Origin of the sequence: Roseateles oligotrophus (assembly GCF_025717515.1) — a bacterium.
GTDB lineage: Bacteria > Pseudomonadota > Gammaproteobacteria > Burkholderiales > Burkholderiaceae_C > Paucibacter_A > Paucibacter_A oligotrophus.
Window position 1 is genome coordinate 1 of the sequence record NZ_JAJIRN010000008.1, and the last position, 113,082, is coordinate 113,082.

The 113,082-nt window shown below is 61.3% G+C and carries 106 protein-coding genes (1 of these 106 only partly in view); 57 read left to right on the forward strand and 49 right to left on the reverse strand.

Annotated elements, in window-relative coordinates; genetic code table 11:
• The 13 genes from LNV07_RS17515 to LNV07_RS17575 all read right to left on the reverse strand — a co-directional run.
• Positions 1–754 (reverse strand): glycosyltransferase (locus LNV07_RS17515; RefSeq protein ID WP_263572470.1); only part of this gene is annotated, 754 nt, incomplete at its 3' end.
• A 53-nt stretch (positions 755–807) separates the two neighbouring features.
• Positions 808–1,809, reverse strand: coding sequence for a glycosyltransferase family protein (locus LNV07_RS17520; protein ID WP_263572471.1), 1,002 nt, complete (start codon positions 1,807–1,809; stop codon positions 808–810).
• A 115-nt stretch (positions 1,810–1,924) separates the two neighbouring features.
• Positions 1,925–3,163, reverse strand: a complete 1,239-nt coding sequence (gene wzy, locus LNV07_RS17525; protein WP_263572472.1) for an oligosaccharide repeat unit polymerase — start codon at positions 3,161–3,163, stop codon at positions 1,925–1,927.
• A 13-nt stretch (positions 3,164–3,176) separates the two neighbouring features.
• The gene (locus tag LNV07_RS17530) at positions 3,177–3,929 is read right to left on the reverse strand and encodes a hypothetical protein (protein ID WP_263572473.1); all 753 of its coding nucleotides are present in this window, start codon (positions 3,927–3,929) and stop codon (positions 3,177–3,179) included.
• A 349-nt stretch (positions 3,930–4,278) separates the two neighbouring features.
• Entirely contained in the window at positions 4,279–4,854 is a 576-nt protein-coding gene (locus tag LNV07_RS17535; protein ID WP_263572474.1) for a haloacid dehalogenase-like hydrolase, read from the reverse strand.
• Positions 4,847–5,773 carry a hypothetical protein gene (locus LNV07_RS17540; protein WP_263572475.1) on the reverse strand — a complete coding sequence of 309 codons (927 nt, stop codon included), beginning with the start codon at positions 5,771–5,773 and terminating at the stop codon, positions 4,847–4,849. The genes LNV07_RS17535 and LNV07_RS17540 overlap by 8 nt, the downstream gene beginning before the upstream one ends.
• Before the next feature lie 392 nt (positions 5,774–6,165).
• Positions 6,166–7,683 (reverse strand): oligosaccharide flippase family protein, encoded by a 1,518-nt coding sequence (locus LNV07_RS17545; protein ID WP_263572476.1) that lies wholly within the window; start codon positions 7,681–7,683, stop codon positions 6,166–6,168.
• A 17-nt stretch (positions 7,684–7,700) separates the two neighbouring features.
• Positions 7,701–8,123, reverse strand: coding sequence for a GNAT family N-acetyltransferase (locus LNV07_RS17550; protein ID WP_263572477.1), 423 nt, complete (start codon positions 8,121–8,123; stop codon positions 7,701–7,703).
• Between the two features lie 3 nt (positions 8,124–8,126).
• Entirely contained in the window at positions 8,127–9,059 is a 933-nt protein-coding gene (locus LNV07_RS17555) for a DegT/DnrJ/EryC1/StrS family aminotransferase (protein ID WP_263572478.1), read from the reverse strand.
• A gap of 17 nt (positions 9,060–9,076) precedes the next feature.
• Positions 9,077–9,784 (reverse strand): WbqC family protein, encoded by a 708-nt coding sequence (locus tag LNV07_RS17560; protein ID WP_263572479.1) that lies wholly within the window; start codon positions 9,782–9,784, stop codon positions 9,077–9,079.
• Complete coding sequence (locus LNV07_RS17565; RefSeq protein WP_263572480.1) at positions 9,781–10,896, reverse strand: DegT/DnrJ/EryC1/StrS family aminotransferase; 1,116 nt, start codon at positions 10,894–10,896, stop codon at positions 9,781–9,783. The genes LNV07_RS17560 and LNV07_RS17565 overlap by 4 nt, the downstream gene beginning before the upstream one ends.
• A gap of 141 nt (positions 10,897–11,037) precedes the next feature.
• Positions 11,038–12,201 carry a Wzz/FepE/Etk N-terminal domain-containing protein gene (locus tag LNV07_RS17570; protein ID WP_263572481.1) on the reverse strand — a complete coding sequence of 388 codons (1,164 nt, stop codon included), beginning with the start codon at positions 12,199–12,201 and terminating at the stop codon, positions 11,038–11,040.
• Positions 12,202–12,270: 69 nt separating this feature from the next.
• Positions 12,271–13,833: an SLBB domain-containing protein gene (locus LNV07_RS17575; protein ID WP_263572482.1), complete on the reverse strand. Its 1,563-nt coding sequence runs from the start codon at positions 13,831–13,833 to the stop codon at positions 12,271–12,273.
• Positions 13,834–14,362: 529 nt separating this feature from the next.
• On the opposite strand from LNV07_RS17575, the gene LNV07_RS17580 reads away from it, so the two are divergent.
• Together LNV07_RS17580 and LNV07_RS17585 are read left to right on the forward strand one after the other, a co-directional pair.
• Entirely contained in the window at positions 14,363–15,511 is a 1,149-nt protein-coding gene (locus tag LNV07_RS17580) for an MraY family glycosyltransferase (RefSeq protein ID WP_263572483.1), read from the forward strand.
• Between the two features lie 27 nt (positions 15,512–15,538).
• Complete coding sequence (locus LNV07_RS17585; RefSeq protein ID WP_263572484.1) at positions 15,539–17,047, forward strand: DEAD/DEAH box helicase; 1,509 nt, start codon at positions 15,539–15,541, stop codon at positions 17,045–17,047.
• Between the two features lie 33 nt (positions 17,048–17,080).
• Here LNV07_RS17585 and LNV07_RS17590 read toward each other — a convergent pair whose 3' ends face one another.
• Both LNV07_RS17590 and LNV07_RS17595 read right to left on the reverse strand, forming a co-directional pair.
• Positions 17,081–17,848 (reverse strand): SAM-dependent methyltransferase, encoded by a 768-nt coding sequence (locus LNV07_RS17590; RefSeq protein ID WP_263572485.1) that lies wholly within the window; start codon positions 17,846–17,848, stop codon positions 17,081–17,083.
• A complete protein-coding gene (locus tag LNV07_RS17595) occupies positions 17,845–18,468 on the reverse strand; it encodes a Maf family nucleotide pyrophosphatase (protein WP_263572486.1) in 624 nt (207 codons plus the stop codon). Before LNV07_RS17595 ends, LNV07_RS17590 begins: the two co-directional genes overlap by 4 nt.
• Before the next feature lie 68 nt (positions 18,469–18,536).
• Between LNV07_RS17595 and LNV07_RS17600 the strand changes: the two genes are divergently transcribed.
• The 19 genes from LNV07_RS17600 (at position 18,537) to nagZ (ending at position 36,830) form a co-directional block, all read left to right on the forward strand.
• Entirely contained in the window at positions 18,537–19,103 is a 567-nt protein-coding gene (locus LNV07_RS17600) for a YceD family protein (RefSeq protein WP_263572487.1), read from the forward strand.
• A gap of 321 nt (positions 19,104–19,424) precedes the next feature.
• Entirely contained in the window at positions 19,425–19,610 is a 186-nt protein-coding gene (rpmF, locus tag LNV07_RS17605; protein ID WP_263531618.1) for a 50S ribosomal protein L32, read from the forward strand.
• 239 nt (positions 19,611–19,849) lie between these two features.
• A complete protein-coding gene (plsX, locus tag LNV07_RS17610) occupies positions 19,850–20,965 on the forward strand; it encodes a phosphate acyltransferase PlsX (RefSeq protein ID WP_263572488.1) in 1,116 nt (371 codons plus the stop codon).
• The gene (locus tag LNV07_RS17615) at positions 20,962–21,972 is read left to right on the forward strand and encodes a beta-ketoacyl-ACP synthase III (protein ID WP_263572489.1); all 1,011 of its coding nucleotides are present in this window, start codon (positions 20,962–20,964) and stop codon (positions 21,970–21,972) included. Before plsX ends, LNV07_RS17615 begins: the two co-directional genes overlap by 4 nt.
• Positions 21,973–22,032: 60 nt before the next feature.
• Positions 22,033–22,974, forward strand: a complete 942-nt coding sequence (gene fabD, locus LNV07_RS17620) for an ACP S-malonyltransferase (RefSeq protein ID WP_263572490.1) — start codon at positions 22,033–22,035, stop codon at positions 22,972–22,974.
• A gap of 9 nt (positions 22,975–22,983) precedes the next feature.
• On the forward strand, positions 22,984–23,733 hold the full coding sequence (gene fabG / locus LNV07_RS17625; RefSeq protein ID WP_263572491.1) for a 3-oxoacyl-ACP reductase FabG: 750 nt from the start codon (positions 22,984–22,986) through the stop codon (positions 23,731–23,733).
• Positions 23,734–23,989: 256 nt separating this feature from the next.
• A complete protein-coding gene (acpP, locus tag LNV07_RS17630) occupies positions 23,990–24,229 on the forward strand; it encodes an acyl carrier protein (protein WP_263537748.1) in 240 nt (79 codons plus the stop codon).
• 48 nt (positions 24,230–24,277) lie between these two features.
• Positions 24,278–25,522, forward strand: a complete 1,245-nt coding sequence (gene fabF / locus LNV07_RS17635) for a beta-ketoacyl-ACP synthase II (RefSeq protein WP_263572492.1) — start codon at positions 24,278–24,280, stop codon at positions 25,520–25,522.
• A 654-nt stretch (positions 25,523–26,176) separates the two neighbouring features.
• The gene (locus tag LNV07_RS17640) at positions 26,177–27,664 is read left to right on the forward strand and encodes a DegQ family serine endoprotease (protein WP_263572493.1); all 1,488 of its coding nucleotides are present in this window, start codon (positions 26,177–26,179) and stop codon (positions 27,662–27,664) included.
• A gap of 557 nt (positions 27,665–28,221) precedes the next feature.
• Positions 28,222–30,030 carry a translation elongation factor 4 gene (gene lepA / locus LNV07_RS17645; protein WP_263572494.1) on the forward strand — a complete coding sequence of 603 codons (1,809 nt, stop codon included), beginning with the start codon at positions 28,222–28,224 and terminating at the stop codon, positions 30,028–30,030.
• 28 nt (positions 30,031–30,058) lie between these two features.
• Positions 30,059–31,033, forward strand: coding sequence for a signal peptidase I (lepB, locus tag LNV07_RS17650; RefSeq protein WP_263572495.1), 975 nt, complete (start codon positions 30,059–30,061; stop codon positions 31,031–31,033).
• Positions 31,034–31,068: 35 nt separating this feature from the next.
• Positions 31,069–31,470: a DUF4845 domain-containing protein gene (locus tag LNV07_RS17655; RefSeq protein WP_263572496.1), complete on the forward strand. Its 402-nt coding sequence runs from the start codon at positions 31,069–31,071 to the stop codon at positions 31,468–31,470.
• A gap of 20 nt (positions 31,471–31,490) precedes the next feature.
• Positions 31,491–32,195 (forward strand): ribonuclease III, encoded by a 705-nt coding sequence (gene rnc / locus LNV07_RS17660; RefSeq protein ID WP_263572497.1) that lies wholly within the window; start codon positions 31,491–31,493, stop codon positions 32,193–32,195.
• Positions 32,196–32,223: 28 nt separating this feature from the next.
• Positions 32,224–33,177, forward strand: coding sequence for a GTPase Era (gene era / locus LNV07_RS17665; protein WP_263572498.1), 954 nt, complete (start codon positions 32,224–32,226; stop codon positions 33,175–33,177).
• Between the two features lie 28 nt (positions 33,178–33,205).
• The gene (recO, locus tag LNV07_RS17670) at positions 33,206–34,000 is read left to right on the forward strand and encodes a DNA repair protein RecO (RefSeq protein ID WP_263572499.1); all 795 of its coding nucleotides are present in this window, start codon (positions 33,206–33,208) and stop codon (positions 33,998–34,000) included.
• A gap of 14 nt (positions 34,001–34,014) precedes the next feature.
• On the forward strand, positions 34,015–34,806 hold the full coding sequence (locus LNV07_RS17675) for a pyridoxine 5'-phosphate synthase (protein WP_263572500.1): 792 nt from the start codon (positions 34,015–34,017) through the stop codon (positions 34,804–34,806).
• A gap of 9 nt (positions 34,807–34,815) precedes the next feature.
• On the forward strand, positions 34,816–35,337 hold the full coding sequence (locus tag LNV07_RS17680) for a GNAT family N-acetyltransferase (protein ID WP_263572501.1): 522 nt from the start codon (positions 34,816–34,818) through the stop codon (positions 35,335–35,337).
• Positions 35,334–35,741, forward strand: a complete 408-nt coding sequence (acpS, locus tag LNV07_RS17685) for a holo-ACP synthase (RefSeq protein WP_263572502.1) — start codon at positions 35,334–35,336, stop codon at positions 35,739–35,741. The genes LNV07_RS17680 and acpS overlap by 4 nt, the downstream gene beginning before the upstream one ends.
• Positions 35,742–35,753: 12 nt before the next feature.
• On the forward strand, positions 35,754–36,830 hold the full coding sequence (gene nagZ / locus LNV07_RS17690) for a beta-N-acetylhexosaminidase (protein ID WP_263572809.1): 1,077 nt from the start codon (positions 35,754–35,756) through the stop codon (positions 36,828–36,830).
• A 44-nt stretch (positions 36,831–36,874) separates the two neighbouring features.
• Here nagZ and LNV07_RS17695 read toward each other — a convergent pair whose 3' ends face one another.
• The 3 genes from LNV07_RS17695 to LNV07_RS17705 form a co-directional block, all read right to left on the reverse strand.
• A complete protein-coding gene (locus LNV07_RS17695) occupies positions 36,875–38,875 on the reverse strand; it encodes a tyrosine-type recombinase/integrase (RefSeq protein ID WP_263572503.1) in 2,001 nt (666 codons plus the stop codon).
• A 184-nt stretch (positions 38,876–39,059) separates the two neighbouring features.
• Complete coding sequence (locus LNV07_RS17700) at positions 39,060–39,671, reverse strand: response regulator transcription factor (protein ID WP_263572504.1); 612 nt, start codon at positions 39,669–39,671, stop codon at positions 39,060–39,062.
• Entirely contained in the window at positions 39,664–41,676 is a 2,013-nt protein-coding gene (locus LNV07_RS17705; RefSeq protein WP_263572505.1) for a sensor histidine kinase, read from the reverse strand. Before LNV07_RS17705 ends, LNV07_RS17700 begins: the two co-directional genes overlap by 8 nt.
• Before the next feature lie 236 nt (positions 41,677–41,912).
• On the opposite strand from LNV07_RS17705, the gene LNV07_RS17710 reads away from it, so the two are divergent.
• The 4 genes from LNV07_RS17710 to polX all read left to right on the forward strand — a co-directional run bounded on the left by LNV07_RS17710 (position 41,913) and on the right by polX (position 46,711).
• Entirely contained in the window at positions 41,913–42,866 is a 954-nt protein-coding gene (locus LNV07_RS17710) for a TRAP transporter substrate-binding protein (protein WP_263572810.1), read from the forward strand.
• Between the two features lie 29 nt (positions 42,867–42,895).
• Positions 42,896–43,459, forward strand: coding sequence for a TRAP transporter small permease (locus LNV07_RS17715; RefSeq protein WP_263572506.1), 564 nt, complete (start codon positions 42,896–42,898; stop codon positions 43,457–43,459).
• Positions 43,456–44,736, forward strand: coding sequence for a TRAP transporter large permease (locus LNV07_RS17720; protein ID WP_263572507.1), 1,281 nt, complete (start codon positions 43,456–43,458; stop codon positions 44,734–44,736). The genes LNV07_RS17715 and LNV07_RS17720 overlap by 4 nt, the downstream gene beginning before the upstream one ends.
• A gap of 178 nt (positions 44,737–44,914) precedes the next feature.
• Positions 44,915–46,711 (forward strand): DNA polymerase/3'-5' exonuclease PolX, encoded by a 1,797-nt coding sequence (gene polX, locus LNV07_RS17725; protein WP_263572508.1) that lies wholly within the window; start codon positions 44,915–44,917, stop codon positions 46,709–46,711.
• Here polX and LNV07_RS17730 read toward each other — a convergent pair.
• The 11 genes from LNV07_RS17730 to amrB all read right to left on the reverse strand — a co-directional run bounded on the left by LNV07_RS17730 (position 46,698) and on the right by amrB (position 60,099).
• A complete protein-coding gene (locus tag LNV07_RS17730; RefSeq protein WP_263572509.1) occupies positions 46,698–48,131 on the reverse strand; it encodes a homospermidine synthase in 1,434 nt (477 codons plus the stop codon). The genes polX and LNV07_RS17730 overlap by 14 nt on opposite strands.
• A 55-nt stretch (positions 48,132–48,186) precedes the next feature.
• Positions 48,187–48,630 carry a host attachment protein gene (locus LNV07_RS17735; protein WP_263572510.1) on the reverse strand — a complete coding sequence of 148 codons (444 nt, stop codon included), beginning with the start codon at positions 48,628–48,630 and terminating at the stop codon, positions 48,187–48,189.
• Positions 48,631–49,059: 429 nt separating this feature from the next.
• A complete protein-coding gene (locus tag LNV07_RS17740) occupies positions 49,060–49,353 on the reverse strand; it encodes an acyl carrier protein (protein WP_263572511.1) in 294 nt (97 codons plus the stop codon).
• Positions 49,350–50,561: a dihydrolipoamide acetyltransferase family protein gene (locus LNV07_RS17745; protein WP_263572512.1), complete on the reverse strand. Its 1,212-nt coding sequence runs from the start codon at positions 50,559–50,561 to the stop codon at positions 49,350–49,352. The genes LNV07_RS17740 and LNV07_RS17745 overlap by 4 nt, the downstream gene beginning before the upstream one ends.
• Positions 50,562–50,579: 18 nt before the next feature.
• Positions 50,580–51,557, reverse strand: coding sequence for an alpha-ketoacid dehydrogenase subunit beta (locus LNV07_RS17750; RefSeq protein WP_263572513.1), 978 nt, complete (start codon positions 51,555–51,557; stop codon positions 50,580–50,582).
• Positions 51,557–52,120 carry a flavodoxin domain-containing protein gene (locus tag LNV07_RS17755; protein WP_263572514.1) on the reverse strand — a complete coding sequence of 188 codons (564 nt, stop codon included), beginning with the start codon at positions 52,118–52,120 and terminating at the stop codon, positions 51,557–51,559. The genes LNV07_RS17750 and LNV07_RS17755 overlap by 1 nt, the downstream gene beginning before the upstream one ends.
• 29 nt (positions 52,121–52,149) lie before the next feature.
• Positions 52,150–53,187, reverse strand: a complete 1,038-nt coding sequence (gene pdhA / locus LNV07_RS17760) for a pyruvate dehydrogenase (acetyl-transferring) E1 component subunit alpha (protein WP_263572515.1) — start codon at positions 53,185–53,187, stop codon at positions 52,150–52,152.
• On the reverse strand, positions 53,184–54,980 hold the full coding sequence (acsA, locus tag LNV07_RS17765) for an acetate--CoA ligase (protein WP_263572516.1): 1,797 nt from the start codon (positions 54,978–54,980) through the stop codon (positions 53,184–53,186). The genes pdhA and acsA overlap by 4 nt, the downstream gene beginning before the upstream one ends.
• Before the next feature lie 42 nt (positions 54,981–55,022).
• Positions 55,023–57,512 carry a phosphoenolpyruvate synthase gene (gene ppsA, locus LNV07_RS17770; RefSeq protein WP_263572517.1) on the reverse strand — a complete coding sequence of 830 codons (2,490 nt, stop codon included), beginning with the start codon at positions 57,510–57,512 and terminating at the stop codon, positions 55,023–55,025.
• A 20-nt stretch (positions 57,513–57,532) separates the two neighbouring features.
• Complete coding sequence (gene amrS, locus LNV07_RS17775) at positions 57,533–58,666, reverse strand: AmmeMemoRadiSam system radical SAM enzyme (RefSeq protein ID WP_263572518.1); 1,134 nt, start codon at positions 58,664–58,666, stop codon at positions 57,533–57,535.
• Positions 58,663–60,099 carry an AmmeMemoRadiSam system protein B gene (gene amrB / locus LNV07_RS17780; protein WP_263572519.1) on the reverse strand — a complete coding sequence of 479 codons (1,437 nt, stop codon included), beginning with the start codon at positions 60,097–60,099 and terminating at the stop codon, positions 58,663–58,665. The genes amrS and amrB overlap by 4 nt, the downstream gene beginning before the upstream one ends.
• Positions 60,100–60,285: 186 nt before the next feature.
• Here amrB and LNV07_RS17785 point away from each other — a divergent pair, with 186 nt between their 5' ends.
• Positions 60,286–62,013, forward strand: coding sequence for an ABC transporter ATP-binding protein/permease (locus tag LNV07_RS17785; RefSeq protein WP_263572520.1), 1,728 nt, complete (start codon positions 60,286–60,288; stop codon positions 62,011–62,013).
• Positions 62,014–62,085: 72 nt separating this feature from the next.
• Here LNV07_RS17785 and LNV07_RS17790 read toward each other — a convergent pair whose 3' ends face one another.
• A complete protein-coding gene (locus LNV07_RS17790) occupies positions 62,086–65,127 on the reverse strand; it encodes an Rne/Rng family ribonuclease (protein ID WP_263572521.1) in 3,042 nt (1,013 codons plus the stop codon).
• An 862-nt stretch (positions 65,128–65,989) separates the two neighbouring features.
• On the opposite strand from LNV07_RS17790, the gene LNV07_RS17795 reads away from it, so the two are divergent.
• Genes LNV07_RS17795 through argJ form a run of 5 tightly spaced genes read left to right on the forward strand, consistent with a single transcriptional unit; the run spans position 65,990 to position 70,404 of the window.
• The gene (locus LNV07_RS17795; protein WP_397545577.1) at positions 65,990–67,015 is read left to right on the forward strand and encodes an RluA family pseudouridine synthase; all 1,026 of its coding nucleotides are present in this window, start codon (positions 65,990–65,992) and stop codon (positions 67,013–67,015) included.
• Positions 67,012–67,671 carry an HAD family hydrolase gene (locus tag LNV07_RS17800; RefSeq protein ID WP_263572522.1) on the forward strand — a complete coding sequence of 220 codons (660 nt, stop codon included), beginning with the start codon at positions 67,012–67,014 and terminating at the stop codon, positions 67,669–67,671. Before LNV07_RS17795 ends, LNV07_RS17800 begins: the two co-directional genes overlap by 4 nt.
• A gap of 1 nt (position 67,672) precedes the next feature.
• A complete protein-coding gene (locus LNV07_RS17805) occupies positions 67,673–68,077 on the forward strand; it encodes a Rieske (2Fe-2S) protein (protein ID WP_263572523.1) in 405 nt (134 codons plus the stop codon).
• A 22-nt stretch (positions 68,078–68,099) separates the two neighbouring features.
• Entirely contained in the window at positions 68,100–69,125 is a 1,026-nt protein-coding gene (locus LNV07_RS17810) for a S49 family peptidase (RefSeq protein WP_263572524.1), read from the forward strand.
• A 49-nt stretch (positions 69,126–69,174) separates the two neighbouring features.
• The gene (argJ, locus tag LNV07_RS17815) at positions 69,175–70,404 is read left to right on the forward strand and encodes a bifunctional glutamate N-acetyltransferase/amino-acid acetyltransferase ArgJ (RefSeq protein WP_263572525.1); all 1,230 of its coding nucleotides are present in this window, start codon (positions 69,175–69,177) and stop codon (positions 70,402–70,404) included.
• A gap of 10 nt (positions 70,405–70,414) precedes the next feature.
• Here the strand turns inward: argJ and LNV07_RS17820 are convergent, their stop codons facing one another.
• On the reverse strand, positions 70,415–72,079 hold the full coding sequence (locus LNV07_RS17820; protein WP_263572526.1) for a hypothetical protein: 1,665 nt from the start codon (positions 72,077–72,079) through the stop codon (positions 70,415–70,417).
• 306 nt (positions 72,080–72,385) lie between these two features.
• Between LNV07_RS17820 and LNV07_RS17825 the strand changes: the two genes are divergently transcribed.
• Positions 72,386–72,787, forward strand: a complete 402-nt coding sequence (locus tag LNV07_RS17825; RefSeq protein WP_263572527.1) for a hypothetical protein — start codon at positions 72,386–72,388, stop codon at positions 72,785–72,787.
• A gap of 154 nt (positions 72,788–72,941) precedes the next feature.
• Entirely contained in the window at positions 72,942–73,616 is a 675-nt protein-coding gene (locus LNV07_RS17830; RefSeq protein WP_263572528.1) for a histidine phosphatase family protein, read from the forward strand.
• Positions 73,617–73,623: 7 nt separating this feature from the next.
• Here the strand turns inward: LNV07_RS17830 and LNV07_RS17835 are convergent, their stop codons facing one another.
• Positions 73,624–74,646: a formylglycine-generating enzyme family protein gene (locus LNV07_RS17835; RefSeq protein WP_263572529.1), complete on the reverse strand. Its 1,023-nt coding sequence runs from the start codon at positions 74,644–74,646 to the stop codon at positions 73,624–73,626.
• A gap of 143 nt (positions 74,647–74,789) precedes the next feature.
• Between LNV07_RS17835 and LNV07_RS17840 the strand changes: the two genes are divergently transcribed.
• Both LNV07_RS17840 and LNV07_RS17845 read left to right on the forward strand, forming a co-directional pair.
• A complete protein-coding gene (locus tag LNV07_RS17840) occupies positions 74,790–74,930 on the forward strand; it encodes a hypothetical protein (protein WP_263572530.1) in 141 nt (46 codons plus the stop codon).
• A gap of 108 nt (positions 74,931–75,038) precedes the next feature.
• Positions 75,039–75,239, forward strand: a complete 201-nt coding sequence (locus LNV07_RS17845; protein ID WP_263572531.1) for a hypothetical protein — start codon at positions 75,039–75,041, stop codon at positions 75,237–75,239.
• Here the strand turns inward: LNV07_RS17845 and LNV07_RS17850 are convergent, their stop codons facing one another.
• From LNV07_RS17850 to rsgA, 3 genes are all read right to left on the reverse strand, one after another.
• Positions 75,240–77,489, reverse strand: coding sequence for a TonB-dependent receptor plug domain-containing protein (locus LNV07_RS17850; protein ID WP_263572532.1), 2,250 nt, complete (start codon positions 77,487–77,489; stop codon positions 75,240–75,242).
• Between the two features lie 199 nt (positions 77,490–77,688).
• Positions 77,689–78,033: a nuclear transport factor 2 family protein gene (locus LNV07_RS17855; protein WP_263572533.1), complete on the reverse strand. Its 345-nt coding sequence runs from the start codon at positions 78,031–78,033 to the stop codon at positions 77,689–77,691.
• A 55-nt stretch (positions 78,034–78,088) separates the two neighbouring features.
• On the reverse strand, positions 78,089–79,183 hold the full coding sequence (gene rsgA, locus LNV07_RS17860; RefSeq protein ID WP_263572534.1) for a ribosome small subunit-dependent GTPase A: 1,095 nt from the start codon (positions 79,181–79,183) through the stop codon (positions 78,089–78,091).
• A gap of 395 nt (positions 79,184–79,578) precedes the next feature.
• Between rsgA and LNV07_RS17865 the strand changes: the two genes are divergently transcribed.
• Entirely contained in the window at positions 79,579–79,770 is a 192-nt protein-coding gene (locus LNV07_RS17865) for a hypothetical protein (RefSeq protein WP_263572535.1), read from the forward strand.
• Between the two features lie 98 nt (positions 79,771–79,868).
• Here LNV07_RS17865 and LNV07_RS17870 read toward each other — a convergent pair whose 3' ends face one another.
• Positions 79,869–80,270, reverse strand: coding sequence for a hypothetical protein (locus LNV07_RS17870; RefSeq protein ID WP_263572536.1), 402 nt, complete (start codon positions 80,268–80,270; stop codon positions 79,869–79,871).
• Positions 80,271–80,455: 185 nt separating this feature from the next.
• On the opposite strand from LNV07_RS17870, the gene LNV07_RS17875 reads away from it, so the two are divergent.
• The 10 genes from LNV07_RS17875 (at position 80,456) to LNV07_RS17920 (ending at position 90,768) form a co-directional block, all read left to right on the forward strand.
• Positions 80,456–82,090: a gamma-glutamyltransferase family protein gene (locus LNV07_RS17875; RefSeq protein ID WP_263572537.1), complete on the forward strand. Its 1,635-nt coding sequence runs from the start codon at positions 80,456–80,458 to the stop codon at positions 82,088–82,090.
• 4 nt (positions 82,091–82,094) lie between these two features.
• Positions 82,095–82,943, forward strand: a complete 849-nt coding sequence (locus tag LNV07_RS17880) for a GNAT family N-acetyltransferase (protein WP_263572538.1) — start codon at positions 82,095–82,097, stop codon at positions 82,941–82,943.
• Positions 82,944–83,271: 328 nt separating this feature from the next.
• Complete coding sequence (locus tag LNV07_RS17885; RefSeq protein WP_263572539.1) at positions 83,272–84,627, forward strand: MFS transporter; 1,356 nt, start codon at positions 83,272–83,274, stop codon at positions 84,625–84,627.
• 10 nt (positions 84,628–84,637) lie between these two features.
• Positions 84,638–85,216 carry a GNAT family N-acetyltransferase gene (locus tag LNV07_RS17890; RefSeq protein ID WP_263572540.1) on the forward strand — a complete coding sequence of 193 codons (579 nt, stop codon included), beginning with the start codon at positions 84,638–84,640 and terminating at the stop codon, positions 85,214–85,216.
• 149 nt (positions 85,217–85,365) lie between these two features.
• Positions 85,366–85,911 (forward strand): chemotaxis protein CheW, encoded by a 546-nt coding sequence (locus tag LNV07_RS17895; protein WP_263572541.1) that lies wholly within the window; start codon positions 85,366–85,368, stop codon positions 85,909–85,911.
• 230 nt (positions 85,912–86,141) lie between these two features.
• On the forward strand, positions 86,142–87,242 hold the full coding sequence (locus tag LNV07_RS17900) for a sensor histidine kinase (RefSeq protein ID WP_263572542.1): 1,101 nt from the start codon (positions 86,142–86,144) through the stop codon (positions 87,240–87,242).
• A complete protein-coding gene (locus LNV07_RS17905) occupies positions 87,239–87,949 on the forward strand; it encodes a hypothetical protein (protein ID WP_263572543.1) in 711 nt (236 codons plus the stop codon). The genes LNV07_RS17900 and LNV07_RS17905 overlap by 4 nt, the downstream gene beginning before the upstream one ends.
• A 28-nt stretch (positions 87,950–87,977) precedes the next feature.
• Complete coding sequence (locus LNV07_RS17910) at positions 87,978–88,757, forward strand: LytR/AlgR family response regulator transcription factor (RefSeq protein WP_263572544.1); 780 nt, start codon at positions 87,978–87,980, stop codon at positions 88,755–88,757.
• A gap of 60 nt (positions 88,758–88,817) precedes the next feature.
• Positions 88,818–89,363, forward strand: a complete 546-nt coding sequence (locus LNV07_RS17915) for a pseudouridine synthase (RefSeq protein ID WP_263572545.1) — start codon at positions 88,818–88,820, stop codon at positions 89,361–89,363.
• Between the two features lie 109 nt (positions 89,364–89,472).
• Positions 89,473–90,768, forward strand: a complete 1,296-nt coding sequence (locus LNV07_RS17920) for an acetyl-CoA hydrolase/transferase family protein (RefSeq protein ID WP_263572546.1) — start codon at positions 89,473–89,475, stop codon at positions 90,766–90,768.
• Positions 90,769–90,777: 9 nt separating this feature from the next.
• Here LNV07_RS17920 and LNV07_RS17925 read toward each other — a convergent pair whose 3' ends face one another.
• The gene (locus tag LNV07_RS17925; RefSeq protein WP_263572547.1) at positions 90,778–91,212 is read right to left on the reverse strand and encodes a DUF3224 domain-containing protein; all 435 of its coding nucleotides are present in this window, start codon (positions 91,210–91,212) and stop codon (positions 90,778–90,780) included.
• A gap of 82 nt (positions 91,213–91,294) precedes the next feature.
• Between LNV07_RS17925 and LNV07_RS17930 the strand changes: the two genes are divergently transcribed.
• The 3 genes from LNV07_RS17930 to LNV07_RS17940 all read left to right on the forward strand — a co-directional run bounded on the left by LNV07_RS17930 (position 91,295) and on the right by LNV07_RS17940 (position 95,458).
• Positions 91,295–92,242 (forward strand): helix-turn-helix domain-containing protein, encoded by a 948-nt coding sequence (locus LNV07_RS17930; RefSeq protein ID WP_263572548.1) that lies wholly within the window; start codon positions 91,295–91,297, stop codon positions 92,240–92,242.
• A complete protein-coding gene (locus LNV07_RS17935; protein ID WP_263572549.1) occupies positions 92,239–93,246 on the forward strand; it encodes an NAD-dependent epimerase/dehydratase family protein in 1,008 nt (335 codons plus the stop codon). The genes LNV07_RS17930 and LNV07_RS17935 overlap by 4 nt, the downstream gene beginning before the upstream one ends.
• Positions 93,247–93,307: 61 nt before the next feature.
• Positions 93,308–95,458: a transporter substrate-binding domain-containing diguanylate cyclase gene (locus tag LNV07_RS17940; protein WP_263572550.1), complete on the forward strand. Its 2,151-nt coding sequence runs from the start codon at positions 93,308–93,310 to the stop codon at positions 95,456–95,458.
• Between the two features lie 52 nt (positions 95,459–95,510).
• On the opposite strand, the gene LNV07_RS17945 is transcribed toward LNV07_RS17940, so the two are convergent.
• Positions 95,511–96,440 carry a polyprenyl synthetase family protein gene (locus LNV07_RS17945; protein WP_263572551.1) on the reverse strand — a complete coding sequence of 310 codons (930 nt, stop codon included), beginning with the start codon at positions 96,438–96,440 and terminating at the stop codon, positions 95,511–95,513.
• Between the two features lie 329 nt (positions 96,441–96,769).
• On the opposite strand from LNV07_RS17945, the gene rplU reads away from it, so the two are divergent.
• The 4 genes from rplU (at position 96,770) to proB (ending at position 99,763) form a co-directional block, all read left to right on the forward strand.
• Positions 96,770–97,081: a 50S ribosomal protein L21 gene (gene rplU, locus LNV07_RS17950; protein ID WP_263531669.1), complete on the forward strand. Its 312-nt coding sequence runs from the start codon at positions 96,770–96,772 to the stop codon at positions 97,079–97,081.
• A 42-nt stretch (positions 97,082–97,123) separates the two neighbouring features.
• Positions 97,124–97,381 (forward strand): 50S ribosomal protein L27, encoded by a 258-nt coding sequence (rpmA, locus tag LNV07_RS17955; protein WP_263572552.1) that lies wholly within the window; start codon positions 97,124–97,126, stop codon positions 97,379–97,381.
• A 178-nt stretch (positions 97,382–97,559) separates the two neighbouring features.
• Entirely contained in the window at positions 97,560–98,648 is a 1,089-nt protein-coding gene (cgtA, locus tag LNV07_RS17960; protein ID WP_263572553.1) for an Obg family GTPase CgtA, read from the forward strand.
• Entirely contained in the window at positions 98,645–99,763 is a 1,119-nt protein-coding gene (gene proB / locus LNV07_RS17965) for a glutamate 5-kinase (protein ID WP_263572554.1), read from the forward strand. The genes cgtA and proB overlap by 4 nt, the downstream gene beginning before the upstream one ends.
• 36 nt (positions 99,764–99,799) lie before the next feature.
• Here the strand turns inward: proB and LNV07_RS17970 are convergent, their stop codons facing one another.
• Positions 99,800–100,435, reverse strand: a complete 636-nt coding sequence (locus tag LNV07_RS17970) for an RNA pyrophosphohydrolase (RefSeq protein ID WP_263572555.1) — start codon at positions 100,433–100,435, stop codon at positions 99,800–99,802.
• Positions 100,436–100,558: 123 nt separating this feature from the next.
• On the opposite strand from LNV07_RS17970, the gene LNV07_RS17975 reads away from it, so the two are divergent.
• Positions 100,559–102,304, forward strand: a complete 1,746-nt coding sequence (locus tag LNV07_RS17975) for a proline--tRNA ligase (protein ID WP_263572556.1) — start codon at positions 100,559–100,561, stop codon at positions 102,302–102,304.
• Positions 102,301–102,936 (forward strand): transglycosylase SLT domain-containing protein, encoded by a 636-nt coding sequence (locus tag LNV07_RS17980; protein ID WP_263572557.1) that lies wholly within the window; start codon positions 102,301–102,303, stop codon positions 102,934–102,936. The genes LNV07_RS17975 and LNV07_RS17980 overlap by 4 nt, the downstream gene beginning before the upstream one ends.
• A 2-nt stretch (positions 102,937–102,938) precedes the next feature.
• On the opposite strand, the gene LNV07_RS17985 is transcribed toward LNV07_RS17980, so the two are convergent.
• The 6 genes from LNV07_RS17985 to hemA all read right to left on the reverse strand — a co-directional run bounded on the left by LNV07_RS17985 (position 102,939) and on the right by hemA (position 107,949).
• Positions 102,939–103,526: a UbiX family flavin prenyltransferase gene (locus LNV07_RS17985; protein WP_263572558.1), complete on the reverse strand. Its 588-nt coding sequence runs from the start codon at positions 103,524–103,526 to the stop codon at positions 102,939–102,941.
• Positions 103,527–103,537: 11 nt separating this feature from the next.
• A complete protein-coding gene (gene grxD, locus LNV07_RS17990) occupies positions 103,538–103,852 on the reverse strand; it encodes a Grx4 family monothiol glutaredoxin (RefSeq protein ID WP_263572559.1) in 315 nt (104 codons plus the stop codon).
• A gap of 83 nt (positions 103,853–103,935) precedes the next feature.
• Positions 103,936–104,553, reverse strand: coding sequence for a hypothetical protein (locus LNV07_RS17995; RefSeq protein WP_263572560.1), 618 nt, complete (start codon positions 104,551–104,553; stop codon positions 103,936–103,938).
• Positions 104,554–104,651: 98 nt separating this feature from the next.
• Positions 104,652–105,479: a peptide chain release factor N(5)-glutamine methyltransferase gene (gene prmC, locus LNV07_RS18000; protein WP_397545578.1), complete on the reverse strand. Its 828-nt coding sequence runs from the start codon at positions 105,477–105,479 to the stop codon at positions 104,652–104,654.
• Positions 105,476–106,561, reverse strand: a complete 1,086-nt coding sequence (gene prfA, locus LNV07_RS18005) for a peptide chain release factor 1 (protein WP_263572561.1) — start codon at positions 106,559–106,561, stop codon at positions 105,476–105,478. Before prfA ends, prmC begins: the two co-directional genes overlap by 4 nt.
• Positions 106,562–106,632: 71 nt before the next feature.
• Positions 106,633–107,949: a glutamyl-tRNA reductase gene (gene hemA / locus LNV07_RS18010; RefSeq protein WP_263572562.1), complete on the reverse strand. Its 1,317-nt coding sequence runs from the start codon at positions 107,947–107,949 to the stop codon at positions 106,633–106,635.
• A 128-nt stretch (positions 107,950–108,077) separates the two neighbouring features.
• Here hemA and LNV07_RS18015 point away from each other — a divergent pair, with 128 nt between their 5' ends.
• The gene (locus tag LNV07_RS18015) at positions 108,078–108,365 is read left to right on the forward strand and encodes a hypothetical protein (RefSeq protein ID WP_263572563.1); all 288 of its coding nucleotides are present in this window, start codon (positions 108,078–108,080) and stop codon (positions 108,363–108,365) included.
• On the opposite strand, the gene miaB is transcribed toward LNV07_RS18015, so the two are convergent.
• From miaB to LNV07_RS18035, 4 genes are all read right to left on the reverse strand, one after another.
• Positions 108,349–109,695 (reverse strand): tRNA (N6-isopentenyl adenosine(37)-C2)-methylthiotransferase MiaB, encoded by a 1,347-nt coding sequence (gene miaB / locus LNV07_RS18020; protein WP_263572564.1) that lies wholly within the window; start codon positions 109,693–109,695, stop codon positions 108,349–108,351. The genes LNV07_RS18015 and miaB overlap by 17 nt on opposite strands.
• A 107-nt stretch (positions 109,696–109,802) precedes the next feature.
• On the reverse strand, positions 109,803–110,201 hold the full coding sequence (locus LNV07_RS18025; protein WP_263572565.1) for a hypothetical protein: 399 nt from the start codon (positions 110,199–110,201) through the stop codon (positions 109,803–109,805).
• Positions 110,202–110,273: 72 nt separating this feature from the next.
• A complete protein-coding gene (locus tag LNV07_RS18030) occupies positions 110,274–111,692 on the reverse strand; it encodes a L,D-transpeptidase family protein (RefSeq protein WP_263572566.1) in 1,419 nt (472 codons plus the stop codon).
• Positions 111,693–111,732: 40 nt separating this feature from the next.
• Positions 111,733–112,878 carry a nuclear transport factor 2 family protein gene (locus tag LNV07_RS18035; protein ID WP_263572567.1) on the reverse strand — a complete coding sequence of 382 codons (1,146 nt, stop codon included), beginning with the start codon at positions 112,876–112,878 and terminating at the stop codon, positions 111,733–111,735.
• 122 nt (positions 112,879–113,000) lie between these two features.
• On the opposite strand from LNV07_RS18035, the gene LNV07_RS18040 reads away from it, so the two are divergent.
• Positions 113,001–113,082, forward strand: the beginning of a protein-coding gene (locus LNV07_RS18040) for a hypothetical protein (RefSeq protein WP_263572568.1). It continues 1,007 nt past the right edge of the window; only the first 82 of its 1,089 coding nucleotides appear in the window; its start codon is at positions 113,001–113,003; the stop codon falls past the right edge of the window.

Sequence of the window (113,082 nt, forward strand, 5' to 3'; positions counted from 1 at the left end):
GCATGTTCTTCAACGCAATCCTCCATACTGGATTGGAGCACCAGACTCTGAGCAGGCTCTTCATGTGCATGACCAGATAGCGGGAGGACTTCCAACTGGCGCGGCGTGCGTCGTGGATTACCCGAAAGCCTGGCTCGTAACGCAACTTGTGGTTAGCCAGGTGCATGCGCGCACAAAGGTCGTAGTCTTCGCAATACAGAAAGTAGCGGGTGTCGAATCCGCCGATCTGACGAAAGGCCGTACTGCTCACGATATAGAACATACCTGCGAACCAGCGGAACTTGTGGTCGCCGACGGAAGACTCGCCCTGAACACCGAGTCGGCGCATAAAGAGGGACCAAGGGGTGAGATTCCAACGTACGGAGTCCTCCGTGATGCCTTCAGGGTTGACCACGCAGGGTGCAACCAAGGCCGCGTTCTCTGCACGTGCGGTTTGGAGCAAGGGCGTGAATACGTCGGTGGGCAACGACAAGTCGGGATTCAGGATGGCGTACCAGTGCGTTTCGCATTTTTTAAACGCCTGGTTGTGATTGGCTCCGAAACCCAAAGGCGATGCATTTCGCACGATATCGAGGCGCAGGCGATGGAGCGGCTGTATTTCGTAGAGAAATGGTTCGCCGGGGACGTTTAGTGTGAGGATCACTTTGACGCCCGCCAGGGCCTCGATGGTGTCGAGTTGGGCGACCAATGTCTCGACAAGCGGCCCATGGCCATGACTGACGATGGAAAGGGTGAGTTGATCGGAAAGAGTCATGGGCGCACTGGGCTGATTGGAGTGGGAAGTGGCGGTGTGTTCGGCGAAACGACTCAATGGCTCTCGGAACCACCGAGACGGCGCATCTCGGCTACGGCATCGGCATAGGCCTGGATGACATCGGCTGGCGCGAGGTAGAGGCTTGGCGGTTCTTCGGCGGCGGTGGATCGTGGCAGCGCGCGAGCGAGGGCATCGACATCGGGGTGGAACTGTGCCCCCCCGCTGAAGAATTCGCGGAACACCGGTCGGTCCAGCAGGTGCACTGGCATGCCGGCGAGCAAAGCAGAAGCGATGGGCCGCCCGAAACCCTCCTGCTCTGCAACAGACGCTATTACTTCAACTTGACTCATGAATGCGTCCAGGCTTTCGTTATCACTGCGCGCGAGTTCGACGCTGACGTCCGGGAACGCGCCGCAGACCGCGCGAAGATAGGCTGTGTCATGCCCGTAGATGCGGAACGACAACTGGCGCTGCAACTCCGCGCGGCGAACCGCGACAAACAGGCGCTCGTAATTTTTCTTGGGAGAGTCGGTGCCGAGCAGACCAACTACCGGCAAAGCGCTGGCAAGAGCCGGGCGGGCGGTGCGATTTGCTGGCGCAGGAAAGCGGTTTGGAGCGAAGACCATGCGCTGCGGAGAGACGCCAAGCCCAGCCACAAACGGCTGTGCATCACTGCGATTGATGTAGCCGACGCGGCAATACGACATTGCAAGCGACAAGCGCAACAGATTCCGCTTCAAGCCGGATCTGGAACCCATTTCAAAGGGGTAGGCGTCGTGCAGAACGATCCACTGCCTGTTGATGCCGGGCAAGGGGTGCGGGGTCGGCGTGAAGAGCAGGTCGCCCCGCCAGGAGGCTTGGACCGTCTCTTTCACGTAACGGCTGGTCGAGCAGGCGACAGTCCTGCATGCAGGCAACAATTCCCGGACTGAGGCCGCGAGAGAGGGACGTACCAAAATCACTCGGACTAGATCAATATTCTCACGCAGGTAATCCAGGCCATAGAAGAAAAGGCCATTGGTGGATTTGATGTGGAAAAAATTTGCAGTGATCATGGCTGGATTTCTTAATCCTCAGCAGCGCTGTGGAGGCGGGATATGCCTGCAAGGGTTGTTGCAAATTTCGGGGTGCGCGCAAGGTCTTCCACGATCCGCCCAATTTTTGAATGACTCAGGGCGCCAACTCCACGCGCCGTCTGTGCTGAACGAAGCTCCGTCTATACAGCTCGATGCCGATGTGAAGAGCAAAAAACAGGATGGTCGAATATGCGTACAAGAATAATGCACCATACCAACCTGGTATGGCCAGTACCAACCACGAATACCATATGACGTTCAGTGAGTCATCGGTTCGTCGCAACAATATGGTTGCAAAAAATGAGACTGCGCAAAGCATGGTCACGTAGAGGACGTTGAAGACCATCAATGATGGCGCGATGAATAACCATCCGACAAACGTTGGATTGGCATTCCAGTTCACATCGGTGGAAAAGGGGTCGAGATAAGCAGCAAATGCTTGCCCGGCACTGATCTTCTGGGGACTACCGAAGAGCGTGTCGATCGCGATCCCGTGTATGCCCTCATACCAAAACGGCGCAATCAATCCTTTGTCGAAATCAAGCTGAAATATGTCTTTGAACTGATAGGAAGCGATCAAACTCGACAGGAGTTGCAGCCTGTCAAAAGCCTGCTGCATGGCGGCAAGCAGCAAGTCGCCGACATCGATCAATTGATACAAGGCGAAAAAATCCTGAATGCTGTCGCCACCGCCAATGGCCAGAAATCGAATAAATAGCTTAAAAAATAATAAGAATGGGTAAAATATTGTCAACGCTATAACTCCGTACAAGATGTGCGCGAGTTTGACTTTTCCGGCGCTGTACATTCGACAGGATTCTAGAAAAATCGCTGTCAGAACGACGCCAGACCATCCTCTGATTAAACTCGACGCGATCCAGACAAAAAAATTAAAAGTGAAATATTTAGAATCTCTGTAAGTGCCGTAAAAGACTAGAAAGAGCAAATCAACAGGGATCAACACCCAGATCTTTGAAAAAATCGAGCTATCCCGCAGTGTTGAACCGGCGACATATGTGCCCGCGCTCATGAAGTAAACAACGAAGCCGATTTGCAGGGTGGCCACAATCAGTCCGACAGGGCGCCCAAAATCAGCATGCCGCTTGTCCCCGAAAACGTTTTTTATCTTTATTTTCTGCAACGACGAGAATAAAAACACTTGAAAATAGGCATATGATGTCAGCAGCAGCAGCAGCAAAAATAATATCGCCTCGGCAGCAGGAGGAGTGACGGAATTAGACTCGCCGTACAACTGCCCACCGTTCAGAATCAGCAGGAAATAGATGACGTTGACAAGCAAGTAGAAGTCGAGCCAAATGTAACGAGCATGCATGTCGAACCCAAGTTCACTTCTTTAGTTGCTGCAAGAAAGGACGTACGCAATCGTAGATCAATGCCTTGTTGTGGTTCAAAAAATATGGCAGTGAGACGAGGAATAACTTTAGATCTAGTGCCACGAGCACGGGGGCAAGTCCAAGATAAATATTGAGGCTCACGAGCCTGAAGTCCGGATCGGTTATAGCGATCAGCTTCTTCGACTTAAGGTAATGAAGAAGTTTGACTGCGATGTGCGGAAGGATTGCAAATATCATCAGGCCGCCGGACGCGTCCAACAACGAAAAGCGTATCAAAACCTTGATCGTGTTCAATGCTAAAAATGTCGAAACTCGTTTTCCTGGGCGCAGCATCAGATTGTGCAGGAAAAATATGCAAATCAGAAACAGCAGCAACAATAGGGTTGGCACGAACCGATTTCCCTGGTGGTGATGCAGGATCATTAGCATCACTGCAATGACAGGTATTCTTGCGGACAGGAAAACAGGTACTCGAAAGCTGGAGAACTGATCGCGATCGGTCCTGCCTTCTTTTTCTTTTAGGGAGACCAAGTCGTTGTGGATATAGCCGATCTCGTATACGGAATAGACCAGCAGGAATCCAAACAGGACGGCGAGTAGCCCCCCCCCCGAGAGGCTCGATGCAATGAGAAATGGTGCCAATTCCATAAGGAACAGGCCAACAAGCTGAGGCATCGTAGGGTTCGGGTGATACCTAAGGACAAAAACGGACCCCGGAACAATACCGAAAAGGAACTCTCTCATCTTGTTTTCCTAATAAGGTGTCGGGCGGCGCTGCGGGCTTGACAAGCCAGCCGCCTTGAGGCCGGAGGTTGGGCACTGACGTCAGAGGTGTGGCTTGCTGCGTCGTTCCGTTCCATCTGAGCATCCCAGGCCCCCGGCGGCGCCCGGCGCTCGCGAAGAAACATCCTGTTTTGCGCCATTGTTGCAATGCGGAACATCTTGTTTCTTGTGAGTGTGGTGCTTGTAATGTTCGTTGAACATTTCAATCGGTGTCCGCTTGAAAGGCGTTAAGGGTGTGGCTCACACCCCGTGGCGCGCCGCCGACCGACGGTCTTCATCGTCGGCATCGGTTCGTCGTGATGAACGTGGCTCAGGCCTTTCTACGGTAGTAGTTTTTGGTAGTAATTGAATGGCCATCGATCAATATATTCTTTGCCTTGTCGAGGAAATCCAGTGTGCTATCCGAATAGATGGTTCTTATCACCATCCCTCTGGTAGTCAGCGACTTGTAGGCCTTGCTTTTTTTCGCAAGATAGTCTCGAATCAGTATGCCGCATACTGTTTTTGAAGAAATTGATTCAACCAGAAGTACGCGTGCCAGAATCGCTATCAACTTCTCGGGCGCGGCGGAAACGAGAAAAACATTTGCGCCGCTAACCTTGTATTTGCCAATTCTGCGGAGGAGCTGCTTGTTCGCGAGCGAAGCATCGGTCAACAAGTACCTAATTATCCGATCAATGTCCGCGGCGGGTATGAATGCGGTGAATAAATATTCAATTTTTCTTCTGATCGGCGGTACCAACGCAACGGCGTAAAAAAATTTAGCCAATTTGTGAATGATTTTGTACCGGGCATTCTCTTGTAGCCAACTTCTGATAACGATGTCATGCAGATCGCCGAAGACCAATGTTTTGTCCACATCGAATACTACAACATTGTCATTCATTTGCTTGGCGCTTGAAATATTCTTCAAGCCGTTGGACGGGGTCTAGGTGTTCGGCCATGCAGTGAACCGCCAAGCCGGGGACGGGTGTTATCAATCTTCGATTTAGTTTTCCTGTTAACCGGGAGAACATTTGATGATCATTCTTTGTGGAGTAGATGTATTTGAAATCCCGTTTTAACTTGTCGAACTGTACCAGAAAGCTGCCGCAGGTCGACGGTGCAGTGATCCAATGCCGGGTGCCCGTGTTGAATAGTTCCGTGCCTTGGTAGTTTTTCGGAATTTTGTATCGATCAGGATGATCGTACAAAGAAAGGTAATCAAAAGGTATTTCTGAGGCGTAGGCGTTTAGTACCTCGGTCACCCAGTCTTTGTGGTGCAAATAATCATTCTCAAGGAGATAGATGATGTCCTTATCGTCGAAATCCATTGACAATGTTTCCCGCAACAAGACCAGAGCGGCCTCGACCGCCGACTTGGTGCTCAACAGAAAAACCTGCACATTTATTTCGATCGTCTCAAGATACTTGGATAACGAGTCGGAAAGAAATTCTTCCCGGGTTCCGTTGTAATAAATGATGACCTTTACCGTATTCTTGCTTGAGTGATTTTCGATGGATTCTATCAAATTATGAAAGCACTTGTCGTGACTGAAGGAATCGGGCCGGCTTTTCTGTGGGAATCGATTGTGATCCTGGGAAATGTACACATGCCGGTAGATCACGATGATATTTCGACGACTGCCGTCGTCGATCTTTGTGCGGGTCCGCGACTTGTTCGCCGCACGCAATTGCCGATAAGCATTCCACATCGACCTGAGAAGGCTGCTTTTTTTTAGTCGGCTGACGAGTGTATGTTGACGCAGCAATTTTTCGTCAGCCGGCGTGATTCCGAGCGTGGTGCTGTTGATCTGGTAAGTCATATTGATTATTCACTCTGGGGTGTAGTACCAGTTCGTTTCTCTGCGAGGGATGGCCCCTAGTTTCAAGCATGAGGGGCGGAGGGATAGGGGCGGGCGCGAGGGTTGTACGTCAGGCCATAATCCGGCCGGGATTATGCGCGCCTCGCCGGTCTCAAAGCACCGGGGCTTTTCGGCTGGCCCCAGTGGTTGAGCCTGAGCACTGGCAGTGACGGATAGCCTCAAGCATCCATGTATCACTTCAACAGAAACCACTTCTTCTTGCATACTCAGTCCGAGGAATTGATCTGCGCGGCAGTGCGCTGTCCAAGTTGCCGGGCTAGGATCAAAGCCCATCGTAGATCCGGAGTGACATACGGTTCTGTGATCTTGAATTTCTGCGACGCTGAATGCGCCTAACGTTTCATTTCGGGAAAACGAGTGCGCAATTTTTCATAGGTTTTTTGCCTCACATATGAGGAGCCTGCCGCAGTAACGATGAAAAGCGCAAGACTTAATAGGGCGATAGAGATGGCGACAGGTAGGCGTTCATGCGACCATTGCAATAGGCAATAGGCCCCACCTCCCGCGATGCAGGGCAGGACCGCAATCGCGCCAATATCGTGCGCCAGCCACCTTGCATGCAGCCCACGCAGAAAGCTTCGGTGCACCACCGGAACCCAAAATAGAAAACTCAGAAAATTCGCGCCCAGCCATGCCCAGCCGGCGCCAATCATTCCGAATGCGGTTGCGGCCCAGATCACCGAGGGAATTAGTATGAGCACAAACAGCGCATTGCCAACCAAGTGCAACTTCAAATCACCCTTCGCGAACTGAAGATAATACGGAAACGCCGCTAGAACCAAGAAACCATTGCCTAGCGCGTACAGCGTCAAAACCGGGGCTGCCTTGCTGGCGATCTCCGCGTTGCCGGTCCAAGCCCACAGCACCTGTTCAGAGAATATTGCCAAAACCAAGGTGGCAGGGACCGCGATTACGGTGACAAGTTGTGTCGCATTGCGATATAGCGCAATAAGGCCGGCTTCGTCCTTCGCCGCAAAAAGGCAGGTCAGACGCGGAACCAGCGCAACACTGATGGGGCCGCTGATTACCATGATCCCGCTGGCCATCAGGACCGCAAGAGTAAAGTAAGCGTAGTCACCGAGCGACAGTATCCTGGACAGCACGAGTTTGTCGGTTTGCGTGACCAGCACCCAGACCGCACTTGTAAATGCAAGCGAGAGGGAAAATCTAAGTACGCCACGTAGCGGTGCCCAGTCCCATGGCCCATCCAACCTACCTTTTGACTGTGGCATCAAACGGTGTGTCTGTACTACCAGGATAGTCAACTCTGCCACAGCGACGAGCAGTTGATAGGTGAAAAAATGAACCGGTGTCGATCCAACGTAGATGAAGAACGGGATGACGAGGACGAAGCGCACCGTAGCGACCGCGCTATTGAAGCCGCTGAGCCATACCAGCCGCTCAAAGCCGGATATCACACCACGGTACAACCCGCCGACCCAACGCAGTGCGACGATGACTCCGATCAGAATGACGGCCCGCTGCACCTCGAGCAATGATAGTTCCTGCACCTTGAGCCAGTCACTGGCAACTCGACCCGAAGCGAGTCCCATAGCAAGGCCGCCGAGAACCGCTGTTCCGACAAATATGCCCTCCAGGGCCCTAAGCATTCGGCGCAAGCTGACGGCATCCGTAGCTCCACCATTAAACCGCGCGGTCTCACGTGACATGGTTGGGGTCAAACCCATGTCGATTAACTGAAACCACGCCTGAAGCATAGCGAAGAAGCCAACCAGCCCGTACGCTTCGGCACCCATATAAGTGACATAGAGCGGCACCATGACGATGCCGATCAGCGTCACATAGATCTGGCTGGCATAGTTGGCAAGAATGTTTTTCTTGAGAGACAAGGTGGAGAAATTCTATTTTATTCGTCTAGTTTTTTTTCTACGAAAACGGATGTATCCGTTTCCGATGCAATTGAAAATCCCAGTCTTCTGTAGAGAGTTATTACCCGCGGGTTGGTCTTGTAGATTTCTAATCTGAATACTTTGAATTCGCTCTTCTTCAAGAAATCAAGGGTCGACTTGATCAAATTCGGACCCAGCCCGTAAATTCTATGCGTTGCCGCTACTGCAAGCATGGTTCCGTAAGCTACCCTGTTGACCGCGTCGGTGCAGTAGACCGCCATCACTGCGACTAATGCCCCCTTGTCATGAACGGAAAAAATGGTGGCCTTATTGTATAGTTTGTTTGAATATTCAGTCAAATCCACTGACGACGAAAGGGGTGGGACAAAGTCGCCATCAATTTCCTTCAATAGGCCTTCAATTTCTAGCGGAAAATTCATGGTCTAAGCCCCTATGTTAAAAAAGACAATGATTGAAGCGCATAGCTTTTCGACGTCTTCGGTCGTAGTGTCTTGGTGGACCGGCAAATTCAATATTTCGCTTGCAATGGAGTGCGATTCAGGGTGCTCCGATGCATGAATTTCATCTATCATCCTGTAATACAGCGCTGTTGTTGGCATGCCCTGGTGCATCAGATGAAAATATAGGGCTTCGCGCCTTGAATTCCTTACTCGTATTGCAAACGTCTGCGGTATCTCGTCGCTGGCGAGGGCGAACATGATTTCAATCTGCGTGACCGGTGCCAGCAATTGCGCATATAGCTCATAGTTGCAGCGCCTGACTCGCTTGACTGCTTCGAAATCGGTCAACGCATACTGCGCGACTACGGCGATGTCGGCAGCGGCTTCGGGCGGCAAGGGCAGTAATTCAAGAGTCTTGATATTGGTTTTTAGGAAGCCGCCGCTGTCGGTTGCGATGTACTTGTGCAAGGAGTAGAAGGCGAAATCCCCGACTTGCCCCAATGTTGATTTTGAAGCCTCCAAATGAAAGGCGTGTGCACAGTCCTCCACCAGTATTGCATTGGCAGAGCTACATAATCGCTTGATCGCCGCTATATCGCTCCGACAGAATCCAAAATAGTGAATGATGAGAATGATGTTGACATCATTTGTCAGTTGCTTCTCGAAGTCGGCGAGATCGACGCTAAGATCGCTGTTGATTTTGTAGAAGCAGTAATCTGCCTCATTCTCGGAAACAGGATCGAAGACGCCGGAGCCTTCGCGCTCGGTAAATCCTATATAGGCGGGCAAAAGGACTTTTGCCCGCCTTGAGCCGGACAGGCTCTTTATGATGTGGCCCCAAGCAGCACGGGCACTTTTGGTAAAGTGCCCGGTCAGCGCATAATTAGTCTTGTTGACTGCTGATTTCGTAATCATCTGGTGCTGCCATCGCTTTACAGCAAATAGGTGTCGTCAATTAGGGCGCGAATCTGCTCTGGCTCGTTGAACATCATCGCATCGATGATTGATAGCCCCGGCTCAAATAAGCCTCGACGCTGGCTGTATGGCGTCAGATTGTTGCCCATGAAGCTGATGGAAATCCCAGCGGCATCGAACTGCTCTTGCTTGAATATATCGACACCGCCGACGGGGTTGATGTATTCGGTGCCGGCCAGGCATTTTGTGATGTTGAGTGCCCACTCACCGGGGTGATTCACTGGTTCGATTTGGAGTTGCATTGTGCTGAATACGTCGATATGGATTTGGATCCCAATGTACTTGCAGGTTTCAAAAAGTATGTTCCTATTTAGCTCGACGATGCTGCTGGTATCGAGGCCTATCGATTTTTTTACCACTTCGATTGTTTCCGCGTAGAAGGGCGACTTCTTCTTGTAATGCTCAAGCTGACGCAGGATCCTGTCGCGCCAATCGTCCGCTGATTTAATTCGTACCTGGTCGATTTTTGTTCCCAGTGAGACCTTCTCAAGCGGCACCGAAATGTATTGCCAGCCCTCGACCGGTTTAAGTATACGGTTACGTTCGATCCAGCCATGGCGAATGAATTGAACATCGTCAAACAGAATGAATCGGTCTGATTTCCTTATCAGGCTGTAGTAGCCAAGATAAGGAAAAAAGTAGGGCTGCATGATTGAATACTTCATGCTTGCAGTCCTCCACGTATACATGACACTACTTGCGTAATATTTTCCGAAGTCAAGTTTGGATAAATTGGCAAGCACATAATTTTCTGCGCTGCACTGTTCGCCACTGGCAGGTTGTCACGATGGGCCGATGGGAAACCCCGGTACATGGGGAAATCAGTTATCAGCGGATAGAAATAGCGGCGAGCCAAGATGTTGTGGCTTTTGAGCTTTTGGTACAACTCGTCACGGCTCAACGGATAGTCGTCCTCTACCAGGATTGGAAAATAGGAGTGGTTGGCTGCAAATTCACCAGGTTCCCCAAGGCAGCGAATCCCTTTTATGCTCTTCAATTGCACTCGATAAGCAGCGTCGATTTCTTTGCGGCTATCAAGGGCACGGGCGATGTGTTTAAGTTGCAACATGCCAAAGGCAGCATTTATCTCACTCATTTTGCCGTTAATGCCGGGGGCCACTACGGTGACCTCGTCAACAAAGCCAAAGTTCTTCAGCTGATCGATACGCAGTTTAGTTTTTGCGTCCGGACATATGATCGCGCCGCCTTCAAAGGTATTAAAGACTTTTGTGGCGTGAAAGCTCAGTACTGAAAGGTCTCCATGATTCAGTACGCTTCCGCTATCATCGGTCACACCGAAGGCATGGGCTGCATCGTAGATAATGCGTAAATTGTAGTTGTCGGCAATTTTTTGGATGGCATCTACGTCGCAGGGGCGCCCATAGCAATGCACCGGCATGATGGCCGTAGTATTGGGGCTGATTGCTGCCTCAATTTTGGCTGGATCGATGTTGAGTGTGTCAGGATCTACGTCCACAAACACGGGTTTGATTCCGTTCCACAAGAGCGAATGTGCGGTGGCTACAAATGAATACGGCGTGGTGATGACTTCACCATTAACCCGCAAAGCTTGCAGCGCAGTGACGAGTGCAATAGTGGCGTTGGTAAACAGGGAGATGTGTTTGACGCCCAAGTAGCTACAAAGTGCTTCTTCCAACTGTTGGTGGAAGGGGCCGCCATTGGTCAAAATTTTGTTTTCCCAAATTTTTTCCAGGTATGGGATGAATTCTTCTAGCGGCGGCAAATAGGGTTGGGTGACGTATATAGGCTTGGTCATTACTGAAAATTACTCTCGGTTGGTGGCGGCTTAGGCAAGTGCACAGTCAGGACTGCTGCCGATTTCACTGTTTTTGGTTCACGCGGCACACGGCGATAGGCCGACGCCTTGGCCAATTGGGTGTGATTCCACCTAGCAACTTTAGCGGGAACCATTTTGCCTCGGTGCCTTGGCTGGTTCGGCTTTAGCTTTCCTCCAGAAATTTCCCACCAGAACCCAAATTACAAAGGCAAAGAATGTGACGACAGTGGTGCTCGCTGCGATCGACGCTCGCTTGGGTTTACTCTTCCATTCGGCCGGTGTTGCCACGTCAACCACCTGTATCACTGCACCTTCGCGGCTTTCATCTAGGCGTGCGATTTCAAACTGTTTGGAGAACAACTCGAACAACGTCTCCTGATATTTGAATTCGCGGTAGCGGCTGATGTAATCGCTGTCTTTACTGTTGTTATTGGCACTAGTTGCTTCTAGTTTGCTGAGCTGAGCTCGCAGCGCACCGAGCAAGGTCGCCTGTTGTTGAATTTCCGGCGCCGTTTCTGCCAACCCGCGACGCATGGTCTGTAGACGCACTTCGGTTGCAGTGATTTGCGCCCTGAGGGTGGCATAGCCTTCTGCAGCGACCTTGGGCTCGATCTTCAGTGCTCCCGGATTGAAACCGCTGCTTTGCAAAATCCGCTGCGCGTCAGCCAATTTAAGTTGTGTGCGTTTCAATTCACCTTCGAAGAATGCGCGGCGTTGCTGTGCTTCCGTGAGTGCGAGTTCACCCGTCAGTCGGCGCAACTCGGCCACATGTTGGTTGGCCATATCAGCTGCCATCTTCGGGTCTTTCGAATCAGCCTCGACAGAAATCAAACCGTCTTTCTTACCCAGCGCGATACGAACGTTTTGTTCCAACTCCTTGCGAGCCTCAAATCGATACTTGGATTTGTAGGCCTCCATAAGCTTGAACTGATCAATTATTCGATCTTGTACGTTGACGCTTTGCATCAGCGCCACATACTGATCGCTAGGGCTCTTGATGCCACTAATTCCGCCAGCTAATCCTGACAAAGCCCCCAAAGATGCAAGCGCCGAGGCGGCCGAACTCTGCTGCTGTTGCGGTGGCAAAAAAGTTGTCTTTGCCGTGTAGGTCGGTGCGATCAAATAGGTCGCACAGAGTGCAATTGCGCCAGCAGCGATAGGGGCAATGACCAATAAGCGCCAGCGCGCTGCCAGGATCGTCAGCAGGTCCAGGAGCTCAATGCCGTCTTCTCCCTGCGCGTCTGTAGGAACAACTTGGGCTTGCGTTGGATTCACTTGAGTCACAGCTAAATGGGTTCCGTAGTCGCGATCAGTCCATCAATCAATTAATCAACCGACTGATCAGCTGATCAATTAATTCTTGAGGGTCTTCAGCGCTGCAGCACCCAAGGCGAACTGCGCAAGAATTTGCGTCCAGTCCTTGGCCTCTTGCATGAAGGTGGTCTTGTCCATTTCTTCGGGCACGAAGACGGTGTCGCCGGGTTCGGCGGCTAGGCTTTCCACGCCGCCTGATGTGAGCCATCCTCCCCCGCCTTGCCTTGCGCTGACGACGCTGCCGTTGGCGCGGACTACAAAAGTGCTGCCGTTGTCAGCACCCTTGGTCGGACCACCGGCAAGCTTCATGAAGTCGCCGACTGAGTTGCCTTGAGCGTACAAGTAGCTGCCGCCGTTGAAAACGCTGCCAAAGACACCGATGCTGCTTGGGCGTGGCGGGATTTGAATCCGGTCGCCGTCCTCGACGATAAAGTCAGGTAGGCTGCTGGCTGTTGGGGGCAATTGCAAGACTATGCGGCCGGTGGGCTTAACGGCCCGCAGTGTTTCCAATAGTCGATCACTGCTTTGCGCTTTTGCGGCCTGAGCGGCGGAATCTGTGCTAGCGGTAATTTTTTGACTGGCGCTTTTGCGCGTGAACTCTGCCTCGAGGTTGCGCAATGCTCGGTTGTAGTTTTCGGTCTGAGTGATACGCACGCTTTCACGGCTGAAATCAGTGCCGTAGAGATATGCCCCTGGCGTCAATCCGCCTGCTGCCTTGACGGCGTCGGCCAACGTACTGCTTGCTGGCAATATGAATTCGCCCGGCCGCTGCACTTCGCCTTCCACCTTGACGCGCTTACTCTGTCGGTGCTGCGGCAAAGTCGCTTCGACGCTGCTGAAGGCGCGCAATACATCACCGTCACGTGGCTTGTCTTTGATTTGCATCGGCAAGGGGACTTCGATGATGCGAGCCTCATTGCGTGCGTCGAGGCGTTCCAGCGTGAATCGGCTGCGGTCGGCGACTGCGCTGAACCCACCGGCCATGGCGAGCACGTCGGCTAAGGTGTCTTGCGCCTTGAGTTCAAAAATGGCCGGCTTGTTGACGCTGCCGATCAACGCAACTTGTGGGCCGACCGGCCCGATATGGACAACGTCGTCGGCCTGCAGGGTTTGGTCGGCGGTCTTGTTGCCGTTAATCAGCAGGTCATAGAAATCGAAGCTGCTGATGGTTCTGCCGGCGCGGCGCAACTCGATTTGGCGGAAGCTGCCGGCCGCTGAGGGTCCGCCGGCTTGCATTAGGCCGTTGACCAGTGTTGTCAGCCCGCTGACATGGTAGGCGCCAGGCCGCTGGGTGAAGCCGGTGACATAGATGCGGATGCTGCGGAGGCGGCCGAGCGAGGCGGAGAGTTGGTAGTTGCGGAAAACTTGGCCGACGCGCTGTTCGATGGTGGGCGCGAGGTCGATGTAGCGCACGCCCGCTACCCGGACGGGGCCGATGCGGGGCAAGGTGATGCGGCCGCTGCGATCGACGATCAAACGCAGATCGGCTTCGACGGAGCCCCAGAGCGTGAGCAGAATTTCATCACCTACGCTGATGACGTAGTCTTGTGGAATTTGGCCGGCACCCTCCTGAGCCAAGTTCTCGCGACCTGAGGAATTCATCAGCTCTGATCCAAAGCGGCGGATCTTTTCTTCGCCCACTATTGAGCGCTGGACATAGCTCTCAAATTCGCTCGGGATCCATGGCGCCGGCCGTGTTTCGAATCTGGGGTGTTGCGTGAGGGGTTCAGTCAAGTTTGCCTGTAAGTCGAGGCTTGGGTTCGCGTCAGCGCTAGGCCGCGCAGCTTCGCGAAGCCGTACCGGGCTGCCGGCTTGGTTCGCGTCCTCAGGCATCGGGCCAGTGGCGGCGTGAGCCGTCATGTGTGTGATTAACAGCTGCGCCAAGGCAAGTGCCGTAACGCCAGTTAGTCTGAACAAGCTTTTTCCAATCGGAGAAGTTGCCTGCGCAACTTCGCGTGAGTGCTGCTCGTCGACTGCCGATTGCCAAATTTCGCTGACCTTCATTTACTCTCGCTCGGTGTTGTTCTACAAGTGCCTACCTGGTGAAGGTACTTGACGGCGGAGCGGATTCTAGCCGGCGTTCGGCTGCGACTCGGGGAAAGCCCGCTGGTCACTGGCTACACTTGCGGCCATGCTTCATCTACTGGTTCCTTTTTTCATCGCGACCGGGATCACCCTGTTCGTGATCCATTCGGTTCGCGCGCATGGGCATTTGTCCGCAGACACCGATTTGTCTGGGCCGCAAAAGTTCCACGCCACTGCGGTGCCGCGCGTCGGCGGCATCGGCATGTACTTTGGTTTGCTGGCTTTGGCACTAATGGTTTGGTTCAAGGGCGGGGTTGATGCCAAACTCGGATTTCTGCTGCTTCTATGCGGCCTACCGGCCTTTGCTGTCGGATTGATTGAGGACTTGACCAAGGCTGTGTCGCCAGCCAAACGCTTGCTGGCGACGGCGGTATCTGGCGCATTGGCATTTTGGCTGCTGGAGGCCCAGATCACCCGCACCGATATTCCTGGGCTTGACTGGGTTGTTGCTACGACAGCGGGATCCTTGGTGGCTACGGTGTTTGCCGTGGCCGGCGTGGCGAACTCGGTCAACATCATTGATGGCTTCAATGGGCTGTCATCGATGTGCGTCAGCTTGATGTTGATGACTTTTGGTTTTATCGCGTTCCAGGTTGGCGATATTGAGTTGGCGCTGTGGGCGCTGGCGGGCGTTGGGGCGATCTTGGGGTTTTTTGTCTGGAATTTCCCGGCCGGGCTGATTTTTCTCGGTGACGGAGGAGCCTATTTTTTAGGCTTCTTCATGGCTGAAATTGGCATCCTGTTGATCGCGCGCCACCCCCAGGTGTCGCCTCTTTTCCCTTTGACGGTTTGTATTTACCCGGTGTTTGAAACCCTGTTCTCGGTCTACCGCCGCCGCTTTATCCGCGCTGCACCATCCGGTGAGCCCGACGGCATTCACCTGCATTCGCTGATTTATCGGCGTTTGATGCGCTGGGCGGTCGGTGCACGTGATGCGCGGGCGATGACTAGACGCAATTCGATGACGGCGCCTTATCTCTGGACCTTGTGTGTCTCCTCGTTGGTTCCGGCCTTGTTGTTCTGGGATTCGACGCCGATGTTGCTTGCCTGTATGTTGCTATTTGGCGTGACCTATGTGGGTCTTTATTGGCGGATCGTTCGCTTCCGGACACCTCGTTGGATGGTGTTTCGCGGCGATGTAATGGGGCGCCAAGCAGCATCACTTGTCGCTAAAACCCCAGACAAACCCGAGTGAATTTCGCGTATAGCGGATAATCGGCGGATGACCGACACCCAAATCACGCAAGCTGCTCCTGAACCCACCCCGGCGCGTTTCGATACGCTGCCTCTCGACGCCAAGCTTTTGCGCGCCGTTGCCGACTCAGGTTACGCCCTGATGACGCCGATTCAGGCCAAGGCCATTCCTATCGTTTTGGAGGGGCGCGACGTCATGGGTGCGGCACAGACCGGCACCGGCAAGACGGCCGCGTTTTCGATTCCCTTGCTGCAGCGCATGCTCAAGCATGAGAACGCCAGCGCCTCGCCGGCGCGACATCCTGTGCGTGCTTTGGTTCTGGCGCCGACGCGTGAGTTGGCTGATCAGGTCGCCAACAACATCAAGGCCTATGCCAAGCACACCAATCTGAGAGTGACGGTGGTTTTTGGCGGCATCGACATGAAGCCTCAGACCGCCATTCTGAAGGGCGGCGTCGAGGTTTTGATCGCTACGCCGGGCCGCTTGCTTGACCATATCGAGGCCAAGAACTGCGTATTGAATCAAGTCGAGTATGTGGTGCTGGACGAGGCCGACCGCATGCTGGACATCGGCTTCTTGCCCGACCTGCAGCGTATCCTGAGCTTCTTGCCCAAGGCGCGCCAGACCTTGCTGTTCTCCGCGACGTTTTCGCCCGAGATCAAGCGCTTGGCGCAGAGCTATCTGCAAGACCCCTTGCTGGTAGAAGTGGCTCGGCCAAACGCCACCGCCACCAACGTCGAGCAGGTGTTCTATAGCGTTACCGATGATGAAAAGCGTTTGGCCGTCACCCAGACTTTGCGTCAACGCGGCATCAAGCAGGCGATTGTGTTCGTCAATTCGAAGCTTGGCGCGGCGCGCCTGGCTCGTTCCTTCGAGCGCGATGGTTTGCGTACCTCGGCCCTGCATGGCGACAAGTCGCAAGACGAGCGTTTGAAGTCATTGGAGGCCTTCAAGGCCGGCGAGGTTGATATCTTGGTGGCCACCGATGTGGCGGCGCGCGGTCTGGATATCGCCGATTTGCCGGCGGTATTCAATTTCGACGTGCCATTCAATGCGGAGGACTATGTTCACCGCATTGGCCGCACGGGCCGTGCCGGCGCTTCGGGTGTGGCCGTGACCTTGGTGACTCGTTCAGACGCGCGCTTGATGGCCGATCTCGAGAAGCTGCTCAAGCGGACGATCGAGTTGTCGCCGATCGAGTTGGAAGATACGCGCCCTGGTACGCGCCCCGAGCGGTCGGAGCGGTCGGAGCGTCCTCAGCGCGCGCCGCGCGAATGGGATGCGCGCCCGGCCGATTCAGCGGCAGTTGCGCCTGCGGCCGCTCAGCGCCCTTCTTATCGTGCGCCGAGTCAGCCGCGTGATGCTTTTTTTGACAAGCCCTATGAGGCCAGCGCTGGTGCCGAGTTGCCCGCCTGGGACAAGGGCGCTGGCGGCGCGTCGCCTGCTCCCCGAGGCTTGTCGGCCAATATCAGGCCTAAGCGCAAGGTGGCGGCGCTGTTTGGTGCCAAGCCCGCAGCTAGCGCGCTGGAGTCCTGAGCCTTGACTTGGGAATGCCTCCGACTCGCTTCATTACCCAAGTAGAGCAAATACCGCCGGAATCTTGTCCGGCAGTGACTCGCCCGAGCTGCGCCATTGCTCCACCGTCGCGCTGCGAGTCCAGCCTTGTTCAAGGCTGAGGCCGCAACTGATGGACAGGCGAGTTTGGGGTCTGAGTGTGCTCAGGAGCGCCTGAAGCAGGGTCGAGTTGCGGTAGGGCGTCTCTATCATCAGCTGCGTCTGCTGCTGGCGTGTCGACAAGGCCTCAAGCTCGCGAATGCGCGCGGCGCGCGCGGGTACCTCGACCGGCAAATAGCCGACAAAGGCAAAGCTCTGCCCGTTCAAGCCGCTCGCGGATAGTGCCATCAGCAAGGCACTTGGCCCGCTCAAGGGGATCACCTCAATGTCTGCCTCATGGGCAGCCGCCACGAGTAGCGCGCCGGGGTCGGCCACCGCCGGCAGTCCTGCCTCCGAGATCAAGCCCAGGTCGTGGCCCGCCAAGGCCGGAGCGAGCAGGGCGTTCCAGGCTTGATTCTGGCTGGCCGCATCGTTCGAGCGGCCTTTGGGTGCTCGCGGCAGTTCGGTGATTTGCAGGCTTTGCAGCGCTTGATTCAGCGGCACCAAGGCGTCGACCCGCTTTAGAAATGAGCGCGTTGTCTTGGCGCTTTCGGCGGCCCAATATTCGAGTCGGGCGGCTGTTTGAATGATGTGCATAGGCAGCACTTGCTGCAGATCGACGGCGGCACCTTCGACGCCGAAGTCCAGCGTATTCGGAACCAGATAGAGGCGTCCCTTTTTCATGCTGAGCTCCCATTCTTTAAGACGAGTAGTGGATCAAGGCCAGCTTGGCGAAGCAATTGGCTGGTGCGTATCAGGGGCAGGCCGATCAAGGCACTCGGGTCGTCGGACTCAATCGACGCGAGCAGGGCGATGCCCAGGCCTTCGGACTTGGCGCTGCCTGCGCAGTCATAGGGCTGCTCGGCATTGAGGTAATTCTCTATTTCTACGGCGCTCAGGCTTCTGAATTGCACGCGCACCGGAGCGATGTCACCGGCGCTGAAACCGGACTCCGCGCAGACTACGGCGACGGCGGTGTGGAACACGACCGATTGGCCACTCATCGCGCTCAGTTGCTCGACTGCACGCGCATGCGTGCCGGGCTTGCCTATTGCCTGACCATTCAGGTCGGCGACTTGGTCGGAGCCGATCACGATGGCCCGAGGGAATTGCTTGGCGACCGCTTGGGCCTTGGCCATGGCCAGTCGGGCAGCCAATTGCACCGGCGCTTCGCCTGGTCGGGTGGATTCATCCAAATCCGGGGCGAAAACTTCAAACGGCATGCGCAGACGCTCCAGTAGTTCGCGCCGATAGCGAGAACTGGAGCCGAGGATAAGGGGTCGAGAGGGGAGGGTGACATTCATCCGGTCATTTTCGCATTGCTAACCGTCACCGAGCCCTGGTAGTTCGCTGGGCCACCTACACTTGGGGCATGAAAGAGCATATGTTTCTCGCGGATAAATTGGATGTCGTGGCTTTTGCGCGCGACGGTGGGCAATTGAGCGGTGAACTGCCCGCGGGTAGTTTGTTGCGTTTGGCCGACGCGGCGGCGCCGGAAGCGCCTGCGAGCGCTTGGCCGGCAGTCAAGTGGTCGGCCACTGGCGAGCGCCGTGAGCCGCGCGGCGCTCAAGCCCAAACTTGGTTGCATCTGGAGGCTTCGGCCGTAGCTCAGTTGACGTGTCAGCGTTGTTTGCGTCCGGTGCAAGAGCATATTGAGTTCACCCGCTGGTTCCGCTTTGTCCAAGATGAGGCCGCAGCAGCCGGCCTTGATGCCGAATGCGAAGAGGACTTGCTGGTGATTTCGCGTAGCTTCGATGTATTGGAATTGATCGAAGACGAGCTGTTGCTTACTCTGCCCTTGGTGCCTCGGCATGAGCAATGCCCTGAGCCGCTGAAAGTGCCGGTTGATCCGAGTTTGGCTGCTGTCGAGCTTGAGGTTGAGTCGCCGCATCCCTTTGCTGCGCTTGCTGCCCTGAAGAAGCAGGGGCCGGCCCAGTAGTCGCCTGGTCTGCATGCTTTGACGAAGAATTCCGGCGTGCTACAATCACGGGCTTTCCCCGGTTCGAGAATCAAAGTGGCATGTCGCAGGGGCTAGGTTTTGGCAAGACGGCTGGCAATAAAGCACGCTGTAAGCCAGGGTCAATATCTGCAGGCAGCTGGCGCATGGTGCGCAGAAGCTCGTGACGCTTGAGTACATAGCAAAGCAACTTAGCAAACAACACGCGGCTCCCGGGGTGTCAGGGCCGCAAGATCAGTGATGAGCTGGCTTAGTCCATTCATTGCGGTGCGCTCTAAATCACCGGAGCCTTAGGAGAATTTCATGGCAGTTCAGCAAAACAAAAAGTCCCCATCCAAGCGCGGCATGCACAACTCGCATACAGCACTGGCCACCCCAGGTACCGGCATCGAGCCTACAACTGGTGAGGTGCATCTGCGCCACCACATCAGCCCGACCGGCTTCTATCGCGGCCGCAAGGTCCTGAAGACCAAGGCTGACGCCTCCTAAGATTTTTGCTTGCGCATGGCTTTCGGGCGATGCGTTGGTTTGATCTGCTATGGCTCACAAAATCCCGGCCTGTGCCTTGTTGCAGTGCCGGGTTTTTGTGTTGTTGTTTTGAATTGTTGCGGGCAAACTTGGCGTTAGGCGCCAAGCTTGTTTGATTTGCTTTATTTGTCGTCGAACTCACTCTTCGACCTGCTTTGATGTCCACAATCGGCTCTAGTCTTTCTTCCAAGTCTGCCGCCATGTCGGTCTTGCCACTTGAGGTGGTGCGCTTGGCGATCGACTGCATGGGCGGCGACCATGGGCCCTCGGTCACCTTGCCGGCGGCAAAGGCATTTCTGGAGCGCCATCCGAACGCCGAATTGCTCTTGGTCGGCATGCCCGATGCTCTGAAGGAGGCTTTTGCTTGGCCGCGGGCTCGCATCATCGCGGCATCCGAGGTTGTGCAGATGGATGATCCGGTTGAGGTCGCCCTGCGCCGCAAGAAGGATTCTTCGATGCGCGTGGCGATCAACCTGCTGAAGTCGGTTGACGGGGCGGCGCCTTTGGCCGATGCCTGCGTGTCGGCCGGCAATACCGGCGCGCTGATGGCGGTGTCGCGCTACTTGCTGAAGACGCTTGACGGCATTGATCGTCCGGCGATTGCCTCGGTGATGCCGACCCAAACCGGCGGCTACACCACCATGTTGGATTTGGGCGCTAACGTTGACTGCACGGCCGAACATTTGCTGCAATTTGCGTTGATGGGCAGTGCCCTGGTCTCGGCTGTAGACGGCAAGGACGAGCCCAAGGTCGGTCTGCTGAATATTGGTGAAGAGGTCATCAAGGGCAGCGAAACGATCAAACGTGCCGGCGAATTGCTAAGGCAAGCCGGTGCGGCAGGCCAAATCAACTTCATTGGCAACGTTGAAGGCAAAGACATTTTCACCGGTGAGGTTGACCTCGTTGTCTGTGATGGCTTTGTCGGCAATGTGGCTTTGAAGACCGCCGAGGGCTTGGCGACCATGATCATCACGATCATTCGACAGGAATTTGGCCGAAGTTGGCTGACGAAGGCGGCGGCTTTGATTGCCATGCCGGTGCTCAAGCGATTCAAGGACCGAGTCGATCACAGGCGTTTCAATGGTGCGGCATTGCTCGGGCTGCGTGGCTTGGTTTTCAAGAGTCATGGTGCTGCCGACCAATTGGCGTTCGAAACCGCATTGAACCGGGCGTATGATGCCGCCCGCAATCGCTTACTCGACCGGGTACATGATCGCATCATCGCCGCCTTGCAAGCCCAGCCCTCGGCGATCGAGGAGTCGGGCGGGGCGGATGTTTCAGGAGACAAGGCGACGCAGGTCGTTCAAGCTGCATGACATCTAGCAACCAGACCCACTTAGCCGCTGTTTCTCGCTACTCTCGTATTCTTGGCACAGGCAGCTTTCTGCCGCCAAACCGTCTCAGCAATGCCGACCTGGTCGCACAACTTGCCAAGGACGGCATCGAAACTTCGGACGAGTGGATTGTCGAGCGCACCGGCATCCGGGCGCGTCATTTTGCCGGCACCGGCGTCACGGCAAGCGATCTGGCGCTGCCGGCCGCTCAAGCGGCATTGGCCGCGGCTGGTGTTGCCGCGGGTGAAATTGACCTGATCATCGTCGCGACCTCGACGCCGGACATGATCTTTCCGTCCACCGCTTGCCTGTTGCAGGCCAAGCTCGGTGTTGCGGGAGCCGCTGCCTTTGACGTTCAAGCGGTCTGCTCCGGCTTTGTGTATGCGTTGACGGTTGCCGATTCAATGATCCGCACCGGCGCGGCCTCGAAAGCCCTGGTCATCGGGGCCGAAGTCTTTTCGCGCATTCTCGATTTCAAAGACCGCACGACCTGTGTATTGTTTGGTGACGGTGCCGGAGCCGTGGTGCTCGGGGCCAGCGACATCCCCGGCATCTTGGCCAGTGAATTGCATGCCGATGGCAGCCATGCCGGCATTCTCTGTGTGCCGGGCACGGTTGTGGGTGGGCAGGTGCTGGGCGACCCATTGTTGAAAATGGATGGCCAGGCCGTCTTCAAGTTGGCGGTGGGCGTGCTGGAAAAAGTAGCGCGCGGCGTGCTTGAGAAAGCGGGCCGGGTCGAGGCCGACATTGACTGGCTGATCCCGCACCAGGCCAATATCCGCATCATGCACAGCACCACCAAGAAGCTGAAGTTGCCGCTGGACAAGTTGATCGTTACCGTGGATCAACATGGCAACACCTCGGCCGCTTCGATTCCGCTGGCGCTCGATGCGGCGGTGCGTTCCGGCAAGATCAAGACCGGTGACACGGTGATGCTGGAAGGAGTGGGCGGTGGTTTCACTTGGGGCGCTGTGCTGCTGGACTTTTAATGATCTGAGCGACCTGGCTCCGGCTTGTGTTGCCGGCGCTCACCTTCATCATCAATGACTATGACTTCAAAATTTGCTTTTGTATTCCCAGGCCAAGGCTCGCAAAGCGTCGGCATGCTGGACGCCTGGGGTGACCATCCCGAGATCACCCGTACCTTGGCCGAGGCTTCTTCGGCGCTCGGTCAAGATATCGGTGAGCTGATCAAATCCGGCCCCAAAGAGCAGCTCGACTTGACGACCAACACCCAGCCGGTGATGTTGACCGCGGCAGTTGCTTGCTACCGTGCCTGGATCGCTGAAACAGGCTTGCAGCCTGCCGTCGCCGCCGGCCATTCGCTGGGTGAGTACAGCGCCCTGGTGGCGGCCGGTGCCTTGAGCCTCAGCGACGCCTTGCAGCTGGTGCGTTTCCGCGCTCAGGCCATGCAAGAGGCGGTGCCGGTCGGTGTCGGCGCGATGGCCGCGATTCTGGGTCTTGATGCTCAGGCCGTGCGCGACGGCTGTGCTGCTGCGGCCCTGGCCACAGGCGAGGCGGTGGAGGCGGCTAATTTCAATGATCCGAAGCAGACCGTCATCGCTGGCACCAAGGCCGGTGTGGACAAGGCCTGCGAGTTGCTGAAGGCTGCAGGTGCCAAACGGGCCTTGCTGTTGGCCGTGTCGGCGCCATTCCACTCCAGCTTGATGCGGCCGGCCGCCGAGGCCTTGAAGTCCAAATTGGCCGTGACCCAATTCTCCCCCTTGCAATTCCCCGTGATCAATAACGTCGACGTTGCGATGGTGTCCGATGCCGAGGGTTTGCGTGACGCGCTGTATCGGCAGGCCTTTGGCCCCGTCCGCTGGGTGGAATTGATGCTGGCCTTGAAGGCACAGGGCTTGACTCACATCATCGAGTGCGGCCCCGGCAAGGTCTTGGCCGGCATGACCAAACGAATCGACAGTGAAATTATTAGCGCCACGGTGCTTGATGCGGCCTCCTTGGCCGACGCGCGCGCTTTGCTGGGCTGAAAGAAAACCATGACAGATATTGCTTCCGAAAAAGGCCAGATCGCTCTGGTGACAGGTGCGAGTCGCGGCATCGGCCGCTCGATTGCTTTGGCCTTGGCCGAACAGGGCCTTGTGGTGATTGGCACGGCCACCAGCGAGGCCGGCGCGGCCGCCATCGGCGAAGCCTTGGCCCCGCTTGGCGGGCGCGGCTTGGTCTTGGATGTCAATGACGCAGCGGCCGTCGAGGCGGCCGTTGACGGCATCGTCAAGGCGAATGGCGGTCTGCAGGTCTTGGTCAATAACGCCGGAATTACGCGGGACACCTTGTCCATGCGGATGAAGGACGAGGACTGGGATGCCGTGTTGGATACCAACTTGAAGGCAGTCTTCCGCATGAGTCGTGCAGTCATGCGCACCATGATGAAACAGCGTTATGGCCGCATCATCAACATCACCTCGGTGGTCGGTGCGTCTGGCAATGCCGGTCAAGCCAACTATGCAGCGGCCAAGGCCGGCGTGGCGGGAATGACGCGCGCTTTGGCGCGTGAACTAGGTAGCCGCGGCATCACCGTCAACTGTGTGGCGCCCGGCTTCATTGCCACCGATATGACCGAAGTCTTGCCCGAGGCTCAAAAAGCGGCCTTGATGGCGCAGATTCCGGTTGGCCGCTTGGGTGACCCTCGGGAAATTGCTGATGCGGTTGCCTTCTTGGCGTCGCATAAGGCCGCCTACATTACGGGTACCGAGTTACATGTCAATGGTGGCATGTACATGTCCTGAAGCGGACCCAGGGAAAATCGCCCCCGCGTTGTTGAGACACCTTGTCGTGCCAAGTGCACTGCCTGCGGTGCCTCGCCTAGCTGGTACGATTTTCCTTAGGTCCTAAGAACTGTGGCGAGAGCATCCCGCTTTCGCCCACCGGATTTGCCCGGCCGGTGAAGGTTTTCTGGCGTGAATTAAAGCCTTGTTTAGGCGAGTCACTCTAGAGGCCTTAGAATCCCGGGCTGTTCCCAACAAACCCCCTCCTGGAGGAGTCATGAGCGATATCGAAGCACGTGTCAAGAAAATCATCGCCGAGCAACTCGGCGTGCCTGAAGCCGATGTGACCAATGAGAAGGCTTTCGTGGCTGATCTGGGCGCAGATTCCCTCGACACCGTGGAATTGGTGATGGCACTCGAAGACGAGTTCGGCATCGAAATCCCCGATGAAGAAGCCGAAAAAATCACCAGCGTTCAGCTGGCGATTGACTACGCCGTCAAGCATCAAAAGGCCTGATCAAGCATCCAAGCTTGTCTGGTCATAACTAACTGAACTCCTAATCGCATGAGCCGTCGTCGCGTTGTCATTACTGGACTTGGTCTGATCAGCCCCGTGGGTAACACGGTGGATGAGGCCTGGAGCAACATCCTGGCCGGTCAGTCCGGTATTGACCGCATCACTCACTTTGATGCCTCGGGCTTCTCCTGCCATATCGCGGGCGAGGTCAAGGGCTTCGATGTGACGGACTACATTCCGGCCAAAGAAGCGCGCGCGATGGATACCTTCATTCACTTCGGATTGGCTGCGTCCATCCAGGCGGTGAAGGATTCCGGCTTGCCGACCGGAGATCAGTTGACCGAAGAACAGGCCGAGCGCATTGGCGTGCTGGTGGGTTCGGGCATCGGCGGTTTGCCGATGATCGAAGCGACCCATGGCGAGTTGATGGCGCGCGGCCCGCGTCGGGTATCACCGTTTTTTGTGCCGGCCTCGATCATCAATATGATCTCGGGCCATGTCTCGATCAAGTTTGGCTTTACCGGCCCGAATTTGGCCATCGTGACCGCCTGCACCACCGGTTTGCACGCCATTGGCGAGGCAGGTCGGATGATCGAATACGGTGATGTCGACGTGATGATTGCCGGTGGTTCCGAAGCCACCATCTCTCCTTTGGGCCTCGGAGGTTTTGCCTCGGCGCGTGCTTTGTCGACGCGCAACGAGGATCCAAAAACCGCCTCCCGCCCCTGGGACAAAGACCGCGACGGCTTTGTGCTGGGTGAGGGGGCCGGTGTGCTGGTGCTTGAAGAGTACGAGCATGCGAAGAAGCGCGGCGCCAAGATTTACGCTGAGCTGGCAGGTTTTGGCATGGGCTCCGACGCCTATCACATGACAGCCCCTAGCGTTGACGGCCCCAAGCGCTCAATGCGCGCGGCGCTGCGCAATGCCGGTTTGAATACCGATCAAATTCAATACATGAATGCCCACGGCACCTCGACGCCGCTGGGCGATTTGAATGAAACCAATGCCATCAAGCTGGCATTTGGCGCCGACGCCAGCAATCTGGTGATCAGTTCGACCAAGTCGATGACCGGGCATTTGCTGGGTGGTGCGGGCGGCATCGAGTCGGTGTTCACTGTGCTCGCGTTGCAGAATCAGGTGGCGCCGCCGACCATCAATATCTTCAACCAAGACCCACTTTGTGATCTTGATTACTGCGCCAACGAGGCCCGGCCTATGAAGATGGAATACGCCGCCAAAAATAACTTCGGTTTTGGTGGCACCAACGGCACTTTGATCTTCAAGCGCATCTAAGGCCTTGTTTGAGCGGGTGCGGTTACGCACCCTCGTGTTGTTCTACGCGCTTGCTTCGGGCTTTGGGCCCTTGACGGCAAGAGGTGTCGCCCTTGAAGCGTTCCGCAGCACCGTTCCGGCTTGAGGTAGTGCCTCTGCCTGGGCTTAGTTGGCTGCTTGTTTTTACCGCCGCGCTGGCTGCCCTGTCGGTTGCGCTCGCCTTCACCTCACATTTCCCCCGGCTTTGGCCCTTGCTTTGCCTGCCGTTGTTGGCTGCGGGGTCGGCATGGCGATGTGCGCGCATCGTGCCGCGTTGCTTGCGTTGGGACGGCCAAATTTGGCATCTGCATACCCTGAAACAAAGCGTTTCGGGGGCCTCATTGGGCGAGGGCCTCGATGCGCCGGCGCCCGTCCAGTTGCGGGTCCTATTTGATTTTGGGTTCTGCCTGTTGCTGCGCGCCCGCGCTCCCGGCGCTTTCTGGCTTAGCCCGGTGTATTTGCCCTTGCTGCGAGCCCACCAATCGGCATGTTGGACGCAACTGCGAGCCGTGCTCTATTGTTCGCATCAAAGCCCGGTCTAGGTTTATGTCTCGCATGACTTTCGCTATGCTTGGTCTGTGCTGCGATCATTCGCGCGCAATCATCAATTCAACAGTTAGTTCATAGAGTCAAACCATGCAATTTAAGTTTGCTTCTCGTCCTCTGCGTCTTTCAAGTCTGATCTTTTCTGCCGCCGTACTGTCCCTGAGTTTGAGCTTGCTGCCGGGCCAGAGTCATGCGCAGGCGCGCGACTTGCCGGACTTCACCGAGTTGGTCGAACGAGTCGGCCCGGCGGTGGTCAATATTCGGACCTCGGAGCGCGTCCGTAGTGGCAGCAATGGCGCGAACGGAGTGCCCGAGATCGATGAGCAAATGCAGGAGTTTCTGCGTCGGTTCGGCATTCCCTTGCCGGGGCAGCGGCGTGCGCCACCTCGCGGTGACAGGGGCAATGAGGGTAGTACGGGCGATGACCAAGCTCCGCAGCGACGCGGTGTCGGCTCCGGCTTCATTCTCAGTGCCGATGGATACGTGATGACCAATGCTCATGTGGTTAGCGGCGCCGACGAGGTGTGGGTCACCTTGACCGACAAACGGGAGTTCAAGGCCAAGCTGATCGGCAGTGACCGTCGCTCCGACGTGGCCGTTCTGAAAATCGAGGCAAGCGGCTTGCCGTCGGTCAAGATTGGGGATGTTGGCCGACTCAAGGTCGGCGAATGGGTGATGGCAATCGGCTCACCATTCGGGTTTGACAACACCGTTACCGCCGGCATTGTGAGTGCCAAGGCGCGCGATACCGGCGACTTCCTGCCCTTGATCCAGACCGACGTGGCGATCAACCCGGGCAACTCGGGCGGGCCGCTGCTGAATATGCGCGGCGAGGTGGTCGGCATCAACTCGCAGATCTACAGTCAGTCGGGCGGTTTCATGGGCATCTCCTTCGCGATCCCGATCGACGAGGCGGTGCGGGTATCTGACCAGTTGCGCGGCGGCGGCCGTGTCGTGCGTGGCTATATTGGCGTGGCGCCGGATGATCTAAGCAAGGAAGTTGCCGAGTCGATTGGACTCGGGAAACCCTCGGGTGCCTTGATCCGCAGCGTTACGTCTGGCGGTGCCGCAGACAAGTCCGGCATTGAAGGTGGTGACGTGATCACCAAGTTCGACGGCAAGGCCATCGAAAAAGCCAGTGATCTGCGCCGCGTGGTGGCGGGCTTGAAGCCGGGAGCCAAGGTCACGGTGCAGGTGTTTCGCCGAGGTGCCCTGAAGGAGTTGACTCTCACCGTTGCCGAGATGCCCGATGATGCGCAGCGCGGCGCGGCTGAATCCGAGGCTAAGCCGATTGCCGGTGCGGCGGCGGCGGTCGGTCTGCAGGTATCCGAGTTGACGGATGCTCAAAAGCGCGACTTGAAGCTGCGCAATGGCGTGCGGATCGATGCGGCAACCGGCATCGCGGCGCGTGCCGGCTTGCGTGAGGGGGATCTGATTTTGGCCGTGGACAACACCGAGGTCAGCAGCGTCAAGCAATTCCAGACTTTGATGAGCAAGGCGGAAAAGGCCAAGCTGATCAACTTGATGGTGCGCCGTGACGATGTGGTCAGCTTTGTGTTGCTGCGCCCCGCACATTGATGCGAACTTGAAAATGCGAGGCCCAGACCTACCGTGATGGTGTACAAGCGCGGCGGGTCTTTCCATATTGTGAATTGCAGGGCCTCGAATTCGGGCTTTTCTTTCCGCAGAAAATGTCAATTCTTCACCCTTGCTGATGGCTAACTTGTGGGTGCCCAGGTTCGATTGTTCGAGTCGTCGGATAGAATCACGGGTTGCAAGGCATTCTTTGCTTTGCTAGCGTTATGCAACGCCCGTCGAGCACCTTGAATATTCTCATTCTTCCCCGGTCTGTTAAAGATCGCTTGTGGATAAGATGTTGATAAGTTGCTGTTGGTGGGCCGCAACGACTGGGTTTCCGGTCACTGCAAGGTTTCCAGATTGAGGCTTTTGGCTACAATGGATGCCCAACATGCAGTTGCCAAACGTTTTGTTGGAAGGCGCGTCACCGATTCGACGTGCCTTTTTTTTGCCTCTCGCCGCGCGGCTATGCCGCGCTTAACTTCACTGCATGAAGTTAGCGAACGGCGCAACGGCGAATGCCGTTGTACCCTCGGCCAAGTACTGCCAGATAACGCATGAATCACATCCGCAATTTTTCCATCATCGCCCACATCGACCACGGCAAGAGCACGCTGGCGGATCGCATCATTCAGCGTTGTGGCGGGCTCGCCGATCGTGAGATGGAGGCGCAAGTGCTTGACTCGATGGACATCGAGCGCGAGCGCGGCATCACCATCAAGGCTCAGACTGCGGCGCTGCAATACAAGGCCCAGGACGGCAAGACCTACAACCTGAATTTGATCGACACCCCCGGGCACGTTGACTTCTCGTACGAGGTCAGTCGCTCGCTGTCGGCCTGCGAAGGCGCGCTGTTGGTGGTGGATGCCAGCCAGGGCGTCGAGGCGCAGACGGTGGCCAATTGCTATACCGCGCTGGAGCTTGGCGTGGAGGTGGTACCGGTGCTCAACAAGATGGATCTGCCGAATGCAGATCCGGAAAACGCCAAGGCAGAAATCGAAGACGTCATCGGTATTGATGCCACCGACGCGATTCCCTGCAGCGCCAAGACGGGCATGGGCATCGATGAAATTCTCGAGGCCGTGATCGCGCGTATTCCGCCGCCGCAAGGGGTCGTCGAAGCGCCACTGCGCGCGATGATCGTGGACAGTTGGTACGACGCCTATGTCGGGGTTGTGATGCTGGTGCGTGTCATCGACGGTACGCTCAAGAAGGGCGAGCGCATCCGCATGATGGCGTCTAACGCCGTTTACCCGGCCGACAACCTTGGCGTTTTCGCGCCGAAGTCCGAGCCGCGTGATCAGCTCAATGCGGGCGAGGTGGGCTTTATCATCGCCGGCATCAAAGAGCTGCAGGCGGCCAAGGTGGGCGACACGGTCACGCTGGAAAAGAAGCTGCCGAACAATCTCGGTCCGGCCGAGCAGGCCTTGCCGGGCTTCAAGGAAATCCAGCCGCAGGTTTTCGCCGGGCTCTACCCGACCGAAGCCAGCGAGTACGACCAGCTGCGCGACGCGCTTGAAAAGCTCAAGCTCAATGATTCATCGCTGCGCTATGAGCCAGAGGTGTCACAAGCGCTTGGTTTCGGTTTCCGATGTGGCTTCCTTGGCTTGCTGCATATGGAGATCGTGCAGGAGCGGCTGGAGCGCGAGTTCGATCAGGACCTGATCACCACCGCGCCGAGCGTTGTGTACGAGGTGATGCTGAATGACGGCGAGGTAATCTCGGTCGAGAACCCGTCCAAGATGCCCGAGCTGGGTCAGATCCAGGAGATCCGCGAGCCCATCGTCACGGTCCATCTCTATATGCCGCAAGACTATGTCGGCCCAGTGATGACGCTGGCCAATCAGAAGCGCGGCAATCAGCTGAACATGGCCTATCACGGCCGGCAAGTGATGCTGACCTATGAGATGCCGCTGGCCGAAATCGTGCTCGATTTCTTTGACAAGTTGAAGAGCGTGTCGCGCGGCTATGCCTCGATGGACTATGAGTTCAAAGAGTACCGCGCCTCCGATGTGGTCAAGGTCGACATCCTGATCAATGGCGACCGGGTAGATGCCTTGTCCATCATCGTGCACCGTGTGCAGAGCCAGTTCCGCGGCCGCGGTGTGGCGGCCAAGATGCGCGAGCATATTCCGCGGCAGATGTATGACGTGGTGATCCAGGCGGCGATCGGCTCCAACATCATTGCGCGCGAGAACATCAAGGCGATGCGCAAGAACGTGCTGGCAAAATGTTATGGCGGTGACGTGTCGCGCAAGCGCAAGCTGCTCGAGAAGCAAAAAGCGGGTAAGAAACGCATGAAGCAAATCGGTTCCGTCGAGGTGCCGCAGGAAGCGTTCCTTGCCATTCTGCAAGTTGACGATTGATAGTTTGACGAACCCAAGTAATTGATCAATGAGTGCTCTCACCGGAATTCTCTACGCCTTCCTTGCCGCCTATCTAGGGGGCTGGTATACCGGCTTCTGGAGCGGCAATTTCTCCTTTCTGCTGTTCGTGCTGACGATGGTGACGCTGTGCTTCTGGCTGGCTGAGCGTTTTCACTTCGAACCCAAGCGTGCGGTTGCCGCAGCGCAACTGCTGGCATCGGACGCTCAGCGCCGCCAGGCCCTGAGCGCGCAAGGCATTTCGCGGGTTGACGGTGACGTCGAGTCTGCCCGTCAGGAAATTCTGCGCCAACCCTGGTGGCTGGATTGGACGGCGGGCCTGTTCCCGGTGATCTTGGCGGTCTTTTTGCTGCGCTCCTTCTTGTTCGAGCCTTTCAAGATCCCGTCCGGCTCAATGGTGCCAACGCTCTTGGTCGGTGATCTGATTCTGGTCAACAAGTTCCACTACGGCGTGCGTTTGCCGGTGATCAACAAGAAGATCATCGCCAACAACGACGTCAAGCGTGGTGACGTGATGGTGTTTCGTTGGCCCGGCGACACCAGCATCGACTACATCAAGCGCGTGGTGGGGTTGCCCGGCGATCAGGTCAGTTATTTGAACCAGCGCCTTTATGTCAATGGCGAGCTGGTGCCGGTGCAGGCGCAAGGCGACTTCTACGACGAGAGCTCAATGACCTATCGCCCTCGCTTTACCGAAAAGCTTGGTGACAAGGAACATCAGTTGCTGGTTGATCCGCAACGCTCGCCGTTGTTCTTCCCGAATCGCAAGGACGGCCCTTTCCCTTTCCAGGAGAATTGCAAATACAGCCCCGAAGGCGTCAGCTGCAAGATCCCTGCGGGCCATTACTACATGGTTGGCGACAATCGGGATAACTCCGGTGATTCACGCTTTTGGGGTTTTGTGCCGGACGAAAACATTGTCGGCAAGGCCTTTTTTGTTTGGATGAATTTCGGTAACCTCAAGCGCATCGGCGCCTTCAATTGAAATTGATCCGTCACCACCAACCAGGGAAGCTATCCATGCGTCAGACCGAATTTGTCAGCAGCCAGCGTAAGGTGCAAGGTCGGGGCCTGGGTCGCGGGCAAAGCGGTGTCAGTCTGCTGGGCCTGCTGTTCTGGGGCGTGTTGCTGGCATTCACAGGCGTGGTGGCCGCACGCGTGTTCCCGACGGTGCTCGAGTTCTACACCATTCAAACGGCGGTGAACCGGATCGCTGCCTCCAACCCGCCCACGGTGCCGGCGGTGCGGGCCGACTTTGATAAGACTCAGCAGATCGAGTATTCGATCGTCAGCATCTCGTCCAAGGATCTGGTGATCAGCAAAGACAATGAAAAACTGAAGATTGCCTTTGCCTACGAGAAGCAAATCGAACTCGGTGGGCCGGTCTATTTGTTGATCAAGTACGAAGGGCACTCGCGCTGAATGCAAGGCCTTTTTTTTCTATGACTCCGCAGCTCGCTTCGCTTCAGCAGCGGCTCGGCCATAGCTTCAAGCAAGCCGAGTTGCTGACCCGTGCGGTCACGCATCGCAGCTTCAGCGCCGACCACAACGAGCGGCTCGAATTTTTGGGTGATGCCGTGCTCAGCTTGGCGGTCTCCAGTTTGTTGTACGAGCGCTTTGCGGCCTCCGACGAAGGGGATTTGACCCGCGTTCGCGCCCATTTGGTGCGCGAGGAAAGCCTGCACCGTCTGGCCCTGAGCTTGGATTTGCCCAAGGTGCTGCGCATCAGCGAAGGTGAGGCCAAGGGCGGCGGAGCGCAACGCCCCTCAATCCTGGCCGATGCGACCGAAGCGCTGATCGGCGCGGTGTTTCTGGACGCCGGCTACCCGGCCGCGCATGAGGTGGTGCGCCGCTTGCTGGGTGAGTTGATCGATGGTTCGGTGATCGACAACTGGGCCAAAGATGCTAAAACTGCCTTGCAGGAATGGCTGCAAGCGCGCCGAATGGCAGTGCCAAGCTATACCATTACCGAAACCCGTGGGCAGGCCCACGCGCAGACCTTTGAGATCGAATGCGCGGTGCCTGCTCTAAAGATTTCCAAGCGCGGCGAGGGCCGTTCGCGCCGTATTGCCGAACAGAACGCCGCCCGTCGTTTGCTCGACGAATTGATTGCCCGTGACAAACCAAATGCTGGCTTGCGCGACTGAAGGAGCCGGCCTCAACGCCGCCCACACCATGACCGAAAATACCTCGCCACCGGCGGCCGAAATGCCGGATAGCCCCTCTGCCTCAACGCTGGACCCCTCGGTGCCCAAGCGCTGCGGTTTGATCGCCATCGTCGGTCGACCCAACGTCGGCAAGTCAACCTTGCTGAACGCCCTGGTCGGCCAGAAGGTCAGCATCACCTCGGACAAGGCGCAGACCACCCGCCACCGCATCACCGGCGTGCGCACCATCGAAGAAGCTCAGTTCGTCTTCGTTGATACGCCCGGCTTTCAGATGAAGCATAACGCGGCGCTCAACCGTACGCTGAACCGCACCGTGCATAGCGTGCTGGGCGATGTGGATCTGGTGTTGTATGTGCTGGAGGCAGGGCGCTTTGGCCTGGATGATGCCAAGGTGCTGTCCTTGTTGCCCGAGGACAAGCCGGTGGTGATGATCGCCAACAAGCTCGACGCCGTCCAGCGCCGGGCCGAGCTTGCGCCTTGGCTGAAGAGCATGGCCGAGCGCCGCAATTTTGCCGAGTTCGTGCCCTTGTCGGCCAAAAAAGAGTCCGATGTGACACGGCTGTTCAAGATCCTCAAACCCTATCTGCCCGAGCAAGGCTGGTTCTATGAGGAAGATGCGCTGACCGACCGTTCCGAGAAGTTCCTGGCCAGCGAAATCATCCGCGAGAAGCTGTTCCGCCTGACCGGCGATGAGCTGCCCTACACCTCCACCGTCGTCATTGACAAATGGGAAGACGAGGGCGAGTTGCGCCGGATATCGGCCTCCATCGTGGTCGAACGCGATGCCCACAAGGGCATGATCATCGGCTCGGGCGGCGAGCGCCTCAAGCGCATCGGCTCCGAAGCCCGCCAAGAACTTGAGCATCTGATGCAGGGTCGTGTGTTCTTGGAGTTATGGGTCAAGGTCCGCTCCGGCTGGGCCGACACCGAAGAGCGCGTGCGCACCTACGGATACGAGTAATCGATAAGCGAACCCGGGATTCAGGCGGATGGCAACTCGCGGCGCACGCGCACCCGCGATCCAGCAGGCTTTTGTGCTGCATCACTACGACTGGAGCGAGTCCAGTCTGATCCTGGATTTGTTCACGCGTGAGCAGGGCCGCATCGCCGTGGTGGCCAAGGGTGCCAAGCGTCCTTATTCGCAATTGCGCGCGGTCTTGCTGCCGTTTCAGCGCATCCAGGTCAGCCTGTCCAAACCGGTCAAATCGACGGATGGCATCGGCGACGCGCCGGGGCCTGAGGTGGTCACGTTGCGCGGCGCCGAATGGGCGGGTGGCGCCACCATGCCCGCCGGCGCGGCGCTATTTTCCGGCTATTACCTGAACGAGTTGTTGCTCAAATTGCTGGCCCGCCAAGACCCGCATGCCGCCTTGTTTGATGCTTATGCCGCCACGCTGCCACAGCTGCATGCGAATGACGATGCGCAGTCGCAAGCGGCCTTGCGTGCGTTCGAGTTGCGGCTATTGCTGGAAATTGGTCTGCTGCCGGATCTGAGTTTGTCGACCTTGACCCAGCAGCCACTTGATCTGGACCGGCAATACATGCTGACTGCCGAGGCCGGGGTGGTGCCGCCACTTGCAGACGCGCCGGCCTTCAGCGGTTTGGCCTTGGTGCAACTGCAGGCTGCCCTCTTGCATGGCAGCATGGCAGCGCTGCAGCAGGCTTGTGCGCCGCTGCTGCCGGCCTTGCGGTCGACCTTGCGCGGCCTGCTTCACTATCATCTGGGGCAACGGCCGCTGCGCACGCGCCAGGTCATGCAGGATCTGCAGAAACTTCTTGATTGAATGATGAGCCACCCATGAATCCACTTGTCGCTCCCGAGTACTCCCACCCGCATGGTTCGCGCTGCGCCTTGTCGGTCAATGTCAACAAGGTCGCGTTGCTGCGCAATACCCGCCATTTGGGGATTCCCAGCGTGTTGCGCGCGGCCGAGGCTTGTCTGTTGGCCGGCGCGCAAGGCATCACCGTGCATCCGCGCCCGGACGCTCGCCATATCCGCACGCAAGACGTGCATGAGCTGGCGGCCCTGCTGAAGGCCTGGCCGCAGGCCGAGTACAACATCGAGGGCAACCCGACGCAGAACCTGATGGATTTCGTGCGAGAACTGCGCCCGCATCAGGTGACCTTTGTGCCCGACAGCGAGGATCAATTCACTTCCGATCACGGTTGGCAGTTCCCGGCCGACATGGAACGACTGCGCCCCTTGGTGGCCGAGGCGCGGGCCTGCGGTGTGCGGGTTAGCTTGTTCATGGATCCGATTCCTGAGGCGATGGCCTACGTCGCCGAACTCGGCGCCGAGCGCATCGAGCTCTACACCGAGACATTTGCCAGCGCTTTCGGGACCGAACGGCAGGCCGAAGTGCTGGCCGGCTTTACCCGCACCGCCGAGGCGGCGCTGGCACTTGGACTCGGGATCAATGCCGGTCATGACCTGAACCGGGACAACCTGACGACGTTCTTGCGCGCCGTGCCGGGCGTGCAAGAGGTCTCGATCGGTCACGCGCTGGTGGCCGATGCGCTGGAGCTCGGCTATACCGAGACGGTGCGCGACTACCAACGCTGCATTCAGCGTGCCTACGCGTCTTTGTAGGCCGAAGCGATGATGGCGGATGTCTTGATGCGGCGGGCCCGACCCGACGATGCCCTGCGTATCGCAGCCTTGGCGCGTTGGGTCTGGTTGGATCGCTATGCCATCGACGGTGTCAATGGCGATGTGGCGGACTACCTGAAGCGTGAATTCGATGAGCAATTGCTGTGTCAAGCCTTGGACTTGGGTCGCCATTGGCTGGTCGAGCGGGGCAATACTTTGTTGGCCTGGGCGCAGCTTGATGATGCGTCGCCTTGCCCCGCTGATTCGGACGGTCCTAGCGTCGAATTGAAGCGGCTTTATGTCGCGCCGCGCAGCCAAGGCCAAGGTTTGGGTGCCCGCCTGCTGCTTCAGTGCCGGCGGGAGTGGCCCGAGCATCCCTTGTGGCTGAGCGCCTGGGTAGGCAATGAAGATGCGCTGCGTTTTTATCGCCGCGAAGGCGCCACGCTTTGGGGCGAAACCTGGTTCGAGCTGGGTGGCGAGCAGCACCGTAACGAGGTGCTGGGCTGGCCCGCCATGGAGCGCTTTGAATGATTTACGGCATTGGCACCGACATCTGCGACATCCGCCGCATCCGCGACACCTTGGAGCGGCGCGGTGAGCGCTTCGCCGAGAAGGTGCTGGGGCCGCATGAGATGGCGGTCTTTCGCGAGCGCAGCGCCAAGGTCGCGGCGCGCGGCGTCAGCTATCTGGCCACGCGCTTCTCCGCCAAGGAGGCCTTCTCCAAGGCGATTGGTATGGGCATGCGCATGCCGATGACCTGGCGAGATTGCGAAATCGTCAAGGCCGCCAGCGGTAAGCCCGAAATCCGTTTGCATGGCGAGTTAGCGCGTTGGTTTGAGGGCAAGGGTCTTAAAGCCCATGTCTCGGTCAGCGACGAGACCGACTACGCCAGCACTTTTGTAATCGTTGAAATTGACGCAAAGAACAAGGACTGAACAATCATGATGATGAGCGAAGACAAAGCATCGATCCACGCCCCGCTGGTGCTCGATATCGCCGGGCTGGCGCTGGACAGCGACGATAGACGCCGGCTCAAGCACCCGCTGGTCGGTGGCCTGATCCTGTTCGCTCATAACTTCGAGAGCCGTGCTCAGCTGACCGCGCTGACTTCGCAGATCAAGGCGATCCGCCCCGATGTCTTGATTGCCGTCGACCATGAAGGTGGCCGCGTTCAGCGTTTCCAGACCGACGGCTTCACCCACATCCCTTCGATGCGCAGCTTGGGCGAGTTGTGGATGGAGGACGCGATGCGCGCCACCGCTGCCGCCACGGCGGCCGGTTATGTCTTGGCCGCCGAGCTGCGCGCCTGCGGCGTGGATTTCTCTTTCGCGCCGGTGCTCGACCTTGACTATGGCGAGAGCAGCGTCATCGGCGACCGCAGCTTCCACCGCGATCCGCGCGTGGTGGCGATGCTGGCCAAGAGCCTGATGCACGGCCTCTTGCTGGCCGGCATGCATTCATGCGCCAAGCATTTCCCCGGCCACGGCTTCGTCAAGGCCGACTCCCATGTGGACGTGCCGGTCGACAAGCGCAGCCTCAAGGCCATCATGGCCGAGGATGCGAAGCCGTTTGAATGGCTGGTCATGAGCATGGGCGCGGTGATGCCGGCGCATGTGATCTACCCCAAGGTCGATGCCCGGCCGGCTGGCTTCAGCGCCCGCTGGTTGCAGGAAATTCTGCGTGAGCGATTGGGCTTTGGCGGCGCGATCTTCAGCGACGATCTCGGCATGGCCGGCGCCCGCGTCTTGGACGGCCAAGCCATCGGCTACACCGAAGCCGCGCTGGCCGCTTTGCAGGCCGGCTGTGACATGGTCTTGCTGTGCAATCAATCCGGCGTTGACGAGGGCAGCGCCCTCGATGAGGTGCTGGCCGATCTGAGCCAGGCTCAGGCCCAGGGCCGTTGGTTGCCAAGCGCCGAAAGCGAGGCCCGGCGCGCCGGCCTGCTGCCGCAAACCGCGCCCCTGACCTGGGACGAGCTGATGCATGAGCCGGCCTATCACCAAGCTCTGGTGAGCCTGAGCTGAGGTGTTCGGCCTGAACCGAGCCGAAGTTCGAGGCCGACCTTGCCTCAAGCCGGATTGAAGTTTCGCAAGGCCGGCAGTAGCTGATCGATCGCTTCGGGACCGACGCGCTCAAAGTCCGGCGCCATGGCTGCCAAGCCGTTCAAGGTGTCCGAAGAGAGCCAGCCCACGAGCTTGTTCAAGTCACTGAATCGAAGCCCCTGGCGCACCAAGAACGCGATATAGCTGTGGCGCAGTGTCTCGGGTGTGATGCTCTGTGCATCGACGAGATTGGCGTCATAGGCGCTGCTGGTGACCAGCGCAGCGACTTCCTCGGTCGTCAGCGCTGTGCCACCTGTGTTCGTGAAGAGCGCCCCCTGGCTCGGCATTTCGGTTGCTCCCGTCAACAAGAGGCTCAATGGGCCGTCCAGGGGCAAGAGTCGGTTTGGTTTGCCGGCCACCGTCAAGGTTTTTGCGCGGTCATCAAGATCCGACACATGCAGGGCCAGCAACTCGGCGGGGGTCAGGCCACAGAGCAAGCACATCAGCAAGGGCCGGTTCTCGGCCGAAGCGTTGAGCAGCAAACTGCGAATCTCGGCGTCAGCAAGCTCGCGCAAGCCTTGTGACGATGGTGCCGACAGTTGCTGCATTGGGGCCATGCCCGGCAGCGAACCCACCGGCGCGCTGCCGCCGAGTTGGGCGTGAGCAGACTGAGCGGCGCCGACCCAAGGTGGTGCAATGATGACGGTGGCCGGGCCGGCCGCGCTGGGTTCGACGCGATTGAAAAATTCGACGAACCACACCGCCAAGAAACCGAGCAAGAGCGACAAGGCGAGGCCGAGACCCGCATCGCGCCAGTAGAGGGGGCGCCAGGCTGTTTCGGCGGCCACGGCAGCCTCCAGCACCTTCATCCGAGGCTTGCGGCTCAGCTCGCTCGCCTCAAGTGCCAGCAAGCGTTGGCGGCTGGCTTGTTGCATCTTCTCCAGGCCGCGCAATTCGTCCTGGATGGTCTGGAATTCGCCAAAACGGCGGCTGAACGAGTGCACCGATTGTTTGTCCTGTGCCAGCTGTTGCTGCAGGCGCTGCGTCGTCGCTTTTGAGCTGGCGAGTTCCTCGCGGGCATCGGCCAAAGCGGTGTGCTGGCTCTTGCCGCGCTCCTCGGTGAGCTGCTGTTCCAGATTGCCGATCCGCGTCTTGAGCGCGCGAGCATTGGCATCCATGTCCAGAAACTGCGGCGTGAATTGGCGCTCCAGCGCTCGCCATTCCTCGCGCATCTGCAACAAGCGCTGTTCCATCGCGACGACCGCTGAATTGTCTTTGGCCTGGGGTGCCCGTTTGCCCTCGTTGACGGCCTGCTCCAGCGCGCGAACTCGGCCTTCAGCGATCGCCTCGCGGTCGGTTGATGCACTCAGCGATGTGCTCAGGCCCTTGACCCGCGCGAGGGTCTGATTCTCATCGCGCTCGCTGGACACAATGTCGGCTCGCTGGCGAAAGGTCTCCACTGCGTGTTTCTTTTCGTCCACCCGCTGATCCATCACGCGAGCCTCCTCGCGCGCCTCCGTCAATTCGGTTTTGGATGAATCGTTGCCCGCCTGTGCCTGATGTTCGCCGTAAACCTCGATCAAGGTATTCACCAGCCTTGCCAACAGGGCGGCCGGCGCTCCGCTGGCCGCGAGCTCAACAATATTGCCGCCCTCAAGCGCGTTGACTTTCAACATGGTTTGCAGGGCTGCAACTTTGTCGCCCTCAATCCCGTTCAGTTCCCCTTGCTCGCTCAGGCGTGCGGCCACCTTCTCCAGCAGAGGCCGGCTGTTGAGTGTTTGCAGTTCAAGCGCGAAGGCAAGGTTTTTGTTGTCGGCGCTCGGGGGCGCCTCGCCGCTGCCGAGTTTGCCGGGCGGGCTGATCTGTACTCGAGCACTGGATAAGTAGATTGGCGGGCGTAGGAAATTCAAACTGAGGCTCGCCACAGCACAGACGATGAAAACGCCGAAAAACACCAATACCCGTCGCCGCATGCGGGCGCCGTTAGGCATCTCCCGCCCGCCGTTGTCCAGGGTCGGCATAGACATCGGGGTAAATCCGGCGGGAAAGACCTGGTCTTGGCTGTTGCTGTGGTTTCTCACGTCGCACCTTGTCTCGTCATTCAAGCGATGGCTAATCTAATCCCGCCGGGCCCAGTCCCGAGGTCGGAGCAGGGCCGTTGCAATGACGGTCGCTGGGATCCGTCGCTCGCAACTGTATCGCTTCCAGCCGTCAGCCCTGCGCCAGCAGCGTCGCCACTTCGGCCGCCGAGCGTACACCTAACTTGGCAAACACGCGGGCGCGGTGAACCTCGATGGTGCGCACCGACACATTCAGCTCGTCGGCGATCACCTTATTGAGCTTGCCGGTGGCCACGCGACCCATCACCTCGCGTTCGCGCTCGGTCAGGCTGGCCATGCGGGCCATCCGTTCGTCGGCGTGTGCGCCGACTATGCGCATCGCCGCGTCAACCGCCAGCGCCTGCTCAAGCCGATCGGCCAGCGCGTTATCGCTATAGGGTTTTTCGAGAAAATCGAAGGCACCTTTTTTGAGCGCCTCCACCACCATCGGGATGTCGCCATGGCCGGTCAGGAATAGCACCGGGTTGCGCAGGCCCCGGGCGAGTAACTCGTCATGCAGTCTGGTGCCCGTCATCGGCTCCATCCGCACATCGAGCAAAAACACGCCCGGCGGACCGACCGGCGCTAGGGCATCCAGCGCCGCCAGCAGGGCCGGGCCGCCGTCGAAACTCGCCACCCGCAGGCCGCGTGAGCCGAGCAAGAAGGCCAGGGCGTCGCGCACGGCCGGGTCATCGTCGACCAGAAATATTTGAGCTTCAGTCATGCTCGGATTCTCCGCTGCCGGCGGCGTCGCTTTCAAGTCCATGCAAGGGCAGGCTGAAGGAGAAGCGCGCGCCGCCGAGTGCGCATTCTCCGGCGTCCAGCACGCCCTGATGGGCTTCGATGATGGAGCGACAAATCGCCAAGCCCATGCCCATGCCTTCGCGTCGGGTCGAATAGAAGGGCGCACACAGGGTCTCGATGCGGCGCCCGCCCAAGCCGGGTCCGTTGTCCATCACGTCAACGCGCAGGAATTCAAGCCCTGCGGCCGAACTCGTCGCCCGACTGCTGCGAACTTCGATCCGGCGCCCGTCAGCCCTGGCCTGCAAGGCATCGGCTGCATTGCGCACCAGATTGATCAGCACTTGCTCGATCAGCACCGCATCGGCAAACAAGGGCGGCAAGTCCTGGGCTAACTGCAAATTCACTTGCACCTGAGCGCGACTCAACTCGCGGCTCAGCAAGGCCACCGCGTCGGTGATCACCTGCTGAAGATCGCAGGCCTCGCGCTGCGGTTCACGGCGGGTCAGGAACTCGCGTATGCGCTGCACGATGCGGCCGGCATGCGCGGCCTGCTGGCCCAGGCGCTGCAGCGCTCCCAGCACGGTGGCGTCGGTGACGCCCAGCTTGGCGAGCGAATTGCCGATGCCGGCGTTGTAGCTGGCGATCGCCGTCAGCGGCTGATTCAACTCATGCGCCAGCGTCGAGGCGACCTCGCCCAACATGGTCAAGCGGGCGTTATTGCTCATGGCCTCGATCTGGCGGCGCTCGCCTTCCTCGAGGCGCTTGCGTTCGGCAATGTCGATGATGGAACCCATCCAGCCGATCTGCCGGCCTGCAGCGTCGACCAGCGGCGATTCGAACACCATCACTTCCAGCGTGTGGCCATCGGCATGGCGCCAGCGCGCCTCGAAGCCCTCGCGCGGGGCGTGGCCGGCGAGATTGAGCCGGTTGCGGGCGGTCATTTCTTCCAAGGCATCGGGCGGCCAATAAGGCATCGGCGGGCGTTGGCCCAGCAGGTCGGCGGCACTGAAGCCGACCATATCGCAGAAGGTGCGGTTGACGTAGAGCAGGCGGCCTTCGGCATCGCGCGCGCGCAGCCCGACCAGGGCCGAGTCTTCCATCGCGCGGCGCCAGGCCGCCTCGGTTCGCCAGGCGGCTTCGGCGCGCGAGATCCGCCGCACTTGGCGGCGCAGCAGCCAGCTGGCGCCGGCAATCAGCGGCAAAAAACCGGCGATCAGCACCAGCGCAAGGGGCCGGATCGTGGCCGCAGGCGGGTCGCGCAAGGTCAGCTCCAGCGCCGCGTCGGTGAGTGCCGATTCGGTCAGCGGGCTGGCCCGCAAGGGGCCGGGAAAACTGACCCGGTAGCTCGGCCTTGTCCCTTGCGCCAAGCGCACGCTGCCCTCGACACTGGAGGCAATCACCTGGTCGGCGCTGTCGACCATCTGGATATCGTATTTGTGGCCGAGCCACCAAGGCACGCCGCGCTTGAGCAGCAGCGCCGGTGCATAACGCACGACCAATATGCCTTCATCACCCTTCGCACCCACCGGGGCGGTCAGGTGCAGGGACAGGCCATCCTCTTCAACGGCCCGCTGGCCTTCAATCGCGGCTGGTAGCTGCGCCTGGATGCGATTGCGTGCATCCAGCCAGGTGACGGACAGCCAGAGCCGGCGCAGGCCGGCATTCAATTCGGGCTGGGCGGACAGGCTCGCCGCGGTCGGCGCCTGACCCTGCAAGCGCGATGCAAGTTCACGCAGATGGCCAATCTCGTCATCCAGCTTGGCGCGCAGTTGGGCCTCGGTGCTGAGCGCATCCGAGATCATGGTCTGGCGTTGCAGCACCCGCTCTTCCGCCTCGTTATTGCGCGCCCACAGCAGCACGCCCAGTACAAACCCTAGGGACAAGAACAAGGGCAAGGCCCATAGCCAGCTGCGGATGAGGGCCAGCCTGGTGATGTCGGTGCTGGCTTGGCTGGCTGGATGGGATGCGGTTTGAAGTAGGGGCATGACGCAAAGTCTACGTGTCAGCCTCGCCATCGGGGTCATAACGCTCGGCGAAATGTGGAACTCCACAACTACCCGGCGGGCAGCCGAGCTTTCACAATCGGCCCACAGTGGCCAAGCCCCCTTTTTATCAGTGCCATGCTTTGGAGACCTTGATGAACAAGCCTAACTTTCAGACCCCATTCCGTGCGCGCCGTCTGGTGCTGAGCACGCTTAGCGCCTTGACCCTGGCTCTGCCCATGTTGGCGCAGGCGCAGGCGCCGATCGTGATCAAGTTCAGCCATGTGGTGGCACCCGATACACCCAAGGGCAAGGGCGCGCAGCGCTTCAAGGAGTTGGCCGAAGCGCGCACCGGCGGCAAGGTCAAGGTCGAGCTGTATCCGAACAGCCAGCTCTACAAGGACAAGGAAGAACTCGAAGCGCTGCAACTCGGTTCGGTGCAGATGCTGGCACCGTCGCTGGCCAAATTCGGCCCCTTGGGCGTGAAGGACTTCGAGGTCTTCGATCTGCCCTATATCTTCAAGGATCAGGGTGCTTTCCGTGCGGTCACCGAAGGCCCGGTCGGCGCCGATCTGTTCAAGAAGCTTGAGCCCAAGGGCATCAAGGGCCTGGCCTATTGGGACAACGGTTTCCACATCATGAGCGCCAACAAGCCGCTGCATGCGGCGGCCGATTTCAAGGGCCTGAAGATGCGCATTCAGTCCAGCAAGGTGCTGGACGCGCAGATGCGCGCGCTCGGTGCGATCCCGCAGGTGATGGCCTTCAGCGAGTTGTATCAGGCGCTGCAGTCGGGCGTGGTCGACGGGACCGAGGGCGTGCCGTCCAACTTCTACACCCAGCGTATCTTCGAGGTGCAAAAGCACATCACCCTGTCCAACCATGGTCACTTGGCCTATGCGGTGATTGTCAACAAGAAGTTCTGGGACGGTCTGCCGGCCGACATCCGTTCGCAACTTGAGGGTGCGATGCAGCAGGCGACGACCTTTGCCAATGCGATTGCTTCGACCGAGAACGCCGCGGCGCTGGACAAGATCAAGGCCAGCGGCAAGAGCCTCATCTACGCGCCCACCGAGGCCGAAACCAATGAGTGGAAGAAGACCCTGATGCCGGTGCACAAGGAGATGGAGTCGCGCGTCGGCAAGGCCACCATCGATGCCGTCTACAAGGCCGCTAATTTCAGCGCGCCCAAGTAAATCGACGCGGCATCAGGAGGCATCCAAAGATGATCAATCGACTGCTCAATCATTTGGAGGAATGGCTGATTGCCTTCCTCATCGGCGCGGCCACCTTGGTCATCTTTGTCGCCGTCGTACACCGTTACGTGTCCGGTATCCCGGTGATACAGGACTACACGGTGCAGATCAACCTCAGCTGGGCGCAAGAGCTTTGCATCTTCATGTTCGTGTGGATGGCCAAATTCGGCGCCGCCTACGGCGTGCGCACCGGCATCCATGTCGGCGTGGACGTGGTGCTGCGCAAGCTGAGCGGCAAGCCACAGCAATACCTGGTCTTGTTCGGCTTGTTTGCCGGTGCCTTGTTCACCGGCACGGTGGCCACCTTGGGCGGCAATTTTGTCTGGCATATCGCGCAGACCGACCAGACCTCGGCCGACTTGGAGATCCCGATGTGGTGGGTGTATTTATGCGTACCGCTGGGCTCATCGCTGATGTGCTATCGCTTCCTGCAAGTCGCTTGGAGCTATAGCAGAACAGGTGAGTTGCCGCACCATGATCACGGCCATGTTGAAGGCCTCGAGACCGAAACTCAATTGGGTGCAAAAGCATGAATGCCACCATCATCTTTGTCCTGCTGATCGTGCTGATGCTGACCGGCATGCCGATCAGCATCTCGCTCGGCCTGACCGTGCTGACCTTTTTGTTCACGCTGACCGATGTGCCGGTCCAGTCGGTCGCCTTGAAGCTGTTCACCGGCATCGAGAAGTTCGAGATCATGGCGATCCCCTTCTTCATCCTGGCCGGCAACTTCCTCACCCATGGCGGGGTGGCGCGGCGGATGATCCGCTTCGCCAGCTCGATGATCGGCCATTGGCATGGTGGCTTGGGGCTGGCCGGTGTGGCGGCCTGCGCGCTGTTCGCGGCGGTGTCGGGCTCAAGCCCTGCCACTGTGGTCGCGATCGGTTCGGTGATCCTGCCGGCCATGGTCAAGCAGGGTTTCCCCAAGCGTTTTGGCGCCGGCATCATCACCACCTCGGGCTCGCTGGGTATCTTGATCCCGCCCTCGATCGCGATGGTGATGTACTCGGTCTCGACCAGCACCTCGGTCGGCGCGATGTTCATCGCCGGCGTGGTGCCGGGTCTGATGCTGGCCACCGCCCTGGGCGCGACGACCTGGTTCATCGCGCGCAAGAACAACTACCCGCGCCTGCCCAAGGCCAGTTGGGGCGAGCGTTGGGCGGCCTTCCGTGAAAGCGTCTGGGGACTGCTCTTGATTGTGGTGGTGATGGGCGGCATTTATAGCGGCGTCTTCACACCGACCGAAGCGGCAGCGATGGCGGCGGTCTATGCCTTCATCGTGGCCGTGTTCATCTACAAGGACTTGCCGCTCAAGCGCGTCGCCAAGGTCTTGCTTGACTCGGCCAGCATGAGCGCGATGCTGCTCTACATCATCACCAACGCGGTGCTGTTCAGCTTCCTGATGACCAGCGAAAACATCCCGCAGGCGATGGCTGATTGGCTGATCGGCCAGGGCTTTGGCCCGGTGGCCTTCTTGCTGGTGGTCAATATCTTGCTGCTCTTGGCCGGCAATGTGATGGAGCCGAGCTCGATCATTCTGATCCTGGCGCCGATCCTGTTCCCGGTGGCGATCAAGTTAGGTATTGATCCGGTTCACTTCGGCATCCTGATCATCGTCAATATGGAGGTCGGCATGTGCCATCCACCGGTGGGGCTGAATCTGTATGTAGCCTCCGGCATCACCAAGATGGGCATCTCGGAGCTGACGGTGGCGGTGTGGCCTTGGTTGTTGACGATGCTGATCTTCCTCGGCGTGGTCACCTATGTGCCGGCAATCTCGCTGTGGCTGCCGCATCTGCTGATGAAGTAAACGGTCAACCGGCGAGCTCCTCCAGATCGCCCCAACCAAAAGCCCGCCTTGGCGGGCTTTTTCCATGGCGAAACGGCGTTTGGCGGCGGTATGAATGACGTCGGCTTGCGCGCAAGCAATGGCTCGCCGGCCGAGCCTCTTACGCTGATCGACCGGAGAGTCATCAAAGGTAGAGACCATGCCGGTGCCAAACCTTGAAGTTGCGGCGGTGTTCAACGAAATCGCCGAGTTGCTGACGCTGCAGGATGCCAATCCGTTTCGCATCCGCGCCTACCGTAACGCCGCACGCATGCTGAGCGAGCTGGGTCGCAATGTGAGCGATATGCATGAGCGGGGCGAAGATCTCGACGCCTTGCCCGGCATCGGGCCGGATCTGGCCGGCAAGATCGCCGAGGTACTGGCCCGCGGCAGTTGCACGCTGCTGGACCAATTGCGCCAGCAGTTGCCGAGCGGCCTGAGCGAATTATTGCGGCTGCCGCAATTGGGCCCCAAACGCGTGCAACTGCTGCATCAGCAATTGGGCGTCGACAGCGTGGCCGCTTTGCGTCGGGCGGGGCTCAGCGGGCGCTTGGCCGAGCTGAAGGGTTTCGGACCCAAGCTGCGCCAGCGCCTGCTCGCCGCGACGCAGGATCGCCCGCAGCAGGCCAAGCGCTATAGGCTCGACCGCGCCGAGGCCATCGCCGCGGGTTTGCTCACCCAGCTGCGCGCCATGGCCGGCGTGGAGCGCGCCGAAGCGGCCGGCAGCCTGCGTCGACGCCGGGACAGCATCGGTGATCTCGACCTGCTGGTGCAGGCGCATGCGCGCGAGGGCCGCACCTTGATCGAGGCCTTTGTCCGGCTGCCCGATGTGGGCGAGACGCTGGCCGCCGGCGCCACGCGGGCCAGCGTGCTGCTGCGCAATGGCATGCAGGTCGATCTGCGTGTGCTCAGCGCCGATAGCTTCGGCGCGGCCTGGCTTTATTTCACCGGCTCCAAGGCCCACAACATCGGGCTGCGCAGCATGGCTCAGCAGCGTGGGCTGAAGATCAATGAATATGGTGTCTACAAGTCTGCCGATGAGCCGGGCAAGAGCCAGCCCAAGGCCGGTTTGGCGCGCATGGCCGGCGCCGATGAAGCATCGGTTTATGCCAGCTTGGGGCTGGCCTGGATCACGCCCGAGTTGCGGGAGGACCGTGGCGAGCTGGCCGCCGCGCAGCAAGGACGTTTGCCGCTGCTGATCGCCCTGGCCGATCTGCGCGGCGACCTGCATGCCCACAGCCAGGCCAGCGATGGCCAGGACAGCCTGGAAGTTATGGCCGAGGCCGCCCGCGCCCGAGGCTTGCAATACCTGGCCATCACCGAGCATTCGCCGCGCTTGGCACTCACCCATGGGCTGGACGCCAATCGACTGGCTCAGCAGCGCGACCGCATCGCTGAACTGAATCAGCAATGGACGGACTTCAAGCTGCTCCGGGGCATCGAGGTCGATATCCTGGAAGACGGCAGCCTCGATCTGCCCGACAGCGCGCTGGCCGAGCTGGATCTGGTTGTAGGCGCCATTCACCATCGTCTTGATTTGACCCGCGAGCGCCAGACCGAGCGCTTGCTGCGTGCGATGGATCAGCGTTATTTCAGCATTCTGGCCCACCCCACCGGCCGCCTGCTCGAGCAGCGCGAGGCTTATGACATCGACCTGCAACGGGTACTTCGCAAGGCGCGCGAGCGGGCTTGCTTCGTCGAGCTGAATGCCCAGCCGGCCCGGCTGGATCTGAATGATCTGGCTTGCCAGATGGCCAAGTCCGAGGGTGTGCTGGTGTCGATCAATTCCGACGCGCATGGCAGGCATGACTTCAATCACCTGCGCTTCGGCATTGACCAAGCGCGCCGGGCCTGGCTGACGCCTGCCGATGTGCTGAATACGCGCAGCCTAGCCGAGCTGATGCCGCTGCTGCAAGCGAGCATGTCGCGGCCCGCGGAGCCGCTCAAGTCACCCTGAAATTACAGAACTGCCAGGGGTCGTCGAGATCGAGAGTCTCATCAAATAACCAGCCACGTCCCTGCAGTGGTGTCCAGTCGCTATAGGCGCCCACCATCTCGCCCAAGTAGGGTCCACACAGGCCGATGATCTCTTCAAAAGGCAGCTCATCGGGCTCCAGCAATCCCTGGTCGGGCTTGCGAATCGCCCACAACACACCGGCCAGCACCGCCGCCGTCACCTGCAAGCTGGTGGCACTGTTGTGCGGGCAAAGCTCGCGTGCGCGCCCGATCGACAGACGGGAACCATACCAATAGGCACCGCTCGCATGGCCCATCAGCAGCACACCCAGCTCATCAATGCCGCTGCTGATTTCTTCCTTCAAGACCCGCTCCCGGCTTTGCAGCTGCCAGTTGCGGCCGGCCAACTCATGCAGCGACAGCACCGCATCATCGCAGGGGTGGTAGGCGTAATGCACGGTCGGGCGGTAGCGCGGCCGGGCCGGGTCGCCCAGCGTCAGGTAGTTCGCGATCGAAATCGACTCGGCATGCGTGATCAAGAACGCATGCATGGGCCCACTCAGCGGCGTCCAGCTGCGCACCCGCGTGGCCGCGCCGGGCCGCTGCAGATAGATGGCAGCCTGCGACCCCGCTTGATGGCGGCGCCCATCGGCCGGCAGCGCCCGTTCATGACTGCCCCAGCCCAGTTCGGCCGGTTGCCGACCTTCATCGACGAAGGCTTCCACCGACCAGGTGTTGACGAACTCGTTGAGCTGCTTGCGCGGCCCGCCGCTTTGGGTGTCGCGCTCGGCAATATGAATCACCCGCACATCCAAGCGTTCGGCCAGGCCGGCCCATTCCTGCTGGCCACAAGGCTGCGCGTCGGGCAGGCCTTGGTCGCGCGCCAAGGTCAGCAAGGCCTGCTTGACAAAATGCGAGACCAAACCCGGATTGGCCCCGTGGGTCAGCAGCGCGGTCGGGCCACGCGACGGTTTGTGCCGCAAGGCCAGCGCCGCCTCGCGCAGCGCATAGTTGGTGCGCTCGGCCAGGCCCAAAGCAGGGTCGATATAGCCTCCCAGCCAGGGCTCGATGCAGGTGTCCAGATACAGCACGCCATGCGCCTGGCACCAGCCGATCAGCGCCACGCTGCTGACGTTGACCGACAAATTGAGCAAAAAGTCGCCCGCCGACAATTGGCCGTCCAAGGCTTGCTGATAGTTCTCCGGCGTCAAGGCCAAGGGCAGATAGCGCACGCCGGCTGCTTCGGTCATCGCCGCGTAGTCGCCCAGGCCTTGCTCGGGTGCCAGCACCAGCAAGCGATCGGGGCGCATCTTCAAATGCCGCAAGAGCAGGGGCAACACACCTTGGCCAATACAGCCAAAGCCGACCATCACCAAGCGGCCGTCAAAACGCCAAGATTCGGGCAAGGACGAGGGGCTCATTTGAGCTGGAACCGACGTGTGACGCGGCCGAGTCCGACGCGATGCGAAGCCATCGCTACAGCGTAGCCAAGCGCTGCGTCAACTCAGGCAGGGCGAGTCCGGTCAGATCACTGGGCAGTGTGCCCTGCAAGACTTTTTCGCATGCCGGGCTGAGTTGCGACTTCAACTCGCCAAGAAATGGATTCGACGCGACCAGCAGCAGCGCCCCGCAGCGCTTTGCCTTCACGGCCTCATCAACATAACTTGCCAACTGCCTGGCGAATAATTCATGCTGCTTTCGATGCGGGTCGGTACGGGCGTCGAGGGCGGTGCCGCCCGGGCTGCTCTCGCCGATGGCGCGCATCACCTTGCCGGGCCGATCCGAGGCCAGATCGATGCCCTTGAGCTGGCTTTGTGGATGCACGAAGTCGGCCACCTCGCGCAATTCGGAGTTTCGATCGCTGCGCTCGCAAATGCGGGCACGCGCGGCATTGCAAAGAACAATCCAGGTCGCCGTCATGCTTTGTTCTCCAACAGACATCGCTATCAAAAAAGGAGCCCGCCAAGTCTTGCGAATTGGCGGGCTTGGAGAAGGCCGTCTAGCTCAAGCGGCCGATGCGTCTGCTTCGCCCGCTCGAGTCAACAGCACTTCACCATCATGGTGTCGGCGACACCATGACTTCCCCACTCAAGGGGAAACTCACACCCCTAGCCCGCAAGCATTGCAAGCTGGCCATTCACCTTGCGCCTATGTCCTCAACCCCATTTCACTCTTGCCTGCCTTCCTTGTGATTCAAATTTAGTTTGCGCTGCACCGCCGGCCTTGAGCATGCGCAATGAGCGGCAAATCTGCTGTTCAGTTCGATCCAATTCTGTGCGGCTGCTGGCGTGCTATTGCCTTGCCAAGCGCAACTGGGTGATGCATGGCATGAGAGGGCAGGGTCCAGCCTCAGTCGGTAGTCTTGCCTTGAACCATCCGAGCCTGCAGATAGTTCAGCACATCGTCGAGTGAAATGAGGCCCGCATAGTCGGCCTCCGGGATGGCTATGCCGAAGCGTTTCTCAATTCCGAGCAGAAAATTCAGCCAGTCCATTGAGTCGAGGTCGACCTGGCGACGCAGCGGCCGCTCGATGGCAATCGCCTTCGGGTCGATTTCGGGGGCGATCTGGCACAGCAGTTCGAGCAGCGTCAGGGTCAGGTCTTGCCTGCTTGGGATCTTTTTGTCCTTGTCGCTGTCGCTCATGGCGTGCTCCCGTCTGGGCTTGATTGGGCTGGCGGGACTAGAGCTTGCGGCTCCTGCAGTAAGTCGCGCAGCTCGGCCAGAAATAGCGCGCCCCGGTGGCCGTCCGAAACCCGGTGGTCGGCCGCCAAGGTCGCGCTTAGCAGCGGCATCACTGCCAGCTTGCCGTCGTCCTGCACCCAGGGCCGTTCGGCGATGCGGCCCAGGCCCACCAGCGCCACTTGCGGCGGATAGATCACGCCGAAGACCTGCTCCACCCCTTGCTCGCCCAACTGGGTGACGGTGATGGTGGGCGCGGACATCTCGGAGCTGCGCAGCGAGCCGGCACGGGTGCGCTTGACCAGATCGCCGAGCTCCCGCATCAATTGCTCCACGGGCTTGTCTTGCACATCGTGCAAGGCCGGAGCGAGCAGGCCGCCGCCGCGCAGCGAGATCGCCACGCCGATATGCGCTGCATGGGCAGGCTGGAACTTGCCGTCGACAAAGTAGCCATTCAGCTCCGGCACCCGCCGCAAGGCCAGCGCCACCGCCTTCAAGAGCAGCACCGCCGGCAGCAGGCGCTCGGTCAGCGGCAGTGACTCATTACGTTGACGCAGCCAGGCGCTGGCCTTGGCCATCGGAATGGTCTCGGCCAGGTAGTAATGTGGAATCTCCCGCTTGGAGCGGCTCATCGCGGCGGCGATGGTGGCGCGCATCGCGAAGCTGCGGTCGTCAGTCTCGCTGCTCTGGCTGCTCTGGCCGCTCTGGGCGAGCAAGGTCGTTTGCTGCGCTTGCCCATGGGCCTCGATATCCGCCAGCGTCAACGCGGTGCCGGCCGCTCTCGGCTGCAACTTATTTGCATCCAGACCCAGCTCGGCGGCACGCCGGCGTGCGGCCGGCGAGATTTTTGGGCGCTGCGGCGCACTCGCCGCCGGTTCGGTTTCCGGCTGCGCCTGCGCCACGGCCCATTGGCGCTCGACCTCCTCGGCGCTTTCGCCGGGCAGACGCAGCAAGGCCAGCGGGCTGCCGACCGGCAGGGTCTGTTGCAGCGGCGCGAGCAGGCGATGGACGGTGCCGGCCTGCCAGCATTCCACATCGATCGCCGCCTTGGCGGTGTCGACCACGGCCACCACCTGCCCGCGCTCGACCTTGTCGCCGGGCTTGACCAGCCATTGCAACAGGCGCCCGCTATCCATGTCGGAGCCCAGCGAGGGCAGGCGCAATTCATACATGGGCGGCTCCGCGGGCGTTCAGAGTTGCTGGCGCAGCAGCGACTGCGCTGCGGCGATGATTTTTGGCGGCATCGGCAGCGCGGCCTCTTCGAGATGCTTGGCATAAGGCATAGGCAGCTCGGCACCGCAAACCCGCATCGGTGCCGCGTCCAGGTCATAGAACGCCGCCTCGGACACGGCGGCGATGATCTCGGCCGCCAGGCCGCAGCTGCGCCAGCCCTCGTCCACCACCAGCAGGCGGTGCGTTTTGCGCACCGAGGCCAGCACGGTCGCCATGTCCAGCGGGCGCAGCACGCGCAGGTCTATCACCTCGGCGTCTATGCCGTCGGCGGCCAGCGCCTCGGCGGCCTGCAGCACGCGCGGCATCGAGCCGCCGTAGCTGACTATGCTGAGATCGGCGCCGCTGCGGCGCAGGGCGGCATGTTCAAGGTCGATGGGCGGCACCGGGTTGCTCAGTTCACCCTCCAGGTTGTAGAGCTGCGCATGCTCGAACAGGATCACCGGGTCGGGGTCTTGCAGCGCCAGCCAGAGCATGCCGCGCGCGTCGTCCAGCGTGGCCGGCGCCAGCACCCGCAGGCCCGGCACATGGGCATACCAGACCTCCAGGCTGTGCGAATGCTGGGCCGCCAATTGCCGGCCGGCGCCGCTGGCCATGCGTATCACCAGCGGCACGCCGAACTGGCCGCCCGACATATGGCGCAGCGTGGCGGCGGTGTTGACGATCTGGTCCAGCGCCAGCAGGCTGAAGTTGACCGTCATGATTTCGATGATGGGCCGCAAGCCGCCCAGGGCCGCGCCAATGCCGGCGCCGACAAAGGCCAGCTCCGACAGCGGCGCGTCGCGCACCCGCTGCTCGCCGAACTGTTCTTGCAGGCCTTTGGTGACCGCATAGCTGCCGCCATAACGCCCGACATCCTCGCCAATGATGAGCACGCGCGGGTCGCGCTCCAGCGCCTCGAGGTGGGCCGCGCGCAGCGCTTCGCGGTAGCTGCCCATCAGGCGACTTGGGCCGTGGGGGCCAACCCGGTGATCTTCAGGAATTGATCGACATCGGCCTCCAGCTGCGCCCAGTCGGTGTATTCATGGTCATGGCTGGTGTCGCCGGACTGGTCATGGTGGCGGGCGATCAGGCGCATCATCACGCGCTTGAAATAATCGTATTGCGTGTACTTCAAGGCACCGGCGACGCAACGCGTCAGCAGTGGTTGCAGCTCGCATTCCTGCATGAAGTGATCGGCGGAGCGGCGTACTTCCTTGCTGCTGTCGGCGTCATTCATCGCCGCGCTCAAGGAGACCGAGAAGAAGGCCAGTGGCAGCGTCTTCAGCCATTCCTGGTTGGACTTCAGGAAATGCGCCAGCGAGCTCTGATGCCGGTCGAGATGCAAGGAGCCGCAGGCAATCACCGCCTGGTAAAAAGGTTGGACCTGCTCGGCGGCGGGCGTGGCCGTGTCGACCACATCGACCCGGTGGCCGCGAATGCGCAGGCGCTCGGCGATGAACTGGGCCACCTTGCGGGTCTGGCCCTCGGTGGTGCCATAGGCGATCAGGATGGGCAGCATAACGGTTCTCCTTGCTGTGATTTGATGACTCAAGACTTGGGCCCGGCCGGGCCGGCGACTACATCGACAAACATCTGTTCGACCGGCTCCCAGCTGCCGGCTTCGGCGAAGCGCACCGCTGCCTCGAGCTCCTGCTCGGCCGCTTGTTCGATCTGCTGCAGCTCGACGTCATTGAGCATCTCGGCGGCGCGCAGCTGGGCGGCGAAGCAGGCGATCGGGTCGTGTGTCTTCCAGCGCTCGACCTCCTGCTTGTCGCGGTACAGCTCGGCGTCAAACATCGAATGCGCGCGGAAGCGGTAGGTGTGAAGCTCCAGAAAAAACGGCCGCTGCTCGCGCCGCACGAAGGCTATGGCCTGCGCCGCCGCCGCATGCACGGCCAGCACATTCATGCCGTTGATATGGCCGGTCGGCAAGCCTTGGGCGGCGGCCTTGGCGGTCAGGCTGATCTGCGCCTCGCTGCGCGCCAAGGCCGTGCCCATCGCGTACAGATTGTTTTCGCACACAAACAGTACCGGCAACTGCCACAGTGCGGCCAGGTTCAGCGACTCATGGAAGACCCCCTCGGCCACCGCGCCCTCGCCAAAAAAGCAGACCGTCACGCAGCCCTTGCGGCCCAGCATCTGGTCGGCAAGCGCCAGGCCGACGGCGCTGGGCAGGCCGGCGCCGACGATGGCGTTGCCGCCGTAGAAGTTGCAGGCCTTGTCGAACAAATGCATCGAACCGCCGCGCCCGCGCGAGCAGCCTTCTTGCTTGCCGAACATCTCGGCCATGATGGCCTTCATGCTGACGCCGCGCAGCAGCGCATGGCCATGTTCGCGGTAGGTGGCCAGCACCTTGTCCTCGGGCTTGAGCTCGCAGAAGATGCCGGCGGCGACCGCCTCCTCGCCGATATAGAGATGCAAAAAGCCGCGTATCTTGCCCTCGCCATAGAGCTGCGCGCAGCGCTCTTCCATGCGGCGGATGCGAACCATATCGGCCAGGCGGGCGAGGCAAAACGCGCGCTCATGCCGGCGGGGTTCAATGCTGGCCAAGTCAGCTGATTCAGGCGTCGCCGCTGTGCCGCTCATGCGCCGCCCTCCAGCGTTGAGGTGTCGCCCTCCGGCAGGCCGAGTTCGCGGGCCTTGAGCAAGCGGCGCATGATCTTGCCGCTGCGGGTGCAGGGCAGCTTGGGCAGAAAGTCGATTTCCTTGGGCGCAATCGCCGCACCCAGGCGTTTGCGCCCATGGGCCAGCAAGTCGCGGCGCAGCGCCTCGTCCGCCTTGAATCCCGGCTTGAGCGAGACGAAGGCCTTGACCATCTCCCCCAGCACCGCATCGGGCTTGCCGATCACACCGGCCTCGGCAACGGCCGGGTGTTCCATCAAGCTGCTCTCGACCTCGAAAGGCCCGATCAGATGGCCGGCCGACTTGATCACATCATCGGCGCGGCCGACGAACCAGAAATAGCCGTCGGCATCGCGGCGCGCCAGATCGCCGCTCAGATACCAGTCGCCGGCAAAGCATTTGCGGTAGCGCGCCTCGTTGTTCAGATAGGCGCGGAACATCGAGGGCCAGCCGACCCGCAGCGCCAACTCGCCCTCGACATCGGGTGCCGCGATGACACGCACCTGGGGCGCTGCGCCCTCGGCCTCCAGATGTTCGACGATGCAGGCCTCGACACCGGGCAAGGGCCGGCCCATCGAACCGGGTTTGATGTCGAAGGCCGCCGTGTTGGCGATCATGATGGCGCCGGTTTCGGTCTGCCACCAGTTGTCGTGAATCGGCAGGCCCAGCGCCTCTTTGCCCCACCAGACGGCCTCGGGGTTGAGCGGCTCGCCGACGCTGGCGATGAAGCGCAGTGCCGAAAAATCATGACGGCGAGTCTGCTCGGTGCCTGACTTCATCAACATGCGGATCGCCGTCGGCGCGGTGTACCAGACGCTGATGCGCTCTTGTTCGAGCAGCCCGTACCAGCGATCAGTGTCGAACTCCTCCATGTCGACCACAGAGGTCACGCCTTGCAGCAGCGGCGCGATGATGCCGTAGGACATGCCGGTGACCCAGCCCGGGTCGGCCGTGCACCAGTAGCGATCTTCGGGCCGCAGGTCGAGCGCGTAGCGGCCGCTCGCGTGATGGGCGAGCACGGCCGCATGCACATGGACGACGCCCTTGGGCGTGCCGGTGGTGCCGCTGGTGAAATGCAGCAGCGCGGGGTCTTCCGGCCTGGTGTCGGGTGCAGCGCTTTCTTCATCGGAGGCCGCCGCCATCAGCGTGGCCCAGTCCAAGGTGTCTGGGTCTGCACAAACACTTCTGCTGCCTTCTTCGGCCACCAGCAAGACATGGCGCAGCGTCGGCATCTGCTCGCGCCGCCCCTGCAGCTTGCGCCGGTACAGCTCCTCGCTGCTGACCAGCAAGTCGGCGGCGCCCAAATTGATGCGGGTGATGATGGGCTCGGGCCCGAAGGCCGAGAACAGCGGCGTCACCACGCAGCCATGGCGCAAGGCGCCGAGCACCGCGATATAGAGCTGCGGCATACGCCCGGCCAGCACAAACACCTTGGCGCCTTTGCTAACACCCAGTTCACGCAGCAAATTGGCAAAACGCTTGCTTTGGCGCGTCAGCTCCGCGTAGCTGAACTCTTGCGGCGCGGCGTTGCGCGAGACGAAGCGCAGCGCGGTCTTGTCGCGCAGCGGCCCGCCGGCATGGGCGTCCAAGGCCTCAAACGCAATATTCAGGCCACCGTTCGGCAAGCCTTGCGAATCCCGAATGGCCTTGGCCTGCGCCGCCCAGCTGAAGTCGCGGCATGTGGCCGCGTAGTCGGACAAGTTTGGCGGCAGCCGCAGATCGGCGGCGGTCTTGTGGATGATGGCGGGTCTGTCCATGAGCGCTCCTCGCTCGATAGCCTGAGGGCAGCGCGGCAAAAGCTATTGCGTTTGCGCAAGCCGGGGCGGGCGGCCGAGCTGGCGCTCGATCTCCAGCACATGCAGCGTGGTCTTGAGCACCGAGTCGGGGTTCAGGCTGATCGAATCGATGCCCAGACGGACCAGGAACTCGGCCATCTCCGGATAGTCCGACGGCGCCTGGCCGCAGATGCCGCTGTGGCAGTGATTGCGCTGGCAGCCCAGCACGGCCAGACGGATCAGTTCCTTGACGCCCTCGTCGCGCTCGTCGTAGTCGAAGGCGACGATCTCGGAGTCCCGGTCCACGCCCAGCGTCAACTGGGTCAGATCATTCGAGCCAATCGAAAAGCCATCGAACAGGCCGGCAAAGGCATCGAGCTGAAGCACATTGTTCGGGATTTCGCACATCACATAAATCTTCAGACCCTTGACGCCGCGCTCAAGCCCCAAGGCCGCCATGCGCTGGAGCACCTGCCGGCCTTCTTCGACGCGGCGGCAAAAGGGCAGCATCAGGATCACATTGCTCAAACCCATCTGCTCGCGCACCCGCTTGAGCGCCGCGCATTCGAGCGCAAAGCCCTCGGCATAGGCCGGGTGGGCATAGCGCGAGGCCCCGCGAAAGCCCAGCATCGGGTTGGCCTCTTGCGGCTCGAAGGCGGCGCCGCCGAGCAGGCTGGCGTATTCATGGGTCTTGAAGTCGGACAGGCGCACGACCACCGGCTTGGGGTAGAAGGCCGCCGCAATCGTGCCTATGCCTTCGGCCAAGCGCTGGATGAAGAACTCGGACGGCGACGGATATTGCGCGCAGCGGCGCAAGATCTCGGCGCGCTGAAGCGGGTCGCTGATGCGCTCCGGGTGCACCAGCGCCATCGGGTGGATGCCGATCGCATCGCTGATGATGAACTCCATGCGCGCCAAGCCGACGCCGTCATTCGGCAAGAAGGACTGCTTGAAGGCGCTGACCGGGTCGCCGATATTGAGCATGATCTGGGTGGCGGGGCGGGCCAGCCCGGCCAGATCGGTGCGCTGCACCTCGAAGGGCAAGAGGCCGGCGTAGGCATGGCCGATATCGCCCTCGGCGCAGCTGACGGTGATCTCATCGCCGCTGCGGATAGCTCGGGTCGCGCTGTCGCAGCCGACGACGGCCGGGATGCCGAGTTCGCGCGCCACGATGGCAGCATGGCAGGTGCGCCCGCCGCGGTTGGTGACGATGGCGGCGGCGGTCTTCATCACCGTGCCCCAGTCGGGGGTGGTGATGTCGGCCACCAGGACCTCGCCGGGCCGGAACTCGCTCAGCGCCGCCACATTCTGAATCACGCGGGCGCGGCCGCTGGCGATCTTGGCGCCGACCGCCTTGCCGCTGGCGCGTACTGAATCTGCCGAGGCCGCATCGGCCTGGCCCGCGGACCGGCGCAGCCGATATTGCTCCAGCACCTGGCCACGCAGCTGCGAGGCCACGGTTTCGGGCCTGGCCTGCACGATGTAGAGCCGACCATCCATCCCGTCCTTGGCCCATTCGCAGTCCATCGGCCGGGCCTGACCGGCCTTGGCGGTGTAATGTTTTTCTATTCTGATCGCGCAGTCGGCCAGCGTCAGGACCTCGGCGTCCTCAAGGCAGTAACGCTCACGCTCAGCGCGCTCGGTCGGCAGGTTGCGGGTGCTGTCGCGCGCGCCGCCGGCCGCGTAGACCATCTTCAGCTTCTTGCTGCCCAGCGTGCGCCGCAGCACCGCGCGAAAGCCTAGCTCGAAGCTCGGCTTGTGGACATAGAACTCATCCGGGTCAACGGCGCCCTGCACGACGTTCTCGCCCAGGCCGTAGCTGCCGGTGATGAGGACTACATCGCGAAAGCCGGTCTCGGTGTCGAGCGTGAACATCACGCCGGCGGCGCCGATGTCGGCGCGCACCATCTTCATCACGCCGACCGACAAGAACACCTTGGCGTGGTCAAAGCCGCGCCCGGTGCGGTAGGCGATGGCGCGGTCGGTGTAGAGGCTGGCGAAGCAGCGCTTCACCGCCTCCAGCAACGCCGCCTCGCCGCTGATGTTCAGATAGCTTTCATGCTGGCCGGCGAAGCTGGCATCGGCCAGGTCTTCGGCGGTGGCCGAGCTGCGCACCGCCAGGCTCAGGCTCGGCCCATACTCGTCCTGCAAGCGCCGGTAGGCGGCCAGAATGGCTGCGCTCAGATCGGCCGGCAGCTCGGCCGTGTAGACGATTTCACGCGCCAGCGCCGCACGGCGGGCGAGGTCGGCCACATCGGCCAGATTCAGCCCCTCCAGCGCCGCCTGCAGACGCGGGCCGGCGCCGGCCGCGGCCAAAGTTCGGCGGTAGGCGGCAGCCGTGATGGCAAAGCCATTCGGCACCCGCAGGCCCTGCGGCGTCAGTTCGCGGTAAAGCTCGCCCAGCGAGGCATTCTTGCCACCCACCAAGGCGGTGTCACCGAGGCCGATGTCCTTGAACCAGAGCAGATCATCCGAGCGGGCCGGGTTCAAGGTCTGGCTATCGGTGCTGCTCATGGTCTGCCCTTGTGGTGTGTTCAAGTCGATGCCATACGCACCGGGATGCGGCGCCGGCCAAAGCCGCGCTCGACCTTGGCTGCGAAGCGGCCGGCGATGCGCGTGCCGCAATGCGGGCATTTGCCCTCGGCGTCGAGTTCGTAGTGCAGCAAGTCATACCAATCGCGTTCGATCAGCTTGGCATGGCAGCCGGGGCAGCAGGTGCTGCCACCTTCCGTGTCATGCAGATTGCCGGTGTAGACGTAGCGCAGGCCGCTGTCCAGGCCAATCCGGCGCGCCCGCCGCAGCGTGGCGGCCGGCGTGGCGGGGATCTGGCTCAGCTTGTAGTCGGGGTGGAAGGCGCTGAAATGCAGCGGCACATCCGGCCCCAGCTCCTTGGCGACCCAGGCCGTCAGCGCCTCCAACTCGGGCGTACTGTCATTCAGGCCCGGAATCAGCAAGGTGGTGATCTCCAGCCAGCAGGCGCTGCGGTGCTGGATATGCAGCAGCGTCTCCAGCACCGGCGCCAGGTGGGAGCCGGTCTGCTGCTGATAGAACTCATCGGTGAAGGCCTTCAGGTCGACATTGGCGGCGTCCATCCGGGCGAAAAATTCGCGCCGCGGTTCGGCATGCACATAGCCGGCCGTCACCGCCACGGTTTTGAGGCCCAGCGCATGGCAGGCCTCGGCGGTGTCGATCGCGTATTCGGCAAAGATGATGGGGTCGTTGTAAGTGAAGGCGACGCTGAGCGCGTTCTGCTTGCGCGCGGCCTCGGCGATCTGGCGCGGGCTGGCCGCGTCCATCAGGCTGTCCATCTCGCGGCTTTTGGAGATGTCCCAGTTCTGGCAGAACTTGCAGGCCAGATTGCAGCCGGCGGTGCCGAAGGAGAACACGCTGGAGCCGGGGTAGAAGTGATTCAGCGGCTTTTTCTCGATCGGGTCGATGCAAAAGCCCGAGCTGCGGCCATAGGTCATCAAGCGCATTTCATCGCCGACGCGTTGGCGCACAAAACACAGACCGGGCTGGCCCTCGTGCAGTTTGCAATCGCGCGGGCAGAGATCGCATTGAATGCGGCCATCGGCCAGCTTGTGCCACCAGCGCGCCGGCGCGCCGTTATCGAGCGCCAATGACTCGCTCTCCGGCAGATCCTGGTCTTCGGCGGGAATCGGCTTCATGGGGCGTCCTCGCTTGCATAGGCTAACTCGTTAAAGCAGCGCACCCGATAGCGCGACAGGCGCAGATCGGCGGCCCAGAAGTCCGGCGGCAGGCCGGCCTTGTGCTTGAGTGCGGCCAGGAACTGCGCCGGCCGCGGGCATTGCGCCCAGACCTGCGGCAAAAACGTCGCCTGCCGGTCGCGCCAGGCCAGAATCAGGCCGTCAATGCCCGGACGCAGCGCGGCCAGTGCCTCGGCTTCATCTTGCACCGGCATGGGCTCGGCCGGCTCAAGCAGCGACACCTCGACCTGCAGCCCCGGCCATTCCTCGGCCCGCAGTGGCGCAAAGCGGCTGTCGCAAAAAGCGGCGGCAAAGGCATTCGCGCATACATCCTCGATCAAGGGCCGCTGCGCCTGCAGGCGACCGACGCAGCCGCGCAACTGGCCTCCTGCGTCATGCAGGCTGACGAAGCTGGCACCGGGGCGAGACAACGCCGGGTGGGCGCCCTCATCCGGCGCCGGCGGGCCAGGCAGGCCCAGACGATGCGCAATCGTGTGGCGTGCGCCGCTCAGCAATATCGGGCCCAGCCGCTGGTCAGCAGACCGCTGCTCAAGCAAGGCGGGCGCGGCCGGGTCGGCCTCGAAAGCGATCGAAACATAACCCACCACACGCCGGTGCTCGCCGCCCGGGATGTCGCCCGAATTGCGCTGCCGCAGCAAGCGTGGCCGCAAGCCATGGCGGGCGGCCAAGGCCAGCGCGCCATTCAGTGGCGCCGCGCCGCAGGCCTGCTCGCCGACCAAATCGGTGGCGAACTGCAGGATGCGCTCGACCGTGACCCGGTCGCGCGCATGGGCCTGCTCGTAGCTCAAAAAATGCGACAGGTCGGAGCTGATCAGCACCAGGGTTTCGTCACCGCCCCAGACGCGCTCCAGCGCTTGGGCCACCTGCGCCGGGCTGGCGCCCCCCACCAGCAAGGGCAAGAGCTTGAAGCCATCGCCGAGCACGCGCTGCAAGAAGGGCAGCTGCACTTCCAGCGAATGTTCCTGCGCATGCGGTGGGTCGGCCGATTCGATCTGCGGCAAGTCCTTCAGCAAGGCCATAGCGTCAAGATCCAGCGGTATGCGACCCAGCGGTGTCTCGAAGGCGCTGACGGTGGGCAAGGCGATGCCGCGCACCGGCAGCCGATGCGCGGGACCCAGCAGCACCACCCGCTCGATCTGCTCCCGCCAGGGCGGCAGCGTCGCAAAGGCCGCCGCAGCCACTTCGCCGGAATAGACATAGCCGGCATGCGGCACCAGCAGCATTTTGGGCCGCGGGTGAGGCTGCGGCTGCGGCCGGGGCTCGCTCGGCGGGGCGACGCTGCTCAGCTGCCGGTCCAGCAGGCCACGCAAGGCCTGCGGCTCGGCAGGGTAGAAGGCGCCGGCCACGGCAGCGGGGCGGGTGCTTGTATTCATCGCGGCTCCTCGGCGGTGCTTGCGCTTGAAAATGGGCTTGGCTTGGCTTGACTACGCGATGCTAGGGCGCCGCGCCGCGTCAGGCTTGAGCGCGCTCAATGGGGCCGGGTGCCTAGCTGCAATGTTTTGCTAAGTTGATCTTGCTCATGGGCCGCCGGCCGGGCGGCGCCAGACTGCAGCCAGCCCATGAAAATCGAAGCCAGCCCCGGAATCGACGCCCACCTGTGGCGCCGCTTCATGCTGATCGCGCTGCCGTTCTGGCGCTCCGATCAACGCTGGCGGGCGGCCGGCCTGCTGGCCCTGCTGATCCTGCTGCTGCTCGGGCAGACCGCCTTCAATGTCTTGTTCAATCACGAGACCGGCGAGTTCACCTCGGCCCTGGCGGCACGCGACAGCTCGCGCTTTTGGGCCTCGATCCGTCGCTATACCTTGATCCTGCTGGCCGCCGTGCCAATCTATGCGCTTTATTACTTTGTGCGCGACAGCCTGGGCCTGCGCTGGCGGCGCTGGCTGACCGACAGCTTTTTGTGCCGCTATTTTTCGCAGCGCGCCTATTACCGGCTCGACGCCAGTTCGGGCATCGACAACCCGGACCAGCGTATCGCCGAGGACATCAACAGCTTCACCCAGCAATCGCTCTATTTCTCGATGATTCTGATCGGCTCGGCCATGCAGTTGATCGCGTTTTCGCATGTGCTGTGGTCGATCTCGCGTGGGCTGGTCTATTTTTTGTTGGTCTACGCCTTGTTGAGCAGTTGGATTGCGGCAGCGGCATTCGGCCAGCGCCTGATCGGCCTGAACTTTGCCCAACTGCAGCGCGAGGCTGACTTCCGTTTCAACCTGGTGCGCTTGCGCGAGCATGCCGAAGCGATCGCTTTCTACGACGGCGAGGTACGCGAAATGTCGGCCTTGCAGCGGGTCTTCGCTGCGCTGCAGCGCAACTATCAGCAGGTCTTGCGCTGGCAATTCAAACTCAATCTGTTTCAGTACGCGCACAGTTTTTTGACCGCGGTCTTGCCGATTGCCTTCATTGCCGGCGAGGTCTTGGCCGGCGAATTGGAGGTGGGCAGGGCGATTCAGGCCGCCGGCGCATTTGCCGCCGTGCTCGGCGCGCTGACCGTGATCGTCGATCACTTTGAAGGCCTGAGCCGTTTTTCCGCCGGGGTCGGGCGCCTGCATGTGTTCTCGCTAACGCTGCAACGCTATGCAGCGCCTGCACCCGAGGGCGCCGCTGAGGCGATGCCGCAGATCAGCCTGGAGCCGGCCCTGCAATTGGTGCTGGATAAATTGACGGTGCTGACGCCAAACCGCGAGCATTTGCTGATCCAAACGCTGAGTTTGAGCGTCGAGCCGGGTCAGGGCCTGCTGATCGTCGGGGCCAGCGGCGCAGGCAAGAGTTCACTGCTGCGTGCCATCGCCGGGCTCTGGACAAGCGGCTCGGGCACCGTGCTTCGACCAGCCGGGCCGGATATGTTGTTCCTGCCCCAGCAGCCCTATTTGCCGCTCGGCAGTCTGCGTGATCAGCTGATCTACCCGCAGGCCGCGCGGGCGATTTCGGACGAGGAGCTGCTGCTCTGGCTGGAGCGGGTCAATCTGCCCTTGCTGGCCGGTCGCTTCGGCGGACTGAATGCCGAGCTGGACTGGAGCCGGGTGCTCTCGGTCGGCGAACAGCAGCGGCTGGCGTTTGCCCGCGCGCTGCTGGCCAAACCGCGCTATTTGCTGCTGGATGAATCGACCAGCGCGCTCGACCCCGCCAATGAAGCGCGGTTGTACATGCAGCTCGCCGGGCTCTCAATCACGCCGGTCAGCGTCAGCCACCACCAGGCCTTGCTCAAGCACCACAGCCAGGTGCTGGTGCTGCCCGGTGACGGCAGTTGGACGCTGCATAAGGCGGCCGATTACCGATGGGAATAGAGCCGGGCTGTGGGGCAAAAAAAAGCCGCCGCGGCAAAAGCCACGGCGGCGTTTCAAGGAGGCTGACGAGATTTACTGCTCGAAAGGCAACTTGATTTGGGCCAGATCTTTGCGGGTCTCGACCAAGACCAGAGGGCCTTCTTCGATGCTGACCATGGGCGCGCGCTCACGCGGTACATGGACAGGCTTGGCCTCGGCCGCGATGGCTGCCTGAGCGGCTTGGATCTTCGCCACATCCGAGTTGACCCACTGCAAACCGCTGGACTGGGCCACCGCTTGCAAGGCATCGATCTCCAGCACAAACGGCGCTTCGACAGCAGCCGCAGCAACAGGCTCGACCACGGCGGGGGCCGGTGCCGCCACCGGTGCTGCAGGAACAGGAGCAGGAGCAGGAGCAGCAAGCTCGGCCACTGCGGTGTCCGCCACCACCGCCGCGGCTGCAGTGACAGCAGCAGGCTGGGCAGCTACTTCGCTGACGCTTGCTTCGGCTTGGATCGACTGTGGAGCTTCGGCGGCCGGTTCGGCGAGCAACTCGGCGGTCGACTCGGCGGTCGGCGCGTCATCGCGGCGCTCACGGCGGACGCGGTCACGGCCACCGCGACGGCGGCGTCCATCATTGGCTTGTCCGTCGTTGCCGGCTTCGCCATTGCTGCTTGGCTCATTGGCTTGGCTTTCGCTTTGTGCTTCGCCGTTGGCGCTTTCGTTGGCGCTGCCTTCGGCTCCGGCTTCACCGGCTTCTGCGGGCCGGCCGTCTTCACGGTCACGGCTGCCGCGACGCCGACGACGGCCCCCACGGGCGCCTCGGTCTTCGCTATTGCCGGTTGCTTCGGCGATGGCCGCGTTATTGATCTCGGCCTGGCTTTGCTCCAGCGCGGCCGCGTCTTGCTCGCCGATCGCCGCCATGCTAACTGCCGTGGCAATCGGTGCAGCAACGCGAGCTTCGTCATTGCGCTCGACACGCTCACCGCGCTCGGCGCGTGGGCGGCGGCCGCCTTCTGGGCGCTCGCCACGGTCAGGACGCTCGGCGCGCTCGGCGCGAACTTCATTGACTTCCGGCTTGCTATCGGCACGGTCAGGGCGGCGATTTCCGCCACGCTCTCCACGCTCGCTTCGCTCGGGACGCTGGCCTTCCGGGCGTGCTTCCTGCGGGCGCTCGCTGCGGCCAGCATCACGCTTGGCGTTGCGCTCGCCACGGTCTGCCGAAGCACCGCGCTCGGCGCCGGCACGCTCACCACCGCGTTCACCGCCACGTTCGCCATTGCGACCGCGGTCACGGCCACCACGACCGCCATCACGGCCACCGTCGCGTCCACCTTCGCGCTTGCGCTCGCCGCCAACGGCCGGCTTGGCCGGGGCTGCCGGCGCTTCAACGGGAGCCGGGCTGCTGACGCCAAACAAGCTCTTGATCCAGCCGAAGAAGCCACCGCTGGCTTCCACCGGAGCCGCAGCTGCGGGCGCAGCCACTGGCGCCGCTTTGGCCACCGGTGCGACCGGTGTCGGAGGCGGCATCTCGGGCAGCACGCCCTTGATGACCGGCTCTTGCTTGTTCTTGATCTTGTCCGCGTCGTTGCGGCGGGTGATGCCCACCTCATCCTGCGGCTCTTCGATCATGGTGTAGCTGGCCTGCAGGTTTTCCAGACGCGGGTCGTCGTGGCGCAGGCGCTCAAGCTTGTAGTTAGGCGTGTCGAGATGCTTGTTCGGCACCAGCAGCACGGTGACGCGCTGCTTGAGTTCGATCTTGGTGATCTCGGTGCGCTTCTCGTTGAGCAAGAAGCTGGTCACCTCGACCGGCACCTGCACATGCACGGCCGCCGTGTTGTCCTTCATCGACTCTTCCTGCACCATGCGCAGGATTTGCAGCGCGCTGGATTCGGTGTCGCGGATATGGCCGGTGCCATTGCAGCGTGGGCAGGTGATGTGGTTGCCGTCGCTCAAAGAAGGGCGCAGGCGCTGGCGGCTCATTTCCAGCAGACCGAACTTGCTGATCGAGGCGAACTGCACACGGGCGCGGTCGGGGCGCAGCGCGTCGCGCAGGCGTTGCTCGACCTCGCGGCGGTTCTTCGACTCTTCCATGTCGATGAAGTCGACGACGATCAGGCCGCCCAGGTCGCGCAAACGCATCTGGCGGGCGATCTCGTCGGCCGCTTCCAGATTGGTGCGGGTGGCGGTTTCTTCGATGTCGCTGCCGCGCGTCGAGCGGGCCGAGTTGACGTCGACCGAAACCAAGGCCTCGGTGTGGTCAATCACGATCGCGCCGCCGGACGGCAGGTTGACGGTGCGGCTGAAGGCGGTTTCGATCTGGTGCTCGATCTGGAAGCGGCTGAACAGCGGCGCGTCATCGCGGTAGCGCTTCACGCGGTGGCCCTGGTCGGGCATCACGTGGTTCATGAACTGGCTGGCCTGCTCGTACAGGTCATCGGTGTCGATCAGGATTTCACCGACATCGGCGGTGAAGTAATCGCGGATCGCGCGAATCACCAGCGAGGATTCCTGATAAATCAGGTAGGCGCCCTTGCCACCCTTGGCCGCATCGTCGATGGCGGTCCAGAGCTTGAGCATGTAGTTCAGGTCCCACTGCAGCTCGGCGGCCGAGCGGCCGATCCCTGCCGTGCGGGCGATCAGCGACATGCCTTTCGGGTACTCGAGCTGGTCGAGGTTTTCTTTCAGCTCTTCGCGGTCTTCGCCCTCGATGCGACGGCTGACGCCACCACCGCGCGGGTTGTTGGGCATCAGCACCAAGTAGCGGCCGGCCAGCGAGACAAAGGTGGTCAGCGCCGCGCCCTTGTTGCCGCGCTCTTCTTTTTCGACCTGGACCAGCAGTTCCTGGCCTTCGCGGATGCAGTCTTGGATGCGCGCGCTGCGCACGTCCACGCCTTCGCGGAAGTATTGGCGGGCGATTTCCTTGAAGGGCAGGAAGCCGTGGCGGTCTTCACCGTAGTCGACAAAGCAGGCCTCAAGCGAAGGCTCGACGCGGGTCACGACGGCCTTGTAGATATTGCCCTTGCGCTGTTCGCGGCCTTCGATTTCGGTCTCGAAGTCCATCAGCTTTTGGCCATCAACGATGGCCAGGCGACGCTCCTCGGGCTGCGTCGCATTGATCAGCATGCGTTTCATTTGTTCATCACTCCTTTTGCGCTCGGGGACTAAGCCTTTGAGCGCGCTACAACACGCTGCCGCAGTGGCCCAAGAAAGGCGCCGCCTTGGCAACACATCGATGCACGAGCAATATTTGATGAACCGAGGAAGGAATCGCCCTGGACTGAATTGCAACGCTACCGGGTTCGGCGGGCGATCAGCAATTCAGCGTTGGCGCATGCGGCACAGCAGGCGGCGCGGATGGCCATTCCCATGAACGCGCAGCCCGGGCCGAGGCCCGGTGGTGCTGTGCGGCCCGGCCACGGCCGCGCGCAACAGCCTCGCCGGCGCTGGGCCGGGGCTGTGATCGAAAGCGGTGGGGGGTGAGGGGATTGGCAATCATCCGCGAGGACTGTTGGACGCTAGACCGAGGCGGCCTGGCTCTTGACCGGGCCTGCCTCATGCCTTTAAAAAACCTTGTCTGTACCGACGCGACCCTTGTTCTCAATCGAAAGCAGGTCGTATCGGCGTGGCTCGTTCTAATATTGCTCTGCCGCGCTACACCCGAAGCCGCCTTGTCACATGGGGACAAGGCCCGCTTACAGCCGATGCGCGTTGCATCACCTATTTATTTCATACGAGACGCATATTAGCGTTTCGTACGCCACCTGTTCGCCACTGATCTATCTTGGTTTCGGCCTTGATTTAAGCAAAACCGCCTGTGGCCATGGCCCAGGTAAAATCAGATAAATCAAATACTTACGGCTATAACGTGGTGAGCAACATTATAAGGGCTAAAGCCAAAGCACCGGCCGCCACACAAACCCGCAGAAGTGCGGGTGCGAGGACGGGGGGCGGGAACGTCTCCCGTGGCCTTAAAACAGCGCCGCGAAGTGAGCGAGTGCCAACCTCGCCGAGGTCCGTCGCACAGCCGCTGAAGGTCGAGAGCGCCCCGCAGACGCCGGCCCCGGCGCCGGCCGTTCGCCGCGTGACGGTGGACGAAAACTCGGCCGGTCAGCGTCTGGACAACTTCCTGCTGCGCGAGTTGAAGGGCGTGCCCAAGACGCATATCTACCGCGTCATTCGCGCCGGTGAGGTGCGGGTCAACAAGGGCCGGGCGCATGCCGACACGCGCTTGGAGCTGGGTGATGAGGTGCGGGTGCCGCCGGTGCGCCTGCCCGAACGGGTGCTGGAGCGGCCGGACTATGTGCCGGCGCGCGAGTTTCCGGTTGTGTTCGAGGACGATCACCTGCTCGCCATCAACAAGCCGGCCGGCGTTGCCGTGCATGGGGGCTCGGGCGTCAGCTTCGGCGTGATCGAGCAATTGCGCCAGGCCAGACCGCTGGCCAAGTTTCTGGAACTGGTCCATCGCCTGGACAAAGAGACCTCGGGCCTGCTGCTGGTCGCCAAAAAGCGCAGCGCGCTGGTCGCCTTGCAAGAGCAGTTCCGGGAGCGCGAGACCGGCAAGACCTATGCGGCCTTGGTCGCCGGCGACTGGGCCGACAACAAGAAGGTCATCGATGTGCCGCTGTTGAAGTTCATCGGCAGCGACGGCGAGCGCTGGGTCAGGGCGCTGCCCAACCCGAATGATCCATCGGCTGACCAGGCCAAGCGCTCGATCAGCTTGGTCAAGGTGGCGCAGCGCTTGAACGGTTACAGCCTGCTCGACGTGACCATCAAGACCGGCCGCACGCACCAGATCCGGGTTCATCTGGCCTATGCCGGGCACGCCATCGTTGGCGATCCCAAGTATGGCGACTTCGAGGCCAATCGGGCCCTGGCGCGTGGCCCGCATCGCTTCGAGCGGATGTTTCTGCATGCCAAGCGCCTGCGTTTCGCGCATCCGGCCGGCACCGGTGAGCTTGAGTTGAGCGCGCCGCTGCCGCCCGAATGCGAGCAATTGATCCTGGCTTTGAAGCACAAATGAGACCCAAACAATTTGATTTGCTGGTGTTCGATTGGGACGGCACGCTGTTCGATTCGACCGCCATCATCACCCGCAGCATCCAGGCCGCCGCTGTCGACCTCGGCCTGACCGAGCCATCGGCGGAGCAGGCCAGTTATGTGATCGGCCTGGGGCTGCAAGAGGCCTTGGCCTATGCGCTCCCTGACCTGGCGCCCGAGCGCTACCCCGAGTTGGGTCAGCGCTATCGCCATCACTACCTGAGCTCCCAACATCAGGTGACGCTGTTTGCCGGCGTGCTGGACTTGTTGGCGGGCTTGAAGGCTCGCCACCATTGGCTGGCGGTGGCGACCGGCAAAAGCCGGCGCGGTTTGGACGAGGTGCTGAATGTCGACAGCCTGCGCGGCGTGTTTGATGCCACGCGCACCGCCGATGAAACGGCCGGCAAACCCAATCCGCAGATGTTGCTGGAGTTGATGCGTGAGTTTGGCGTCGAGCCTGAGCGCACGCTGATGATCGGTGACACCACCCATGACCTGCAACTCGCCCGCAATGCCGGCACAGCCAGCGTCGGGGTCGGCTATGGCGCCCATGATCACGCCAGTTTTGGCGAATTCGCGCCTCTGTATGTGGCACATTCGGTGCCCGATCTGCATGCCTGGTTGAACGAGAACGCCTGATATGAGTCAAGAAGACAAACCGCTGGCCCCGCCCGCAACGCCAGCGATAGCGCTGTGCTCGTCGGAAGAGTTGCTGGAGCGCGGCCGCGCCCATAGCTTTGATGTGCTGCAATGCCGCCAGCCGGCGCGCGCTTTTGCGCTGCGTTTCGAGGGTCAGGTGGTCGCCTACCTGAACCGCTGCGCCCATGTGCCGACCGAGATGGACTGGCAAGAGGGCGAGTTCCTTGACGGCGACAAGCAATTCATCATGTGCTCGATTCACGGCGCGGTCTATGACCCGCTGACTGGCCGTTGCGTGACCGGCATGTGCGGGCGCATCGGGCTGACCAAGATCGAAGTGCAGGAACGCGAGGGTCAGGTCTATTGGTATCCTAGCCGCGACACCAAACCGGCGTTTGAAGACTGAAGCCCCAAACAGAATTAGAAAAATGAATAACTCATTCGACGATCTCCCCAAGCCCATCCATGACCCGCAAGCAGATGTGACGGCTCAAGTGGCCAGCAGCGAGTCGGCCCGCGCCGGTGCCAGCGCCGCAGGCTACGAGCCCTTGCTGGCTCAATTCGCCCGCGAATACCTGCTGGACAAACGCAACGAACGGCGCTGGAAGCTGTTTTTCCGCCTGATCTGGCTGACGCTGATTGCGGTGATGGCCTGGTCGCTGTTTTCGCAACGCCACCATATGCAGAACCCGAATGCACCTCACACCGCCCTGGTCGAGGTGCGTGGCGAGATTGCCGCCGACACCGAGGCCAGCGCGGAGTTGCTGCTATCCGCCCTGAAGAGCGCGTTCGAGGACAGTGGCTCGCAGGCGATTGTCTTGCGCATCAATTCACCCGGCGGCAGCCCGGTGCAGGCTGGCATCGTCTACGACGAAATCAAGCGGCTCAAGCTCAAGCATGGCAAGAAGGTCTATGCCGTGGTCGAGGAAATGTGCGCCTCGGGTGCCTATTACATCGCGGCGGCGGCCGACGAGATCTATGTCGACAAGGCTTCGGTGGTCGGCTCGATCGGCGTCTTGATGGACGGCTTCGGCTTTACCGAGTTGATGGGCAAGCTCGGCGTCGAGCGTCGCCTGCTGACCGCCGGCGCCAACAAGGGCATGCTGGACCCCTTCACCCCGGTGAGCCCGAAGCAGCAGGCCTTCGCCCAGGCGATGCTGGATCAAATCCATCAGCAATTCATCGCCGTGGTGCGCGAGGGCCGCGGCAAGCGCCTGAAAGAAACGCCGGAGATCTTCTCTGGCTTGTTCTGGAACGGCGAGCAGGCGATCACGCTCGGCCTAGCCGACCATTACGGCAATCTGGACTTTGTCGCCCGCGAGGTCGTCAAGGCCGAAGAGGTGATCGACTACACGCCGCGCGACAACGTCGCCGAGCGCCTGGCCAAGCGTTTTGGCGCCGCGATGGGCGAGGGCGCGATCAAAGCGGTACGCAATCTCGCGCCCATCCGCTAGAGCCCGCCCGCAGCAGTTTTGTTTTTCTTCTTGAATTGAGTGTTTCATCATGCCCGTCAATCTCAGCGCACCCGATCCCGCCTCTTTGTTTGCCGTGCCCGGCGTTCGCCTCGGTGTCACGATGGCCGGCATACGCAAGGCCGATCGGCGTGACCTCAGCGTGATCGAGTTGGTCGAGGGCGCCAGCGTTGCCGGCGTCTTCACCAGCAACCGCTTTTGCGCCGCACCGGTGCAACTCTGCCGCCAGCATCTGGCCGCTGGGCAAGCGATTCGCGCGATCCTGGTCAACACCGGCAATGCCAACGCCGGCACCGGCGCCGATGGCCTGGCGCGGGCGCAGCAGAGTTGTGAAGCGCTGGCTGGTTTGATGGGAGTGCGCCCTGAGCAGATCCTGCCGTTTTCGACCGGCGTGATCATGGAAACCCTGCCGGTCGATCGCATCATTGCAGGCTTGCCCGCAGCCCTTAAAGCCTTGAGCGCGGACGCTTGGGGGCAGGCCGCCTTGGGCATCATGACCACCGACACGGTCCCGAAGGCTGCGTCGCGCCGGATTCAGATCCAAGGCCAAACGGTCACGCTTACCGGCATCAGCAAGGGCGCCGGCATGATCCGCCCGAATATGGCGACGATGCTGGGCTATGTGGCGACCGATGCTCACATCAATCCGGCCCTGATGCAGGCGCTGGTGACAGAAGCCGCTGACGCCTCATTCAACCGCATCACGATAGACGGCGACACCTCCACCAACGACTCCTTCGTGTTGGTCGCCACCCATCAAGCCAAGCATGCCCGCATTGAGTCGCTGGACTCGACCGAGGGCCAAGTCTTGCGCGCGGCGCTGGTCGATCTGTCGCAGCAGTTGGCGCAGGCCATCGTGCGTGACGGCGAAGGCGCGACCAAGTTCATCACCATCGTCGTCGAGAGTGGCCGCGACGAGGCGGAATGCAAGCAGGCGGCCTATGCGATTGCGCATTCACCGCTGGTCAAGACGGCCTTCTTCGCCAGCGACCCCAACCTGGGCCGCATCCTGGCGGCGGTCGGTTATGCCGGCATCAATGATCTCGACCAGACCTTGATCGATATGCATCTGGACGAAGTGCTGGTGGTACAGGCCGGCGGGCGCCACCCGGCTTACCGCGAGGAAGACGGCTCCCGCGTGATGAAGCAGGCCGAGATCACCGTGCGCGTCAGCCTGAACCGTGGCGCGGCCAAGGCCACCGTGTGGACCTGTGATTTGAGCCACGACTACGTCAGCATCAACGCCGATTACCGCTCGTAAATCAGCGGTCCTAAAAATCCACCGCCCGCGTGCGCATGCCGCGCGCGATCAAGGTGGCGTTGATCAACTGCGCTTCCTCGCGGCTGGCAAAGGGCCAGACCGCAGGGCGATAGCCTTCGGGCGTTTGAAACACCTGCGCTTGCAGCGCGGCGCCGCCCGCACCGCCTTGCGCCGGCGACAGCATCGCGCGCATGCGGGCCAGCGTGGCTTCGGCGTCGGCTTTGTTGGCGCTGACCGGCCCGACCAGGGCAACCACGGGTTTGTTGACCAAGCTCGAGGCCTTGGCGATGGCTTTGCTGCTTGGAGGCGGTTCTTTGGGCGCAGTGGAAATGGCGGCAGCAGTAGTGGCGGCTGAGGGCGCGGGAGCGTTAGCCCCTTCGGATGACAGCTTGGGCTTGCTGGCATGAGCCAAAGCCGACTTAGCCTTGGGTTTTGGCGGCTCCTCTTGAATCGGCTCTGGCTTGGCGCTCAGGTCCACGACGGTCTTTTTGTCTTCAGGCTTTTTGTCGGCCTTTTTGACCTCTTCCGGCTCGGTCTGCTCCTGTTTGGGCGGCGCACCCAGCGGCGGCGCGGTGCGGCCCGGAATCGGTTTGATGAACATCGGCCGGATATCCGGCCGCGGCACAGGCTTGTCTTCGGCCTGCTCCGCTTCTTTGCTTGCTTCACGGGCCGCTGCGGCGGAGGCCTGCAAGGATATTGCGCTCGGGATAGGCGTTAGCGGAAGGCTCGCACTGGCTACTGCTTCCGGCATCGCGGCCGAGGCAGTCGGCGTCGGCACGTGGCTGGCCGCCTCGGTGCTTGGCGCAGGCGTCGAAGCAGGCCCAGAAGCTGCGGGTGTGGAAACTGCGGAAGCCGCTGAAGCTGCGGCTGCGGAAGCTGCAGGGGTGGCCGCCGCAGCCGACTCAGCCTTCTTGGCTTGAGGTAGCAGCAAGGCCGCACCCGCGCCCAATACAGCCAGCAGCAAAAGTGCCACCAAACCCAAGCGCCTCGGGCTATAGCAACGCCGCCCGGTGATGGCCGGTTGGCGGCCGCGCCCGAGCAAGATGCGGCTGCGTGAGCGTCCCGCATCGATGGCGGCACTCATCAAATAGAGTTCGAAGGGCCAAGCTCCACTGCTCGACCCACTAGCCGCGCCGCTTTTTTCCATCAGCGCTTCGTCGATCGGAACTATGCGCTGCGGCCAAGTCGCGTCGCCGGGTTGGCTGGTGTAGCCATGGGCCTGCGCGAATGCGGCGATGCTCCGAGGCGATAGGTGGCTGACGAAACGCTCGCTGAAGACCGGCCATGACTTTGCCTCGGCAGCCGCGTCTTTCTTTTTGCCCTTGCCGCGCCAGAATGCCAGTCGGCCCAGCAAGGCGCGCCAGGCCGGCTCGCCCTGGTCAGGCAAGGGCTCCTGATCGGCGAGCGCATCGAGATGGGCTGCATTCGGGTTGACGGCAATCGTCAGCCCCTCTTCATCCCAGGCCGCCGCCAGGCTTTCGGCCGAAATTTCGTCGGTCAATACCGGTTCGACCTTGCCTCTGGCGCCGGCTTGACGAGCGGCCGCGTCGGCCTGCGCGTTACGCATGAACGGCAGAGCCACGACCCCAATCGTATGGACGTCGTAAATGGTGATTCGTTTTGCCAGTGGATGGCGGTTATGCCATGCCACTACCTGCTCGGCCAATCGATCCATGGATGCGGGGCTTTGGGCTAGAAGAACGGGCTACAAAAAAAGGAATTGCGGGAATCATTGATCGCCAGGGTGCGGCCGATCAATTCGCGGACCCTGGCATGGTGCCTGAACTCTAAGCCTTGCGGCAGCGTCGAGGCGCTATTTGAACGCTGGAAAAGAAGGAGAAAAACAAATGCCGGGTTGATCCGGGCCAGTTCGAGTGACGCGGCCGCCCGCGCCGGCTATGCGTCGGCTTCCCGCGCTATGCGCTGCGGCTTGGTATGCGACTTGGCACGCGGCTTGCTGTGGTTTCTGTAAATGAAAACAATGCCCTCACACGCTCCACACCTCGATGCGCCACGGTCGGCCTTGGATGCTTTTGGCTATGCCTGCCTGACGGTGGCGGAAGCAGACGGGCGCTGTCTTTGGCGAACCGCGCTGGCGCGGCGTTTGATGGCCGAGTACTTCGTCGGCACTCATTTCGAGAGGGGGTATTTGCCGCCCGAGTTGCTCTTGTGGCTGCACCGCGAGGCGCTGCGCCGGCGCGTCGGTGCTCCGCCTGTGGATCTGACGGTGCTGGAGCAGACGCCGAGTCGCTTCAACCCGACCTTGGCCGCTCGTCGCCCGGTAGCCGGCGCGCCGAAAAGGCGCCTGAGCTTCAGGCTGCACGAGGTGGATTCGGAGGCCTTGGGCGAAGGCGAATGGTTGATTGTGATGAGCGATGACTGATCGGCGCATCGGCCGCAGGAATCTGCAATGCACCGATTTGGGGGCTGTTATGGTTGCGTTTCGACCTTCTTTGGTGCGAGGGGCGACGCAGACAAGGTGATGGCGGTCACTCGCGCGACAGCAAAACCCTTGCCATGGCCCGATGATTGGGTGCATGGGAATTCTCTATCTTGTCCGCCATGGTCAGGCCTCCTTGGGGGCCGCTGACTACGACCAGCTTAGCCCCGTTGGCGAGCGTCAATGCCAGGCGTTAGGCGCGTACTGGCGTTCCCGCGGGCTGCGCTTTGATGCGGTCTTGAGTGGGGGCTTGCGTCGCCATGTGCAATCCTTGGCCGGCATCGCGGCGGGTTTGTCTCAGCCCGACCTGCCCGCCGTGCAGCTTCGGCCCGGCTTGAATGAGTACGACAGCGAGGCCTTGATTCGCAGCGTGTACAGCGGCGATCTGGCTCGGCCGGTCGACGCCGAGTCGGCCCGGCAGCACTTTCGACTCTTGCGCGCAGGCTTGCGGGCTTGGATGGCCGGGCAGTCGCAGCCACAAGGGATGGCCAGTTATGCCGAATTTTCGGCCGGTGTAGCGGCTGCATTGGCCCATGTGCGCGAGCAATGCGAGGGTCATGTCTTGCTGGTGTCCAGCGGCGGGCCAATTTCCACCGCAATTGGTCAGCTTTTGCAAGCCTCCAGCGAGGCCGTCATCGACCTGAACCTGCGCATTCGCAACAGCGCGGTGACCGAGTTCAGCTTCAATCCGAAACGCCATGCCATGCTGACCTTCAATGTATTGCCGCACCTGAACTCGCCCGACCAGGCCGGCATGGTGACTTCGGCTTGACGCCGATTCAAGGCTTGTCGGCTTCCGTCAGCTCTCGCACCAAGCGGAAACCGAGCAAGGTGTAGCGCGAGCTCTCGGAGTTGATGTTGCGATAGCTGGCGCGGGCGTAAAACGGCCAGGTGTGCCAGGAGCCGCCGCGCCGTACGCGCACCTCGCCGTCGATCGGCCCTTGTGGGTCAACGGGGGGTGAGTTGGCGTAATAGTCATCGCCATGCCAGTCCGACACCCATTCCCAGGCATTGCCATGCATGTCGAACAGGCCCCAGGCGTTGGGCGCGAAGCTGCCCACCGGTGAGGTGAAGGCGTAGCCGTCATGGCCGCTCAGGGCCATGTCCTTCCAGCGCGGCCAGTTGACCGCGCTGTCGGCGTCAAACACATTGGCCACCTTGAGCAGCGAGGCCGGATCATCACCCGAGTGGTAGCGCGTGCGCGTGCCGGCGCGGGCCGCGTATTCCCATTCGGCCTCGGTCGGCAGGCGGTAGCGTTTGCCTTCAAGCTTGCTCAACCATTGCGCGAACGCCAGCGCATCGGCATAAGTGATGTTGACGACCGGGTGGGCATCGGTCTGCGCGAAGCCGGGGTTCAGCCAGGAGTAGCGCAGGTCGCGGCCCTCGAACGCGTCGCCGCGTGCGGTCTTGCTGGGGTCGTAGTCTTTACGGTAACCATAGCCGCCAGTGCCGTCTTTGATCGATTCGGGCACGAAGCCGCTGGCCTCAACAAACTTGCGAAACTGGCCCACCGTCACTTCATGTGCGCCGATAAAGAAGTCCCGGCTGATCTGCACGCGGTGCGCCGGCGCTTCATCTTGCAGTTTGTGAAAGCGCTCGGCCGGCAATTGCGGATAGGCCTTGGCCAGGCTGGCGGGCGATTCTTCGCTGCCCATGATGAACTCGCCCGCCGTGATGCGCATCAGGCGCATGCCTATGCTGTTGACGGCGGGTTCGGCCGAGGTTTTTGCCTCGGCAGCTTGCGCAGCGACAGAAAAAACCAATAGCTGAGCGGTCAAGGCATAGATGTGAATGGATTTCATGTCGCGATCCTAAACCGGTCGCGAAAAACTGCCTCCGCAAGCCAAATTGTCAGCGCGGGTGTACAGCGGTAACAGTCCGTTAGCGGCTCGCCTCGAACCTTCAATCACGGCTGACAATCGCGCCCATTCAAAGAGGCAATGAAATGAAGCTCGCTAAAAATGGCAACATCCCTTGGTCTATTTTGTGGGCCTTGAGCTTGGCCGCCCAGGGCTTTGCCCATGGCTATATCAACCCGCCGGATTCGCCCCAATTGCCCCGGCCAGCGCATGCTATTGCGGTTTGACAAGGCGAATCAACTGCCTGTCGCCTGGCCGCGCCACCCAGCTTGCGGCGTCCCTATGATGGGCGACGACCCAAAAGTCGGGGCCCAACGGCCCTGCCAACATTGACCATGAACTTCCTGCTCTGGCTGATTCTGCTGATCCTGTGCTGGCCCCTGGCCTTGCTCGCGCTGCTGCTATGGCCCATCGTCTGGCTGTTGAGCCTGCCTTTCAGGCTGATCGGCATCAGCGTGGATGCCTTGTTCGAGCTGCTGAGCGCGCTTTTGCACTTGCCGGCGCGGCTGCTGGGCGCGAGAGGCGGCAAGCGCTGATCAGATCTTGATCTCAAGCCGCAGCGCCCATTGCGTGTAGCTGGCGCCGCTCGAATGGGTCGTCACTTGACTGTCAGGCGTCAGCGTGAAGCTGGCGTTGCTGTAGTCCAGCGGCGCCAGATTGCTGGCCGACAGCCGCAATGAGGTCTGTTGATTGACGTTCCAGAGCGCAAAGGCATCCGCTACCAGTTTGCGGCTGGTGCTGGCCTCGGTCAGCAGGGTTTGCTGCACGGTGTTGGCCGGCGTCCAGTTGATGCTGGCGCCTACGCTCAGCGGCAGGCTGCGCAAGCGGTAGTCAGCGCCGAGGTTGGCGGTGGCGCTTGGTTGCTGATCAAGCTTGTTGTTAGGGCCGGGGATGCCGTCCACAGACGAGCGGAACAGGCTCAGATTGCTGCGCAACTGCACCGGCCAGGCTTCGTTGAAAAATTCGTCAAGGCGGAACTTTGCCTCCAGTTCCAGGCCATAGGTGGTCGCCTTGCCGATGTTCTGCGGCTGCGACACCCAGCGCGGCACTTCCGCCCAGCCGACATTCTGCAGCGAGGTGACGTTGCGCATCAGATCGTTGATGCGGCGCACAAAGGCGCTGACGCTGAGAATGCCGCCCTTGCTCAGGTAGTTTTCATAGGCAAGGTCGATGCCGGTGGCCAGCTCGGGGCGCAGATTCGGGTTGCCCGAGCGGTCGGCGTGGTCAACGGTGTTGGGTCCACAAGGCTGGTTGCTGGGGCAGGGATATTGCGAGTTGATCGACGGCTGGGCGATCAGGTCTTGCAGATTGGGGCTGCGGTAGCTGCGGGTCAGGCTGGCGCGGAGTTGGTCGCGGCTCTTCTCATCAAATTTCCAAACGCCATGCAAGAGCGGTGTCCAGACGCTGGAGCGGTTGCTGACGGCATAGGCGGCCGACTGGCTCTTGGTGCTGATCGACTCGCCGCGCAGGCCGGCATAGAAAGACCACTGCTTGCCGACGCTCCATTCATCCTGCGCATAGGCGGCGATGCGCTGGGTGCTGGCCGAGAGCTCGTCGCCGAACTCCAACTGGCTGCGGCAGCTCAGGCCGTCTTGCAGGCAGGTCTTGGTCTGATTGCGCTGCGTGCCTTCGCCTTCCAGACCGCCGACCAGGCTGTGCTCATTCTCCAATTGGTGTGAATACTTGCCATTGAGGCTCCAGCTGCGATCGCGGCTGTCGCTGTGATCGGATTGCTCGCGCACGGCTTGACCGGCCCCCCCCCGAAATTGCTGTTGCTCCGTGTGGCCCTTGCCATGGGCTTGGCCCAAGCCCGCTCGCAAATCCAAACGGCTGGCATCGTCAAGCTGCTTTTGCCATTGCGTGTTCAGGCGCGCCATCTCATTCCGGTTGTCGGTATGGCTTTGGGCGCGGTCGTAGTAGTAGCTGCCGTCGGTGGGCAAGGGCTCGCGGGTGAGCGTGGAGTGACTGTCGCTGCTATTGCGCGAGGCGACGGCAAAGGGTTGCAGATTGAAGGTCTCGCCGTCGCCCAAGCGCCATTGCAACTTCGCACTCAAGTTCAAGGCCTGGCGCTGGCCGCTGGTTTGCGCCTTGGTCAGCAAACTGCTTTGCGCCTGGGTATGCAGCTTACGGCTTATGTTGACGGTATCGAGATCATCAAGCGTGTCGGCCTGCTGCACATTGACGCTCAGGTTGTAGGCGCCGCCCTGTTCGTCCAGCTTGTCGCTGCGGGTCCAGCCGGCGTTGGGGCGAAGCTGGCCGCGCTCCGAGGCAAGGCCCAGGCGCAGATCGTTAAGGCGCTTGGCCAAGGCTTCGCGCAGCACCACATTGATGGTGCCGGCCACCGCGCGGGCGCCGTATTCGGCCGTCGGCGCGCGCATCACCTCGATGCGCTCGACTTGCTCGGGCGGCAATTGGTCGAGCGAAAAGCCCGGCGACATGCGCTCGCCGTTGACGAGAATCTGCGTGTAGCCGCCGCCCATGCCGCGCATGCGGATGTCGCCGCCCCGGCCGGGCCGGCCACCTGTGGTCACACCCGGCAGGCGCTTGAGCACCTCGCCGACGGTGGCGTCGCCAAAACGTTCGATCTCTTCGCGGCCGATGATGATTTTTGACGCAGTGGAGGACCGCCGTGCCGCGTCATCGCTGGCATTGCCGCTGACTTCGACGCGATCCAGTTGTTCTGCCTTGGAAGTGGATTTTCCTGGCTTGGGGGCACTGGCTGCGGAGGCGGGAGAGGGCGGCGCCTCGGGGTTGCTTTGCGCAAACACCGTGCTCGAAACAAGCAAAGGGACTAGGTAGGCAAGGCGAAAACTGGATGAATACATATTGGGTAGAAGACGGATTCGTGTCGACAGGTGGGGCAGAGCCTGCGGCGGCGAAAACTCAAATTACCCTGGGGCGCAAGCATCTCACGCCAGGTCCATATTTTTGGCTGAAAGGCCGCTGGTTTTAACTTCTTTACCAAAGCAGACCGCGGCCTGCGGCTCAATCTGGGGCAAAGAAATAGACCTCGGCAATCAGCCCGTCACGGCAACGGTAGACGACCGCCACCTGCTGCGGCACATCTGCGCGGCCATGCACGATTTCATGGTCGATGACCGTGTTGCCCATCGCGATGCGTTGGGCGATCTCGGCCTGCACCTGCGGCTGCGCAAACGGCCCGCTGCGGTAGCTTTCGCGAAAGGCTTCGCGCCCGACCAAGCGGGGGGCGTCGGCCGGCATGCGCCACACCTTCACATCCTCGCTATAGCAGGCTACAAAGGCGTCAAGATCTTTGGCGTTATAGGCCTGCAGTTGGTCTTGGGCTAACTCGGTCGGTGTGCGGTTCATGGACGTTCTCATTGGCTCAAAGAGGGCGCAGTTTCGCATGCGCCCGTTTTGAGGCTCAGTCGCCGCGTTTGGCCCGCACCGCAGCATTGCCGATGCGCCCCCAGATCTTGCGAGCCGCCAGTTGCTCGCGCTTGTCTAGATGAGTCATCTGATCGCGAGCCGCCTCTCGCTGCAGTTTTTGAAAGCTCTTGAGCCTGGCCGGACTGAGCGCCTCGCGCACCGCGCAGCCGGGTTCACCTTGATGCGAGCAGTTCCTGAATTTGCACTCGGCCGCCAGTTCTCCGACATCATCAAAAGCCAGCCTCAGCGTGGCTACATCGGCATCCAGCTGCAGGCTGCGCAGGCCCGGTGTGTCGATGATGCAGGCGCCGCCGACGCAGCGTTTGAGGCTGCGCGAGGTGGTCGTATGGCGGCCGCGGCTGTCGTCCTCGCGCACCCCACCCACCAGTTGCAGCTCGGCCTGACAGAGCGTGTTGGTCAAGGTGGACTTGCCGGCCCCGCTGGAGCCCAAAAGCACCAGGGTTTGGCCCAGGCCCAGCCAGGGCGAGAGCTGAGTCCGGGCGCTGTCCGCGTTGCCGTCGACGGCCAGGATGTCCAGCAGGCCACCGCGGCTGCGGCCCAAATGCTCACGCACCTCGGCAATCTTGGCCGATGCGTCCGCGCACAGGTCGGCCTTGCTCAAGACGATCAGGGCGGGCACGCCGGCGGAATGAGTTAGCACCAGATAGCGGTCAAGACGCGCGAGTTTGAAGTCATGGTCCAGGCCCATCACCAAGACGGCGAGATCGACATTGCTGACCAGCGCTTGGCGGCGCCCCTCGGGATCACGCCGGGTCAAGGTGTTCAGTGGGGTGGCGCGGGCGTGGATCCAATGATCACCGAAGCTGTTGCGCCGCGTCAGCACCCAGTCGCCGACACAGAGGTTCTCGCCGCTGGCGTGCAGCGTTTGCGTCAGCGCGGGCAAGGCGCGGGCCTGGACGGAAGAGGCGTCACCCGCTTGCAGCCCGAAGGCATCACGGTGTACCTCCGTCAGTCGCCAGAGCCGAGCGTCGTCGCTCCAGTCCAGCGCTGCGAGTGCGGGTCTTAAGGTGGAAAAGTTGAGTCCGAGTGAGTGCAGTGTGTTGAGTGAATGTGCTTCTAAGTTGAGCATGATGGGTTTGCAGACGAACGTATCCAGCCGGTCTGCGTTCAAAACGAAACAGACCGGCAATGACCGCTGACCAGGGGCCAAGCGGGGCAGGGGATGCGAAGCGTCGGCCGCAAGCGAACTTGGCAGTTCGGGCGGCAGCAACTCAGGCTTGCTTGATGACGAGCTAGTGAAGCAGCTGGGTCGCCATCAAAGGCGCTGCTGCTTCAACCATTCAAACAATCAATCAGGCAGTGGCGAGCGCCTGCTGCAGGAGCGCGGCGGCCGACGACGAGAGGGCAATATCGAATTTAGCCATGCTGTGCTCCTTATAGAGTTGATGAAGGAAGCGGGCGAGTGTGCCTGCGCGGCCGGGCCTGGGTCAAGTTCCGCAAGCGGAATCGTGAGCGGCAAGCAACATGGCAATCAAGAAAGTGGCCGCCACAAAAGCAAAGGGCCACGACCTTGCGGTTTGTGGCCCTTCTGACTTCCGGACACCATCGTTAAAGATGGCGACGGTTTTCTTGGCACTGGTGACGGGTTCCAGAACTCTGCCCAATCTGCAGCCGGTTCTTGCCTTGAATGAACGCTATTGTGCAGCTCATTTGTGACAGCGCTTTGACGAAAAGCAAAGAAAAAGCAGCTCAGTTCAAAATCGCATTCAGCCGACCCTAACGTTTCATCAGGACGCCCGTGCCTTCATGTCACTTCAAGACTTGGCGGGAGCTTGCTCGGCCTTTTTGGCCTCCGCCGCCTGCTTGATGGTGGGGGCCGTTTCGGCCTTTGCTGCCGGCGCAGCAGCAGGCGTTGCCGTCGGGGCGGCGCTTGTTGTTGTCGCAGGCTTGCTGTCGGCCTTGTGCTTGCTGCCATGCTTGGCCTTGTGCCCGGCTTCATGTCCGGCCATTGTGTTGGCTGGGGCAGGGGTCGCCGTTGCCGTTGCCGCTGTTGGGGCCGTCGGGGTTGCCACCGCAGCCGGCGCGCTTGGAGTTGCCGCAGCGGCGGTCTTGGCTACGCCTGTCGGAGCGGCGGTCGCGCCGGTTTGAGCGAATGCAGCGCTAACTGTGAAAGCCAGCAGAGCAGGGATCATTGCGTTCTTCAGTGCGGTCTTCATCAGGATTTCTCCAAGGGTTGCGAAAGGTATGGGTTCAACGACAGCCCTAAGCCCAGGGTTGACCCTGGGATGGCGGTGTTGCAAAGCGTTACAAACAGTTGATCTGTGTGCTTTCAGCGACGCCAGTAGTCATGCAGTAGGCGCAAGTCGATTGACAATGGGGCGAAACATCCAGAGAGCCCGCCATGACGCATTCCTTCAACTGGAACAAGAGTTACGCCAGCGTGCGCAGCCCGCTGTTCGCCCGCAATGTGGTGTCGACCTCGCACCCGCTGGCCGCACAAGCCGGGCTGCGCATCTTGGCGCAGGGCGGCAATGCGGTCGACGCGGCGATCGCCACCGCCGCCTGCATGACCCTGGTCGAACCCTGCAGCAATGGGCTGGGCTCGGATGCCTTTTGTATTCTGTGGGACGGCACGCGACTGCATGGCCTGAACGCCTCCGGCACCGCTCCGGCCGCCTGGACGCCCGAACATTTCTTCAAGACCTATGGCCACGATATCAAGGCGCCGCCGAAGCGCGGCTGGGGCGGGGTGACGGTGCCGGGTGCGGTGGCCGGCTGGGTCGCTCTGAGCGAGCGATTCGGCAAGCTGCCGTTTGCTGACTTGATGGCGCCGGCGATCGAGATTGCCGAGCGCGGCTATGCGGTGCCAGTGATCGTGCGGAGCAAATGGGCGATGGCGGCGGCCTTGTCCGAGTTGACCGAGCAGCCGGGTTTTGCTCAGGCATTTCTGCCGCGCGGCCGCGCGCCCGAGGTTGGCGAGTTGTTCAAATTTCCGGATGCGGCGCGAACCTTGCGTTTGATTGCTCAAACCAAGGGCGAGGCCTTTTATCGCGGCGAGGTGGCGCAGGCGGTGCAAAAGTTCGCCCGCGAAACCGGCGGCGCGATGACGGCGGCCGACTTTGCCGACTACAAGCCCGAGTGGGTGGAGACTATCTCGCAAAGCTATGCCGGCCATGAGCTGCACGAGATTCCGCCCAATGGCCAGGGGCTGGCGGCCCTGATCGCGCTGGGCATTCTCAAGCATCTCGATCTGCCCGGGCAGGCGGGCGACGGCATTGATGGGGTGCGGGCGCAGCATATGCAGATCGAGGCGATGAAGCTGGCATTCGCTGACGTATATCGTTACGTCGGCGACCCGCGCAGCATGGAGGTGACGGTGGCCGAGATGTTGGACCCCGGCTATCTGGCTCAGCGTGCCAAGTTGGTGGACATGAGTCGTGCGCAGGATTTCAAGGCAGGCAACCCGGTCAAGGGCGGCACCATCTATCTCACCACGGCGGACGAGAGCGGCATGATGGTCAGCTTCATCCAGAGCAATTACATGGGCTTTGGTTCCGGCTTGGTGGTGCCTGGTTATGGCGTCTCGCTGCAGAACCGTGGCCATTGCTTCACGCTGCAGGCCGGGCATCCGAATGTGGTCGCGCCGGGCAAGCGCCCCTTCCACACCATCATCCCGGCCTTCTTGACCCGTGACGGTCAGCCGGTGATGAGCTATGGCGTGATGGGCGGCAATATGCAGCCGCAAGGCCATATGCAGACCTTGGTGCGCATGCTGGACTTTGGCCAGCACCCGCAAGCTGCCTGCGACGCGCCACGCTGGCGCTTCAACGAAGGCTTGTCGATCAATGTCGAGCCGCATATGCCGGCGGCGACGATTGATGGCCTGCGTGCCTTGGGGCACCAGATCGGCGACATTCACGACAGCTATCAAGACTTTGGCGCCGGCCAGTTCATTTGGAGGATGGGCGACGCTGGCGTGGAGGGTTATGTGGCGGCCAGCGATCCGCGCCGGGACGGCGCTGCCGTGGGCTTCTAGGCGCATGGTATTGATCGATCAGCTCTCGCTGGGCTGGCAAACCGATCTGATCTTTGCCCGGTTCGACGGCCAAATAAGCGAGCGGGATGATTGCGTGCTGGTGCGCACGCCCGGCAATCCGCGCTTCTATTGGGGCAATTGCCTGATCTTGCCGCAGCCGCCGGACGACGCGGGGCTGGCCTACTGGCTGGGACGCTTCGACGAAGAAGTCGGGCGCTTCACCGCTGAGTCCGGCCATGTGGCGATTGGCTATGACGCCAGCGGGCCGCATCAGCCGCTGCGGGCTTGGGCGGCTGCTGGTTTCGAGATCCATGCCAGCGAGTGCCTGGCCCTGAACTCTGCGCAGCAGCTTGTCGAGCGCAAATCGTTGGCCGTCGGATTCAATTTCCGCGCAATGGATTTGACGCAAGCCGGGGACTTTGTTGCGGTCTTGAATCTGCAGTGCGACAGCGTCGGCCCCCAGGATGGCTTTGAGCCCAGCGGCTACCGGATCTTTCGTGAGCAGCAGTTGCGGCGCTACCGGGCCATGCAACTCGCCGGTTTGGGCCATTGGTTCGGCATCTACCGTGGTCGGCAATTGGTGGCCGACTGCGGACTCTTTAGGCAAGGTGATCTGGGTCGTTTTCAGCATGTCGGTACCCACCCCGAATGGCGACGTCGGGGCCTGTGTACCGTCTTGATCGACCATGTGTTGAGCTACGGCTTCCAGCGTATGAAATTGGCCACGTTGGTGATGTGCGCTGACCCGCACGATGTTGCCATAGACATCTATCGTTCGCTCGGCTTTGCCTCGGTGTCGCGTGCATTTGCGGCGCAGCGTCGGCCCGCCAGAGATGTGCGGCCTTTGCGCTGAATTGGCCGCATATGTCTTTTTTCACTTGTTTCAAGCTTGGTCGGGCTGCTACCATGGCAGCCGATTTGATCGAAGTCAAACCCACAGACAAGCAGACCATGACCAAACTTCTCGACCGCACCCGACGCAGCACGCCCCGTGCCGCTGGCGTGCGCGCTCGCGGTCATGCAGCGCTGGCGACGCCGAATTGACGGTGTAGGCCCAGCCCGGCGCGTGAGAACTTCCGTGCCCGTCAATGAAACCCCGGTACGCCGAGGTTTCGCCAAAAGAGAATTGCGCAGGCCCCGCTTAGCCCAAGCTGCGGTGGCAGATATTTGGAGATTTCCCCATGCAACAAACCTTGCTCAGCTCATGGTTTGAACGAATACGGCAAGCACTGACGCTGCCCGCCACCGACCTGTTGCGCGACGCCGTCTACCGGCGTCTGTGGTCATCGATCTTGATCAGCTCGCTCGGCGGCCAGATCACCATGCTCGCGCTGCCGCTGACGGCCGCCGTGTTGCTCCATGCCAGCCCAACTCAAATGGGGCTCTTGACCGCGATGGAGATACTGCCCTTCGTGCTGTTCTCCTTGCCCTCGGGCGTGTGGTTGGATCGCGTCCGCAAACTGCCCGTCTACATCTGGGGCGAGACGCTCTTGGCTATTGCCGTGGCCACCGTACCCTTGGCCTCCTTGATGGGCTGGTTGACCATGACCTGGCTCTATGTGGTGGGCTTTGTGTTGGGCACCGTCTACACCACGGCGGGCAGCGCCGCACAGATCGTCTTGACGCAGGTGGTCAGCCGCGACCGGCTGGTTGAGGCCCATGCCAAGAACGCTTTGGCTTCCAGTGGCGCTGAGGTGGCGGGGCCAGGTCTTGCCGGCATGTTGATCAAGCTGATGGGCGCGCCCATGACCTTGGCCGTTGATGCGGTCTTGGTCTTGATCTCGGCGCTGATTTTGCGCGGCATCAAGGTCGATGAAGAACTGCACAAGGTCGACGGAGCGGCCTTCTGGCGAGACCTCAAGGCGGGGGTGAGATTCGTGCGCGAGCGCGTGCTGCTGATCGGCTTGGCCTGCACGGTGGGCGGCTGGCAGTTGTTCTACAGCGCCGCGCAAGTGGTGCAAATCCTGTTCGCCACGCGCACCTTGGGGCTGACTGCGCAGGAGGTCGGTTTGAGCTATGTGGCGCTCGGCGCGGGCACGGTCCTGGCCAGCATTTTTGGCCACCGCATCAGTCGTCGGCTTGGCCCCGGGCCCTGTTTGGTCTTGGGTGTCGCACTCACCGGCCTGGGTTGGCTGCTGCTGGCGCTGGCCCCGGCCAACCGTTTCGGCGTTGCCGCCTTTGCGTTCATGTTGTTTGTGTTCGGGGTCGGCGCGGTGCTGATTTTCATCAACTTCTTGTCCTTGCGGCAGTCCGTGACGCCGGCGCCGATGTTGGGCCGCATGACGAGCACGATGCGCTGGTTGATCCTGATTCCTGCCGCGCCGGGCGCGCTGGCCGGTGGTTGGTTGGGCGAGCATGTGGGGCTGCGTTCAGCGCTTTGGTTTGCGGGCGTCGGCACCTTGCTGCTGAGCCTGCTTGCTTGGCGCTACACCATGCTTCGCCATGTCAGCGATTTGCCGACGCCGGATGAGGAAGAGCCGGCGCTCGGCGCCGAGGCGACGCCGGGTTTGTCCATCGAGTTGATGCCAAGTAAGTAAGTGAGACGCCATGCCCGCAAAACCTGACCCCATCCTGATCGAAGTCCCCGAGACGATTGAGACCGAGCGCTTGCTGCTGGCCGCGCCGCGCCCCGGCATTGGGCCGGCGATGGCCGTGGCTATCGCCGAGTCGCTTGGGGCATTGAGTCCCTGGATGCCCTGGGCCCAACAAGCACCGAGCTTTGAAGACAGCGAGGCGGTGGCGCGCCGCCTCTGCGCCGACTTCATCGCCCGCCGTGATTTGACCTACCAAATCTATGACCGTGCCGCCGAGGGTAGGCGCCTGCTGGGCGGTACCGGCTTGCACCGTCTGGACTGGGAAGTACGCCGCTTCGAGATTGGCTACTGGATTCGCAGCAGCGCTCAGGGCCACGGCTTTGTCAGCGAGGCGGTGATGGCTTTGACGCGGATGGCGTTTGAGCAACTGCAGGCACGCCGGGTCGAGATCCGCATGGACGATGTCAACCTGCGCAGCCGCGCTGTTGCCGAGCGCTGTGGCTTCGAGCTCGAAGGGATCTTGCGGCGCGACAGTCTGACGCCGGCCGGCGAGCTCAGGAATACCTGCGTTTATGCGAGGCTCGGGCTCTGAGCTTGGCGGGGGCTCGCCTCAAGGGCCTGTTTGAGCCGCGAACGTGAGATACGCCTCGGAAACCGACGCCGTACAAGCGCACGGTGGCGCATCGCTCCCTATCATCGCGGCACCAGCATGTTGCTGGCAGCCCCACCGGAGCCCAAGCCATGAGCCAGCACACATCTTCTTCGCGGTCCTTGGTCTCTGCCGGCCAAACTGCGGCGCCCAAAATCCGTACCGAGTACCTGTCCTTTCACCTCGGCAAAGAGGAGTACGGCATCGCGCTGAGTTGCGTGCAGGAGATTCGCTCCTTTCAAGCCCCGACGCGCCTGGCCGGTGCCAGCGCCGAGGTCTTGGGCGTGCTCGATCTGCGCGGCGAGGTCTTGCCGGTGATCGATTTGCGCCGGTGTTTCCACATGCCTTCGGCGGAGGTCACCGCTGCGACCGTGACCATCGTCATCAATCTGAGTCAGCGCAGCGTCGGCATCGTGGTCGACAACGTCAACGAAGTGGTCGACCTGACCCCCGAGCAGCAGCGCTGCATGCCAGCGATGAACGGCATGGCCAATGAGGGATGCATCTCGGGCATCGGCTCCGTAGGTCCGCGCATGCTGGTGCTTTTGGACCTCAACCGGCTGCTGGACGGGCGCGATCTGGGTGCCGTTGCTGGCGAAGCCGAGTCGGCGCAGGTGCTGGAAGACTGCCTGGTCTGAGCCTGCGTTGCCCATGCGAGCCTTGACAGTCTCCGGGTGTTAGTCAGCCCCCAAAAATCCTATTTGGTCGCCGTCCAGGCGACTTGGTCGCATAGCGTCTCTCTGCCCCGCCCGCCTTGCCGACAATGAGCAATGGCGGGCCGGATGTCGGCTCGCCTTCCTCTGTGTTCGAGCCAAGGAGAACCAAGCCACAGGCGCGACAATTCCTCGCTGTCCTCGGCCTGCTGTGCATGAAACAAGCCTTCTTTTCAATCTTCAAGCTGCGGGTGATAGGCGCCATGGTGGCCATTAGCCTGCTCTGGGGTTTGGCGCGCGCGCTTGCTTGGTACAAGGCTGATGGGCCGTTGGCGGATCGATGGCTGCAAATCGTCATCGGCTATTCCGGATTGGCCTTGCTGCCCGGCTTGTTCATCTTGCTGAGCGCCGCTTGCGCCGAGGCCAGCCTGGTTTGGCTGCAGAGGCGGTATCGCGTCAGCGCTCGCGCAGCTTGGGTGATTCGGGTGGGTCTGGTGCTGCTGGGCCTGGTTTTGGCGATGTTGCTTCGCTTGGCTTGGCTGAAATGGCGGCTGCCGACGGCGGAACTGCTGTGGGGATTTTTTTTGACGCGGCTGGCGCTGTATGGCTTGTTCGGCAGCTTGGCCTATGCGGTGCTGGTCCTGAGTTTGGGCGACAGCGAGTTGCGCGCACGCATAGGCCTGGCCAGGCGCCAGGGTGAGGCCTTGCGCACGCAACAAATGGAGGCGGAGATGGCGGCGTTGAATGCCCAGATCGAACCGCATTTCCTGTTCAACACCCTGGCGACCGCTCGCCGCCTGTATGCCACCACGCCCGATCGCGGCCGCGACATGCTGGGCAGTTTGATTGCCTATTTGCGCGCGGCTCTGCCCGGCATGCGTGAGCAGGTGAGCAGCCTGGGGCAGGAGCTGGATTTGCTGCGCAACTATCTGCATATCTTGCAAATGCGTATGGGCGAGCGACTGCGCTTTGATATCGCCGCCGACGCGGAGCTCTTGGCCCTGCGCTTGCCGCCCTTGATCTTGGCCACGCTGGTGGAGAACGCCATCAAACATGGGCTGGGGCCGCTGACCGAAGGCGGGCAGATTCAGATCGTCGCCAAGCGCGGCCCGGCCTTGGGCGAGGTGGTGTTGGAAGTGCGCGATAACGGTGCGGGTTTTTCTGGCGCCACCGGGTCGGGCGTCGGCTTGGCCAATACGCGGGCGCGACTGCGGGCCTATTTTGGGGACCGTGCAAGCCTAGAGTTAGAGGCGGCGCAGCCGCGTGGCATGTTGGCGCGAATTCGCCTGCCTTGGCCCCAGGAGGTCAGGCCATGAAGATGTTGGCGGGCTGGGCCCATGTTTGGCAGAGTTGGCGATCCATGCGGGGCTCCGAGCTTGGCTGTGCCTTGCTGGTGGCCGTCTATCTGGGGATGGAGAGTCTGGGGCCGATGCTGGACTTTGGCTCCGGGCCGGACCGCTGGACCGCCTTGATGCTCTCGACGGGGAAGCTCATGTGCCAGTCCCTGTTCGTTTTTCTGTGCTGGTTGCCGGCCGATCGCAGTGACCCCGCAGACCCCCGGCGCACCCGGTGCCTGTTGCTGGCGGTGCTGCTGGGTGCGGCAATTTCGTCGCTGCTGCTGCGTTGGTTGATGCCGCATATCTTGCTGCTTGCGCCCGTGGCCTTCGCTTGCAATATCTGCCCGGCCTATGACCCCTCGGGGGCATCATGGCTGAATGGGCTGGGCGAGGCCTTGAACGCCTGGATCGCAGGCGGCTTGGTGGTCGCAGCGTTCGAAATGCTGACAAGAAGGCGGCGAAGCGACGCGGCTTTGCAGGCCTTGCTGAACGAGCAGAGCCGTTGCGCGCGCGAGGCGATGGCTGCACGCTTGGCGGCCAAACAAGCCCAGCTCGAGCCACAAGCCTTGTTCGATTCGCTGTTGGCGATCGAGCAGGCCTACGCGCGAGGGGATGGACAGGCGCCGACGCAAATGGACGGTTTGATCGCGCAGTTGCGTGCGGCCATGGGTGGGGGCCGTCGATGATTGGCCCGGGATTTGATGGAGTTGATTGATGGGCAAAAGCTGTAGCGCCGTGGTGGCCGAGGATGAGGAGACGCTCAGGCAGGAGTTGATCGAGGCGTTGGGTCAAGTCTGGCCCGAGTTGTGCATCGTGGCCGAGGCGGCCGACGGCATTGCGGCGCTGCGCATGGTGGCCGAGCATCAGCCGGATGTGTTGTTCCTGGATATTCAAATGCCGGGTGCCACCGGCTTGGAGGTGGCTCGGCAGTTGTCGGCGGCGGGCGGGCGCGGCCATATCGTCTTTGTGACGGCCTATGACCAATACGCGATCGACGCCTTCGAGGCCGGCGCGGTCGACTATCTGCTCAAACCGCTGTCGATGCCGCGCTTGTTCACCACCATAAGCCGGCTTAAAGCACGCCTGCAAGAAGCGCCCGCCGATCTGGGCGATGTGCTCGACAAGCTAACGCAAGAACCTCGCGGTGCCGGGCTGGCGCCGGCGCGCGCACCGCTGCGCTGGATCAATGCCTCGGTTGGGCAGACCTTGCGGCTGCTGACGGTTGACGAGGTCTTGTACTTTCAAGCCGACACCAAATACACCCGTGTCGTGACACGCGACGCCGAGGCCTTAATTCGCAAGCCGCTGAAGGAGCTGGCGGAAGAGCTTGACGCGCAGCAGTTCTGGCAAATCCACCGCAGCACCTTGGTCAATGTGGCGGCGATTGCCGGCGCCTCACGCGACTTTCGCGGCCGTCTGAATTTGAAGCTGAAGGAGCGCTCGGAGTCCTTGCTGGTGGCCGAGAGCTACACGCATTTGTTCAAGCAGATGTGAGCTCGCTGCGGCGATGGGCCGATACTGGCGGGCAATCCGGCAGCTTTTTGCCCGTCCCCAATGAAACTGATTCTTTTCAACAAGCCCTTCCAAGTCATGAGCCAGTTCTCGCCGCAGGCCGGCCGCGAGACCCTGGCCGACTATCTGCAGATTCCCGACATCTACCCCGCCGGTCGGCTCGACGCCGACAGCGAGGGCCTGATGCTGTTGACCGATGACGGCCGCCTGCAGCACCAGATCAGCCACCCCAAGCACAAAGAAGCCAAGACCTACACGGTGCAGGTCGAAGGCGTGCCCGACGAGCAAGCCTTGCTGCGCTTGAGCCAGCCGCTGGATTTGCGCGACTTCGTCACCCAGCCCTGCAAGGTCGAGCAGATCGAAGAACCGGCCTGGTTGTGGCCGCGCGACCCGCCGGTGCGTAAGCGCCTGAGCATCCCGACCAGCTGGCTGGCCATCACGATCAAAGAAGGCAAGAACCGCCAAGTCCGGCGCATGACGGCGGCGGTGGGTTTTCCGACGCTGCGTTTGATCCGCAGCGCAATCGGCCCTTGTTCGCTCGCCAGCCACCCCTTGCGGCCCGGGGAATGGGTGCAATTGCCGATGTGAATCGCCACAACAGACTTTGCGAAAACTCGGCCCTTGCAAGAAAGCAGCAAGCCGGCGAGCCTAGTATGCGGAGCTGATATTCAGCAACGCACCCAGAGGCAGGCATTCCATGTCCCATCAAGACTTGTACCGCAAGAAGTTGGCCACTTGTGAAGATGCTTTGGGGCTGCTGCGCGACGGCGACTTCATCATCATCCCCACCGGCGTGGGCGAGCCGCCGACGCTGCTGACGGCTTTGTCCGACGCACGCCGGCGCTTTCACGACATCAAGCTGGGGCAGATTCTGGCGGTGCGTAAATACGGCTACTTTGACCCCGAGACCGTGGATCATGTGCGCCATGTCTCGTTCTTCTACGGCGCCGCCTCCCGGGCCGGCGGGCAGGCGGGTTATGTCGATTTCATTCCCAGCTACTTCTCCGAAATGCCCGGCCTGATCGCCCGCAAGCTGATTCCCGCCGATGTGGTCTTGAGCATGGCCTCGCCGATGGATGCGCATGGCTACTTTTCGCTCAGCCTGGGGGCGGACTACACGATGGCTGCGTTGAAGCAGGCGCGGGCGATCGTCTTGGAAGTCAACCCCAACGTGCCCTTTGCCAACGGCAATTGCCAGATCCACATCTCGCAGGTGACGGCGCTGATCGAAAGCAGCGATGCCGTGACCGAGGTGGGCCTGCCCAAGATCGGTCCGGTTCAGGAGGCGATCGGCAAATATGTGGCCGATATGATCGAAGACGGCTCGACGCTGCAGATCGGTTATGGCGGAATTCCCGATGCGGTGGTGATGCAGCTCAGCGCCAAGCATGACCTGGGCGTACATACCGAGATGATCGGCGATGGCATCCTCAGCCTGGTGGAATGCGGGGCGGTCACCAACCGACGCAAGAACTATCTGCCCGGCAAGATGGTCGCGACCTTTGCGCTCGGTTCGCAAAAGCTTTATCGCTTTATGGACCGCAATCCGGGCCTGGAGATGCATCCGGTCGACTTCACCAATGACCCCTATCTGGCCGGCCAGAACGACAATCTGGTTGCCATCAACGCGACGCTGCAGATCGATTTGCTGGGGCAATGCGGTTCGGAATCCTTGGGCTCCACGCCCTACTCGGGCACCGGCGGGCAGAGCGATTTTGTGCGGGCCGCCAATCGCTCGAAAGGCGGCAAGGCCTTTATCGTGCTGCCGTCCACAGCCAAAGGCGACAGCATCAGCCGCATCGTCCCGCAGCTGTCGCCCGGCACCCATATGAGCACCAGCAAGAACGACATCAACTATGTGGTCAGCGAGTTCGGCGTGGCGCAGTTGCGCGGCAAATCAGCCAAGCAGCGGGCAATGGAGTTGATCTCGATTGCCCATCCGGACTTCCGCGCCGAATTGCGCGAAGCCGCCAAGGCGATCAATCTGCTGTAGGGATAAGGTTCAATCCAGCCGGTAGTTCAATTCGTAGAAATGCACGCCGGCTTCGATGCGCAGAATCAGCTCGCCGCTGATGCCTGCCAGCTCGCCCAGGCCCGAGCCGGGCACGACGCTGATGCGCAGGTCCTGCTTGCCAGCACTCATCAGCCCCAGATGAGCGAGCGCAAAGCTGCCTTTGCGGCCTTGCAATTCGCCTACGAAGGATTCGAGCGCGGTGTAGGCGGCCTCGCCGATCTGCGGCTGGCCGGCCATCTGCATTTCGCCGATGGCGCTGCCCGTCATGTCGCCGCTGTATTGCTTCCTTAGGCTGCGTTTGAACAAGGGCGCGCCACCGACCGGGCCGCTCAAGGCCTCAGGAGGGCCAATTTTGACTTCAAATCCGCCTTTGGCGCTTGAGGTGCTTGCTGCCGGGTTGGCTGCACTGGCTGTTGCGTTCATTGATTGACTCCACAATGTGATCAGGCCGGCCGAGCTTGCCAGCAAGCTACGGCGTTGAATTGGAAATTTCGAACTTTTTGGCATGAACGCATCATCCACTCTCGATCGTGCGCTGGCTTGTACAAACCCGACAGGCGAGCTGGGCGCTGCGCAAAACAGGCAGTTGAGTGAGCGTGCGCTGCTGGCCTCGGCAAGCGCTGGGCAAACGGCGCTGCCGTTTCAATTGCATCGCTACCCGGTCAGCGAGGCGCTGTCGCCTTGGCTGGACTTTCATTGGTTGATCGAATGGGATTTGCCGGCCGGACAGGAGCACAGCCAGCGCGTGCTGCCCTATCCGAACACCCATCTGGTTTTTGAGGCCGGCGCGACGGCGCTGCATGGGGTCGCGCGTGGCGTCTTTGTGCGAGGCCTGCATGGGCGTGGCCGGGTCCATGGTCTGCGCTTCAAATGCGGCGGTCTGCGCCCTTGGTTGAACGGCTCCGTCCAGGCCTTGAGCGGGCGTCAAGTGCTGCTGGGCGAGGCTTTGGCTTGGGCCGAGCCGGCGCATGTCTTGCGCGCCGAACAAGCGGTGTTGGGCGCTGGCTCGCATCGGCAGGCCATCAAGGCGGCCGAGGCCTTGTTGTTGGGCCATCTGCCGGCCATGGACCCCTGGGTGGCTAGAGTCGATGCGGCCGTGCAGCAAGTGATGCAGGACAGCAGCCTCACGCGGGTCGCTGAACTGCAAGCCTTGCTCGGCTTGACGGCCGGCAGCGAGCGGACCTTGCAGCGCCGCTTTGCCGACAGCCTGGGTGTCTCGCCCAAGTGGGTGATCCAGCGGGCGCGCCTGCAAGACGCGCTGCAGGCGCTGGCACAAGAGCAGGCACCGGGCTTTGCCGATTTGGCCTTGCACCTGGGTTTTTGCGATCAAGCGCACTTCAGCCGTTGTTTTCGCCAAACGACCGGGCAGACACCGGCCCAGTACCGCTTGGCCCTGGCTCGCAGCATGGAGAATAGCCATCATCCGGATACTGCGCAGCGGCCTCAAACATGAAATTACTGATACTCGGTGGTACTCAATTCCTTGGCCGCCATGTCGCCGAATTGGCGCTCGCCAGCGGGCATGAAGTCACCTTGTTCAATCGCGGCAATCATGGTGCCGGTTTGTTTCCGGGAGTCGAGCAACTGAAGGGCGACCGCCTGCTCGATCTTTCGGCGCTGCGCGGCCGCCGCTGGGATGCGGTCTTCGACGCCAGTTGCTATTTGCCCAGCGCGGCCCGCCGCAGTGCCGAGTTGTTGGCGGATCAGGTCGAGCATTATTGTCTGATCAGCTCGATTTCGGTCTTCCCGCAGATCAATGCCGATACCGTCGAAACTTCGAGTTTGGCTGTCTTGACGGCCGAGCAAGTCGCGGCGGCCGAGGCTCAGGCCGTCGGTACCGGTTCCAAATCCGGCGGCGGTTACGGCGCGGCTTATGGCGGGTTGAAGGCCTTGTGCGAGCAAGAGTTGACGCGCGTGATGGGGCCGCGCGCGCTGATCGTGCGGCCCGGTTTCATCATCGGACCTTATGACTACAGCCCGCGCCTGCGCTATTGGCTAGACCGCATGAGCGAGGGCGGGCGGGTGCTGGCGCCGGGCCGGCCACAGCGCGCCCTGCGTTTGATCGATGCGCGCGACATCGCCACCTGGTGCCTCGATCTTGCCGAGCGGCGGCGCGGCGGCGTCTTCAATGCCAGCGGGCCCGATGGGCAAACCATGGGCGAATTGCTGGCGGCCTGCAATACCGCCACTGGCGCCAGGTCTGAATGGGTCTGGCTCGGTGAGGATGAGTTGCTGGCCGCCGGCGTGCAGCCCTTTCAGGACTTACCGTATTGGTTGGCGGGGGCCGATAACGCGATGATGGAGGTTCGCAGTGTGGCGGCCATGGCGGCCGGTCTGCGCTTTCGGCCTTTGCTGGCGTCGCTCGGCGACACGACTGCTTGGCTGCAAGGTCAGCCGCCTTTGCCTTCCAATGGCCTGAGCCGAGCGCGCGAGCAGGCCTTGTTGGCCCATCATTGAATTGGGAGCAGGGAAAACTGTTGCGGAACGAAAGTTTAGGGGGCTTGATTTGCAGGACTTGATGCGATTGAAGGCAGCGCTGCTGATGTGCCTGGCCCTTGCGCTGTGCATGTTCGGCTCGGCGCGAGCGTTGCCTCGCGAGAATGGTTCGATACCGTTCGATGCAGACCAACTCGCCTGGATTGCGGCGCACAAGAACCAAGTCCTGAGCGTCGGTTTTGATCCCTTTGCCGGCGTGGATAGTTTCGAGTTTCAAGGGCGGCGCATCGGCCTCTTGCCCGCCTTGTTGAGCGATATGCAGGTCCAACTGGGGCTGCGCCTGGAAGCGGCGGAGGTGAAGAGTTGGGATGATGCCTACAGCCGCTTCTTGGCCGGCAAGATTGATCTGCTCTACGGCGCTAACCCGACGCCCGAGCGGGAAAAAGTCATGCGCTTTACCCGGGCCGCGCAAAAGTACCCCTATGTGGTGTTCGCGCGCAAGGACTCGCTGGTGCAGACCCTGGGTGATCTGGACGGCAAAAAAGTGGGGTTTCTGGCCAATGACTTTGTGATCGAGCAACTGCCCGCCGAGTTCCCCAATATTCATATTCGGGTGAATAGCTTCGAGGATCAACGCGAAGGATTGAAGGCCTTGGTGGCGGGCGAGGTGGACGGCTTTGTCACCGCAGGCGGCGGCGTCGAGTACGAGTTCTTGATTGATTTTCCAACCCTGACCCTGGTCGCGGAAATCAAGGCCATCACATCTGACATGACTTTTGCGGTTGCCAGGGACCGGGCGGTCTTGGGCCAGATCATCGATCGCTATTTGGAGCATCGCCGCCTCATCATCCAGACGCTGTCCCTGGACGCTCGCCGCAGCTACAACCGCAAGGTGCTGCGGCTCAGCGAGGCCGAACTGGGCTGGCTGGCTCAACACGGCGAGGCGGTGGTGGGGGTGGCCGAGGACTATCTGCCTTTTGACTATTTCCACAATGGCGAATACAAGGGCATTGCCGGCGCCACCTTGGACCGGATTGGTGATTTGATCGGCATTCGCTTCAAGGTTGTCGGTGGCTCGTTTGCCAAGATGCTTGAGCGGGCTCAAGCGGGTGAGGTGCATGTGCTGAATCTGGCCAAGACCGCCGATAGGCAAGAATACTTCCTGTTCCCGCGCGCCATCAGCACCGAGCGCGACATCATCGTGGGACTCAAAAGCAGCCCGCCGGTGCAAGATGTTTACGGCCTTGATGGCCGGCGTGTGGCGGTCATCGATGGCTTCTGGCATGAGGAGTATTTGCGCAAGAATTTGAAGGCGCCCCATATCGTCAAGACCAGTGACATCATGGCCTCGCTGCGACTGCTGCGGGCCGGCAAGGTCGACTACTTGATTGAGAATCCGACCGTCGTCGAGTTCTATATCAATGGTCTGGGGTATACCGACTTGGTCAAGCGCGGCAGTACGTCCAAGGACTCATTTGTCTATTTCGGCGTCAGCCGTCAGCAGCCCGAGTTGGCGGCCATCATGGACAAGGTCATCCCCTTGATTCAGTTTGACGAGATGAAGTACCTGGGCATTCAGACGGTGCCGACCTTGCGCAATGAGGCGAATCGTCAATTGACGATGATGTTGGCGGCGCTGGCCGTGGCCATGCTGTTTATATTGGCTCTGACCTTGCGGACGGTGCGCAAGCTGGCTGAACAAAAGGCCAAGACGCAGTTTTTGCATGAGCGCGAGCATCTGCTCTATACCGACAGCCTGACCGGGTTTCATAATCGCAATTACTTCAGCCAGAAGGCGGATGCCACGGTCAATGTGAATTTCCCGCAGGCGATCGTGGTGGCCGATATGAATAACCTCAAGCGCGTCAATGACAGCCATGGTCATGCGGCTGGAGATAGCTTGATCAAGGCCTTTGCCGCTGCGGCGCTGGCTCAATGGCCGCGGGCCGACTGCTACCGAATAGGCGGCGATGAGTTTGTGTTCATCCTGCCCGATTGTGCCGAGCAGCATGTGGCTGGCGAACTGGAGGCCTTGCGGCGGCGCTGCCAGCTGACTCGGTTTGAAGTGGCTCCCGGGGTTTGGATCAGCCCAAGTGCAGCATTGGGCCATGCCCTTAGGGCCGATGCCGACAGCTCATTGCAAGCTTGCATTGCCAGGGCCGACGAGCGCATGTATGCAGCCAAGGCCAGCATGAAGAAGCGCCGTACCGATGCTCCTTCCGAGCCTGATTGAATTTTCGCTTGGCTGCCGATGCGCTGTCTTGTTCTGCTGGAACCTTGGGAACTTAGTAAGAGCGCTCAACCGATTGCGCGGCGAAGTCCAGCAGCGATTCCCGCCATTTTGTAGGAGGCAAAAGGCTTAGGCACTCGCGCGCCAGCTTTGCTTCTGCGCGAGCCGCTTCACGGGTGGCTTCAAGGGCTCCGGTGGCGCGGACGATCGCGACGATCTCGCTCAGACGCTCTTGCTCGCCGTGTTCGATCGCATGCCGCAATAGCGCCCGCTGTTCACTTGAGCCGCGTTCCATGGCAATCAGCAAAGGCAGCGTTGTCTTGCCTTCACGCAAGTCATCGCCAACATTTTTGCCCAGCGCTTGGCTGTCGCTTTCGTAGTCGAGCACATCATCGATCAACTGAAAGGCCGTGCCGAGCGCCCGACCGTAGCCGGCACAAGCTTCTTCGATATCGGGTGGGCTGTCGGCCAAGACCGCGCCAAGCCGGGCGCTGGCCTCAAAGAGCTTGGCAGTTTTGAACCGGATGACGCGCAAGTAACTCTCTACGCTGATGTCCGGGTCGTGCATGTTCATCAACTGCAGCACTTCGCCTTCGGCGATCACATTGGTCGCTTCGGCCAAGACTTCCAGCACGCGCATGCGGTTGACGGACACCATCATCTGGAATGCGCGGGAGTAGAGAAAGTCCCCCACGAGCACGCTGGCGGCGTTGCCGAACAGCGCATTGGCGGTCTGCTTGCCGCGACGCAGCGCGGATTCGTCGACGACATCGTCGTGCAGCAAGGTGGCGGTGTGGATGAACTCGACCACGGCAGCCAGTTCAAGCCGCTGTGGGCCGGCGAAACCAAGTGCGTTGGCAAACAAAAGCACCAGCTTCGGGCGCATGCGCTTGCCGCCCGCATGGACGATGTAAGCAGCGATTTGATTGATCAGCGCGACCTCTGAGCCGAGGCGATCCGCAATGACGGCATCGACCTGGAGCATTTCGGCTGCCAATGTGGCAAGCGCGTCGCTGGTTTCGGGGCTTGTGATGGGGGGCGAAGCAGACGCAGCGTGCACGCTCGGATCTCGTTTGAATGGAGCTTGGATTATAGGGAGTGGCCCAGCAGGGGTGGCCGGAGCTTGGCCGGGATTGTGCGTCAGAGTTGGCGCTGTCAAGCCCCGTGCTTGCGTGATTTGGAAAATTTCTTTGGGCGTGCTAAACTCGTCGGCTCTGCGCTTCTTGAAGGCTGCGGAGTTGAGGCCTGTGGGTCTGCTGAGTTGCTTTGGCTACTCGGCGAGGCTTTACGGGTGGTTTAATTGAAAGGGCTGATATGTACGCGGTCATAAAAACCGGCGGTAAGCAATATAAAGTTGCTGCCGGCGAAAAGATCAAAATAGAACAGATTGCTGCGGATGTTGGCCAAGAGATTGTGATCGACCAAGTTCTCGCCGTTGGTAGCGGCGCGGATCTGAAGGTTGGCACTCCCTTGGTTGCTGGCGCAAGCGTCAATGCCACTGTTGTGGCTCACGGTAAGCACGACAAAGTGCGCATCTTCAAGATGCGTCGTCGTAAGCACTACAAGAAGAGTCAAGGCCATCGCCAGACGTATACCGAGCTGTTGATCAGCACGGTGAACGGCTGATCGAGAGCTGACTTTTTAGCCAACAGTTCAAGGAGATAATCCATGGCACAGAAAAAGGGCGGCGGTTCAACACGAAACGGCCGCGACTCCAAACCTAAGATGCTCGGTGTGAAGGTCTATGGCGGCCAATCCATCTCGGCAGGTTCCATCATCGTGCGTCAGCGCGGTACCAAGTTCCATCCCGGCACCAATGTCGGTATCGGCAAGGACCACACGCTGTTTGCCTTGATCGACGGCCAAGTGTCGTTCGCCATCAAGGGTGAGAAGAGCCGTCAGACGGTTTTTGTCACCGCTATCTAAATCAGATAGCCGATGAGCACCGCAAGCGGAGGGCAGCAGCCGACCGCTTGCAGCAGGTGACGCAAAAGCCCCGCCTAGCCGGGGCTTTTGCTTTTTGAGGCTGCAGCAAGGCCTGTGTTCGTCCCCTCGGATGGGCGCCGCTTTGCCTTAACATCAGCCTCAAAGGGCGTAAAGCATTATGAAGTTCATAGACGAAGCCACCATCGACATCGTGGCCGGCAATGGTGGTGCCGGCTGTGCGAGCTTTCGGCGCGAAAAGTTCATCCCCTTTGGCGGGCCGGACGGCGGCGATGGCGGCAGGGGTGGTAGCGTCTTTGCCGTGGCCGACAGCAATCTCAATACGCTGATCGATTACCGCTACGCGCGCCGCCACGAGGCCCGTAACGGCGAGGCCGGTCGGGGTTCCGACCAGTACGGTGCTGCGTCGGATGACATCATCCTGCGCATGCCGGTTGGCACCATCGTCAAAGACTTGGAAACCGACACCGTGATCGCCGAGCTGATTGAGCCGGGCGAGAAAATCTTGCTGGCCAAGGGCGGCGACGGCGGCTTCGGCAATCTGCATTTCAAGACCAGTACCAATCGCGCGCCGCGTCAAAAGACGCCGGGTTGGCCCGGCGAGGCCAAGAAGGTCAAGCTGGAATTGCGCGTGTTGGCCGATGTCGGTTTGTTGGGTCAACCCAATGCCGGCAAGTCCACCTTGATCACGGCGGTGTCGAATGCCCGCCCCAAGATCGCCGACTATCCGTTCACGACGCTGTACCCGAATCTGGGTGTGGTTCGCGTCGGGCCGGAGAAGAGCTTTGTCGTCGCTGACATTCCAGGTTTGATCGAGGGTGCTTCCGAGGGCGCCGGCCTGGGTCATCAATTCCTCCGCCATTTGCAGCGCACGCGTTTGCTTTTGCATGTGGTTGATCTGGCCCCGTTTGACCCGGCGGTGGATCCGGTCGTCGAGGCCAAGGCCATCGTCAACGAGCTGAAGAAGTACGACGAGGAGCTTTACAACAAGCCACGTTGGTTAGTGTTGAACAAGCTGGACATGGTGCCCGAGGAAGAGCGCGCCAAGCGCGTCAAGGACTTCGTCAAGCGCTATAAGTGGAAGGGTCCGGTGTTCGAGATTTCTGCTCTGACGCGCGAAGGCTGCCAGCCCTTGATTCACGCGATTTACGACCATGTGGCCACGGCGCACAAGGTGATTGTTGAAGTGGATCCGCGTTTCCCTGAAGGGAAGCCCGCTAGCGCGGCACCTGCCGACGCAGCGGAATGAGCCGCGCGCTCGCGGGCGCTCGGCGCATTGTCGTCAAGGTCGGCTCCAGCCTGGTGACCAATGAAGGTCGCGGCGTTGATGCCGATGCGATCGGCAATTGGTGCCGTCAGTTGGCGGCGTTAGCAAGCGACGGCCGCGAGTTGGTCATGGTGTCCAGCGGCGCGATTGCCGAGGGCATGAAGCGCTTGGGCTGGGCGACCCGTCCGAAAGAGTTGCACGAGTTGCAGGCCGCAGCGGCGGTGGGTCAGATGGGCCTGGCTCAGATGTACGAGAGCAAGCTGCGCGAGCAGGGCATGGGCAGCGCGCAAGTGCTGCTGACCCATGCAGACTTGGCCGACCGCGAGCGCTATCTGAATGCGCGCTCGACCCTGCTGACCTTGCTGCAGCATCGGGTCTTGCCTGTCATCAACGAGAACGACACCGTCGTCAACGACGAGATCAAGTTCGGTGATAACGACACGCTGGGAGCTTTGGTTGCCAATCTGATCGAGGCCGATGCCTTGATCATCCTGACCGATCAAAAAGGCCTGTATTCGGCCGACCCGCGGCGCGACCCGCAGGCCCGCTTCATTGCCGAAGCGGTCGCGGGAACGCCCGAACTGGAACAGATGGCCGGCGGCGCAGGTTCAAGCCTTGGTCGGGGCGGCATGATCACCAAGATCCTGGCCGCCAAACGCGCGGCCGGCAGCGGCGCCAATACGGTGATCGCCTGGGGCCGCGAGCCCGATGTCTTGATCCGCTTGATGGCCGGTGAAGCGATCGGCACCGCCTTGCTCGCGTCGACGCCGAAGTTGGCGGCGCGCAAGCAATGGATGGTCGACCACCTGCAGATGCGCGGCGCGGTCGTCATCGATGCGGGGGCGGTGGCCAAGCTGCAGGGTGAGGGCAAGAGCCTGCTGCCGATCGGCGTGCTGGAGGTGCAGGGCGACTTCCACCGTGGCGACGTGATCGCGGTGCGTGACCCGGCGGGCCGCGAGTTGGCAAGAGGCCTGACCAACTACTCGAGCGCCGAGGCGCGCCTGATTGCGCGCAAACCGTCGAGCGAGTTCGAGCGCGTGCTCGGCTATACGGCCGAGCCCGAACTGATACACCGGGACAATATGGTGCTGGGCTGAGTTGAAGATCGAGCCGCATTTAGCGCGGCTTGATTTTCAGGCGTCGGGCAGCTGGCCGAGCGAGTTCATGGCCTGGTCTTGCGAAGGCTCAGGCTGAGCCTTCACCGTCGGCTCGGCCTGCTGCCCTTGCCCTGGCCCATAGTCACCCCGGTGCTGCTGCGGCCGCATGCCGCCGCGCAGATAGCGGTTGTGATGGTTGATGCGCGGCAGATAGCGCGCCAGCTCGGTCAAGGCGTTCTCATAGACCCCGCGCTTGAACTCGATCACGGCTTCAAGTGGCACCCAGTAATCGTTCCAACGCCAAGCGTCGAACTCCGGGTGATTGGTGGCGCGCAAATTCATATCGCTGTCGCGACCCATCAATTGCAGCAGGAACCAAATCTGTTTTTGACCGCGGTAATGCCCGCGGGCATCTCGCCTGATGAAGTGGTCGGGCACCTCATAGCGCAGCCAATCGCGCGTGCGCGCGATGATTTGCACATGGTCAGGAACAAGCCCCACTTCTTCATGGAGCTCACGGAACATCGCCTGCTCAGGCGTTTCACCATAGTTAATGCCCCCTTGCGGGAACTGCCAGGAATGGGTGCGGATACGCTTGCCCCAAAACACTTCATTCCTGTGGTTGAGCAGGATGATGCCGACGTTGGGGCGGAAGCCGTCACGGTCGAGCATAATCAACCTCGAATCTTTAGTTGCGTCAATTATTGCATTGGGATGCCACCTCGGCAGCCTCATCGCTAACCCTCACTCACCAAACCCTGCTTGGCCTTTGCGGCCGAGCCTTGCCAAAGCGCCATGAAAGCCAGTCAGTTTTTCGTCTCCACGCTCAAAGAAGCTCCTGCCGATGCCGAAGTTGTCAGTCATCAGCTGATGATGCGAGCCGGCATGATCAAACGTATCGGCGCCGGTATCTATAACTACATGCCGATGGGCTTGCGCGTTATCCGCAAGGTCGAGGCCATCATCCGCGAAGAAATGACGCGCGCCGGCGCGGTCGAGTTGCTGATGCCGGTGGTGCAGCCGGCCGAGCTGTGGCAAGAAACTGGCCGTTTCGACAAGATGGGCCCGGAGCTGATGCGGGTGAAAGATCGCCATGGCCGCGACTTCATCATTCAGCCCACCTCCGAGGAGGTGATGACCGACATCGCCCGCCAGGAGTTGCGCAGCTACAAGCAGCTGCCGAAGAATTTTTATCACATTCAGACCAAGTTCCGCGATGAGCGCCGGCCGCGCTTCGGCGTGATGCGGGGCCGCGAGTTCACGATGAAGGATGCCTATTCCTTCGACCGTGATGTGGCCGCTGCAACCGTCAGCTACCAGGGCATGTTTGCTGCCTATCAGCGCATCTTTGATCGCTTCGGCCTGCAATACCGTGCGGTCGCCGCCGACACCGGTGCCATCGGCGGCGAGCTCTCGCACGAGTTCCAGGTGATTGCCGACACCGGAGAGGACGCGATCGTCTATTGCCCGAGCAGCGACTACGCCGCCAATATCGAGTTGGCCGAAGGCGTGGCTTTGTTGAGCGAGCGCGCGTCCGCCTCACAGGCTTTGACCAAGACAGCAACCCCTGGCAAGAGCACTTGCGAGGATGTCGCGGCCTTGTTGGCCCTGCCCTTGACGCAGACGGTCAAGTCCCTGGTCTTGGCCACGGATGAGCTGAACGACAAGGGCGAGATCATCAAATCGACGATCTGGCTCTTGCTGCTGCGCGGCGACCATGACTTGAATGAGGTCAAGGCCGGCAAGATTGAAGGGCTGAAAGCGGGCTTCCGCTTCGCCACCGTTGCCGAAATCGAAGAGCATTTCGGCTGCAAGCCCGGCTATCTCGGCCCGATCAATTTGCTCAAACCGGTAAAGGTCGTCGCCGACCGCACCGTTGCCCTGATGAGCGACTTTGTTTGCGGCGCCAACGAGTTGGACTTCCATTTCACCGGCGCCAACTGGGGCCGCGATCTGCCCGAGCCGGATATGGTCGCCGACCTGCGCAATGTGGTGGCCGGTGATCCGTCGCCGGACGGCCAAGGCGTGCTGGCGATTCAACGCGGCATCGAGGTCGGCCATGTCTTCTTGCTCGGCACCAAGTATTCGGCCGATATGAAGGCCACCTTCCTGGACGAGAACGGCAAGCCGCAGCTGATGGTGATGGGCTGCTACGGTATCGGCGTGACGCGCATCTTGGGCGCCGCCATCGAGCAAAGCCATGACGCGCGCGGCATCATCTGGCCGGACGCGATTGCGCCCTTCAGCGTGGTCGTCTGTCCGATTGGCATGGACCGCAGTGAAGAGGTCAAGGCGGCCGCTCACAAGCTGCATGATGACTTGCAGGCGCTGGGTATTGACGTGCTGCTGGACGACCGCGGCGAGCGCCCGGGCGCGATGTTTGCCGACTGGGAGTTGATCGGCGTGCCGCACCGCGTCGTGATCTCCGACCGTGGCCTGAAGGAAGGCCAGGTCGAATACCAAGGCCGGCGTGATGCCGAGGCCTCGAAGTTGGCGCTGGTTGACCTGCTTGCCCATTTGAAGGGCAAGCTCAAGCCTTGAAGCCGCTGGCTTTGCAGCGGCGCAGCCTGCTGGGCGGCGCTGCCCTTGCCTTGGCTGGGGCAGGCCTGCCGCGTCTCAGCCTAGCGGGCATGCAGGCCGAGGAGCCGCTGGCCGACGCCGTCCGCTCGGCCTTGACGGCAGCGGTTGCCTATAGCGCGCCGCCCAAACCGCGTTTCGACAATGTCGAGGCGCGCTTGGCCTATTTACGCTGGCTGGGCGCCACCAGCGAAAAGCTCAAGTCCCGCAAGAGCGAGGTGCAAACGCGGATCGAGTTTTTGGAGTCGGTCTGGTACGAAGCCAAGCGTGCCGGCTTGGACCCCAGCCTGATGCTGGGCTTGGTGCAAGTCGAGAGCGGCTTCCGCAAATACGCGATCAGCAGCGCCGGGGCGCGCGGCTATACGCAGGTGATGCCGTTTTGGGCCAATCTGATCGGCGATGGCCAGGCCTCACGGCTTTTCCATATGCAGACCAATCTGCGCTTTGGCTGTGTGATTTTGCGCCACTACCTGGACCGCGAAAAAGGCGATATGTATCTGGCGCTGGGGCGCTACAACGGCAGCCGGGGTAAGCCGGAATATCCCAACTTGGTGTTTGGTGCCCGCAAACAATGGTTGCTGCAGGGCGAGATTTGAAGTCAGCTTTTGCTGTTCAAGCCGCCCCAGGCCTGCGGCCGCGCACCCGCCACGCCGGCCAACTCCAGCACCCGCTCGGCACTCTCGTTGACCAGTTCTTCGATGGAAGTCGGATGGTGATAGAAGGCCGGCAGCGGCGGGAAGATGATGGCCCCCATCTCAGTCGCGGCCACCATATTGCGCAGATGGGCCAGATTGAAGGGCGTCTCGCGCACCATCAGGATCAGCCGGCGGCGCTCTTTCAGCGTGACGTCGGCCGCACGCGTTAGCAGGTTGTCGCCAAAGCCATGGGCCACCGCAGCCAGCGTCTTCATCGAGCAGGGCGCAACGACCATCGCCGCGGTCGCAAAACTGCCGCTGGCGATGCAGGCCCCGACATCGCCGGGCGCGTAGCAAAAGCTCGCCTCGCGCTCCAGCTCTGGGCGACTCAGACCCAGCTCATGATGAGCGTTCAGCACGCCGGCCGGCGTGACGATCAGATGGGTCTCGAGCCCCAGCTCGCGGCCACGCCGCAAAAGCCGCAGCGCATAGGCCGCGCCGGTCGCGCCGGTGATGCCGATGACCAGCCGTTGTTGAGGGGCTGACGTCACGCCGAGCTGACTTATTTGGCTTCGAGCGTTTGCTGCAACTCACCCGACTCGTACATCTCCATCATGATGTCCGAGCCGCCGACGAATTCGCCGTTGATATAGAGCTGGGGGATGGTCGGCCAGTTGGCGTAGTCCTTGATGCCTTGGCGCACTTCGGCATCATCGAGCACGTTGAAGGTCTTCAGATCGGTGGCGCCACAGGCCTTCAGGATCTGGATCGCGCGGCCCGAAAAACCGCACATCGGGAATTGCGCCGATCCCTTCATGAAGAGCATCACGCGGTTGTTTTTCACCAAATCATCAATACGTTGCTGCACGTCGCTCATTGTCATCTCGCCCAAAAAAGTGGAATCTCGGGCGCGATTATCGACGAGCCGGACCGAGCTGGCCGGCCGCCCCTATAAAGAGCTCAATAACTGTAGGACAGCCCGAGCTGAAGTACCGGCCTGAAGCGTATGTCGCGCAGCAGGTCTTCCATGCCTTGAGACCGGCTGGTCCCCAGGCGCAGGCCGCTGGTGGCGCTGCCGTTGACCAGACCGAGGTCGGCGCTGAAACCCCAGCCGCCTCGCAAGGATTGGCCGGTGTAGCCGATGCCCAGATAAGACATGGATCCATAAGGGTCGTTGCCATCGCCCAGCGGCGCAAGCAAGCTGATGCTGCGCTGGCCAACCGACCAAGCTTGGCCGCTGCTGCTGGCGCCAAGCGCCAAGCCCGCACTGCTTTGCGAAAGAGAACCCAACATCAGTCCGCCGGTCGCGCGCAGGCCGCCCTGCACGCCGCTCAGACCGGAGCCCGTCAGGTAATAGTCGCCCAAAAGATTGGCGCTCAGCAGCCGGGAGCCGCTGTAGCTTTGCGCTTCATAAAGCCCGGCAGGTGCGGGCTCAAGGCTGCTGAGCTGCAATCTGGCTTGCCAACTGGAGGGCGTGAGCGCCGGAGTTTTGGTCGCGTCGATCGCCAAGGCATTGAAGCTCAGGCTTGCCAGCAAGGCAATGGCGGCTGCACAAGGAGTCAAACGGGCGACTGTCATGACGTTCTCCGGCGGCGATTGGACTGGGTCCATGCTACGCCCGCGGCGGCCCGCTGTGGCAAGAAAAAAGCCAACAAATTCTGTTTCTGTTGACTGGATCAACTCGGCCAGCGGCCGGCGCTGACACGGGGTTGACCGCCCAAGTCGCGGCGCAAGCCCAAGTCGACGAATCCCCGAACGCTAAGGGCCTCGGCGACGGCCGGCGCTTGGTCATAGCCATGCTCAAGCAAGAGCCAGCCGCCCTTTGTCAGGTGTGCCGGCGCCCCTTCAATCAAGAGCAGCAGGTCCGACAAACCATCGCCACCAGGCGACAGTGCGCCGATAGGCTCATGCTGGAGGGCCGGCAGATGCGGGTCACCGCCGGCGATATAGGGCGGGTTGCTGACGATGATGTCGAAGCGCCGCCCTAGCAGCGGCTGCCACCAATTGCCTTGCATAAACGCCACATCCAGACCCAGCCTGTGGGCATTGCCTTGCGCAACGGTCAAGGCGGCCGGGCTGAGGTCGACCGCGCTGACGATGGCGGCAGGATGGCCGGCCTTGATGGCCAGAGCGATCGCGCCGCTGCCGGTGCCGAGGTCAACCAGGCTTGGCGTGCCGGCCATGGGCACCAACAATTCAAGCGCCCAGTCGACCAGGGTTTCGGTGTCTGCTCTGGGCACCAAGGTGTCCGGGGTGACGGTCAACAACAGGCCGTGGAATTCCTGTTCCCCGAGCAAATAGGCCAGCGGCATGCCGGCCGCGCGCTGCGTCATTTGCTCGACGAGCGTGGCGGCCAGCGCAGGGGCCAGAGGTGCATCGTCATGGCTGATCAGCCAGGCGCGGTTTTGCTTCAGGCTTGCGGCCAGCAGCAGTTGCGCGTCCAGCCTATCCAGCCCGAGCGAGCGCGCCAGGCTCAGGGCCGCACGCACATCGCCGGGCATCATGTCCTGCCTTCTTCCAGCAAGGCCAGTTGCTCGGCGGCCTGCGCCGCTTGCAGGCCGGCGGCCACATCGCTCAAATCACCGTCCATGATGGCGCCCAGCTTGTACAGCGTCAGGTTGATGCGGTGGTCGGTCAGGCGGCCCTGGGGGAAGTTGTAGGTGCGGATGCGGTCGCTGCGGTCGCCGCTGCCGATCAGGCTCTTGCGGTTGGCGGCGTCTTGCGCCTCGCGGGCGACGCGGTCCTTGTCGCGCACCCGAGCCGCCAGCACCAGCATCGCCTTGGCCTTGTTGCGGTGCTGGCTGCGGTCGTCCTGGCATTCGGCCACCAGGCCGGTCGGCACATGGGTGATGCGCACGGCGCTGTCGGTCTTGTTGATGTGCTGGCCGCCGGCACCGCTGGCGCGGTAGGTGTCGATGCGCAGATCGGCCGGGTTCAGCGTCACCTCCTCGGTCTCGTCCGGCTCGGCAATCACCGCCACCGTGCAGGCGCTGGTGTGGATGCGGCCCTGTGATTCGGTCGCCGGCACGCGTTGTACGCGGTGACCGCCCGACTCGAACTTCAGGCTTCCGTAAACGCGCTCGCCTTCGATGCGCACGACCAGTTCTTTGTAGCCGCCGAGATCGGAGTCGCTGCTGGACAGAATCTCCGTCTTCCAGCCCATCCGTTCGGCGTAGCGCAGATACATGCGGGCGAGGTCGGCGGCAAACAGCGCCGACTCGTCGCCGCCCGCACCGGCGCGGATTTCCAGGAAGGCCGACCTGTCATCATCGGGGTCGCGCGGCACCAGGGCCAGTTGCAGCGAGGCCTGCAAGCGCGCCAGGTCGGCTTCCGCCGCCTTGATTTCCTCGGCGGCCATCTCGGCCATCTCCGGGTCGTCCAGCAGCAGCTTGGCCTCGGCCAGATCGGCCTCGCGCTGCACATATTGGCGATATTGCGCGTCCAGCTCGGCGACTTCGGACTGCTCCTTGGTCAGCGCGCGGTAACGCTTCATATCGGCGGCAACGCTGCCGTCGCTCAAAATGGTGTCGAGTTCGCTCAGGCGGTAGCCGAGGCGGTCAAACTGCTGGCGCAGTGAATCTTTCATGGGGAATTTCTAGCGGTGAGCCAAGGGACCGATCGCCGCAGTCGCGGGTCGGGGCGTTGAGCGCTACGCCGCTAATGCTCGTTAGGAGTTTCCGCCGGATTGCGGCTGCTGCTGCGCAAAAACAACCGCGAGACGGTTTGCGCCAATTGAACGCGGTGCTCACCGTCGCTGGCATGCAGCTCGGCCAAGGTGCCATGCAGCATTTTTTGCGTCAGGCCGCGTGACAAGGCTTCCAGCACCTCGTCGACATTGGCGCCGCGCGCTAACTGCTTGCGCGCACGTGCCACCTCATGTTCGCGCCAGTCATCGGCCTGCGCGTTCAAGGCCTGAATCAAGGGCACGGTATTGCGCTGGCCCAGCCAATGCACAAAGCTTTGCACGCCGGTTTCGATGATGGCCTCGGCCTGCGCGACGGCGGCCTGGCGCTTCTCGCCGGCCGACTGCACCAGACCCGCCAATTCATCGACGGTGTAGAGATAGACGTCGTCGAGCTTGGCAACTTCGGGCTCGATATCGCGCGGCACCGCCAGGTCCACCATGAACATCGGCCTGTGCTTGCGGGCTTTGAGCGCCCGCTCAACGGCTCCCAGGCCGATCAAGGGCAGGCTGCTGGCGGTGCAGGAGATCACCGCGTCAAATTCATGCAGGCGCTGCGGCAGGTCGGCCAGGCGAATCGCCTCGGCGCCCAAGCGGCCGGCGAGCTTTTCGCCGCGCTCGAGCGTGCGGTTGGCGACGGCCATCGCCTTCGGCGTTTTGGCGGCAAAGTGGGTGGCGACCAACTCGATCATTTCGCCGGCGCCGACAAACAGCACCTTGATCTGACTCAGGTCTTCAAATAACTGTGAGGCCAAGCGCACCGAGGCCGCCGCCATGCTGATCGAATGCGCGCCGATTTCGGTCGAGCTGCGCACTTCTTTGGCGACCGAAAAACCGCGCTGAAACAGCTGGTGCAGGGTCGAGCCGACGGTGCCGGCCTGCGTCGCCTCGCGCACCGCCTGCTTCATCTGGCCGAGGATTTGCGGCTCGCCCAAGACCATCGAGTCCAAACCGCTGGCCACGCGAAACGCATGGCGGGCCGCCGCGCTGCCTTCCACCACATAGGCGTGATCCATCAGCGAGGCACTGCTGACGCCGCCGATGCGAGCCAGCCAGTCCACGGCCGGCTGCACCATGGTCTGGCTGCCGGCGACATAGAGTTCGGTGCGATTGCAGGTCGACAAAATCGTCGCCTCGGGGCCGGAATTGCCGGCCTTGCTCTGCCTGCTCGCCAAAATCTGGTCACGAAAACCATGCAAGGTGGGTGCCAGTTGTTCCAGCGAGAATGCAAAACGCCCGCGCAAATCCAGCGGGGCGGAGTTGTGATTCAGGCCAAGGGCAAACACTGTCATGGGCGGATTATAAAATTGACTTTCGGGCGGCGCGGCATTGCTTTGTTTTACGTCGAGCGGCCGAACTTGATGTGCATCAAGTATTCGCCAATCCCACAGCTTTTCAGACTATCAAGGCCTAGCCGCTCGTGAACCCCATCGACGCCTTCTGGCATATCGCCAACTTCTTCGCGCCGGCTTGGGGCGTGGCGGCCTTGCTGGCGCTGGCCGCCAAGCTGCTGTGGCGCCAGTCCTATGGCGGCGTGGCTTGGCGAAGGCTGGCGCTCTGGGGTGGCTTGGGCGGCAGCCTGGGTTTGCTGGCCGCCTTGGCAATGCTGGGTCGCGACGGCAAGATGTTGGGCTACGGCCTGATGTTGCTGAGCGTCGCTCTGCCGCAATGGGTGTTGGGTCTTAGGGGCCTTAGATTGCGGAAGTAGCATCCTCAACCGTCAGCACCTCGGCGCGCAGCGAATGCGCAAAGGCCTCGGTGATGTTGACGTCCACCAGCTTGTTCATCAAGCGCGGATGGCCCTTGAAGTTGACGATGCGGTTGCATTCGGTGCGGCCCATCAGCTCCGACGCATCCTTGCGCGCATTGCCCGTCACCAGGATGCGCTGGGTCTTGCCGACCATGGTCCGGCTGATTGCCAGGGTATTGGCCTCGATGACGTCCTGCAACTCCTGCAAGCGACGCAGCTTGACCTGATAGGTGACCAGATCTTCCAGGTTCGCCGCCGGCGTGCCGGGGCGCTGGCTGTAGATGAAGCTGAAGGACGCGTCGAAGCCTACCTCGTCGACCAGCTTCATCAGCTTGGCGTGGTCATCCTCGGTCTCGCCGGGGAAGCCGATGATGAAGTCGCTGGCGATGCGGATGTCGGGGCGGATCGCGCGCAGCTTGCGGATCGTGCTTTTGAATTCGATGCCGGTGTAGCCGCGCTTCATCGCCATCAGGATGCGGTCGCTGCCATGCTGGACCGGCAAATGCAGGTGGTTGACCAGTTGCGGAATCTTGGCGTAGGCATCCACCAGCCGCTGACTGAACTCGTTAGGGTGGCTGGTCGTGAAACGCAGGCGCTCGATGCCGGGGATCTCGGCCGCGTATTCCAGCAGCAGGGCGAGGTCGGCGTATTCGCCCGAGTCGCCCATCTTGCCCCGATAAGCATTGACGTTCTGGCCCAGCAGATTGATCTCCAGCACGCCCTGGTCGGCCAGACCGGCGATCTCGGTCAAGACGTCATCAAACGGGCGCGATACCTCTTCGCCGCGCGTGTAGGGCACGACGCAGTAGGAACAATATTTGGAGCAGCCTTCCATGATGGAGACATAGGCCGAGGCGCCCTCGACCTTGGCCGGCGGCAGGTTGTCGAACTTCTCGATCTCGGGGAAGCTGATGTCGACCTGCGGGCGCAGCTCATCCTGGCGGGCCTTGATCATCTGCGGCAGGCGGTGCAGCGTTTGCGGGCCGAACACCAGATCCACATAGGGCGCGCGGTCGATGATGGCATTGCCTTCCTGGCTGGCGACGCAGCCGCCAACGCCGATCAACACGCCTTTTTCTTTCAGATGCTTGACCCGGCCCAGATCGGAGAAGACCTTCTCCTGCGCCTTCTCGCGCACCGAGCAGGTGTTGAACAGGATCAGATCGGCTTGCTCGACGTCATCGGTTTTTTCGTAGCCTTGGGCGGCGCCCAGCACGTCGGCCATCTTGCCCGAGTCGTACTCGTTCATTTGGCAGCCGAAGGTTTTGATGAAGACTTTCTTGGACATGGTGCCCCTCGTTCGGTGAGTACACCGACCGATCCCCCGAGGGGATACCGGCCAGCTTGGGGCGGCCCGGCGCTTGGCCGGGGCGCAGTTTTATGAAGGGAATGAAGCTAGCGCTTGATCCAGACCTGTGCAGCCTGATCGAAGGACCAGGTCTCGGCCTCTTGCGGACTGCGTGGCCAAGGTTTGTTGGCCAACTCGACCGGGTTCAGCACCCACACATCCATCAGAAGACCGGAGGGGTCCAGCGTGTAATGCACGGTCAGCTTTTCACCGCTGAGTGCGGCCGGTTGCTGCAAGAGATTGTTGTCGCCGCGTACGCGGGCGCCGGGTGCCAGCCTTGCGGCCACACCGTTCAGGCTGACATCGGGGGTTTGTAGCACCACCAATTCGCCGCGCAAGGCCTGCGCAGGGAAGGGGCGATGGGTTTGGGCTTGCGCGCTGAAGCTGCTACTCAGCGCGGCCGAAGCCAAGACAGAAACGGCCAAAATCGAGGCACAGCGGTACATGGTATTTTTCCAGTGGCTGCAAAGAGGTGGGCGATTGTAATCGAGGCGCCCTCGGGAGCCGGTCAGCGAAAACTAGCTGACCAAACCGTCGAAAAATATCGTCCAGTGGCCGTCTTTCTCGCGCCAGTATTGGCGCTTGAGCTTTGGCGCGCCGCCGTTCGGGCTCAGCTCGCGGTAGGTGATGATCTTCACCGAGGGCTGATCGGGCCAAGGCAGCAGGCTCAAACGCTCCAGCGACTGCACCGGCAGTTCTTGCTTGGCCATGCGGGCCAGGTTGGCATCCAGTCTGGCTGCGGCACTGTCCGAGCCTCGCTCAAGGCCGGCTTCGTAAAAGCTCCGCAGATGCTGTGCATCTTGGCTGAGACGTGCTTGCTTCCAGGCCTGATAAGCCTGCTCAAAACCTGCGTCGGCAGGCGGCTTGGCGACCATCTGGCGATCCACCCACTCGATCTTTTCGACGATCACCACCGGTGTTTCACGCGCCGCGACGACATCCGCCAACGAGCGCATTTCATCATTGCTGAGCACGATGCAGCCATCGGTGGACAAGGGGCCGCGCGCGTAATTGCCGGCGCGCTCGCCATGCAACCAAATGCTGCTGCCGCTGCGGCCCAAGACGCGGTCGTACTCGCTCGGATAGTTCAGCGGCAATGCGGCGGCGCCATAGCGAGCCGCAGCTTCGTCGCGGCGCACGCCAATGTGATAGATGCCCAGCGGTGTGCGTTGGTCGCCTTCGAGGAGCTTGCCGGTGCCGAGTTTGCCGATCGAGACATAGCTGTCGCGCAGCAACCTCAGGCCATCGGCCCCGTTCTCGAACAGGTAGAGGCGGGCGCGGCTGGTGTCAACCACGACGGCATGGCGTACCCCCGATGACAGGCCCAGCAACTGTTTAGGTAAGGCGTTATGAGGTGGGCGCTCAACCAAAGCGGCGAGGCGGAGTCTGGCTTCTGCCCGCAGTCCGTCGCCGGCACCGGGCACTGCGCTGGCCGCCGCCTCGGCGCCTTGCTCCAAAGCGCCCTGCCGGCCGCTACGGGCCAGCAGCAAGTCGCCCAGCAATAATTGCGCCAGCGCAAAATCAGGTTGACGCTTGACCAGTTGCTCGGTGGTGCTGAAGGCCTGAGCCTCCTCGCCCTGTGCCAGGTGTTGATAGGCAAGGATCAACTGCCCCTCGGGGGTCTGTCCATCGATCTCGGTCTTGAGCAGGCGCTCGGCCGGGTTGATTTTTTCACCGCGCGCCGCACGGTCGTCGAACTCGGATTTGCTCAGCTTGCTTGAGGGGGACCCCAAGAGATCTGCCGTCCCCGCATTGAAATCAACCTTGGCAAACACATAGCCGACCGCGCCCAGCACCGCCGCCAAACCCAAGACTGCCAAGACGGCTGGTTTGACGGTTCCGCCCATCCCCGTACTGGCGCCGGCAGCGGCGGCCCGTGGCGGGGCGTGCCGACCGGTTAGGGTGCTTGGATCGAGGTCTAGTTGCGAGTCGTTCATGGCGGGAGAGTTGGCGATTTGAAACGAGTCAAAGCGAAGTTCAGCTGGATGACTCTTGCGTGATTTGCCAATCGCCGGACTTGTTTTTGACCATCTCGAAATTCTTGCCGCTCTTCACGCTCAGTGCATCGGAGTTGTAGTCTTGGCGCACGCGGACGGTGGCCTTGTCGCCATTGACCTTGACATGCAGATCGGACAGGGTCACGGTAATTTTCTTCTTGCTGGTGATGCGGTCGTGGCGCTCTTGCTCCCAGGCCTTGCGGCTTGCGGCCTTGCCTTTGAACTCGGGCGCGTAGGCGGCGTAATAGCCGGCCATATTGCGTGCGCTCCATGCCTTGGCCCAGTCCTGCAAGGCTTTTTCGACCGCCTGCTTGTCTAGATCTGCGGCGTCAACTCGGGCCGGCTCGGCCTTGGCCACTACCGGTGCAGAAGCGGGCTTGGCCGCTGTGGCTGCCAACGCAGGGGCTGAGGCTGAGGCTTTAGTGACCGCCGCCGAACTGGCGGCCGGCGCGGCCGTTGCGACTGCTGGCTTTGGCGTGGGCAATGGCGCTGGGGCAGCGGGTTTTGCCGTCACCACGGCCATGGCGGCAGGTGTTGATGCTGGCGCGGAGGCTGCAACTGCCGAGCTCGCAAGTTTGGGCGCACGCGGATCTACGCTGGCTTCAAACACGTTTTGCACCACCGCCAACTTCAGGGGCAGGCTGCCGTCGGACTTGTCCAGGGCCAAGGCTTTTTTGTAGGCTTGACCGGCAAGCCTTGCGTAGACATCGCCTAGATTCTGGAACGCGGTGGCATAGGTCGGATTGGTGCGGATCGCCAGTTCCAGCGCTTGTCGAGCCTTTTCGTAGTCGCCTTGATTGCCGTAGAGCACGGCCAGGTTGTTATAGGGGCCGGGCAGTTCAGGGTGGCTTTCGATCAGCTTTTGAAACACCACGATCGCCTCGGCTTGACGGTTCAGCAGCGACAGCGCGATGCCGCGCTGCAGGCGCAGGCGTGGATCGTTTGGTTTGGCGATCAATAGTTGATCGACCTTTTTGAGCCCTTCGGCCGACTTGCCGCTGGCCAGAATGGCCTGCACATCGCTCACATCATCGGCCATCGTCATGCTTGAGCTCAAGAGCAGCGCGGCGGCCAGGCAAATTGAGCGTAGCGAGAAAGGAGTCGTCACTGCTGTGAATGGAGTCATGGCGCGGCTGAAATGGTTTGCGCCGATTGTAGTGGGGCAGCCGCATGGAAAGCAGCGCGAGTCGGCCAGCCCGCATGCTAGAGTGGCCGCCGGACATGGGTCGATCGAAGCCTGTATCACCCATGATTGTTTTCCTCAAGTTTCTCTACCCCCCATTCGCCTGCATGGACAGCCGCTTTGCCTTGAATTCCCAGTCCGCAGCAT

Coding starts and splice junctions, on each gene's coding strand:
- LNV07_RS17895 (WP_263572541.1), top strand. CDS start 85,366: ATGAGCCAGCACACATCTTCTTCGCGGTCCTTGGTCTCTGCCGGCCAA.
- LNV07_RS17735 (WP_263572510.1), bottom strand. CDS start 48,630: ATGACGGCGACCTGGATTGTTCTTTGCAATGCCGCGCGTGCCCGCATT.
- LNV07_RS17890 (WP_263572540.1), top strand. CDS start 84,638: ATGCCCGCAAAACCTGACCCCATCCTGATCGAAGTCCCCGAGACGATT.
- recO (WP_263572499.1), top strand. CDS start 33,206: ATGGCAACTCGCGGCGCACGCGCACCCGCGATCCAGCAGGCTTTTGTG.
- amrS (WP_263572518.1), bottom strand. CDS start 58,666: ATGAAGCCGATTCCCGCCGAAGACCAGGATCTGCCGGAGAGCGAGTCA.
- grxD (WP_263572559.1), bottom strand. CDS start 103,852: ATGAGCGACGTGCAGCAACGTATTGATGATTTGGTGAAAAACAACCGC.
- LNV07_RS17875 (WP_263572537.1), top strand. CDS start 80,456: ATGACGCATTCCTTCAACTGGAACAAGAGTTACGCCAGCGTGCGCAGC.
- cgtA (WP_263572553.1), top strand. CDS start 97,560: ATGAAGTTCATAGACGAAGCCACCATCGACATCGTGGCCGGCAATGGT.
- LNV07_RS17590 (WP_263572485.1), bottom strand. CDS start 17,848: ATGAAAAAGGGACGCCTCTATCTGGTTCCGAATACGCTGGACTTCGGC.
- nagZ (WP_263572809.1), top strand. CDS start 35,754: ATGAGCGAAGACAAAGCATCGATCCACGCCCCGCTGGTGCTCGATATC.
- LNV07_RS17585 (WP_263572484.1), top strand. CDS start 15,539: ATGACCGACACCCAAATCACGCAAGCTGCTCCTGAACCCACCCCGGCG.
- rplU (WP_263531669.1), top strand. CDS start 96,770: ATGTACGCGGTCATAAAAACCGGCGGTAAGCAATATAAAGTTGCTGCC.
- proB (WP_263572554.1), top strand. CDS start 98,645: ATGAGCCGCGCGCTCGCGGGCGCTCGGCGCATTGTCGTCAAGGTCGGC.
- LNV07_RS17730 (WP_263572509.1), bottom strand. CDS start 48,131: ATGAGCCCCTCGTCCTTGCCCGAATCTTGGCGTTTTGACGGCCGCTTG.
- LNV07_RS17715 (WP_263572506.1), top strand. CDS start 42,896: ATGATCAATCGACTGCTCAATCATTTGGAGGAATGGCTGATTGCCTTC.
- LNV07_RS17935 (WP_263572549.1), top strand. CDS start 92,239: ATGAAATTACTGATACTCGGTGGTACTCAATTCCTTGGCCGCCATGTC.
- LNV07_RS17835 (WP_263572529.1), bottom strand. CDS start 74,646: ATGAAATCCATTCACATCTATGCCTTGACCGCTCAGCTATTGGTTTTT.
- LNV07_RS18025 (WP_263572565.1), bottom strand. CDS start 110,201: ATGTACCGCTGTGCCTCGATTTTGGCCGTTTCTGTCTTGGCTTCGGCC.
- LNV07_RS17975 (WP_263572556.1), top strand. CDS start 100,559: ATGAAAGCCAGTCAGTTTTTCGTCTCCACGCTCAAAGAAGCTCCTGCC.
- LNV07_RS17880 (WP_263572538.1), top strand. CDS start 82,095: ATGGTATTGATCGATCAGCTCTCGCTGGGCTGGCAAACCGATCTGATC.
- LNV07_RS17920 (WP_263572546.1), top strand. CDS start 89,473: ATGTCCCATCAAGACTTGTACCGCAAGAAGTTGGCCACTTGTGAAGAT.
- argJ (WP_263572525.1), top strand. CDS start 69,175: ATGCCCGTCAATCTCAGCGCACCCGATCCCGCCTCTTTGTTTGCCGTG.
- LNV07_RS17700 (WP_263572504.1), bottom strand. CDS start 39,671: ATGACTGAAGCTCAAATATTTCTGGTCGACGATGACCCGGCCGTGCGC.
- fabD (WP_263572490.1), top strand. CDS start 22,033: ATGACTTCAAAATTTGCTTTTGTATTCCCAGGCCAAGGCTCGCAAAGC.
- LNV07_RS17995 (WP_263572560.1), bottom strand. CDS start 104,553: ATGACAGTCGCCCGTTTGACTCCTTGTGCAGCCGCCATTGCCTTGCTG.
- acsA (WP_263572516.1), bottom strand. CDS start 54,980: ATGGACAGACCCGCCATCATCCACAAGACCGCCGCCGATCTGCGGCTG.
- LNV07_RS17870 (WP_263572536.1), bottom strand. CDS start 80,270: ATGAAGACCGCACTGAAGAACGCAATGATCCCTGCTCTGCTGGCTTTC.
- LNV07_RS17940 (WP_263572550.1), top strand. CDS start 93,308: ATGCGATTGAAGGCAGCGCTGCTGATGTGCCTGGCCCTTGCGCTGTGC.
- polX (WP_263572508.1), top strand. CDS start 44,915: ATGCCGGTGCCAAACCTTGAAGTTGCGGCGGTGTTCAACGAAATCGCC.
- LNV07_RS17930 (WP_263572548.1), top strand. CDS start 91,295: ATGAACGCATCATCCACTCTCGATCGTGCGCTGGCTTGTACAAACCCG.
- acpP (WP_263537748.1), top strand. CDS start 23,990: ATGAGCGATATCGAAGCACGTGTCAAGAAAATCATCGCCGAGCAACTC.
- LNV07_RS17785 (WP_263572520.1), top strand. CDS start 60,286: ATGAAAATCGAAGCCAGCCCCGGAATCGACGCCCACCTGTGGCGCCGC.
- LNV07_RS17845 (WP_263572531.1), top strand. CDS start 75,039: ATGAACTTCCTGCTCTGGCTGATTCTGCTGATCCTGTGCTGGCCCCTG.
- LNV07_RS17905 (WP_263572543.1), top strand. CDS start 87,239: ATGAAGATGTTGGCGGGCTGGGCCCATGTTTGGCAGAGTTGGCGATCC.
- era (WP_263572498.1), top strand. CDS start 32,224: ATGACCGAAAATACCTCGCCACCGGCGGCCGAAATGCCGGATAGCCCC.
- LNV07_RS17535 (WP_263572474.1), bottom strand. CDS start 4,854: ATGAATGACAATGTTGTAGTATTCGATGTGGACAAAACATTGGTCTTC.
- rpmF (WP_263531618.1), top strand. CDS start 19,425: ATGGCAGTTCAGCAAAACAAAAAGTCCCCATCCAAGCGCGGCATGCAC.
- LNV07_RS17790 (WP_263572521.1), bottom strand. CDS start 65,127: ATGAAACGCATGCTGATCAATGCGACGCAGCCCGAGGAGCGTCGCCTG.
- LNV07_RS17550 (WP_263572477.1), bottom strand. CDS start 8,123: ATGAATTTTCCGCTAGAAATTGAAGGCCTATTGAAGGAAATTGATGGC.
- LNV07_RS17710 (WP_263572810.1), top strand. CDS start 41,913: ATGTTGGCGCAGGCGCAGGCGCCGATCGTGATCAAGTTCAGCCATGTG.
- LNV07_RS17555 (WP_263572478.1), bottom strand. CDS start 9,059: ATGATTACGAAATCAGCAGTCAACAAGACTAATTATGCGCTGACCGGG.
- LNV07_RS17565 (WP_263572480.1), bottom strand. CDS start 10,896: ATGACCAAGCCTATATACGTCACCCAACCCTATTTGCCGCCGCTAGAA.
- LNV07_RS17925 (WP_263572547.1), bottom strand. CDS start 91,212: ATGAACGCAACAGCCAGTGCAGCCAACCCGGCAGCAAGCACCTCAAGC.
- LNV07_RS17855 (WP_263572533.1), bottom strand. CDS start 78,033: ATGAACCGCACACCGACCGAGTTAGCCCAAGACCAACTGCAGGCCTAT.
- LNV07_RS18030 (WP_263572566.1), bottom strand. CDS start 111,692: ATGAACGACTCGCAACTAGACCTCGATCCAAGCACCCTAACCGGTCGG.
- LNV07_RS17840 (WP_263572530.1), top strand. CDS start 74,790: ATGAAGCTCGCTAAAAATGGCAACATCCCTTGGTCTATTTTGTGGGCC.
- LNV07_RS17745 (WP_263572512.1), bottom strand. CDS start 50,561: ATGTATGAATTGCGCCTGCCCTCGCTGGGCTCCGACATGGATAGCGGG.
- LNV07_RS17800 (WP_263572522.1), top strand. CDS start 67,012: ATGAGACCCAAACAATTTGATTTGCTGGTGTTCGATTGGGACGGCACG.
- LNV07_RS17825 (WP_263572527.1), top strand. CDS start 72,386: ATGCCCTCACACGCTCCACACCTCGATGCGCCACGGTCGGCCTTGGAT.
- pdhA (WP_263572515.1), bottom strand. CDS start 53,187: ATGAGCGGCACAGCGGCGACGCCTGAATCAGCTGACTTGGCCAGCATT.
- LNV07_RS17580 (WP_263572483.1), top strand. CDS start 14,363: ATGCTTCATCTACTGGTTCCTTTTTTCATCGCGACCGGGATCACCCTG.
- rpmA (WP_263572552.1), top strand. CDS start 97,124: ATGGCACAGAAAAAGGGCGGCGGTTCAACACGAAACGGCCGCGACTCC.
- lepB (WP_263572495.1), top strand. CDS start 30,059: ATGAGTGCTCTCACCGGAATTCTCTACGCCTTCCTTGCCGCCTATCTA.
- LNV07_RS17720 (WP_263572507.1), top strand. CDS start 43,456: ATGAATGCCACCATCATCTTTGTCCTGCTGATCGTGCTGATGCTGACC.
- LNV07_RS17885 (WP_263572539.1), top strand. CDS start 83,272: ATGCAACAAACCTTGCTCAGCTCATGGTTTGAACGAATACGGCAAGCA.
- LNV07_RS17680 (WP_263572501.1), top strand. CDS start 34,816: ATGATGGCGGATGTCTTGATGCGGCGGGCCCGACCCGACGATGCCCTG.
- LNV07_RS17820 (WP_263572526.1), bottom strand. CDS start 72,079: ATGGATCGATTGGCCGAGCAGGTAGTGGCATGGCATAACCGCCATCCA.
- lepA (WP_263572494.1), top strand. CDS start 28,222: ATGAATCACATCCGCAATTTTTCCATCATCGCCCACATCGACCACGGC.
- LNV07_RS17575 (WP_263572482.1), bottom strand. CDS start 13,833: ATGAATTCCTCAGGTCGCGAGAACTTGGCTCAGGAGGGTGCCGGCCAA.
- miaB (WP_263572564.1), bottom strand. CDS start 109,695: ATGTCCAAGAAAGTCTTCATCAAAACCTTCGGCTGCCAAATGAACGAG.
- LNV07_RS17830 (WP_263572528.1), top strand. CDS start 72,942: ATGGGAATTCTCTATCTTGTCCGCCATGGTCAGGCCTCCTTGGGGGCC.
- LNV07_RS17540 (WP_263572475.1), bottom strand. CDS start 5,773: ATGACTTACCAGATCAACAGCACCACGCTCGGAATCACGCCGGCTGAC.
- LNV07_RS17810 (WP_263572524.1), top strand. CDS start 68,100: ATGAATAACTCATTCGACGATCTCCCCAAGCCCATCCATGACCCGCAA.
- LNV07_RS17805 (WP_263572523.1), top strand. CDS start 67,673: ATGAGTCAAGAAGACAAACCGCTGGCCCCGCCCGCAACGCCAGCGATA.
- LNV07_RS17675 (WP_263572500.1), top strand. CDS start 34,015: ATGAATCCACTTGTCGCTCCCGAGTACTCCCACCCGCATGGTTCGCGC.
- LNV07_RS17600 (WP_263572487.1), top strand. CDS start 18,537: ATGAAAGAGCATATGTTTCTCGCGGATAAATTGGATGTCGTGGCTTTT.
- LNV07_RS17910 (WP_263572544.1), top strand. CDS start 87,978: ATGGGCAAAAGCTGTAGCGCCGTGGTGGCCGAGGATGAGGAGACGCTC.
- wzy (WP_263572472.1), bottom strand. CDS start 3,163: ATGCATGCTCGTTACATTTGGCTCGACTTCTACTTGCTTGTCAACGTC.
- LNV07_RS17945 (WP_263572551.1), bottom strand. CDS start 96,440: ATGCTCCAGGTCGATGCCGTCATTGCGGATCGCCTCGGCTCAGAGGTC.
- LNV07_RS17560 (WP_263572479.1), bottom strand. CDS start 9,784: ATGAAGTATTCAATCATGCAGCCCTACTTTTTTCCTTATCTTGGCTAC.
- LNV07_RS17900 (WP_263572542.1), top strand. CDS start 86,142: ATGAAACAAGCCTTCTTTTCAATCTTCAAGCTGCGGGTGATAGGCGCC.
- ppsA (WP_263572517.1), bottom strand. CDS start 57,512: ATGAGCAGCACCGATAGCCAGACCTTGAACCCGGCCCGCTCGGATGAT.
- LNV07_RS17740 (WP_263572511.1), bottom strand. CDS start 49,353: ATGAGCGACAGCGACAAGGACAAAAAGATCCCAAGCAGGCAAGACCTG.
- LNV07_RS17750 (WP_263572513.1), bottom strand. CDS start 51,557: ATGGGCAGCTACCGCGAAGCGCTGCGCGCGGCCCACCTCGAGGCGCTG.
- LNV07_RS17970 (WP_263572555.1), bottom strand. CDS start 100,435: ATGCTCGACCGTGACGGCTTCCGCCCCAACGTCGGCATCATCCTGCTC.
- LNV07_RS17595 (WP_263572486.1), bottom strand. CDS start 18,468: ATGAATGTCACCCTCCCCTCTCGACCCCTTATCCTCGGCTCCAGTTCT.
- fabF (WP_263572492.1), top strand. CDS start 24,278: ATGAGCCGTCGTCGCGTTGTCATTACTGGACTTGGTCTGATCAGCCCC.
- LNV07_RS17755 (WP_263572514.1), bottom strand. CDS start 52,120: ATGCTGCCCATCCTGATCGCCTATGGCACCACCGAGGGCCAGACCCGC.
- LNV07_RS17915 (WP_263572545.1), top strand. CDS start 88,818: ATGAAACTGATTCTTTTCAACAAGCCCTTCCAAGTCATGAGCCAGTTC.
- prmC (WP_397545578.1), bottom strand. CDS start 105,479: ATGATGCCCGGCGATGTGCGTGCGGCCCTGAGCCTGGCGCGCTCGCTC.
- LNV07_RS17615 (WP_263572489.1), top strand. CDS start 20,962: ATGACATCTAGCAACCAGACCCACTTAGCCGCTGTTTCTCGCTACTCT.
- LNV07_RS17865 (WP_263572535.1), top strand. CDS start 79,579: ATGGCAATCAAGAAAGTGGCCGCCACAAAAGCAAAGGGCCACGACCTT.
- LNV07_RS17705 (WP_263572505.1), bottom strand. CDS start 41,676: ATGCCCCTACTTCAAACCGCATCCCATCCAGCCAGCCAAGCCAGCACC.
- amrB (WP_263572519.1), bottom strand. CDS start 60,099: ATGAATACAAGCACCCGCCCCGCTGCCGTGGCCGGCGCCTTCTACCCT.
- LNV07_RS17640 (WP_263572493.1), top strand. CDS start 26,177: ATGCAATTTAAGTTTGCTTCTCGTCCTCTGCGTCTTTCAAGTCTGATC.
- LNV07_RS17530 (WP_263572473.1), bottom strand. CDS start 3,929: ATGAGAGAGTTCCTTTTCGGTATTGTTCCGGGGTCCGTTTTTGTCCTT.
- LNV07_RS17655 (WP_263572496.1), top strand. CDS start 31,069: ATGCGTCAGACCGAATTTGTCAGCAGCCAGCGTAAGGTGCAAGGTCGG.
- acpS (WP_263572502.1), top strand. CDS start 35,334: ATGATTTACGGCATTGGCACCGACATCTGCGACATCCGCCGCATCCGC.
- rsgA (WP_263572534.1), bottom strand. CDS start 79,183: ATGCTCAACTTAGAAGCACATTCACTCAACACACTGCACTCACTCGGA.
- prfA (WP_263572561.1), bottom strand. CDS start 106,561: ATGAAAGATTCACTGCGCCAGCAGTTTGACCGCCTCGGCTACCGCCTG.
- rnc (WP_263572497.1), top strand. CDS start 31,491: ATGACTCCGCAGCTCGCTTCGCTTCAGCAGCGGCTCGGCCATAGCTTC.
- LNV07_RS18035 (WP_263572567.1), bottom strand. CDS start 112,878: ATGACTCCATTCACAGCAGTGACGACTCCTTTCTCGCTACGCTCAATT.
- LNV07_RS17695 (WP_263572503.1), bottom strand. CDS start 38,875: ATGTCTATGCCGACCCTGGACAACGGCGGGCGGGAGATGCCTAACGGC.
- hemA (WP_263572562.1), bottom strand. CDS start 107,949: ATGACAGTGTTTGCCCTTGGCCTGAATCACAACTCCGCCCCGCTGGAT.
- plsX (WP_263572488.1), top strand. CDS start 19,850: ATGTCGGTCTTGCCACTTGAGGTGGTGCGCTTGGCGATCGACTGCATG.
- fabG (WP_263572491.1), top strand. CDS start 22,984: ATGACAGATATTGCTTCCGAAAAAGGCCAGATCGCTCTGGTGACAGGT.
- LNV07_RS17520 (WP_263572471.1), bottom strand. CDS start 1,809: ATGATCACTGCAAATTTTTTCCACATCAAATCCACCAATGGCCTTTTC.